The organism is Citrobacter sp. RHBSTW-00599, assembly GCF_013784065.1.
GTDB lineage: Bacteria > Pseudomonadota > Gammaproteobacteria > Enterobacterales > Enterobacteriaceae > Citrobacter > Citrobacter braakii.
Genome location: NZ_CP056717.1, coordinates 1035135 through 1150477, shown reverse-complemented (window position 1 = coordinate 1150477; position 115343 = coordinate 1035135). Strand labels below are relative to the sequence as shown.

The following is a 115343-nucleotide window of genomic DNA, read 5'->3' as shown; positions in this document are numbered from 1 at the left end:
ATGTGGACCGCGATGACGCGGGCAACGGCACGTTAGCGCGTAAACGCAAAAAATCGTTCTGGTGGTATAAGAAAGTGATTGCGAGCAACGGGACCGATCTGGAATAACAATGTTGCCGGATAACGGATGACGCCGCCATCCGGCAACACGTATTATTCAGAATATATATACCCGCTGTCTGTTATCATTTTTATTGTACAACTTTAGGATTTTGCAGCAGCGGCAAAGGCGCTTCGCCCAACGCGTGGACCTGACCAATAATTGTCGCGCTCCGGCCAATCTGTAATGACTCAACATTCGTACTATTATGGGAACCAAACTGGAACTGAATCACGTTGTTCGTTTTATTATTTTCGTCTTTCAGGCTGACAAGATAAGAATAAGCATTGGAAATACCATTAACCTTACGAATATCAATGACCACGCCCCGCAGCTTCACCCATTCACCAAGATAGTCCTTATTGGCTTTAACAGGATTTAAGGTATAGGGCGCGACAAAATCAGCGACGGACAAGGTTGGCATTGACGCAGTTGATGACTCCCCCGGTTGAAATAATCGGTCTCCCGCAGAGAAGAACGCGTCAGCCGCCGTCTCGCACCCGCTAAGAAGAGAGGAAATAATAATTAAATTTACCAAACGAATACCTGAACGCATAAATAACTCCTGTATATTAATTCCCCATATATTCAAATTCTAAATAATTCGAGTATATAAGCTCCCTGAACAACGCCGAAATATAATATAACTCCCGTATTAGTAAAAGAAGAGAATATTCCCCCCCAGCTATTATCAACTTCTCATCTTTTTCATTATTTGCATTCTATTTTCTGGATCTGCCTTCCAGTTTCGGGTTTGCCCTCCCGCCTTTTTACTGGCATTTTATTCAGTAGTTTTCCATCGCTTTATTTGTAACAAGGGAGTGTTTATGTCTGGTAAAAATGGTAATGCCGAAGCGGTTATCAACAAGCCATTACGTCATTTTAAAGTCAGCTATGTCAGAGTACGGCATGAAGATCGCAAGACCGGTTTTACACGACGTATAAGCCGTCATGCTTCACTTACGATGAACGGAGACTGGCTGGAACAGGCGGGGTTCCCAACGGGCACGTCAGTAAAAGTATCGGTTACGCAGGGGAAATTAATTATTGAACAAGCGGGTGAATAGTCTGTTTCGAGGGTCTCGACGTTATCCGGATGGTGGTAATGCGACACACCATCCGGTATTCAGTGCCCTCAGGCTCAGGCTTCCGGTGCCTCTAATTCAGCGAACCCACCGTGTCCTTCCCACCCGGCTAATCGCTGATAGACGGTATCTACCGCATCTTTGATCGGCTGTGTCATCGGGTAGTAAAAACCGACAATATCCGGCTGAATGCCAAGGAAAATCACCTCGCCAACGTCGTCTTTCAGCTGATCGACCAGGTAGTTCAGCGGCATGTTGTGGGTGGTCATCATGAACATCTCGGCAATATCATCAGGATCGATAATGCGGATTTCACCAGGATTTAGCCCCATATCGGTGGCATCCACAATCAACAGACGCTGCGGGCGCAACTCACGGATGGCGACGATGTCGTTTTCCGGCGCGCTTCCGCCGTCGATGACAACCCATTGACCTTGAGGATTTGCATCACACATTTCGGCCAACAGCGGCCCCGCGCCGTCATCGCCCATCATGCTGTTACCCACACATAATAAAACGTCAGTCACGATGTCTCCTCACCATCAGATAGATGGCGCTTTCCTGGTGGATATCGTGAAGCATGCTAAGCATCAGCTTGCTCCACTCCTGCTGCTGCGGGGTCTGCACGGCACGCGCATCATCGAACGCGCGCGCCAGCATCTGCACATGGTTGAAATCGATGATGATCTCGCCGTACTTCGGCACGCCTTCCATTTTCCGGCGTGCTTCACTGCCTTCGGCAAGCGTGGCAATCCACGCCAGATATTCATCCCACGGACAGGTTAACGCCGCTTCCAGGCAATCGATGATCCCAAGGTGGTGACCAATCGCCAGGCTGTAATAGACAACCTGCTGCGCCTCAGCGGGCGTTGCATCGTTCTCATCAATAAACTTACGGCTCAGTTGACTGAACACCACCGTTTCACTCATCGGATACGCGCCTCTTCGACAACATGATTAAGATGCGTGACGATCTCGGTCAGACGCGGATCGTTTTCCGCTTCCAGCCAGCGCGCCACCTGATGCTCGCCCTGCCCTAACTGTGTCATATAGTCATCAGCAATCTGGCGACCGTAGCGGTAGCCCGCCAGACGGCGTGCTTCACGATCCACCTTCACGCGCAGCGGCTGAACCATGTCCGGATGCAGAATTTCAGCCGGTTGTTCGTCCAGTTCACCTGGCGCACGCGCGTGAATTTTTTGTTCCAGCAGACCCAGCGCCATTGCAAAACCGTACAGCGTAGCCGCAGGCGTTGGCGGACAGCCAGGAATATACACATCCACCGGTACGATTTTATCCGTGCCGCCCCATACGCAGTATAAGTCGTGGAAGATACCGCCGCTGTTACCGCAGGCACCGTAAGAGATACAAATTTTCGGATCTGGCGCAGACTGCCAGGCGCGCAGCGCCGGAGAGCGCATGGCACGCGTTACCGCGCCGGTAAACAGCAGGATATCCGCATGGCGCGGTGATGGTACAACTTTGATACCAAAACGTTCGGCATCAAACAGCGGAGAAAGCGTAGCGAAGATTTCGATTTCACAGCCGTTGCAGCCGCCGCAGTCCACACGGTAAACGTACGCTGAACGCTTGATGCTTTTAAGCAGCGACGCTTTCATGCTGGCAATGGATTCATCCACCGTCATCGGTACCGGAATACCGTTGGCGTCACGTGGGCCTAATAAATTGCTCATCAGCTGGCCTCTTTCATATGGCGAGTCAGTTCAATACGGTCAGACGGCACCAGGCATTTCTGGCGCTTACAATCCGGGCAGGTCTCAAAGCTTTCACGGTGGTTTTCCGCACGGCTGTCACCGTTGTGCTTAAGCAGCGCAATGGCGTAATCAATCTCTTTTTGTACCGCAAACGGGCGGTTACATACGCGGCAATTACACAGCGCAAAGCGGGACTGCTGCAGGAAATCCTCTTTCTTCCACACCGCCAGTTCATACTCCTGCGACAGCTTGATTGCCGCCGTCGGGCAGACTTCTTCGCAGCGGGCGCAGAAGATGCAACGGCCGAGATTGAACTGCCACGCCAGCTCATGGGTGACCAGATCGGTTTCTACCGTCAGCGCGTTCGACGGGCACGCATTCACACAGGCCGCACAGCCAATGCACTGCTGCGGATTGTGTTCCGGTTTGCCACGGAAGTTTTTATCGACCGCAATCGGCTCCAGCGGATACGACGATGTCGGCGCCCCGGTTTTGATGACTTTTTTGATAAAGGTAAACATGGCGATTCCTTATTTCAGCGGCGAGTTTTTACGCTCGATGCTGTAGCGCTCAAGTTCTTTGTACGGCACGACTTTGCTCTTCTTCTTACGCACATCGACCACAGTCATACGGTCGGTACAGGAATAGCAAGGATCGAGGCTACCGATAATCAGCGGGGCATCGGAAACGGTGTTGCCACGCAGCATGTAGCGCAGCGTCGGCCAGTTGGCGTAAGTCGCCGCGCGACAGCGCCAGCGATACAGTTTCTGGTTGTCGCCAGTCATACTCCAGTGGATGTCATCCCCGCGCGGCGCTTCAGCAAAGCCCAGCGCAAAGCGGTGTGGAATGTAGGTAAAACCTTCCACAGCCAGCGGGCCGCCTGGCAGGTTGTCCAGACCAAAGTCGATCATATTCAGTGCGGTGTAGACTTCATTGATACGGACTTTCAGACGAGAAATAACGTCGCAACCCTGCTCACTGTGAACTTCCATCGGCAGCAGACCATAGCCCACAAACGGGTGATCGGCGCGGGTGTCACGCGCATGGCCGCTGGCGCGCACCATCGGGCCGACGTTACTGAAGTCACGGGCAATTTCCGGATCCAGACGACCAATACCTACGGTACGCTGTTCCATGTTCGGCGTGCTGAGCAGCATATCGACCAGTTCCTGCACGTCACGACGCATCTGCTGCGCCAGTTGACGGGTCTGGATCATATCCTCTTTCAGCAGATCACGACGAATACCGCCGATCAGGTTCAGACCGTAAGTTTTACGTGCCCCGGTGAGGATCTCCGCCATCTTCATGGAAGTTTCACGCACGCGGAAGAACTGCATAAAGCCGGAGTCAAAACCGGTAAAGTGACAGGCCAGGCCGAGGTTCAGCAGGTGCGAGTGCAGGCGTTCAACTTCCAGCAGAATGGCGCGGATCATCTGCGCACGTTCCGGCACGACGATGCCCATCGCGTTCTCGACGGAGGTGGTATAGGCGGTGCTGTGCGCAAAGCCGCAAATGCCGCACACGCGGTCGGACAAGAAGGTCACTTCGTTGTAACCCATGCGGGTTTCCGCCAGCTTCTCCATGCCGCGGTGGACATAGAACAGACGGTAGTCGGCGTCGATGATGTTCTCGCCGTCAACAAACAGACGGAAGTGACCGGGTTCATCAGAGGTGACGTGCAATGGGCCAATCGGCACTACATTATTTTTCTTGTCTCCCAGTTCGTTGATGAACTCGTAGGTTTCAGCATCGGTAGTCGGCGCGGGGCGCTGGCGATAATCCATGCTGTCTTTACGCAGCGGGTAGAGTTCGTCCGGCCAGTCATCCGGCAGTACCAGACGACGCTCATCGGGCAAACCAACCGGGATCAAACCGTACATATCGCGCACTTCGCGCTCGCCCCAGACCGCAGCAGGCACGCGCGGCGTGACGGACGGGAACTCCAGCTTATTGGCATCGACCTCAACGCGCACGGTAATCCAGCACTTGGTTCCCTGCTCCATCGACAGCACGTAGTAAACGGCATAATGACCGCACAGCTGACGTTCGTCGTTACCAAACAGCACGGACAACCAGCCGCCCTGTTTGTAGTACAGGAACTCCACCACTTCCGGCAGGTAGTTCACCTTGACAGTGATCGTCAGTTGATCTTTGGTCTGCCAGGCTTCATCCAGCACGACGCCCGGGAAGGCCTGGTGCAGCGCCGCGAGATATTGTTGACCTAATTTTTCTTCAGACATGCTCAAACTCTCTTAAATCACGCCACCAGCAAGGAGACGAACGCTAAAAACGCAAACCCAAAACCGGCCCAGGTCACGCGTGAAGTGGCGCAAAAACGCAGACGCGCCATGCTGTTTTCGAACAGGGCGATGACCAGCACGCCGAGAACCAGTTTGACGACGGCAATCACCAGCGCCAGCAGCAGCCCACCCGAGGTGAAGGTTTCCATCTGTCCCCACGGCAGGAACACGCCAACGAACATTTGCAGAACGACCAGTTGCTTAAGGCTAATGCCCCATTTCAGCACCGCAAAACCGCTGCCGCTGTATTCGGTCAATGGACCTTCCTGCAGCTCCTGCTCTGCCTCTGCCAGATCGAACGGCAGTTTGCCCATTTCGATAAAGGTGGCGAAAGCACAGGCGCACAGCGCCAGAATCAACGGAATGCTGCGTGCAGCTGGCCAGTGATAAATGGTATCGGCGATATTGCTGATATGCGTTGAGCCAGCAACCTGCGCCGCAACCCACAGACCCAACAGCAGGATAGGTTCAACCAGCACGCCGAGCATCGCTTCGCGGCTGGCGCCAATAGCGGTAAACGGGCTACCGGTATCCAGGCCCGCGATAGAGAAGAAGAAGCGGGCGATGGCGAACAGGTAAATTAAGGTGATCAGATCGCCCAGTTGCGGCAGTGGTGAGCCAACGGTCACTACCGGCAACGCGGTGGCGATAGTCAGCATCACACCCACCATCACAAACGGCGTCAGGCGGAAAACCCAACTGGAATCCGCAGGCGCAATGCTCTGACGGCCCAGCAGTTTGATGATGTCGCGGTATTCCTGCAAAACGCCCGGACCGCGGCGATTGTGCAAACGCGCACGTGCCACGCGGGTAAAACCGGACAGCAGCGGCGCAACGGCAAACAGCACCAGCGCCTGAATTAACGGATATAAAACACTCATTCTCAGGCTCCTCGTGAAACCACAATCACCACCAGTACCGCCAGCTCAATCATCGCCAGGCGACGGAACAGCACCGGTGCAGCCGCATTCTGCCAGCCCGGAACCAGTGATACCGGATTCAGCCATTTGCGCAGTTTGAGTACCGGCGCAAAGGCTTCTTTCACCGGCATGGCAAAACCGTGTGCGGTAATGACCATTGACTGCTCGTGATCGTAACCACACACCCATGCCGCACCGCGTGAACGCGATGGCAGACGGTTGCCTTTGAAAATCGCCATGATGATGAACGGCAGCAGCGGACATGCGATCAGCAGCAGCGTGATCATTGGCTGAGAAACGGTGGTTTTCGCGGTTTCCAGCGGCAGCGGAACGGCAGCGGAGATCATCGGCAGCAGCCACGGCGCAGCAACGCCCCCAATCACGCAGCAGATAGCCAACGCGACTACGCTAACACCCATCAGAATTGGCGCGCAGCAGGCATTTTCAGCTTCCTTCGTGCGCGGTGCGCCAAGGAACGTAACGCCATAGACTTTCGCCATACACATCACCGCCAGCGCGCCGGTAATCGCCAGTCCCACCGCCAGCAACGGTCCTAAAAGACGACCGACAAACGCGCCGCTGTTGCCAAGCTTAAAGAAGGACTGGTAGATAACCCACTCACCGGCAAAACCGTTCAGCGGCGGCAGTGCGGCCATCGCCATCAGGCCAACCAGCATCGCCAGAGAGATAACCGGCATACGTTTACCGATACCGCCCAGTTTTTCGATATCACGATGACCGGTACGGAACCAGATGCTGCCTGCGCCCAGGAACAGAACGCTTTTGAACAGGCTGTGGTTTACCAGGTGGTACAGACCGCCGGTCAAACCCAGGGCAATCAGCGCAGGTTGATTCAGGGAAATTCCGGTTACGCCAGCGCCCAGACCCAGCAGAATAATGCCGATGTTTTCCAGCGTGTGGTATGCCAGCAGACGCTGAATGTTGTGTTCCATCAGTGCATACAGACCGCCGACAAACGCGGTGATCATTCCCAGCACCAGCAGCGTAATGCCCCACCACAGCGGCGCGTTACCGCCCAGCAGCGACAGGGAGAGAATACCCAGCAGCCCCACCTTCATGACGACGGTAGAGAACAGAGCCGCAGCCGGTGCGCTGGCGTTGGCGTGTGCCTGTGGCACCCATCCGTGCAGCGGAATAATCCCGGCCAGCAGGCCAAAACCCGCCACGCCCAGCAGCCAGATATCAGAGCCGAGCGGCAGCTCCTGTGCGCGCAGGTCAAGCAGGCGCAGCTCCAGGGTGCCGTAGCGTTGCCACACCAGGTAGCAGGCAATAGCCAGCAGCAGTGTGCCGACGCGGCCCAGCGCAAACCACAGTTTGCCCTCTTTGCTGCAGCCGGTGAGGAACACGGCACACAGCGCCATGATTTCCGCCATCACCACCAGCGTTCCGAGGTTGCTGGCAACCACCGCACATACCGCCGCGGCCATCAGCAGATTCACCAGCAGCCCGTTGGCTTTTACCTGCGAATGACGATGCCAGTCAATGTTGTACAGGCTGACAAACAGGCCGCACAGGCCCAGCGTAATCAGCCAGATAGCGTTCAACGGGGTAATTTGCACACTGTGACCAATAAACGGCATCACACCGCTTAAAGCCAGCGCATTAGTCAGTACGGTGAAACCCGCAGCCGCCGTACACAGGCTGCCAACCGCACCGCCAACCCCGGCAATCCAGCCGCTCAGCGGTTTATGAAATGAAAACAGAAATGCCAGAACCGCAGCCGCCGTAAACCAGGCTACGCCGCTGTTAATCAGTGAAATTGCGCTCATTTTGCATCCCCACTCTGAGCCTGCTGAAACAAGGTGAGATCGCCGAAGTCGGTATTGAAAGTCAGCTCACGCTTACGTTTGCTGGCGCGGGCAATATCCACGTTACTCACCAGGTGCAGGGCTTTGGTCGGGCACATGCGTACGCAGGCCGGACCAAGCTCGTCAAAACTGCACAGATCGCATTTCACCGCGATGGCACGAATACCCGGAACCCAGTCCAGCAACGTGCTCACGCGGGCAGGCGCTGGCGGAGCCGGAGGCGCTTTTGGCGTATTGGCGTTTGCCGGGATATGCAGCGGACGGCTACCGGAAAACTCAATCGCGCCAAACGGACAGGCGATCCCGCACAGTTTGCAGCTTACACACAGGCTTTCATTCAGCTGCACGGCACCATCAACGCGATTAATCGCATTAACCGGACAAACGGTGGCGCAAGGCGCATCTTCGCAATGGTGGCAAAGCTGCGGGGCGGATTCTTTTTCATTTAACATCACTTTCAGGCGCGGCATTGACTGCAGGCCATGCTGGCGATGTGTCTCTGAGCAGGCGGCTTCACAGGTGTGGCAGCCGATGCAAAGAGTGGAGTCAGCAATTACAAAACGATTCACCAGGCATTCCTCAGGTGATAGTCATTTTTGACGAAAACATGTCTGGAAAATGTCATTTCGACATTTTTCGACATGCCCATTCCCTAAACGTCGTGACGCAGTATGAAAGTGCATCATGACAAAAGTGGGCACACCCAAGGCTTAAGCCGGGCTATGTCCCTCAATCAGCTGGCTTAAATTCACCGGCATATTGTTTTCAACCGCGGTATAGAGGCTGTCGTAGACGGTGGCGATTTTTTCGAGATAGTGCTCCAGCACCTGCTCGCGATCGCGGTTGCTGATACGCTCATCAACCTTACCGTCGATGGTCAACTCAGCCTGTGCAATCAGTTGCTTATCATCACCGTCTTTCGTTTCAACGTAGTACTCGATGGTGTGGCTGTTAAAGCCGTCCGCCAGCGTGACGTAGATAGTGAAGTGTTCAAAAAGGACGAAGCAGAGATCCTTGTCCGGTGCGCAGCTCATTGCATGATGCAAACGCGCTTTTGACAGGGTGATCCCCTGAACCAGCGAGTTGCAGTAAATACGCCACTGGTCCTGTAGGCGACGATGCCGTTCAGCGATGTAATCGGCTTTTTCGCTTATTTCCCAAATAGTCATGTCAGGTTACCCGTTTATCAGAGATGAACAGCTTTAAGCACATTTCATGCCAAAATTAAAAACCTTAATTTTCATATAGATAAAAAATCAAAGAGCGGTGACGACATGTCATTTCGTCATCGTCGTCATTGTCACGATAGAAAAAATTCAAGCTGGCATGTTTATTGCTTTTAATACGGCAACTTCATAGGAGGCGGTATGCACGAAATAACCCTCTGCCAACGGGCACTGGAATTGATTGAACAACAGGCCACGCAATACGGTGCACAGCGAGTAACTGGGGTCTGGCTCAAAATTGGCGCATTTTCTTGCGTAGAAACCAGCGCTCTCGCCTTTTGTTTTGATCTGGTATGCCGCGGGACCCTTGCAGAAGGTTGTAAACTCCACCTCGAAGAACAAGAAGCCGAATGTTGGTGCGAATCTTGTCAGCAATACGTCACCTTACTGACGCAACGCGTGCGCAGATGTCCGCAATGCAACAGCGATATGCTGAGAATTGTGGCCGATGACGGCTTACAGATTCGACGTATTGAAATAGATGAAACTCCAGCGCCGGATGCCGACGCCTAAGCGTCATCATCCGGCAACTGAAGTATCGCAAGTAATAAGATCAGGAGTGAGCGATGTGTACGACATGTGGTTGCGCTGAAGGCAACCTTTATATAGAGGGTGATGAGCATAATCCCCACTCGGCGTTTCGCAGCGCGCCATTTGCCCCGGCGGCTCGTCCGGCGCTGAATATTACCGGGGTGAAGACCTCCAGTTTCACACCGAGCCAGACCGAAGAAGGCGATTTGCATTACGGTCACGGTGAAGCAGGCACCCACGCGCCTGGCATGAGTCAGCGCCGGATGCTGGAAGTGGAAATTGACGTGCTGGATAAAAACAACCGTCTGGCCGAGCGCAACCGCGCACGCTTTGCTACCCGTCAACATCTGGTATTAAACCTTGTCTCAAGCCCAGGCTCCGGTAAAACCACGCTGCTGACCGAAACGCTGATGAAGCTCAAAGACAGCGTGCCTTGCGCCGTCATTGAAGGCGACCAGCAGACAGTTAACGATGCCGCCCGTATTCGCGCCACAGGTACGCCCGCCATCCAGGTCAACACCGGTAAAGGTTGCCACCTTGACGCACAAATGATTGCTGACGCCGCGCCACGTTTGCCGCTTGAAGACAACGGCATCCTGTTCATTGAAAACGTCGGGAACCTGGTTTGCCCGGCTAGCTTCGATCTCGGCGAACGCCATAAAGTGGCGGTGCTTTCCGTCACCGAAGGCGAAGACAAGCCGCTGAAATACCCGCATATGTTTGCCGCCGCGTCGCTGATGCTGCTCAACAAAGTAGACCTGTTGCCGTACCTCAATTTTGACGTAGAAAAGTGCATCGCCAGCGCCCGGGAAGTGAACCCGGAAATTGAGATTATCCTGATTTCCGCCACCAGTGGCGAAGGCATGGACCAATGGCTCTCCTGGCTGGAGACGCAGCGATGTGCATAGGTGTTCCGGGTCAAATCCGCACCATTGATGGCAACCAGGCCAAAGTCGACGTTTGCGGTATTCAGCGCGACGTCGACCTGACACTGGTCGGAAGCTGCGATGAACACGGTCAACCCCGTCTGGGCCAGTGGGTACTGGTCCACGTCGGCTTTGCCATGAGCATCATTAATGAAGCTGAAGCGCGCGACACGCTCGACGCGCTGCAAAACATGTTTGACGTTGAGCCGGATGTCGGCGCGTTGCTGTATGGCGAGGAAAAATAATGCGTTTTGTTGACGAATACCGCGCACCAGAACAGGTGATGCAGTTGATAGAGCACCTGTGTGAACGTGCCGCACACCTCCCCTACACTGCTGAACGTCCGCTGCGCATCATGGAAGTGTGTGGTGGTCATACCCACGCTATCTTCAAGTTCGGTCTCGACCAATTGTTGCCCGACAACGTCGAGTTTATACATGGCCCGGGCTGCCCGGTTTGCGTTCTGCCGATGGGCAGAATCGACAGCTGTGTGGAAATCGCCAGCCATCCGGAAGTGATTTTTTGCACCTTTGGCGATGCGATGCGCGTTCCGGGTAAACAAGGTTCTTTGCTACAAGCCAAAGCGCGCGGCGCGGATATCCGCATCGTCTATTCACCGATGGATGCGCTGAAGCTGGCGCAGGAAAACCCAACGCGTAAGGTTGTGTTCTTTGGCCTGGGTTTTGAAACCACAATGCCAACCACCGCCATCACCCTTCAGCAGGCAAAACAGCGTGACGTGCAGAACTTTTACTTTTTCTGCCAGCACATCACGCTTATCCCTACGCTGCGCAGCCTGCTGGAACAGCCGGACAACGGCATCGACGCCTTCTTAGCGCCGGGCCATGTCAGCATGGTGATTGGCACCGATGCCTATAATTTCATTGCTTCAGATTTCCATCGTCCGTTGGTGGTCGCCGGTTTCGAACCGCTCGATCTGTTGCAGGGCGTGGTGATGTTGATTGAACAGAAGATTGCCGCGCATAGCCAGGTTGAAAACCAGTATCGCCGCGTGGTGCCGGACGCCGGTAACCTGTTAGCGCAACAGGCCATCGCTGAAGTGTTCTGCGTCAATGGCGATAGCGAATGGCGAGGTCTGGGCGTCATTGAATCCTCTGGCGTTCACCTGACGCCAGACTATCAGCGCTTTGATGCCGAAGCGCATTTCCAGCCAACGCCGCAGCAGGTGTATGACGATCCGCGCGCGCGTTGCGGCGAGGTATTGACCGGCAGATGCAAACCGCATCAGTGCCCGCTATTTGGCAAAACCTGTAACCCGGAGACCGCGTTTGGCGCCCTGATGGTCTCCTCAGAAGGCGCATGTGCCGCCTGGTATCAGTATCGTCAGCAGGAGTGTGAAGCATGAACAGCGTACAACTCGCCCACGGTAGCGGCGGTCAGGCTATGCAGCAGTTGATCAACAGTCTGTTTATGGAGGCTTTTGCTAATCCGTGGCTGGCGGAACAAGAAGATCAGGCCCGTCTGGACCTGGCACAACTGGTTGCAGAAGGCGATCGTCTGGCGTTTTCAACCGACAGCTATGTTATCGATCCGTTGTTCTTCCCGGGTGGCAATATCGGCAAGCTGGCCATCTGCGGTACGGCTAACGACGTGGCGGTCAGCGGCGCGATCCCTCGCTACCTCTCCTGCGGTTTTATCCTCGAAGAGGGTTTGCCGATGGAGACGTTGAAAACCGTCGTCAACAGTATGGCGGCGACCGCGCGTGAAGCAGGCATCGCCATCGTGACCGGCGATACCAAAGTCGTGCAGCGCGGCGCTGCAGACAAGCTGTTCATCAACACGGCCGGAATGGGGGCGATCCCCGCCAACATTCACTGGGGCGCACAGACCCTCGGCCCAGGCGATGTGCTGCTGGTCAGCGGTACGCTTGGCGATCACGGCGCAACTATCCTTAACCTGCGCGAACAGCTGGGTCTTGATGGCGAACTGGTCAGCGACTGCGCGGTATTGACACCGCTTATCCAGACGCTGCGTGATATTCCCGGCGTGAAGGCGCTGCGTGACGCGACCCGTGGCGGCGTGAATGCGGTAACGCATGAGTTTGCCGCCTCATGCGGGTTTGGTATTGAGCTGTCTGAAGCGGCCCTGCCCGTGAAGCCCGCGGTGCGTGGCGTTTGCGAACTGCTGGGTCTGGATGCGCTTAACTTTGCTAACGAAGGCAAGCTGGTGATTGCCGTTGAGCGTCAGGCTGCTGAAACGGTGCTTGCCGCGCTGCGCGCACATCCGTTAGGACGCGATGCCGCAATGATTGGTGAAGTGGTAGAACGCAAAGGTGTGCGTCTTGCCGGACTCTACGGCGTGAAACGCACTCTCGATTTACCACACGCCGAACCATTACCTCGTATATGCTAACAGCCGGTTGGCAGCAAGCTGTAGGCCGGGTAAGACGCATTTGCGTCGACATCCGGCCTTAACGCTGCAATATCACCTGATGGCGTTTTGCCGATCGGGTCTACGGTTCGTGTAGCTGGACCAGTCCGGCAATAATTTACGACTTATACCTATAATTCATTTACCGTTTTCGCACCGTTCTGCGGTGCTTTTCCTGGAAAAGCAATATGTCGTATACACCGATGAGTGACCTCGGACAGCAAGGCCTGTTCGATATTACTCGTACATTATTACAGCAGCCCGACCTGCCGTCTCTCAGCGAGGCGCTTTCGCAACTGGTCAAGCGTTCAGCGCTGGCCGACTGCGCGGCTATTGTCTTATGGCAGGCACAAACGCAGCGTGCGCGTTATTTTGCGACGCGTGAAAATGGTAACCCCATCGATTATGAAGACGAAACGGTGCTGGCGCATGGCCCGGTACGCCGTATTTTGTCTCGCCCCGATGCGCTACACTGCAACTATCACGAGTTTAGCGAAACCTGGCCACAGTTGGCCTCTGGCGGGCTGTATTCTAAATTTGGTCACTACTGCCTGCTACCGCTGGCAGCAGATGGGCGAATCTTTGGCGGTTGCGAATTTATCCGTAACGAAGACCAACCGTGGAGTGAAAAAGAGTACAACCGGCTGCAGACCTTCACCCAAATAGTCGGCGTCGTTGCTGAACAAATTCAAAGCCGGGTCAGCAACAATGTCGATTACGATCTCCTGTGCCGTGAGCGTGATAACTTTCGCATCCTGGTCGCCATCACCAATGCTGTGCTCTCACGTCTGGATATTGATGAGCTGGTCAGCGAAGTCGCCAAAGAGATCCATCACTACTTCGACATTGATGCCATCAGCATCGTGTTACGCAGCGATCGCAAAAACAAGCTCAGCATTTATTCCACTCACTATCTGGATGAACATCATCCGGCACACGAACAAAGTGAAGTGGACGAAGCCGGCACGCTCTCTGAACGGGTCTTCAAAAGTAAAGAGATGCTGCTGATTAACCTGAGCGAACGCGATACCCTGGCCCCTTACGAAAGAATGTTGTTCGAAACCTGGGGCAACCAGCTACAGACTCTGTGCCTGCTGCCGCTGATGTCCGGCAATAATATGCTCGGCGTACTTAAGCTGGCGCAATGCGAAGAGAAAGTATTCACCACCGCCAATCTCAAACTGCTGCGCCAAATCGCAGAACGCGTGGCGATCGCCGTGGATAACGCCCTCGCCTACCAGGAGATCCACCGCCTGAAGGAGCGGCTGGTCGATGAAAACCTGGCGCTGACTGAACAACTCAACAACGTGGAGAGTGAGTTCGGAGAAATCATTGGCCGCAGCGAAGCGATGTACAGCGTACTCAAACAGGTCGAAATGGTGGCGCAAAGCGACAGCACTGTCCTGATTCTTGGTGAAACCGGGACGGGTAAGGAGCTGATTGCACGAGCAATTCACAACCTGAGCGGACGTAACGCCCGTCGGATGGTGAAAATGAACTGCGCGGCAATGCCTGCCGGATTGCTGGAAAGCGATCTGTTTGGCCATGAACGTGGCGCATTTACCGGGGCCAGCACGCAGCGGATTGGACGCTTTGAACTGGCGGACAAAAGTTCGTTATTTCTCGATGAAGTTGGCGACATGCCGCTGGAGCTTCAGCCCAAGCTGCTGCGCGTTCTGCAGGAGCAGGAGTTTGAACGTCTGGGCAGCAATAAACTGATCCAGACCGACGTTCGCTTGATCGCTGCCACTAACCGCGATCTGAAAAAGATGGTCGCCGATCGCGAGTTTCGTAACGATCTCTACTATCGACTGAACGTCTTCCCGATCCATCTGCCGCCGCTGCGCGAGCGCCCGGAAGATATTCCGCTGCTGGTGAAAGCCTTCACCTTCAAAATTGCCCGCCGGATGGGGCGCAATATCGACAGCATTCCCGCCGAAGCCCTGCGTACGCTGAGCAACATGGAATGGCCGGGTAACGTGCGCGAGCTGGAAAACGTCGTAGAACGCGCGGTTCTGCTCACCCGGGGCAACGTGCTGCAACTGTCCTTGCCGGATGTAATCGCTATGGCGCCGTCTACGCCGCCGGTGGCGACCGAAGTCGCGCAGGATGGCGAAGATGAATACCAGCTGATAATGCGCGTTCTGAAAGAAACCAATGGCGTTGTCGCCGGTCCTAAAGGCGCGGCACAAAGACTGGGGTTGAAACGCACAACGTTACTCTCGCGCATGAAGCGCCTGGGCATTGATAAGGACGCACTGGTTTAACGGATTATTGCCCGATAGCGCTACGCTTATCGGGCCTACGCCACTGGTGCGTTTGTCTTTGTCGGCCGGATAAGGCGCAGCCGCCATCCGGCATAGAATTGCTAAATCACTTCTTCCGCTGGTATTTCTCGGGTAACTCCGGCACCGGACGTTTGTCATCAATCAGATGACGCACGGTCAGGATCGGATGACGCCAGAGCATTCTGGGTCCAGCCCAACGCATAATTTGCTTCATCTCTTCGCGTTTAGCGGGCTGGTAACAGTGCACCGGACACTGTTTGCAGGCCGGTTTTTCCTCACCAAATACGCATTTATCCAGGCGCTTTTGCGCATAGGCAAACAACGCATCGTAATGCCCCGGTTCATCTGAAGCCTGCGGACACTGGCTCTCATACAGCGAGATCATTCTCTGGATCGTCATTTTCTCACGTGCAATACGTTTGCCGGACATGATGCCTCCATAATTAAGTTGCATAAATAATACACCTTAACTAAGCGCAGGACTATTACCTGGCGGTGATACATTCCTTAGCACCCTACGCAAATAAGAATTATTTTCATTTGTTTATGCCATGTGCTATATAACATAGCAAAGGCTATATTCGATGATAAATTAACCACTTTGTTGTGAGGGATACTATGCCGCATCTGCCCCATCTGAAGTCATTTCTCCTTGCCTGCGTGTTCACGGCGCTTACGCTGTCACCTGCCTGGGCGAAAGAAAAGTTCAAAGTGATAACCACCTTTACGGTGATTGCCGATATGGCAAGCAACGTGGCAGGTGACGCGGCGGACGTCAGTTCCATCACCAAACCCGGGGCAGAAATTCACGAATATCAACCCACACCGGGGGATATTAAACGGGCACAAGGCGCACAGCTTATTCTCTCCAACGGCCTTAACCTCGAACTATGGTTTGCCCGCTTCTATCAAAATTTGTCCGGCGTACCGGAGGTCATGGTCTCAAATGGCGTGCAGCCAATGGGTATCAGCGAAGGGCCATACAACGGCAAACCGAATCCGCATGCCTGGATGTCAGCGGAGAACGCGCTTATCTACGTGGATAACATTCGCGATGCGTTGATGAAATACGATCCCGACCATGCCGCAACCTACCAGAAAAATGCGGAGAATTATAAAGCGAAAATCCAGCAGACTCTGGCGCCACTGCATGCAGAACTGGCGAAGCTCCCTGCTGATAAACGCTGGCTGGTCACCAGCGAAGGCGCATTCTCTTACCTCGCGCGTGATAACGGCCTGAAAGAGCTGTATCTATGGCCGATCAATGCCGATCAGCAAGGCACGCCCAAGCAGGTACGCAAAGTGATCGATGCGATCAGAAAACATCAAATCCCTACCGTATTTAGCGAAAGCACCGTGTCCGACAAACCTGCGCGTCAGGTCGCCCGCGAGTCTGGCGCGTATTACGGCGGCGTGCTGTATGTCGATTCGCTCAGCGCTGCCGATGGTCCGGTACCGACCTATCTGGATTTACTGCGCGTGACGACAGAAACCATCGTCAGCGGCATCAACGACGGGTTAAGGAGCCAAAAATGAGTCAATCTGCGATTACCGTGAATCAGGTTACGGTGACGTATCGCAACGGCCACACCGCGCTGCGGGATGCCACTTTTCAGGTTCCGGGCGGCTCAATTGCCGCTCTGGTCGGCGTAAACGGTTCGGGAAAATCAACGCTTTTTAAAGCGCTGATGGGTTTTGTCCGGTTGGCGAAAGGGAAAATATCTATTCTGCAACAACCGGTTAATAAGGCGCTCAAACAGAATCTGATCGCCTATGTCCCCCAGTCAGAAGAGGTGGACTGGTCGTTTCCGGTACTGGTGGAAGATGTTGTGATGATGGGCCGCTTTGGCCATATGGGGTGGCTGCGTCGACCAAAACAGATCGACCACGACTGCGTGGATGCGGCGCTGGCGCGGGTAGATATGCTGGACTATCGCCATCGCCAGATAGGTGAACTGTCCGGCGGGCAGAAAAAACGCGTTTTTCTGGCAAGAGCCATCGCACAGGACGGGCAGGTTATTTTACTGGATGAACCCTTCACCGGCGTGGATGTGAAAACCGAGGCCCGGATCATCGATCTGCTGCGTGAACTGCGTGATGAAGGCCGGACTATGCTGGTCTCTACCCATAATCTGGGATCCGTCACCGAATTTTGCGATTACACGGTGATGATTAAGGGCACGGTGCTGGCAAGTGGGCCAACCGAAACCACCTTTACCCACGAGAATCTCGAGCTGGCATTCAGCGGCGTTCTGCGTCACGTCGCGCTGAGCGGCGGTGAACAACACGTGATTACCGATGATGAACGTCCGTTTATTTCGCGACGCGCGGCAAGCGAGGGGGAGTAATCATGAACTGGCTGACGGAGCCGTTTGGCTACCAGTACATGCTCAACGCCATGTGGGTTTCGGCGATGGTCGGCGGCCTGTGCGCATTTCTCTCCTGCTATCTGATGCTCAAAGGCTGGTCGCTGATTGGCGATGCGCTGTCGCACTCGATCGTTCCAGGCGTAGCCGGAGCCTATATGTTAGGGCTTCCCTTCGCGCTGGGCGCATTTCTTTCCGGTGGACTGGCGGCGGGCAGCATGCTGTTTCTCAATCAGCGTTCACGCCTGAAGGAAGATGCCATTATCGGGCTGATTTTTTCGTCCTTTTTCGGTATCGGGCTATTTATGGTGTCGCTTAATCCGATGTCGGTGAACATTCAGACCATTATTCTGGGTAACATCCTGGCGATTGCGCCGGAAGATATTCTGCAACTGGCGATCATCGGCGTGGTTTCGCTGACCATTTTGTTTTTGAAGTGGAAAGATCTGATGGTGGTCTTTTTTGATGAAAACCACGCGCGGTCTATCGGTCTGAATCCGGGTCGGCTGAGACTGTTGTTTTTTACGTTGCTCTCCGTTTCCACGATCGCCGCACTGCAAACCGTCGGCGCCTTTCTGGTGATTTGCCTGGTGGTTACGCCCGGTGCGACGGCCTGGCTGCTGACCGATCGTTTTCCTCGCCTGCTCACCATCGCCGTGGCGCTCGGCAGCCTGACCAGCTTTTTCGGCGCCTGGCTAAGCTACTGGCTGGACGGTGCAACCGGCGGAATTATCGTCGTTCTGCAAACGCTGCTGTTCCTGCTGGCATTTGTCTTCGCACCAAAACACGGTCTGCTGGCAAATCGCCGCCGCGCCCGTCTGGTGAACAAGGAGCAAGTATGATCTTAACAACGCTGCTGGAACCTTTTCAGTTTAGCTTTATGGTTAATGCGCTGGTCATCTCTACCATCGTCGCTGTGCCCTGCGCGCTGTTGTCGGTATTTTTAGTACTCAAAGGCTGGGCGTTGATGGGCGATGCCATGAGTCATGCGGTTTTCCCAGGGATTGTACTGGCGTGGATTGCGGGCATCCCGCTGGCAATTGGCGCGTTTATCGCCGGTCTGTTCTGCGCGGTGGCGACCGGATACCTCGACGACAACAGCCGCATCAAGCGCGACACCATCATGGGTATTGTTTTCTCCGGGATGTTTGGTGCGGGTCTGGTGCTGTACGTCTCTATCCAGTCAGAAGTCCATCTCGATCATATTCTGTTCGGCGACATGCTGGGCGTATCGTTAAGCGATATCATGCAAACCGCGGTTATTACTCTGGGGATCGCGCTTATCATCGGACTTAAATGGAAAGATTTGCTACTGCATGCGTTCGACCCACATCAGGCAAAGGCCAGTGGGCTTAACACCGCACTGCTACATTACGGCCTGTTGTGCATGATCGCCCTGACGATTGTCGCCACGCTAAAATCGGTAGGGATTATTTTGTCAATTTCATTACTGATTGCACCTGGCGCCATCGCGATTTTAATGACGCGGAAATTTTCCCACGCCTTATGGCTGGCGGTGGCGATGTCGGTCATTACCTCATTTATGGGCGTGTACCTGTCATTTTTCATCGACAGCGCACCGGCTCCCACCATAGTCGTACTATTTTCTCTGCTGTTTGTGATTACCTTTATTTATGCAACCCTGCGCGATCGGCGTTTAGAGAATCAGCTTCAGCTGCAGGATCCGTAAATTATTGGTCAGCTAATGTTCTTGATATTAATATAGCCTCCGCCAAGAGGTTATATTATCGGCAGATTAAAGCATCGTGATAATACGTTTAAATAAACGGATTATAGATTACTCTAACGTGAACAACGGTTGTGGCTTGCCAATGTGGTATCCCTGTAACCACCCGACATTCATGTGTTCCAGGTGCATCTGGATTTCGGCACTTTCAACAAACTCGGCGACAACCTGCATACCTTTCATTGCCGCAACCCGGCAGAAAGATTCGATGATATAGCGACTAACCTCACATTTTATAATCCCACGAACGAAAGACCCATCAATCTTCAAAATATCTGCTTCAATGTTCATCAGGCGTTCATAGCTTGCAAACCCGGCACCGAAGTCATCAATCGCGATCCGACATCCCAATTGACGTAGTAAGCGTAGTGTATCTGCCGTGTGTTCTTTATCTGACAGGGTATCAGCCTCGGTTATCTCAAAAATAATCCGTTGCGGTATCACCACATATTCCTGCAACAACGCAGTTATCTTTGCAACGATACCTGAACGACATAGCGTCACTGGCGCCAGGTTAATGGAAAAACAACTCAGCGGATGGTAGCGCATGTACTTCAGGGTGTTCTCAATAACCCAAAGATCGATATCGGGTGCTAACCCTGTGTCGCGTGCAACCGACAGAAAATTGTCAGGGGAAAGAAATTCCCCGTGCTCATTGAGCATGCGGATCAGTATCTCATGATAGGATTCATCACCACGAGTACTGACGATAGGCTGGGCCAGCAGGACAAAGGTATTGTGATCCAACGCGTTTTGCAGTGCAGCGCGAACATCCGTTGTATCGGTAGTAGGGTTGCCAAACAGTCGGCTATGCTGTGCCTCAAGGTTTTCCGGCCTGCCGTTGGTCATTGGCGATATGACTTTTGTTATTATTGGAGGGAACATCATATTCATATCAAATTAATAAATAAATACTAATTTATAGATAAAAATGGACATTCCGCGTAGCTGGCATCAGCGGTGAAGAAAAAGACAAAAACCAACATACTGATAATTAACAAAAATCACAAACCCAGTTTTTGCATTATCATTCCAGCTGAGTGCAAAAAACACGTCAGATGCTTTTAATGTTAACTTTAACATACAAAAAAAGAGAGTTTCCCTCGCTTCATAATTATTTTTCCGTCATTCACTAACTCCTGCAATACTTTGTGGATAGCACTGCGTGAGATATGATTTCGAGCGAGAATGAATGTATACACAGATGTGTTTTCACGCATCTCTGGCTCCATCGACCAAATATATTTCAGGTGTTCAATAATCAATTCACGGATAGTGCGATGCGATTGCAATTTTTCTCGTTGAAAATAGCGTTGCAGATGTAGCGTTAAAATATCAAATGCATGTTTCCAAAGATTCTTTGCAGTGAACAAAAGTTCGGCATTGGGTGCACTCATCGCCCACATTTCACAATCGGTATCACAACGTAAATAGTGTCCGGCAACTTCCGTACGCATTTGGGGCAAGCCGAGGATGGCCGGTGCAGATATACTTACCATCACTAAATCATTTTCCACACGATGAACAGAGACGGCCCCTTTCTCCAGAAACAAGATATTTCCATCACTCTTCAGATCTATACGCTGGCGTTTTTTGCGTAAGGACAGCCAGGCATTATCTGACTTTTTCATTTCATCACCAACAAGCACTACAGCATTTTCAATATCTTTCTGAAACATGGGACTCTCTACCGCAAATTATGGCTTTGTCAAAACGAGGGTGGAATTTTACTCAACACGAAAAATAAATGTCAGCTCACCAACAAGCTGACATTTATTCCCATCTACATCTACCACCGGCATTCCCTGGTGCCGTTGACGCGTTCAGACTCATGCTGTTTTCGCGTGGTGGCGCCAGGCAGTATATGACGCTGTCCATAAAGAATTAATGGCAATCATCTTTGTCGTTGTTATTTCATCTTTCTGTTCTTTGCAATGTAGCCAAAAAGATACAATACATTGATTTATATATAGTTTATTTTCATTAAAAAGTTATCATTGTTGTTATATTATGATACGAAATTGAAACACTTCGCGGTTCTCGCTGCAGGGTCGGGTCCATACTGGTGGTCTTTATGGACTAAGTGGTATCATGACTCGCCAACCGCCTGGCGCACCAGCAAGAGTAGAAACATCATGTCTGAGACTGGCAATGTCAGTTATCTGATTGAAAAAATAATAATATTTACGCCAGCTACACAATCTCTGGCGCGGATAGATCAACCCAATCAGCGGATAAAACTCAAACACTCGGCGTCATTATGTCTTTTATTACTTATTCAACATCGCGGGCAAGTGGTTTCCCAAAACGAACTACTGGAATTCGGCTGGGGTAAAAATCACCGCCAGGTGAGCTTCAACGCCTTTTATCAAAGCATTCTCTCTTTGCGCAAAAGTTTGCTGCAGCTGGAACTGGAGCAACCGCTTATCACCACGATCCCCCGCAAAGGGCTGATCATCCAGGAAGAATTCAATATTCAGGTGATTGAAACTCCGGAGGAGAGCGTATCTTTTACAGCAGAACCTTTAGTGCCGGATGTCGCCATAGAAGAACTGTCAGATGACACAGCGCGCCAACCTTTGATAACCACTGCTGAAATGGTCATACTTGCCATTACCCTGATAATTTGTGTGCTTATAATGTATCCGTGGCAAACCAGTGATAACTATTTCTCCGGCTATATCACCGCAGACAAAGCCCCCACTGACTGTCAGTATTATTTTAATAATGATGCCAGTAATTTCTCCCGACATACGGCATTTATCAACAAAAATCCTGGGCTGTGTCAGAGCCATAAATTTATCTATATCACCACCTACCCTGAATCCAAGAAATTATCCGTGCTTGTATGTCGCTCACCGATGAAAAACAGGCAGGAAAACGCCTGTCAGTCGGTTTATTACCCACGGTATGATAGCTAATGAATTTTTATTCCCGAACGCCCCGCATCCAGACAGGTATTATCCTGTTGCTTTGTTTTGCTGCGCTAATTGTTACCGCCGTCTACCGGTACAGTAAAAACAATGGTCAGTTACATAATCTGACCTGTCGGTCTGCCATCGAGATTGTACGCAATACAAGCTCATTCCGAGGGATCATTGATATCAAAACCGGCGGCAGCAAAGGTATTGTGAATATTGATGGCATTATCAAAGATGCCGAAAATAATGAGCAGACCGTGCAACGCATGGTACTTTTTACACAATCCAGCTACGGCTCAAGCCCGGTTTGGATTTCGCAGAAAATCCAAATCTCCAATCGCGAAACAGCACCCGCCAGTCTCATTCAGGAACTCCTCCCCGACTTCTTCCTGACCAACACCAGCGTATCCAACGTCGATTTTTTTGCGCTGAATAGAGAGACGTATTTGATTACCAAAGAGGGGATCCCCTATCTGTACTGCCAGAATTATGCGTTGCCGGAAAATGAATAATCAATAAGCGAAGATTAAATAAGAGCAAAAACGATTTGAAAGAGTCACTTGATACGGACTTCGCGAACCACACGCCAGTGATGCCTTGGTGTGTTAATGCTGATTAATAAAGATTATTTTCTCTCATAATATAAAAACCCTATTCTAACCTACACTACCATAACTCACTGATTATGCGAACATTGTTACCCTGCTCGTCCAGCGTTATAACTTTCTGGTTTTCCAATAATCCCTTCCCCTCATCAATGCAGGATGTCAGCGACGAAGGACGGGCTGACCTGTGAAAAAACGTATATGCTCGACACCTGTATCTGAGCGTTCATCCTGCACGGGCAGCTGTAATTCGTACTGAAGCGCCTGGAGCAGGCGGTGTTGGCCAGCGATCGGACGTGGTCTCGGCTATCAACTGGGCCGAACGACACGGCGATTGCCGGCATGCTATCGCCGCCGGCGTGTGCTGGTGACCATTAATGTGAGGGAGTTTGAGCGGGTGCCGGGGCTCACGCTGGAAGACTGGGCAAAATAAGCCGTAGTCTCCTGGAGTATCCTCTGAGCATACCCGGTATGGTTTTTGAGCATGTTGGGTATGCTGTCTTTATCGCTACCTGTCCTTATTCACGCAAAGCGCAAACGGCGACTGCAGATTTTCAATCAACCAGCCATTTAACAACGGATTGATCCTGATCTGACGGACTGTGCCTTCCGGAACATAAAAGAAGCTGTGTTTGAATATTTCATCACTGGCGGTGTCCTGTGATTTTTTGACATAGTGCATATTGCTCACTGAAATTTCGCCTGGCCTGTTCACCTCGTAACCGAAATGAATCGTCCTGGAAACCGTTTCATGGTCACCTTCAGAATTGATATATCCGGACAACACAACCTGACCAGAGAATTGTTTATCGAGACGAAAGATGAGGTTCAGTGTGGCAGTAAAATCAGGGTTAAGATGGTTATAACGAATGATCGTGCTGCAGTCGATGTCCATGCCATTCTGTCGCTTAAGCATATACATATAGAACCCGATGGACGATGCCATGACCAGTAGCAGACTGACAGCTGCACAGAGGCGACTTATCTTAATTGCTTTCATAGCCATTCCAGTAGTTATTAAGGCAGGATATATACTGCTTGTCTTTCGTTGTACATCTGCTGATAAATACCCGGCCTTTACTGCCATAAATATAAGCGTCTGACGCCTGATAAAGAAATACAGCCCCGTCCAGGCAGTCAATATTATTCTGCCGGGCCAGGGTGACAAATACGTCCTTCTTTTTTTCGAGGAATGAAGCGGAGTTTTTCTGAATGGTGTACACCTGGCAGTTCTGATAGTTAAACAGAAAATGGGTCTGTATATCTTTCAGGGTCGATGTGGTTGTTGTAGGGATCTGACTGCCCGCAATAAAAATGACGGCGCTGGCGACAAACAAAGCTAAAAGCAGAATATTAAAGGTAAGTCTGTGTTTTAACGAAAATGCAGAAAACCGCCGTTTTATTCCGGCTCCGGTACAGTCCGTCGTGGTAACCGACTCATGCACCGGGAATGTATCTGTCATCACCACGACCTCTATATCCTGATTAAACATAAAACCGATTCGTGGCACAGTGGTAATACATTCTGCCTGAATCCCTGTGCTGACAAAGTACTTCCTGATTTCGGAAATATATTTATTAAGGGTGTGGTTTGACGAACGCAGACCATGTAAATCCCAGACATTATCCAGCAGCTCATCCCGGTTAATCACCTGCCCCTGTCTTTCCAGCAGATAGGCTAAAAGTCTGTTCATGGTTGCTGTCAGAATAATGACAGAATCTTCATCCGAGACCGGCCAGATTGTGCCATCATCTGAACGATACCTGGCCAGAGAACTGATTAAATAATCCACATGAACACTCCAATATCCTGAACGTAAGGCGATAAAAAACGCCTGTTCCACCTCATTATCACTACGTCTGACTTTTGCAAAGCATACCATACGCAGCCAGGATATCTTAATTACCAGGTTAATTGATTGTAAATCACTTATATTTTAGCATTTTAATCCGCAAAATAACTTAACGACGATACATGTACTTATTTGCCACTCTTCTCAGTTAAGATTGTTCGCAGAATGAGCAGGTTCTTATCATCTAATAGTCATCAGCATTACTGCCATTCACCATCCGGGATATGAAGAGTTCCCAGGTTAACGGATCCACCATGGTTCAGGAGCAACTCCATGATAAGCACCAACATGCTCAGGAAGGCAGAACGTTTCTTCAGTAAGGCCGGAACACGGATAAGAGAGTCGATCCTGTCAGCAGAACTGGCTGGAGCTGAGTTTGTGCCTTATGTGCAACCGGTTTACAGGGCTTACAAGGTTGCAGGCGGAGAAGTGTTATTGAGGATCCGAAAAGATGGAGTCCTTCACTCTCCGGAGAAATACATCTCTGCAATGGAGTCATGCGAGGTGATTAATGATGTGACATGCTCTTTGCTGTCTGATGTTAAAACCTTTTTCAACGGCTATGAAGGAGCCCTTCCCGATGACTTCTATCTTTCCTTCAATATCTGTGCGAGACAACTGAATTCCCCGGACGTTATTGAAGCAGTGACCGATTTTAATAAAACATTTGAAGGACGCATTGCTGTATTACTTGAAATTGTCGAACGTGGCACGATGCATCTCGATGACTTTGCGCTTGACGCAATGCAACAACTTACCGATGCAGGTGTGCGATTTGCGATTGATGACTTCGGAAACGGAAGTTCGTGTCTTAAATATATTGAGCATTCGGGTTTTTCAACCATCAAGATTGATAAATGCCTTACAGTGGCCAGCAACGGTTCATTAATTTATTCCGCGGTAATTGATTCAATCGTAACCCTCTCTGAACGATTGCAAATCCAGCTTGTGGCAGAGGGAGTGGAAAATAAAGAACAATTATCTCTTTTGAAAGATAAAGGTGTGAATGTTTTTCAGGGTTATCTTTTTTCAAAACCCGTCAGCATGCACGAGTTCTGCAAACATATTTAACACCCTTACCCCTGTAAACAGACCGGACATGACTGACTGAGTGGAAAATAAAAATCACGCCCTCAGCTACAGGGTAATTTAAATACATTTACAGTCGCAAAACATTTAATCCGGAACTGCTTATGGGCCTGAGTTAAAAACGGCTCACAGCCCGTCACGGAAAATATTACAGATATAAACCAGTGCAATTGACTGACCCCTTATCGACTGCACATGAACACCAGGGATATATAAGATATGTCAGCTAACTTTGCAACACCTCCTGAATTTCCGACCTGTGCCGGACCGGAAGGTATTCTGTTTGACTTTAATTACGGCGCGCGTGTTTACCTTCCGGAAGGGAAATGGCATGTCATTTTAATGGATGATGATTCCGGCAATATCCTTTTCAGCTGTGATTCTGACGGCGGGTGGGTCGCCAGTACCAAAAAATATTACATCCGTTTCCGCATTCAGGTATTCCACCAGGGAGAAGCGCATCCGGTCCTGGATGAAACACTGGACATGAAGGATAAGCCGGTCGTCATCTTTTTCCCGACCGGAACACTGGGCGATATGCTTGGCTGGTTCCATTACGCCGAGCGATTTCGTCAGCTGCACAGGTGCCAGCTTGAATGCGTCATGGGGCAGGAAATCATTGACCTGCTCAGCGCACAATATCCGGAGATAACCTTCTCCACAAAAGAATCCCACCGGACAATCAATCCCTACGCGTCCTGGTACGTCGGTCTTTTCTTCAAGGCGGACACACTTCATCAGCCCGTTGATTTCAGGAAAGTCGGCTTTCACCGCAATGCCGGTTACATCCTCGGGGTTGACCCGCGGGAGTGCCCGCCTCGCCTGAAGCTTGATGCAGAGCGAAAAATTGCGGAGCCCTACGTCTGCATCGCCGCGCAGTCAACCAACCAGGCTAAATACTGGAACAACGGTCACGGCTGGGCAGAGGTGGTAGCCCACCTAAAATCACTGGGATACCGGGTGCTGTGCATTGACCGCCAGGCCCATCACGGTCAGGGCTTCGTCTGGAACCACATCCCCTATGGTGCCGAAGACTTCACGGGCGACATTCCGCTTCAGGAGCGGGTGGACCTGTTAAGGCATGCGAGTTTCTTTATCGGTCTGGCCAGCGGGCTGTCATGGCTTGCCTGGGCAACTGACATACCTGTGGTGTTGATCAGCGGATTCAGCCTTCCGAATAGCGAATTTTACACCCCCTGGCGGGTGTTCAGCAGTCATGGCTGTAACGGCTGCTGGGATGACACGTCGGTTGATTTTGACCACCAGGATTTTTTGTGGTGCCCGCATCACAGGGATACCCCAAGACAGTATGAGTGCACGCGGCTGATAACCGGACGACAGGTTACAGGGATGGTGGACCGTCTGCATGCAGGATTAGTTGATAATTAAGGAGCGTTACTATGAACAAGATATATACCACCGTCTGGTGCGAGTCGCGCCAGCAGTGGGTGGTCACATCTGAACTGGCATCCGGCTCTGGTCGCCCGAAACTGGCACCAAAGAAAAGCGGCCTGGCACTGCTGCTGGGGGCAATGCTGCTGCCCTCAGCGCCGGTCATGGCCGTGGATTATGTGGACGTGACGCTAACGGGTGAACAGACTATTTCTTCAGGAGATACGGCCACCTCTACTACTATCAACGGTGGCAGTCAGTACATCTACAATGGGGGCTCAGCCACTGAGACCGTCATCAACTATGGGGGCATGCAGGACGTCTACGTTGGGGGCTCGGCCACTGAGACCACCATCAACAACGGTGGCGACCAGTACATCTTAGGTGGCACAGCCACTGACACTTCCATCAACAATGGTGGCAAGCAGGAGATCGTTAGCGGCGGCACAGCCACTGACACCACTATTAGCGGTGGCAGTCAGAATGTCTACAATAGGGGCACAGCCACTGACACCACCATTAACGGTGGTAGTCAAAGCGTCTTCAGTGGCGGCTCTGTCACTGCCACCACCATTAACAGCGGTGGTTATCAGTATGTCAACAGTGGTGGCACAGCCATTGGGACCACCATCAACACAGATGGCGAGCAGCGAGTCTCCAGCGGTGGTGCTGCCACTGAGACCGTCATCAACTATGGGGGCATACAGGACGTCAATGGTGGCACAGCCACTGAGACCACCATTAACCATAATGGTCAGCAGTATGTCAACAGTGGTGGCACAGCCATTGATACCACCATTAACAGAGGTTTCCAATGGGTCTCCCATGACAGCACGGCCACTGGCACCACAATCAACGGTGGCTGGCAGGACGTCAGCAATAGGGGCACAGCCACTGACACCACCATCAACAGTGGAGAGCAGTACATCCACATTGGGGGCACAGCCAATGAGACTACCATTAACGGCAGTGGTGAACAGGCCATTTATGGTGGCACAGCCACTGACACCACCATCAATAGCGGTGGTGCCCAAGGCATTTTCAGTGGGGGCTCGGCCACAGACACCACCATTAACAGCGGGGGCGGACAGTACATATCCGTATCCGGTGGCGGGACAGCCACAAACACCACTATCAACGGTGGCGAACAGTACGTCTCCAGTGGCGGCACAGCCAATGAGACCGCTATCAACAGCGATGGCAGGCAGTACATCCGCGGCGGTGGCACTGCAACTGGCACCACTATCAACGGTGGTGGCCGACAGAACGTCTCCAGTGACGGTACGGCTACTGGCACTACCATTAATAGCGGGGGCATGCAGTTCGTCTACAGTGGCGGCACAGCCATTGACACCACTATCAATAGCGGTCAGTCGTGGCTGCAGACGGGGGCACTGGCTGACGGCGAAACCAAAGTGAACGCCGGTGGTGAACTGCTGATGGACGCTGGCTCTGTCGCAACGGACGTGCGCATCACGGGGGGCACCCTCTCTGTCGCCGACCTTACCAATACCACCGCCAGTTATACCCCGGCTCAGGTCGATAAGCTCACCATGAACGGCGGTAACGTCAACTTCCTGCGCAACAGCAAAGGTGAATTCGCGAAACTGACTATTACGGAACTGAACGGAACCGGAAACTTCCTTTTCAATACCTCGCTGGCCGACCGCAAAGCCAACTTTGTCACCATCGAGCAGGGTTCAGGCCAGTTTGGCATTGCCGTTAATGACTCCGGTAAAGAAATCTCAGACCACACCGACCTCACAGTGAACCTCATCCATGAGAAGGGTGGTGACATTGATTTTGAAATGGTCACGGCTAACGGGCGAAGCACCAGCATGGTTGACGGCGGGACCTACATGTACACCCTGTTCAGCGAGCAGAATAAAGACGGTCTCAACGGCGGTAACGTCTGGTACCTGGGCGCGATGACGGAAGAACCTGGCGGTGGTGAGAATCCGGGTGGCGGTGAAAACCCTGGCGGCGGCGAGAACCCTGGCGGTGGCGAAAACCCTGGCGGCGGCGAGAACCCTGGCGGCGGTGAAAACCCGGGCGGTGGTGAAAACCCGGGCGGTGGTGAAAACCCGGGCGGTGGTGAAAACCCGGGCGGTGGTGAAAACCCTGGCGGTGGTGAAAACCCTGGCGGCGGCGAGAATCCGGACGGCGGCGAGAATCCGGACGGCGGTGACAACGGCAATACCGGCGGTAGCGGAAGCGGCGACAAGAAGCCGATGACCACCCCGGCAACGGACGCCATCCTGGCCATGTCGAATGCCGGCCTGAATGTCATCCACTCCGAGCTGGAAGGCCTGCGCATGTACCGGACAAATCTGGATAAAACCGGACCGGAAAGTAACGTGTGGGGTCACTACCTTGGCAGCAAAAACCATACGGATACCAGCAACGGCGCGGCGTATCAGCTTAATCAGAACGGCATTGAAATCGGTGCCGACACGCGGACGGATTTTGCGCGCGGCAGCCTCGTCACGGGGGCATTCATGTCTTACAGCGACAACACTGTTAAGCATGCTCGCGGTGGAAAAAGCAAAATCGACAGCTACGGTATCGGCCTGTATGCAACATGGTTTGATGTCAGCGGCTTCTACGCTGACGGTGTGGTGAAAGGTAACCGCCTGAATAACAAACTGAGAGCCGTGATGACCAACGGCGGCAGAACCGGCGGTGACTGGACGCAGTATGGTCTCAGCACAGCCGTTGAAGGTGGCTATCAGTTTGATGTGAGGGACGACCTGAGCCTCACGCCTTATGCCCGCCTGGCGTTTGTTCAGATGAGCAGTGAGGACGTAAAGCTGAGCAACGGCATGAAGGGTAACACCGGCACGCCGCGCTCGGTAACGGGTGAGGCCGGCGCGAAGCTTACCGGCAAGTTCAGCCTCGGTGCGGCAGAATTTAAACCTTACCTGTCAGCGGCGATCGTGCAGGAGTATGCAGACTCAAATGAAGTCACCATCAATGCGCGCAACCGCTTTGACAACAACGTCAAAGGCACGTCAGGCAAGTACGGTCTGGGCGCATCGGTCAGTGTCGGCAAGGACGTAACGCTGTACAGCGAGGCTAATTATCGTCAGGGCAGCCATACGGAGACGCCGGTTCAGGGTGTGGCCGGTATCCGTATCGGATTCTGATGTTATCTCAGGGGCCTCAGGGCCCTTATTCATTGCGCTATGAAATATCCGGATATGTTTATGTCTCACATGATTTTGACAAAAGATGTTTATTTAAAGAAAGCGTTGTCTGTCATCCTTGAACAGGTGTCTCCCGCCAGGAAGCTCTGCATTGTTGATATTGAATCGTACAGAAGCCTGGGCGCGATTTTCAGACTGCTAAAAAGAAAGAAACTGACTGATAAGCACGGGTTAATCTTCATCGGTGGCAAAGATGTCAGTTCAAGGGTTCTTGAGCCGCTTGTGACGATATACAGAAAATCGTGCTTTATGGACTTTCGAAAACAACTCAATGACGGCAGGACGCATTCACCTCAATATGCGTTAAATCATATTGCATGCTGCAGGGATCTCAGCTTGCTTTCAGGCCAGGAAAAAAAGACACTTTTTGCCCTGCGTGATACTGACGACACCTTGGCGATTGCCAGGAACATTCATCTGTCGCCAAAAACTGTTTATACCTATACCAGCAAGATCAGGCAAAAGTTTAACCTCAGTTCGATACTGCAGGTCAGACAATTTATTTTCTCGGAGTTTGTCCTTGATGCTGAAACCGGAGAAGGGCTTTTCCCCTGAACCTCCGAGATTTTTAATATCAACAGACCATTAAAGACTGCAGGCAGAAAATGATGGTTTCAGGGGGTATTTGATAATGGACTGGATGAAATGACAACCACCAACTGGTCTTTTCGAACATTGTTACTTATAGCAGGGGGAAGCACAGGAACGGGTACATTTAACCGCATTGTTGATGCCACGATCAGTTGCCCGTGTTCAGTATTTGAGGGTGGGCTGTTTTAGCTGACATTAGCTAAAATCCCGACTGGAAAGACGAAGAGATAATAATCAACAGGAGTGTACAGGATAAACTGGCACGTTCTCTTGCCGCTGAAACAACTGATGCTATCCCATTTATTCCGTACATGCTGCAGGATCTCTGGGCACCTGGTATCAATCCTGAAATTGTCCTGGCACTACTTTAAAGGTATTGAACATGTTCATAACCCGATTGATTGCCCTGCCCGGGAGTCAACTTTAGCCCAGAACCGACACGGCAATTGTATCTAACACGTTTATTTTATTAAGTTTTTGATAACAATTAGTTAATTAATTTATTCATTCGCCTATTCCGCTGTTCTGCAAAAACGTCATTTGCAGCTTTTGTCCATCATCTAACCAGTAATTACTTTCTTAACGCTAGCCTCTTCATCCCCTCGCTCATGATATAAATTTATAAAAATCATTAAAAATAGCGTTTTAATCTTAAAAAAATAATTTAATCGATATTTACATTTACCAAATATGTAAACAATGGTCTTATATTCCAACCTTACAGCGTGACGCGAAATGTTGTTCTGCAACCGAATGCGCCACTCCAGAGAAGGTGAAATGAATCATCAACATCTGTTCAGATGCCAGGGATGATGTAGCGCGAACCAGGGAGCAGGGAAAAAGTTTCACGCTACTGACAAAAGTAAATTTGATTATGAAAATGGGATATACACAAATGTTTAACAAAACATTCATCGTAGCGGCATTGATGGTTTCCGGCTCTGCATTTGCAGCTGAATCAACCGGCGTAGCGGGTGGCACTATTACCTTTAACGGTTCAGTGTCCGATACCACCTGTAACGTGGTGACCAATAACGGTTCAGACTTCACGGTAAACCTTTCCCCTATTGCTGTGGGTGATATGGGCACCACCGCCGGTGTTGTTAAAACCAACGCCAAAGACTTCACCATGAATCTGAAAAACTGCTCTGCGGCATCGGACGAAGCTAAAACGCTTAAAATCACTTTCAGCAGCAGCAACCTGTCGGATGACGCTAAATACCTGAAAAACTACAGCGACAATGGTGCCGAGGGTGTGGGTATTGCGCTAACCAAAGACGGTAACACTGCCGTACCGTTTGATACCGCTTTCGATACTGGTCTGAGTTCCGCTGACGCTGCCACCGAAGATGGCGTCACACTGACCATGTATGCCAACTACTACAACTACGGTGGCGCGGCCGTAACAACCGGTAAAGTAGTTACTGACGCAACTTATTCCTTCAGCTACGACTAACTCATTCAGCCGGGGTCTCCCCGGCTCTCCTCTACGACATTATGAAAACTCTGATATTTTTTCTTGCGGCTACGTTCATTTCCATGAATGCCAGCGCAAGCGTTGTGATCAACGAAACGCGTGTTATTTATCCGGCCAGCGCCAAATTTGTGTCGGTGCAACTGGTAAACGACAGCGAACAAACCCATCTGGTGCAGTCCTGGATTGACGAGGGCGATGCTTCCGCCGCGCCGGAGAAAGTCAAAGTGCCGTTTTCTCTGCTGCCTCCGGTCGTAAAAATGAGCGGACACGCCGGACAGGCTCTGAAAATCTCGGCGATGAACACCCATTCGCTGCCAAAAGACCGCGAAAGTGTGTTCTGGCTTAACGTTCTGGATGTCCCTCCCGTCCCTGAAGGGAGTGGAGATAGCTACCTACAAGTGGCCATTCGCAATCGTATAAAACTGTTCTATCGTCCGGATGTACTGAGCGATCTCGACAGCAGCGTGGCGGAGAAAATTACCGTTTCAACTTCTGGCGGTCACACCTGCCTGAAGAATAATTCGCCATATTACATGACCATCCCTCAGGTCGTGACCTGGCAGGGTGGCGAGCTAAAGCAAAGCCGAAAAGATAATTTACTGGCTGAGACTGCGTTTATTCCGCCGTTTGGCTGCGCGCTGGTGTCCAGCAAAATTCAGTCCGGTGGGCAATATCGCCTTACCTGGCTTGATGATTATGGCGCAAAGAGATTCAGCACTATCCACTGATATCCCAGATAAATGACTCCAGGTTCAATTCTGATGAAAAACAGTTCTCTGTTTCGTATAAGTTTGCTAGTTCACTCTGTCAGCCTCGCGATATTTTCATACGGCGCGTTGGCAGAGGATTTTAATAGCAGCCTGCTGGTAGGTAATTCAGCAGATATGGACTGGAGTAATTCTCGGCTGGTTATGACGCCGGGGGCTTATGATTTGGATGTTTATGTGAATAACGTCTGGCGCGGGAAATTTAATATTTCCGTCGCTAATGACGATAAAGGTACTCTGCTTATTAATAAAGACGACGTATCTCTACTGGATATTCAGGGGCTGGATGACATTGTAAATAAAAGCACCGCTGAAAAGCTCGACGTTAATACCCTGCTACACGGAGGGAAAAGCGCCCTGATACCTGGCACACTGCGTCTGGATTTAGAAGTACCTCAGGCTTTCGTAAAAGAATATAGCCGTAACTGGGTGTCACCGCAAAAATGGGATCAGGGAATTAATGGCCTGTATACCAATTACAATTTCAACTATTACAATTTTCACGGCCTGCAGAATGGCTATAGTGACAGCGATAATCTGTATTTATCGCTGAACAGCGGACTAAACATGTATGGCTGGCATTTTCTCGATAGCTCATCGTGGATGCGCTACAGCGCAATGAACAAAGGTAGCTGGATAAATACCACGCGTTTTGTTGAAAAACCAATTGCGGCAATCGATTCGGTACTGCGCATTGGTCGAAGCTATACGACGTCTGATTATTTTGACACGGTCCGTTTTCGTGGGGTGACACTGAATAAAAGTCGTCAGATGTTACCGGACAGCGAAAACGTTTATATGCCGGTGATCGAAGGTGTTGCAACCAGTTCAGCGGTGGTCAGTATCTCCCAGGATGGTCATATCATCCACCAGATCAATGTCCCGCCAGGTCCCTTTGCCATCCGCGATCTGATGCCTACCGGCTCACGCAGCGATTTATCCGTCGAGGTAAAAAACACTGGCGGCAACATTGAGCACTTCATTGTGCCATTCTCCTCGATCCCGGATATGCAGCGCCCCGGCAGCAGCGACTATCAGATTAACGTCGGGGCGGTGGACATGCGCAACGTCGACGATAGCAGCCATTTTACCCAGGTGAGCTATTCACGTGGGGTGAATAACTACCTCACCGCGTCAGCGGGCGGGATCTGGAGCCAGAATTATCAATCTCTGCTTCTGGGAGGAGCGGTTTCCATCCCCTACGCTGGGTCACTCTCGGCTTCCGTGGAGGAGTCGCAGTATCGTCTGCCTGCCGATAGCCGTCGCCACGGAGAAAAATACGCGCTGTCCTGGAGTAAATACTTCCCGACCCGCACCAATATTTCGCTGGCTTCGTATTATTACCGTACTCAGGATTACGCTTCTTTTAGCGATTATATCCTGACCAAATCCAATATTAAGGATTATGGCGGAACGGGCACCTCAACGATCAACAGCAAACAAGCCTTTAGCGCCAATATTAATCAGCCGCTGGGGGAACAATTTGGAAGACTGTCGCTTTCAGCCTACTGGCGCGATTACTGGCGCGGTCAGAAAAGTAGCCGTCAGTACAACCTGACCTGGAGCAATGCCAGTCACGGCGTCAACTACTCGGTTTCGCTGCGCCGCTCGGAGGTTACGCAGTCCTATTACGACTATGAAACCAATTATGAAGGCGACCTGGTGAGCGCGTTGCGTTCACGCGGTAAGACGGAAAACAACCTCTATTTTTCTGTCACGATACCGATGTCGATATTCGGCAGCGGCGACAGCCTGTCTTCTCATGCCAGCGTGCAGAACGGCAAATATTCCTCTTCTGACGTCAGCATGAGCGGGAATATGCATGATGTTGACTACAGCCTGATGCTGAGCCACGACAGTGACAACGATTCGCGGGCAGCCGATCTCTACACCAGCTGGAAAAATGACTATACCAGCATGAACAGCGGCGCGACGCTGGCCCGTGAATATCGCCAGCTAAGCCTGGGTGCCAGCGGCAATCTGCTGGCATGGAAAGGTGGGCTGCTGGCGTCTCCTCATAACGGACGTAATTTTGTCATTATTGAAGCGCCAGGAGTGGTGAACGCGGTCGTTAACGGCGATACCTCCGCACACACCAACAGCAAAGGTATCGCCCTCATCACCAGCGCGACACCGTACCGACAGAATAATTTCCATCTGGAGCAGGATGGAACCCAAAAAAGCGACGTCGACCTTGAAGGTAATTTACTCAATGTGGCGCCGTACGAAGGCAGTATCAGCTGGCTGAAGTACAAAACTGACACGCGCAGACTCTTCACTTTTGATGTGCAAACCGCTGAAGGGGGTCAGTTGCCGTTTGGCGCAGTTGTCAGCGGTGCCGGGAATGAAGAGGTCGGCTATGTCGCACAGGGGAGTCAGATTTTTATTAAGTCAGAGACGCTTCCCGCCAGCCTGAAAGTGAATATCAGCAAAGGCAAGACTAAAAAATTCTGCACTATTTCCCAGCCTGCAGAGCATGCTGAAAATATTTGTCGCTAACTCAGTTTACTCAGCTAACAGAATCAATCATGAAAAAATTATTTTATCTTATGGTTACGGCCATAATACTGACCGCAATCCCAATATTATCTGCACAAGCACAGTCGCAGGCTCAGTCTCGCGGTGTAACAGGCGATACCTGCCGTAATTCCGGCATACTTTTTTCCAGCGTCGCAGAATCGGATAAGTCGCTAAATCTTTCATCGGCTTTCGTGAATTCAAACGTCGTTGAATATTCCTATACCACCAGTTGGTCGGGTAGTATGACCTGTACTTACGGAAATATCGGGATCGGTGGTCTGGCGCAAGACCACTTATATTATTTTACCGGTTTCAACGGTTCTCCTGTTTATTTGAATTTCAACAGTGCGGATGGTGAAAGTAGCTACTGGATAAAATTAACGGCCACCATTAGTGGCGATACTAAAGTGACTGTCAGCGGTATCGTGGGCATTCACTCTCTGTCATATCAGACACAATATACGCTGCGGGCGGAATTAATGTCGGCTCCACCTGTGGGAATGGAAAGCTATACCAAAACCACAACCAGCGGCGCACTGTCGGTCATCCCTGCGGTGATGAGCGGTACCGGAAGCGGCTCCAGCTCACCGTTCCTTTCCAGCAAAACATATGCTTATCGCGCCTGGTCAAATATGATGTCTGAAACCGCACGCAAAAGCTGGAATACCGATTATTTTATTGCTTATGAGAAGCTAACGATTCAGTTTGAGCCAAAAGAAACAACCTGCAATATGACGCGAGACATGAGCGTGAAATTACCCCCCGCTCCGTTTAGCGTCCTGAAAAAAAATGGAAAGGCAGATGGTGCCGATTTCACCATCCCGCTGAAATGCGGCAACCTGGCCGGAATTAAAACGTCTACCCGCAATGTTAAGGCCTGGTTATCCAGCAATGATTTAGTCAGTTCGGATACCAACTACCAGATAATGGTCAACGATGAAACCACAGCGGGAGGGGTAGGTATTGCCATTCGTAGCCGGATGTTTATGGGTGACTATGATGAGGTGCAAATATCCAGTAGCAATAATATGGAACATGCCTCGCAAATATTAGATATCGCTAAAGATGATGATATAAGCAATACGCAATACATTTATCTTCATGCTTATTACAAAGTTTATAACGCCTCAGCATTATCAACCGGTAGCGTGGTGGCAACTGCGCAGATAATGTTTGGCTACGATTAACCCACCTATTTTACTGTGGCCCAGACGGGCTACAGGAAGTTTTTAATTTAATTCTCATAAAGGATTTTATGAAAATATCTGTTCAAACCGTACTTGATCTTCTGCACAGCATTATGCACCCGCTTTCTCCTGAACTGGTGCATCATTTGCAACGCACGGGTCTCATTTGCTGGTATCTCGGAAATCGAGCCGGTTTTGACAGTGCAGCCATCAATAACGCCTGGCTTGCGGGTATGTTGCACAATATCGGGGCGCTGAGCAAAGTGTATCCCTTCAGTGGCCCCCATGGTAAAGCCTTTATTGAAGAGCATGGACAGCTTGGCGCCTCAATGATGTCCGGCGTACGTTTTTTACAGCCAGTGACCGCAATTCTTGAAACGCGCCACGCGGATGCCTTGGGTTACACGCAGAATACAATGCTGAATACCTGGCATCTGGTGCATCTTGCCGATGAGTTTGAGCTGTGGCTGCGCGGGATTGAAGGTGACTATGTGGCCCAACGGAATAATATTGTTTCCGGTTTTCTGGCCAGTAGCCCACTATGGCCATCGTGCCTGGTCGAGGCGCTACAGGATGCCAGCCATGAGGATGGTTTCTGGTTTCGCCTGAGTTCACCCTCATTACAACCCGTGCTGCGCGTTATCAGCCCGCTCAATGATGTGGTGCTGGATCACCATGATTTTCTGGAGGTCTGCCTGCTGATTTCGAATATCGTCGATAAATACAGCAGCTTTACGCAGACTCACAGTACCAGCGTGGCTCACGTGGCGGCGAAGCTTGCGGAGCTGTACGGCTGCGATCGCTACACCCAGGATAAAATCCGCATCGCGGGGTACCTGCACGATATTGGCAAGCTGGGTATTCCACTGGAAATCCTCGAGAAGCAGGGAAAGCTGGAGCCGGACGAGTATGCGCAAATGAAGCGCCACAGCTATAAGACGCTGGAGATGCTACATCCCATTGAAGAGCTGGGTGAAATCGTACACTGGGCGGCAAGACATCATGAACGCCTCGACGGCAGCGGCTACCCTTTTCGTCTGGGTGCGGCTGCGCTGGATATCCCTTCGCGTATTATTGCTGTGGCTGATGTTTTCACCGCGATGACCGAGAATCGCCCTTATCGTCAGGGGATGTCCAGCGAAAAAGCATTGATTATTCTGGAGGAAGAGGCGTCAAATTTTCGTCTGGATCGGGACATTGTCGATCTGCTAAGCCATAATATTGCAGTGCTCAGACCTTTGGTTACGATGTACTAAGCCAGGCATAACCTGAAATCGCAGCCGCGCAGAATGCATATTGTATAAATTTACCGAAAGAAAACGCGAATGAAATATTTGATAGCCAATAGAGTCATTTACGATAGCGAGAGCGGGGAACTTGTGGTCAAGGAACCCGGAAACGAGCAAAGTAAAAGGCTAACAAATACCGCTAACCGTATTCTTTCGTTACTGATTGCGTCGCCAGGCCGGGTACTTGAACGTGATTATCTTCTGGATAAAGTCTGGGAGGAAGCGGGCCATCCGGGTTCCAGTTCATCGCTGAGCCAGTACATTAGTATCCTCAGAAAAACATTAACGTCCTTAATATTCATTGAGGAAATTATTGTAGCCGTACCCAAGGTGGGCTTTTACTTCTCACCGGAAATCGCCGTCGAACTGCAGAATGATGAGGAAAGGGTGAGTACCACACCTCTTCCGGTATCCCTGCGTAAGGCGGCAACGAAGGATAAAAAAAATCTCTGGCTGATCGCGGCTATCGCGTTTTTGCTGCTGGCCAATCTGTGGATACTCAGCCAGAAACAGGAATCACCGCGTTTTGCAGCGGAATACAGCATTGGTGAAATCGGGAGCTGCAAATTTACTGCCTATGAAGATTTATCGGAGGAAGTTGACCCTCAGGTCATGAATATTATCCGTCAGCTACAGCCTGAACTTGAGCAAAAGTGTGCCCGGAAACCCGCGCAGATTATGGTGTATTTTCAACCCAGCGTTCTTTACGGTAGTCATGGTCGGTTTTTCTACTCTTATTGTCCAACAGATAAGGCAACAGCAAAAATTGTCTATTGTGAGAACCATTACGCTTTTAACTGGAAATTAAAATGAAGCTGATGACAACCTTAGTGCTGGCAGCGGTCGCGTTGATTTGTCTGTTAACATGGCAACTAAACCTGCGATCGGGTGTTTATTTTGACGAACGCTGCTTTGCTAATGCCACCTATGTTGACGCTTCGGATAACGCTCTCTTATTCAAAGGGAATATCACGTTTGAATTTAACAAGAACGAAACGGGCGTATTTAATCTTTCGGGCAATATTGACTATCAGGGGCGTCAATATCGATTGTCGCGTTATATAACATTTACCTATCATAACGTCAGCGGCAACCAGTATCGCATGAATACGACAACAAAAGATATCATGGCTCACGATAATGTGCCGGAAGACATTACCCTGCTGACAACAAAAATATTTGGGATGGAAGGGGAATACGTTATCTCCTTAGACAAAAAAGACAATAACTATATTACGATTGCAAATACCTTATCACCCTTAATGAACTGTGTGATTCAATAACAGGGATAGTGTTATACATTCACTATGAAAAGAAATAATTGTGTCAATTGTGAAGAGTGCGGTTTTGCAGAACTGTGCTCTGCCTATCTTTTCAGGCAGAAAGATCCATTGTTTATCCGCAATCTGGAGACAAAAAAGAAGATTGCCAGAGGTGAATATATTTATCGTCGGGGAGAGAAAATAGACGAGCTGTATGCCCTACGTAGCGGGGCCGCTAAGGTTTACGATGCGCGCGGGCAACTGATGGGGATCGTTTTGCCAGGACAGGTGATGGGCGTGGAGGAGCTGCACATCGGGTACAGTCAGCAGGATATTCAAGCCGCAACGGAAATAGAAGTTTGCGTACTGAGAAGCGATCATTTCTACGAAATGAGCCAGCTGATGCCAGGGTTTACAGATTTTATTGTCAGGATCCTGTCACGTTCGGCGCAGGAAAAACAGCAATTTATTTCAGTATTGACCAAAAGTGATACCTTGCAGAAGGTTCAATATTTCCTGCAACTGTTGTCTCGCACTTATAAAGAGTATGGCTTTGAGCATCTCAACCTTGAGTTACCGATCAGTAAGAAAGAACTGGCCCAGGTTCTGGGCATTTCGATATCCACCTTGTCGCGTGCCCTGGATAGCCTGAAGGATCAGGGAATTATTTCCGTGCTAAATAAAAAAGAGATAACGCTAATGATGTCAGACAAAAAATAGCGTCTGAATGAGGATGTTCTTGTCATTTCTTAGTTTCATCTCAAAAAAAACAGTAAATCATTTATTGTCCAGTGTATCCCTTTGAGGAAAGCACCGGACTCATTTTTCTTAAAAACAAAGAGTTAAGGTTTTTCCCAATGTCGTTTGTCGTATTCTCTGATGATATTTTTTTTACCCGGTCTGCGGGAGGGCTGATGCCAATAGATAGCCTGCGCGAAGAGAACTTATGTATTATTGATATTGAATCTTTCTTCAGCTTGCATGATATTAAACATCGTGTTTGCAATGAACTGACCGACGGCTATTCTATCATTTTTGTAAAAGGCCGGGGGATGTTATCAAAGGTGCTCTCATCACTGGAGGGTATCTCCAGAACCGCCTCTGTAACGGAGTTTATCCGGTATATTAATGAAGGCCGAAGATATACTTTCTATCATATACTCACCATACTTGATTCTTTGCGGGAGCTACGTAACCTTACCCATACCGAGATTTCCGTAGCCTGTGCGTTACGCCGACAAATAAATATTAATGCCACATCCCAACTTCTGCACTGCTCAACGAAAGCAGTGTATCAGCGGGTATCAGCCTTGGCTCAGAAAATGAACCTCAGATACGGTACCCAAATCCAGTATTTCTTGTACCGCGAATATACCATTGAGGAACTCCAGCAGATAGATTGCATGAAACATCGTCCTGATACCGGTTTATTCCAGAATAATGGACCGACCCCACATCTGTAAGCAGATTCGCTCCTCACGACGAGGCCTGTCTAATGGCCTCCTTACTGAGATATCGCCCCCGGTTGTCGTACAGGTTGAATCACCACGGATTTAACAGACACCTCAGAGTCATTTATGGACTTATCTTTGTCGCCAGGCTTCATCATTTCTACCGCTTTAAACGAAAGTAGCTTTCCCTCTTGTTTTCCTGCCATAAAGACTCCGTTATCATGCACCTTATGCAGTCATGAACATCAAGGTAGGTTACTCTGTATATGCCCATATTTTACCCAGGTATAGGTTGGCAAGGCACACTTTAACCCACCTTTAAATGTAGGATTTCATGATATTCGATGAGACAACGTGAAACTTAATGATAACCACAAAAATCACTAACTCATTAAAAATTAAGAAAATGGACATCATAAACCAATGAGTACAATAGAAAACTTAGACTCCCACACCCCCATGATGCAGCAGTATCTCAAGCTGAAGGCTCAGCACCCGGAAATACTGCTGTTTTACCGCATGGGCGACTTTTACGAACTGTTTTATGACGATGCGAAACGCGCGTCTCAACTGCTTGATATCTCCCTGACCAAACGCGGCGCATCTGCAGGCGAGCCAATCCCAATGGCAGGCATTCCTCATCATGCGGTAGAAAACTACCTCGCCAAGCTGGTCAATCAGGGTGAGTCCGTTGCTATTTGTGAACAGATTGGCGATCCGGCGACCAGCAAAGGCCCGGTTGAGCGCAAAGTGGTACGTATTGTCACACCAGGCACCATCAGTGATGAAGCGTTGTTGCAGGAACGCCAGGACAACCTGCTGGCCGCCATCTGGCAAGACAGTAAAGGGTACGGCTACGCTACGCTGGATATCAGCTCCGGGCGTTTTCGTGTCAGTGAACCCGCTGACCGCGAAACCATGGCCGCGGAATTGCAGCGCACCAACCCCGCTGAATTGCTGTATGCCGAGGATTTTGCCGAAACCTCACTGATAGAAGGACGTCGCGGCCTGCGCCGTCGTCCGCTGTGGGAATTTGAAATTGATACCGCCCGTCAGCAGTTAAATCTGCAGTTCGGCACGCGGGATCTGATTGGCTTTGGCGTGGAAAACGCCCCACGCGGATTATGCGCTGCCGGCTGTCTGCTGCAATACGTAAAAGATACCCAACGCACCTCGCTGCCGCATATTCGTTCCATCACCATGGAGCGTCAGCAGGACAGCATCATTATGGACGCCGCCACACGCCGCAATCTGGAAATCACCCAGAACCTGGCGGGCGGGGTGGAAAACACGCTGGCTTCAGTACTCGACTGCACCGTGACACCGATGGGTAGCCGTATGCTCAAGCGCTGGCTGCATATGCCGGTCCGCGACACCAAAATCCTCATCGAGCGCCAACAGACCATCGGCGCGCTGCAGGATACCACCAGCGAATTACAACCCGTGCTGCGTCAGGTAGGCGATCTGGAACGTATTCTGGCGCGTCTGGCCCTGCGTACTGCGCGCCCGCGCGATCTGGCCCGTATGCGTCATGCCTTCCAGCAATTACCCGAACTGCGCGCACAACTGGAAAACGTAGACAGTGCCCCCGTGCAGATGCTGCGCGAGAAAATGGGTGAGTTTACTGAGCTGCGTGAACTGTTGGAACGTGCCGTCGTGGAAGCTCCGCCGGTGCTCGTACGTGACGGCGGCGTCATTGCCCCAGGCTACAATGAAGAGCTTGATGAGTGGCGAGCGCTGGCTGATGGCGCCACGGACTACCTCGATAGACTGGAAATCCGCGAACGCGAACGCACCGGTCTGGACACGCTGAAAGTAGGATTTAACGCCGTGCACGGCTACTACATTCAGATCAGCCGTGGGCAAAGTCATCTGGCGCCAATTAACTACGTACGCCGCCAGACATTGAAAAACGCCGAACGCTACATTATTCCGGAACTGAAAGAGTACGAAGACAAAGTTCTGACCTCAAAAGGCAAAGCGCTGGCGCTGGAAAAACAGCTGTATGACGAACTGTTCGACATGCTGCTGCCACACCTGGCTGATTTGCAACAGAGCGCCAGCGCGCTGGCGGAGTTGGACGTGCTGGTCAACCTCGCGGAGCGTGCTTATACCCTGAATTACACCTGTCCGATCTTCACCGATAAACCCGGCATTCGTATTACCGAGGGACGTCATCCGGTGGTTGAACAGGTGCTGACCGAGCCGTTTATCGCCAACCCGCTTAACCTCTCGCCTCAGCGACGGATGCTGATCATCACCGGCCCAAACATGGGGGGTAAAAGTACCTATATGCGCCAGACTGCGTTGATTGCGCTACTGGCCTATATCGGCAGCTACGTTCCGGCACAGAAAGTCGAGATCGGGCCTATCGATCGTATCTTTACCCGCGTGGGCGCGGCGGATGATCTGGCATCGGGTCGTTCCACCTTCATGGTAGAAATGACCGAAACCGCCAACATTCTGCATAACGCCACCGAGAACAGTCTGGTGCTGATGGATGAGATTGGACGCGGCACCTCCACCTACGACGGCCTGTCGCTGGCATGGGCATGCGCAGAAAATCTGGCGAATAAAATCAAAGCATTAACTTTATTTGCGACCCACTACTTCGAACTGACGCAGTTACCGGAGAAGATGGAGGGCGTCGCTAATGTGCATCTGGATGCGTTAGAGCACGGCGATACCATCGCCTTCATGCACAGCGTGCAGGATGGCGCGGCGAGCAAGAGCTATGGTCTGGCAGTCGCTGCCCTGGCTGGCGTACCGAAAGAGGTGATCAAACGCGCGCGGCAAAAACTGCGCGAACTGGAAAGCATTGCGCCAAATGTTGCCGCAACCCAGGTCGACGGTACGCAGATGTCGCTGCTGTCAGTACCGGAAGAAACGTCACCCGCCGTTGATGCGCTGGAAAACCTCGACCCGGATTCGCTAACGCCTCGCCAGGCGCTGGAGTGGATCTACCGGTTGAAAAGTCTGGTATAGCAATAAGAGCCCGATAGCAGTAACCCTAAAGAAAAAGGCCAGTCTCAATGAGACGGGCCTTTCTTGATAGAACTTGTGCTTACTCGCGGAAAAGCGCTTCGATATTCAGTCCCTGAGTCTGCAGAATTTCACGCAGACGACGCAGACCTTCAACCTGAATCTGGCGAACACGTTCACGAGTGAGACCAATTTCACGGCCCACATCTTCCAGTGTCGCAGCTTCGTACCCCAGCAGACCAAAACGACGTGCCAGCACTTCACGCTGTTTGGCGTTCAGTTCGAACAGCCATTTGACGATGCTCTGTTTCATATCATCGTCTTGCGTGGTGTCTTCCGGACCGTTTTCCTTTTCATCGGCCAGAATATCCAGCAACGCTTTTTCGGAATCGCCACCCAGGGGGGTGTCTACCGAGGTAATACGCTCGTTGAGTCGGAGCATACGGCTGACGTCATCAACCGGTTTATCCAGTTGTTCAGCAATCTCTTCTGCACTCGGTTCGTGGTCCAGTTTATGCGACAACTCACGCGCGGTACGCAGATAGACGTTCAGCTCTTTTACAATGTGAATCGGCAGTCGGATCGTACGGGTTTGGTTCATAATCGCCCGTTCGATCGTCTGGCGGATCCACCAGGTTGCGTATGTTGAGAAGCGGAACCCACGTTCCGGGTCAAACTTCTCGACGGCACGGATAAGCCCTAAATTGCCCTCTTCAATCAGGTCCAGCAAAGCCAGACCACGATTGCCATAACGACGAGCAATTTTCACCACCAGACGCAGGTTACTTTCAATCATGCGACGGCGAGATGCGACATCTCCACGCAGTGCGCGACGCGCAAAATAAACTTCTTCTTCGGCTGTTAACAGTGGTGAATAACCAATCTCACCAAGGTAAAGCTGAGTCGCGTCCAACACACGCTGTGTGGCCCCCTGCGATAACAGCTCTTCTTCAGCCAGGTCGTTATCACTGGGTTCCTCTTCACTCAAGGCTTTTTCATCAAAAGCCTCTACTCCGTTCTCATCAAATTCCGCATCTTCATTTAAATCATGAACTTTCAGCGTATTCTGACTCATAAAGGTGGCTCCTACCCGTGATCCCTAACGGAACTAGCACGTGAAAGCCTGGTTCCGCCTAATTATCGCTGCGGTAAATAGCGCAGCGGGTTTACGGATTTCCCCTTGTAACGAATTTCAAAATGCAAGCGTGTTGAACTGGTTCCGGTGCTACCCATGGTAGCTATTTTCTGCCCCGCCTTGATTTCTTGTTGTTCCCGGACCAGCATTGTATCGTTATGGGCGTAGGCGCTCAGGTAATCATCGTTATGTTTGATGATAATAAGATTACCGTAACCACGCAGCGCATTACCGGCATAGACGACGCGTCCATCTGCGGTCGCGACAATAGCCTGTCCTTTGCTGCCTGCAATGTCGATCCCTTTATTGCCACCTTCGGTAGCTGCAAAGTTTTCGATCACTTTGCCGTCAGTCGGCCAGCGCCATGTAGAGATTGGCGAGCTAGTCGACGTTGAGCTTGCAGTTGATTCGGTTGTGCTAACTGCTGGAGCCGTTACAGGCGCTGTGACCACAGTCCCAGCAGGCTTGTTGTTCGGCAACATTTTGTTAGCACTTTGTTCACCTGAATCCTCAGAATACGTAATTGTTGGTTTCGAAGCAACAGCAACGGTGGAATTTTGTGCAGGGTTGGTCACAACTCCTTGCTGTGCTGCATCCGCCTGGGTGATGGCATTGCCACCGGTAATCGGTGCGCCAGACGCGTTGCCCACTTGCAGAGTTTGACCGACATTCAGGCCATACGGGGCCGGAACGTTATTGCGTTGTGCGAGGTCACGGAAATCGTTCCCGGTGATCCAGGCAATATAGAAAAGGGTATCGCCTTTCTTAACAGTATAGGTACTGCCGCCCGTGTAGCTACCTTTCGGAATATTCCCATACTTACGATTGTATACAATACGACCGTTTTCCATCTGCACAGGCTGTTGAGCAACAGGCTGGATTTGCGTTGGCTGTGTGGTTGGTTGCTGCACCGACTGGATCTGTGGCGTCTGCTGTACCGTCGACGTCGAGCCCATTTTGGGTGGAGGCGTAATCAGCATGCCAGAACTGGTGTTCGTTGATGCACTACCGTTAACCGAGCTGACCGGCGCTGGTGGATTCGAGGTGTTTGAACAACCTGCCAACCATAGTGAAACCAGTGACAATGCCGCAATGCGGCGAACGGTAAATTTGTGGCTTCCCGCGCTCATTTATCCCCCAGGAAAATTGGTTAAAACCAGTGACGTAATCACCGTGCAAGGCACCGTCACAATACGCTTACTCTTTCGAGAATAACCAGGAAAACTCCAGGTATTCAGCAGCGCTATCTACGCAAGCTCCCCTTTCACTAAGGGAACGAAACGTACGGCCTCCACGGTATCGATAATAAATTCGCCTCCCCGACGACGCACCCGCTTCAGAAACTGGTGCTCATCGCCCACGGGTAAGACGAGAATGCCGCCCTCATCCAGTTGCATCATCAATGCGGTCGGGATCTCGGGCGGCGCTGCCGTTACAATGATAGCGTCAAACGGAGCTCGTGCCTGCCAGCCTTGCCATCCATCACCATGACGGGTCGAAACATTATGTAAATCAAGCTGCTTCAGGCGGCGACGCGCCTGCCATTGCAAACCTTTAATGCGCTCAACGGAGCACACATGATGCACCAGGTGCGCCAGAATCGCCGTCTGGTAGCCAGAGCCAGTACCAATTTCCAGCACCCGAGACTGCGGCGTTAGCTCAAGCAGTTCGGTCATTCGCGCAACCATATAAGGCTGCGAAATCGTCTGCCCCTGACCAATCGGCAGGGCAATATTGTCCCAGGCCTTATGTTCAAACGCCTCATCAATGAATTTTTCACGCGGCACGGCGGCGAGCGCATCGAGGACAAGCTCATCTCTGATGCCTTGCGCACGTAATTGTTCAAGAAGAGTGTGTACGCGTCTGCTTACCATTGCGTGTCGACTCCCACGCTGTCTAACCAGTCAGAAACCACTTCATGCGCGCCGTATGCGGTTAAATCGACATGCAGCGGCGTGATGGAAACATAGCCTTCATCGACGGCGGCAAAATCCGTATCCGGCCCGGCGTCGCACTTTTCGCCCGGTGGCCCGATCCAGTACAGGGTATTACCGCGTGGGTCCTGCTGTGGAATAACCTGATCCGCCGGATGGCGACTGCCGCAGCGCGTGACGCGAATACCTTTAATCTGATCCAGCGGTAAATCCGGCACGTTGATATTCAAAATGCGACCGGTGCGCAGCGGTTCACGACTCAGCGCCCGTAAGATACGACAGGTTACTGCGGCAGCAGTATCGTAGTGTTTATGGCCATCAAGTGAGACAGCCAGCGCCGGGAATCCCAGATGACGGCCTTCCATTGCCGCCGCAACGGTACCGGAATAGATAACATCATCACCCAGATTAGGACCCGCATTAATACCAGAAACGACAATGTCCGGACGCGGACGCATTAATGCGTTCACGCCCAGATAAACGCAGTCGGTGGGCGTACCCATTTGTACGGCGATATCGCCGTTATCATAGGTAAAGGTGCGAAGTGAGGATTCCAGCGTCAGCGAGTTAGACGCGCCACTGCGGTTACGATCCGGGGCAACCACCTGTACGTCAGCAAACTCACGCAGCGCTTTCGCCAGCGTTTGTATACCGGGTGCGTGGACCCCATCATCGTTACTCAGCAATATACGCATAATCACCCATTGTGTTAATAAGTTCCCTTACAACACTGGTGGCGAAGCTACCTGCCGGTAGCCAGAAGCGTAACTCGACGGTTACGTCATCCCACCAGTTCCAGCTTAATTGTTGTGGATACAGCAACATAGCGCGACGCGACGCGTCGACTTTCTCGCGCAATAACAGAGACTGCAGCGCGGTTTCATCAGCAACAGCGGCTTTTTCAAACGCCAGTGCGTCGCGCTGAGTTCCCCACTCACCGCTGCCCGGTAATGCCGCTGTGATCATCAATTCTTTCTCATCGACGCGACGCTGTAATTCAGTGTGTTCTTCCTGTGTGGCGACAAACCAGCTTCCGCGTCCGGATAATTGTAGCGCATCGCCGTCAACAACTTGATTAAAGTCTGTTTTTTTCAAGCGTTCACTGACTATCTGATTAAACAACGCGCTACGGGCCGCCGACAACCAAAAACTGCGTTTATTGCGATCGCGCACCGGCGCATCGCTTTGTGCCCAGCGCAGCGCCCCTTGCAGGTTGCTACCGCCAATACCAAAACGCTGAGCGCCAAAATAGTTCGGTACGCCGCGTTCGCTAATCGCCTGCAAACGCGCTTCAACGTCATTTCGCTCGCTCACTTCACGCAACACCAGCGTAAATTCGTTGCCTTTCAGCGCCCCTAAACGCAGCTTACGCTTGTGGCGCGCGTACTCCAGAACTTTACAGCCTTCGAGCTCAAATTTGCTTAGATCAGGCATTGCATTGCCCGGTACACGCGCGCACAGCCACTGTTCCGTGACCGCATGCTTATCTTTCTGCCCAGCAAAGCTCACTTCACGGGCGTGAATTTTCAGGAATTTCGCCAGCGCGTCAGCCACAAAACGGGTGTTACAACCGTTTTTCAGGATGCGCACCAAAACATGCTCGCCTTCGCCATCCGGTTCGAAGCCTAAATCTTCGACGACAACAAAGTCTTCCGGATTCGCTTTCAGGACGCCATGGCCCAGTGGTTTGCCATGGAGATACGTCAGATCGTCAAACACAGTCATTTCGGTGCCTTAATGAGTAACGCCACTGCTTCACAGGCAATCCCTTCCCCACGCCCGGTAAAACCGAGTTTTTCCGTGGTGGTCGCTTTCACGTTAACATCATCCATATGGCAGCCGAGATCTTCGGCAATAAACACGCGCATTTGCGGAATGTGCGGCAGCATCTTCGGTGCCTGAGCAATAATTGTCACATCCACATTACCAAGCGTATAGCCTTTGGCCTGAATACGCCGCCAGGCTTCTCGCAATAATTCACGACTATCGGCACCTTTAAAGGTCGGGTCGGTGTCAGGGAAGAGTTTACCGATATCCCCCAGCGCAGCCGCGCCCAGCAGAGCATCGGTTAGCGCGTGTAACGCCACATCGCCATCAGAATGCGCCAGCAATCCTTTTTCATACGGGATGCGCACACCACCAATGATAATTGGGCCTTCTCCGCCAAAAGCGTGTACGTCGAAACCGTGTCCAATTCGCATTATGTCTTCTCCTGGTGGGTAGTCCGGGTCAGATAAAATTCGGCCAACGCCAAATCCTCTGGACGCGTTACTTTAATATTATCAGCCCGTCCTTCAACGAGCTGAGGATGTAAGCCGCAATATTCCAGCGCCGAGGCCTCATCCGTAATGGTTGCGCCTTCGAGGAGCGCACGGGTCAGGCAGTCGTGCAACAGCTCGCGAGGGAAAAACTGCGGCGTCAACGCGTGCCATAAATCGGTGCGATCGACCGTATGGGCAATGTCTGTTCGGCCCGGCTCCGCGCGCTTCATCGTGTCGCGTACTGGTGCCGCCAGGATCCCGCCGGTGCGGCTGGTCTCACTGATTGCCAGCAAACGGGCTAAATCATCCTGGTGCAGACACGGACGCGCGGCGTCATGCACCAGTACCCAACTGGCCTCACCTGCGGCTTGCAAACCGGCAAGGACAGAATCGGCACGCTCGTTGCCGCCATCCACTACGGTAATTTGCGGATGCGCGGCGAGTGGAAGTTGGGCAAAGCGGCTGTCGCCTGGGCTGATAGCGATAACGACTCGCGTCACCCGGGGATGAGCCAGCAGCGCATCAACCGAGTGTTCAAGAATGGTTTTATTGCCAATAGAGAGGTACTGCTTAGGACACTCTGTTTGCATTCGGCGGCCAAACCCGGCAGCCGGCACCACGGCGCAAACGTCCAATAAAGTGGCTGCCATGTTAAATCCCTGGACGGTTTATCGATTATTTTGCCCTGCAGTCTGAGCGCGTTTAGACGCGTCAGGCACCAGACGATAAAAGGTTTCGCCCGGCTTAGTCATGCTGAGTTCGTTGCGCGCGCGCTCCTCAATAGCCTCTTGTCCGCCATTGAGATCGTCAATTTCGGCAAAGAGCTGATCGTTACGTGCTTTTAGTTTCGCGTTCGTAGCTTGCTGCGCAGCAACATCATCGTTGACGCGACTATAGTCATGTATGCCGTTCTTACCGAACCACAGCGAATACTGCAGCCAGACCAATAAAGCCAGCAACAGCAGCGTTAGTTTACCCATCCTGCCCCCTGAAAAACGGCATTAACATCCCATAACTTCCGCAGACAACTTTACATCAACGGTCGGGAATGCCGCGACAACGCGGGCAAATGTACCACATTTGCCCGTTGTTACGTATACCCCGTGTAAGGAGAACATAATCTCATTGTTGGTTACGGTTTGAATTATGACCAGAGAGTGAGCAACATCAGCGATTGTTAAAAAAAGGCGTTTGCCTAACCCAACAACCACAGAAATAGCGCGCCAAACATCGCCCCAACCACCAGCAGGGTGCAGGTAATGCTCAACAGCAACAGCCCCTTCAATAGGGAGTGCAGCGCAATACCCGCGACAATCGCCACGGGCAGCAATGCGAGGAAAAAGGGCCAGGTATAAATGAAGAAAAAGAGTGTGTTAGGGCCATAAATCAGAAACGGAATCCCCAGCGCCAACAGCCACGCGATAAAACCGACCACGGCACCCGGTAGTGACCAGGTGGTTTCATCGTCGGCGGCGAAGGTATCTGACTCTGTAATAGTAATGTTATGGCTGTTACGCATATCTAATCCTGTGACCGTGACTGACCGGGCATACAAGCTCGGGTGTCTCAGGATCTGATAATATCTTCCTGCCTCAGCAGGTCTAATAATTGGGGTACCAAATTTGTTACCAATTGTTCACCATCAAGGTGAATCTCTGGCGATTCAGGCGCTTCGTATACCGAATCAATTCCGGTGAAATTACGCAACTCACCCGCCCGCGCTTTTTTATACAGCCCTTTTGGATCGCGTAATTCGCACGTTGCCAGCGGCGTATCGACAAAAACCTCAATAAAACGCCCTTCGCCAACGCGTTCACGGACCATTTTGCGTTCGGCGCGATGTGGAGAGATAAAGGCGGTCAACACCACAAGACCCGCATCCACCATCAGGTTAGCCACCTCGCCAACCCGACGAATATTCTCCTTACGATCGGCATCGCTAAACCCAAGATCGCTGCACAGGCCGTGGCGCACGTTATCGCCATCCAACAAATAGGTACTCACTCCCAGCTTGTGCAACGCCTCTTCCAGCGCCCCTGCTACCGTGGATTTACCGGAACCAGACAGCCCGGTAAACCACAGCACAACACCACGATGACCGTGGCGTTGTTCCCGCTGTTGCGGTGTAACAGGATGGGCATGCCAGACGACGTTTTCGTCATGCAGCGCCATTATTTTCCTCCCAGCAGATCGCGCGCGCCCCAGTGCGGGAAATGGCGACGCACTAACGCATTAAGCTCCAGCTCAAACGCGCTGAACTGAGAAGCCGCGGTGTGCTCCTGGACGATTGGCTCACGTACCAGCCCCGCGCCAACGGTAACGTTGGTCAGGCGGTCAATGATAATCAGCCCGCCCGTAACCGGGTTCTGCTGATAGGTATCCAGCACCAGCGGCTCATCAAAGGTCAGATTAACCAGACCGATGCCGTTTAGCGGCAACGCTTCAACATCACGTTGGGTCAGGTTATTAATATCAATCTGGTACTGCACGTTATCAACGCGTGCGCGGGTCTTCTTACCGGCGACTTTGATGTCGTAGCTCTGTCCAGGCGACAACGGTTGTTCCGCCATCCACACCACATCAACGGCAGCGCGTTGTACCGCAGGTAACGCTTCACCGGCATCAAGCAGCAGGTCGCCCCGGCTGATATCGATCTCATCTTTCAATACCAGGGTGATCGCTTCACCCGCATGTGCTTCCTGTAAATCACCATCAAAGGTTACGATCCGTGCCACGCTCGACTCAACGCCGGATGGCAGCACTTTGACGCGTTGCCCTACCTTCACACTACCGGAGGCCAGCGTCCCGGCATAACCACGAAAATCCAGATTCGGTCGGTTCACATACTGCACCGGGAAGCGCATCGGCTGAGTATCAACTATGCGTTGGATCTCAACGGTTTCCAGTACTTCCAGTAGCGTCGGACCGCTGTACCACGACATGCTGGCGCTTTGTGAAGCCACGTTGTCGCCTTCCAGCGCAGAGAGCGGCACAAACCGGATATCCAGGTTGCCCGGCAACTGTTCAGCAAAAGTAAGATAGTCTTCGCGAATGCGGTTAAATGTCTCTTCGCTAAAGTTCACCAGATCCATTTTGTTGATCGCCACCACCAGGTGTTTGATCCCAAGTAGCGTGGAGATAAAGCTGTGACGACGGGTCTGATCCAGCACGCCTTTACGCGCATCGATCAGCAGGATCGCCAGGTCGCAGGTCGACGCACCGGTCGCCATGTTGCGGGTGTATTGCTCATGACCGGGAGTATCCGCAATAATAAATTTACGCTTCTCGGTAGAGAAATAACGGTAAGCCACGTCGATGGTGATGCCCTGCTCGCGCTCGGCTTGCAAGCCGTCAACCAATAACGCCAGATCGAGCTTTTCGCCCTGAGTACCGTGACGTTTACTGTCGTTGTGCAGCGATGAAAGCTGGTCTTCATAAATCTGACGCGTGTCGTGCAGCAGGCGACCAATCAGGGTGCTTTTCCCGTCATCCACGCTACCGCAGGTTAAAAAACGCAGCAGGCTTTTGTGTTGCTGGGCGACCATCCAGGCTTCAACGCCGCCTTCATTAGCAATTTGTTGTGCAAGTGTCGTGTTCATGGCGGCTCCTTAGAAATACCCCTGACGTTTCTTCAGCTCCATGGAGCCCGCCTGGTCGCGGTCAATCACGCGGCCCTGACGTTCACTGGTGGTTGAGACCAGCATCTCTTCGATGATTTCAGGCAGCGTCTGCGCATTCGACTCCACCGCGCCTGTTAACGGCCAGCAGCCGAGCGTACGGAAACGCACCATGCGTTTTTTAATCACTTCGCCCGGTTGCAGATTGATTCTGTCGTCATCAATCATCATCAGCATGCCGTCGCGTTCCAGCACCGGACGCTCCGCCGCCAGGTACAGCGGCACGATGTCGATATTTTCCAGCCAGATGTACTGCCAGATATCCTGTTCAGTCCAGTTGGAGAGCGGGAATACGCGAATGCTTTCGCCTTTGTTAATCTGTCCGTTGTAGTTATGCCACAGTTCCGGACGCTGATTTTTAGGGTCCCAGCGATGAAAACGATCGCGGAAAGAATAAATGCGCTCCTTGGCACGGGATTTCTCTTCGTCACGACGAGCGCCACCGAACGCGGCGTCGAAACCGTATTTGTTCAACGCCTGCTTCAACCCTTCGGTTTTCATAATATCGGTATGCTTGGCGCTACCGTGAACAAACGGGTTGATGCCCATCGCCACCCCTTCCGGGTTTTTATGCACCAGCAGTTCACAACCGTAGGCTTTCGCCGTGCGGTCACGAAACTCGTACATCTCGCTGAATTTCCAGCCGGTATCAACGTGCAGCAGAGGGAACGGCAACGTGCCAGGATAAAATGCTTTACGCGCCAGATGCAGCATTACGCTGGAATCTTTGCCGATGGAATACATCATCACCGGATTCGAAAACTCGGCGGCCACCTCACGAATAATATGGATGCTTTCCGCTTCCAGTTGCCGCAGGTGGGTAAGTCGTTTTTGATCCATAACCGTTCCTATGTAATGCCGTTATTTTGCTAACGATGCTCAGATAACCTGACTATAGGGAGGGCAAGAGGGCGAATGAAATTACGAATTGGAATGAGTAGTTCCTCAAAGGAATAACGATCCGGAAAAGCAAATATCAAAAAGTGCTTAAGCTACCGAATTTAGGGCATTTAGGAGCAAATGAAATTGTTTTACCTCGATCACGGTTTCATACTAGCGGCTAAAAATTTCTGCTTGGTATTTAAGGACTCATTATGTTTTCCGCAACGCGCCCCCTTCTTGCAATCCTGGCGCTCGGCGCGTGCTTTATCCTTCCCGCACAGGCAACATCTTCCAAACCTGGAGATATCGCAAATACCCAGGCTCGATATATCGCAACGTTTTTCCCAGGCCGAGTAACGGGCTCTCCGGCAGAAATGTTGTCTGCTGATTATATTCGTCAGCAATTTCAGCAGATGGGCTACAGCAGTGATATTCGAACATTTAATAGCCGTTATGTTTATACCGCCAAAAATAACCGTAAAAACTGGCATAACGTCACGGGAAGTACCGTTATTGCCGCACATGAGGGTAAAGCGCCACAGCAGATTATTATCATGGCGCACCTCGACACCTACGCCGCGCAGAGCGACGCCGATTCCGATGCCAATCTGGGTGGATTGACCCTGCAAGGTATTGATGACAACGCCGCAGGACTTGGCGTGATGCTGGAACTGGCGGAAAAACTCAAAGACGTGCCGACGCAGTACGGCATTCGATTTATCGCCACCAGCGGCGAGGAAGAAGGCAAACTGGGCGCGGAGAACATCCTGAAACGAATGAGCGCCGCCGAGAAGAAAAATACGCTGCTGGTTATCAACCTCGATAACCTGATCGTCGGCGATAAGCTCTATTTCAATAGCGGTAAGAAAACCCCGGAAGCGGTGCGAAAATTGACGCGTGACCGGGCGCTGGCCATCGCGCACAGCCGCGGTATCGTAGCCAGCACCAATCCGGGACTGAACAAAAACTATCCGAAAGGTACTGGATGTTGTAACGATGCAGAGGTCTTTGACAACGCGGGCATTGCCGTGCTCTCCGTTGAAGCAACCAACTGGAGTCTGGGCAAGAAAGATGGCTATCAACAGCGCGCCAAAAGCGCCTCGTTCCCGGCAGGCAACAGCTGGCACGATGTGCGACTGGATAACCAGCAGCATATCGATAAAGCCTTACCGGGCAGGATAGAGCACCGTAGCCGCGACGTGGTACGCATTATGCTCCCGCTGGTGAAAGAACTGGCAAAGGCGGGTAAATCCTGACGAAGAAGCCCGGTAATATGTAATCATTACCGGGCTTTTATCTTTTACCCTTCGTGCAATCCGCACTCGCGCTTCAATCCGAAGAACCGCGTCTCTTCTTCCGCCATACCCGGCTCCCATTTGCGGGTGGTATGGGTATCACCAACTGACAGATAGCCCTGATCCCACAGTGGATGGTATTTCAGGCCGTGCTTTTGCAGGTACTGGTAAACGGTACGGTTGTCCCAGTCGATGATCGGCAGCACTTTAAACACGCCGCGCTGGATAGCCAACACCGGCAAATGCGCCCGGCTGCCCGACTGCTCGCGGCGCAGACCGGCAAACCAGGTTTGCGCATTGAGTTCTTTAAGCGCGCGGTTCATCGGCTCGACTTTGTTGATCTCATTGTATTTCTCAATGCCTTCAACGCCCTGCTCCCACAGTTTGCCGTAGCGCGCTTCCTGCCAGGCCGCGCTCTCCTTCGCCCGGTAGACTTGCAGATTAAGCTTGAGCTTGTCCGTTAACTCATCAATAAACTGGTAGGTTTCCGGGAACAAATAGCCGGTATCGGTGAGGATCACCGGGATATCCGGGTGAACCTGATTCACCAGGTGCAGGCTTACTGCCGCCTGGATACCAAAGCTTGATGACAGTACATATTCACCAGGCAGGTTTTCCAGCGCCCACGCCACGCGATCCTCTGCGCTCAATTTTTCCAGTTGGTCGTTGGTTTGTGCCAACGCCATAACGCGTTCAACTTTCGGCAGCGCGTTCAACGCGTTGAGATCGAGTTTGGACATAAATTCCTCGCTGTTTACCTTGCCTGATGGCGCTGCGCTTATCAGGCCTACAGATTCAGCAGACCCGATAAGTCAATTTCACTTTATTCCCAGAAATCCCGGGCGGGATCGAGCACCGGGCGAATGATGCCCGCACGCACCGTAAAATCACCGAAGCCTTCACCCGCTTCGCGCTCTTTCGCCCAGCGCCCAACCAGTTCGTCAACGGAGTCGAGAATTTCCGATTCCGTAATATTTTCGCGATACATACGCGGAATGCGCGTGCCCATGCGGTTACCGCCAAGGTGTACGTTGTAGCGCCCCGGGGCTTTACCCACCAGGCCCAGTTCCGCCAGCATCGCGCGGCCGCAGCCGTTCGGGCAGCCTGTAACGCGCATCACGATATGCTCGTCAGGAATGCCGTGTTTTTCGAGAATAGCTTCCACTTTATCAGTGAACGATGGCAGGAAACGTTCGGCCTCCGCCATCGCCAGCGGACAGGTCGGGAACGACACGCAGGCCATCGAGTTTTCACGCTGCGGCTTCACCGCATTCATCAATCCGTGATCGCGCGCCAGCTTCTCGATCTTCGCTTTTTGGCTTTCCGGCACACCAGCAATGATCAGGTTCTGGTTGGCGGTGATGCGGAAATCCCCTTTGTGGATCTTCGCGATCTCCAGCAGGCCGGTTTTCAGCGGACGGCCCGGATAATCCAGGATACGGCCGTTTTCAATAAACAGCGTCAGGTGCCAGTTATTGTCGATCCCTTTTACCCAACCAATACGATCGCCGCGACCGGTGAACTCGTACGGGCGGATCGGCTCAAATTTGATGCCCGCGCGACGCTCCACTTCCTCTTTGAACGTGTCGATACCAACGCGTTCAAGCGTGTATTTGGTTTTGGCGTTTTTACGATCGGTACGATTGCCCCAGTCGCGCTGCGTTGTCACCACAGCTTCTGCTACCGCCAGGGTGTGCTCCAGCGGCAGATAGCCGAACTCGCTCGCGGTGCGGGCGTAGGTTTTCTTATTGCCGTGCTCAATCGACAAACCACCGCCGACCAGCAGGTTAAAGCCCACCAGCTTGCCGTTTTCGGCAATCGCTACGAAGTTCATGTCGTTGGCGTGCAGATCGATGTCGTTCTGCGGCGGGATTACAACCGTGGTTTTAAACTTACGCGGCAGATAGGTTTGACCGAGGATCGGCTCTTCGTCGGTGGTCGCTACCTTCTCCTGATCCAGCCAAATTTCTGCATAGGCGCGAGTACGCGGCAGCAGATGTTCGGAGATCTTCTTCGCCCATTCATAGGCTTGGGCGTGCAGCTCGGACTCGTACGGGTTAGAGGTACACAGAACGTTACGGTTCATGTCGTTGGCGGTCGCCAGCGCGTCCAGCCCGACCGAATGCAGCATCTGGTGTACCGGCTTAACGTTCTTCTTCAGAATGCCGTGAAACTGGAAGGTCTGACGGTTGGTCAGACGAATGCTGCCGTAAATCGTGTTGTCATGGGCGAACGTGTCGATCGCCTGCCACTGTTTGGTGGTGATCACCCCACCCGGCAGACGGCAGCGCAGCAGCATCGCGTGACGCGGCTCCAGCTTTTGCTCAGCTCGTTCGGCGCGGATATCGCGGTCATCCTGCTGGTACATACCGTGAAAACGGATCAGCAGGAAGTTATCGCCTTTGAAGCCGCCGGTCAGGCCGTCGTTTAAATCTTCGGCAATCGTACCGCGCAGATAGTTGCTTTCCAGCTTCATACGCTCAGCGTCGGACAGCTTGCCTTCGACCACCAATGGTCCTGGGTATTTTTCGCTCATTAGTAGACATCTCGCTGATAACGGCGCTCAATGCGCAGCTCACTTAAAAATTCATCCGCCGCTTCGATATCCATAGAACCGAATTCGGCAATCACTTCCAACAAAGCCTGCTCAACGTCTTTCGCCATGCGATTGGCGTCGCCGCAGACATAAATGTGGGCACCGTCGTTTATCCAGCGCCACAGTTCCGCACCCTGTTGGCGCAGTTTGTCTTGTACGTATATTTTTTCTTTCTGGTCACGGGACCAGGCCAGATCGATACGGCTCAGCACGCCCTCTTTGACGTAACGCTGCCATTCCACCTGGTACAGGAAATCTTCGGTAAAGTGTGGGTTGCCAAAAAACAGCCAGTTTTTGCCTTCGGCTCCGTCAGCCGCACGCTGCTGCATGAATGCACGGAACGGCGCAATCCCCGTGCCTGGTCCAATCATAATCACCGGTGTCTGCGGGTTAGCCGGCAGGCGGAAGTTATCGTTGTGTTCGATGAACACGCGCACTTCACCCTCTTCTTCCACGCGATCGGCGAGGAAACTGGACGCACCGCCAGCACGGGCCCGACCTTCAATGTCATAACGCACCACGCCCACGGTGACGTGCACTTCGCTTTCCACTTCCGCCTGGGAAGAGGCAATAGAATACAAACGCGGCGTCAGCGGGCGCAGAAGTTCAACCAACGTTTGGGCGTCCAGTTGCGCTGGGGAGAAACGCACCATATCGACGATTGGCGTGGTTGCGGCGTAATGCTGCAATTGCGCTTTGTCGCCCACCAGCGGCAGCAGAGAGTCGCTACGGGTTAAAGTGGCATAGTTCTCGACGATATTGCCGGTGTTAACCGTCAGCTCGAAATGCCACTGCAGCGCTTCGGTGAGCGACAGGGTTTTGCCGTCAACCGTGACCGGCTCATCTCCTTTCAGCCACAGCAATTCAACCAGCTCTTTGACCAGCTCAGGATCGTTCTGATACCAGACTCCTAAGGCATCGCCCGGCTGGTAGCGCAGGCCGGAATCGCCGAGATCGATTTCGATATGGCGCACATCTTTTTCCGAGTCGCGACCGGTGATTTTCTGATTCACCGCAAGCGACGCCGTCAGCGGCGCTTCTTTGGTGTACGGGCTGGTGTGTACTTCGTTTACCGCACCGCTCGCAGCAATTTGCACAGACGATGCCGCAGGGGCACGCGCTTTCAGGACATCAACCAGACGGGCACGCCATTCGGCTGCCGCGCCCTGGTATTCGACGTCGGCATCCACGCGGTCAAGCAAGCGTTCACCGCCCAGCTCAGCCAGTTTTGCATCGAAGTCTTTTCCTGACTGACAGAAAAACTCGTAAGAAGTGTCACCAAGACCAAACACGGCAAAAGCGGTGTTATCGAGCTTCGGCGCTTTTTTCGAGAACAGGAATTTATGCAACGCTACGGCTTCTTCCGCCGGTTCACCTTCCCCTTGCGTCGACGCCACTACGATCAGCAATTTCTCATTGGCGATTTGTTTGAATTTATAGTCGCCAGCATTGGTGAGAGTGACGTTGAGCTTTGCAGCGATCAGATCATCGCGCAGGGCTTCCGCCACACGACGCGCATTACCGGTTTGCGAGGCGGAGATAAGCGTAATGCCAGGCATTTCAGCAGCAGGCGCAGGAGTCGCCGCATTGCTGCCTGGCTGCTGATTCAGCACGCCCCAAAAATAGCCAGAAACCCACGCAAGCTGTGCGGGAGTGAAATCGGTCGTGGCCGCCTGAAGGCGTGCCAGTTGCTCCGGGTTTAGCGGTAGCAGAGCGGAAGGTGGGGCCTGTGTCGTCATGCGTTGTCATGTTCCAGTAAGCAAAGCGGATTTCAGCAATAAAACCCAAACTGAAGATAAGGTTAACGGCGGGGATAGTAACAATTAAAGAAGGGATAGAAATAACAAATAACCAAATGAACTAACCTGTTTTAGTTATAGTTATTAACAGCAAAACAGATTGGATAACTATATGATATATCAATAATTATTAAATATTACCATCATGAATCGGTCGTTCTGATACTCAGCGCCCTTTTAACTAATGATAAAATTCGCTCTTTACGGTACCCTACGGCGGTTTTTCGCATTCTTGAGAGTAAAAAATGTCCACCACCTTGTTTAAAGATTTCACCTTCGAAGCCGCTCACCGCCTGCCGCATGTACCGGAAGGGCATAAGTGTGGCCGCCTGCATGGTCACTCATTTATGGTGCGTCTTGAAATTACCGGTGAAGTCGATCCGCATACCGGTTGGATCATGGATTTTTCTGAGTTAAAAGCCGCGTTTAAGCCAACTTACAACAGACTCGATCACTACTATCTGAACGATATTCCCGGCTTAGAAAACCCAACCAGTGAAGTTCTGGCCAAATGGATTTGGGATCAGGTTAAACCGGTTGTCCCTCTGCTGAGTGCCGTAATGGTGAAAGAGACCTGCACAGCAGGCTGCGTGTATCGCGGGGAATGATTGTATCGTCTGTGGCGACGGTCAATTTTCCTTAACTAACACTCTGTTAGGGTTATGTGCTCTGGATATCTGGAGCACAACATGTCTGACGATTTCGATATTATTATTATCGGTGCAGGGATAGCGGGCACCGCTTGTGCTTTACGCTGCGTGCGAGCAGGACTGTCAGTTTTGCTTATTGAACGCGGCGAGCTTCCCGGCAGTAAAAACCTTTCCGGCGGGCGTCTGTATACTCACGCGCTCGGTGAACTTCTTCCCCACTTCCAACATTCAGCCCCACTTGAACGCCGAATTACCCAGGAAAATCTCTCGCTGTTAACTCGCGATGGCGCAACAACGTACTCCAGCCTGCAACCGGAGGGAAACTCATGGAGCCTGCTGCGCGCCCGCTTCGACCCGTGGTTTGTCGCCCAGGCCGAGGACGAAGGCGTACAGTTTATCAGCGGTGTGACGGTCGAGGCGCTCCATATCGAAGAGGGCAGAGTCTGCGGCGTTATTGCCGATAACGAGACGCTGCGCGCCCGTTATGTGGTACTGGCGGAAGGGGCAAACAGCGTACTGGCCGAGCGCTACGGATTCCTGCCGCGTCCCTCGACAACCGCAATGGCATTAGGCATTAAAGAGACTTTGGCGCTGGATAAATCGTTACTTGAGGAACGTTTCCGCTTATCCAATGACGAAGGCGCGGCAATGCTGTTCAGTGGCAATATTTGTGGCGAACTTCCCGGCGGCGCGTTTCTCTATACCAATCAGGAGACGCTCTCTCTGGGCGTGGTTTGTCCGCTCTCCTCTTTGGCACAAAGCGATGTCCCGGCGGCTGAACTGCTGGAGCGGCTCAAGACGCATCCGGCGTTACATCCGCTGCTCAGAGGCAGCGAAACGCTGGAATATGGTGCGCATCTGGTTCCAGAAGGCGGGTTGCACAGCCTGCCCGTACAATATGCAGGAGAAGGCTGGCTGCTGGTGGGCGATGCGCTGCGCAGCTGTGTGAATACCGGTTTGTCCGTTCGCGGCATGGATATGGCGCTCATTGGTGCTCAGGCTGCGGCGCAAACATTGATTAACGCCTGCCGGAAACGCGAGCCGCAAAATCTGTTTCCGGCTTATCACCACGACATCCAGCACAGCCTGCTGTGGGACGTTCTGCAACGTTACCGGGATGTTCCGGCGTTGCTCCAGCGCCCCGGATGGTATCGCCAATGGCCCATGCTGATGGAGGCTATTTCCCGTGAAATCTGGCATCAGGGCGACCGCCCGGTAGCCCCGCTGCGCCAGATTGTCTGGCGTCAGTTTCGTCGTCACGGCCTGCGTCATCTGGCAGGCGATATCATCAGGAGCTTACGATGTCTGTAGCCCGTAACGTCTGGCGTCCCGCCGACATTTCACATATTGTTCCTGCGACCGTTATTGACAGCAAAACGGCAGAACGGTTGATTACGTCCTGCCCCGCCGGACTGTTTTCTCTTACGGCGGAAGGTGAGCTACGGGTCAACTTTCGCGGCTGCCTGGAGTGCGGCACCTGTCGACTGCTGTGTGATGAAAAAACGCTGCAACAGTGGCGCTACCCCGCGTCCGGCTTTGGCATCACTTACCGATTTGGATAATTTAATAGGATAATTTATGCCCCTGTTACACCTGCTTCGCCAGAATCCGGTTATTGCCGCGGTGAAAGACAACGCCAGCCTACAATTAGCCATCGATTCCGAATGCCAGTTCATCTCTGTTTTGTACGGCAATATCTGCACCATCAGCCATATCGTGAAGAAGATTAAAACTGCCGGTAAATACGCATTTATCCACGTTGATCTGCTGGAGGGCGCGTCTAATAAAGAGGTGGTGATCCAGTTTCTGAAGTTGGTCACCGAGGCCGACGGCATCATCAGTACCAAAGCGTCGATGCTGAAAGCGGCGCGGGCAGAGGGCTTTTTCTGTATTCATCGCCTGTTTATCGTCGACTCCATCTCCTTTCACAACATTGATAAGCAGGTCGCACAGTCAAACCCGGACTGTATTGAGATACTACCGGGATGCATGCCGAAAGTGCTGGGATGGGTGACGGAAAAAATACGCCAGCCGTTGATTGCCGGTGGTCTGGTTTGCGATGAAGAGGACGCCCGCAATGCGATGAAAGCCGGTGTGGCGGCGCTTTCAACTACCAACACCGACGTCTGGACGTTAGCGAAAAAGCTGCATTAACCCGAGCCGCCGGATAGCGGTGTAAACACCTGATCCGGCCTCCCCCTGGATTAATTTTCTGCGATGGCTGCCAACGCCTCCAGCACCGGCAGCCAGTCATCCACAATGCCGACATCCGCCTGTGAGAAGACCGGCGCTCTGGCGTCACTGTTTATCGCCACGACGAACCGGCTCTGACGAACCCCGGCCATTAGCGCCGCCGCGCCGGATGCCCCCGCGACAATGCAGACATCCGGCGCAAGCAGATGACCTGAGATGCCAATCACGCGCTCAGCGTCAAAGCCGCCATTCATCACCCGTGCACGGCTGTATCCCACTTCGGCACCAAACTCCTTACCAAGAGCGGTAATTTTTTCGGCATCGGCGTCACTTCTTCCCTGCCCGACCACCAGCACACGCCGGGCCTGCAACAAAGGATGAGCTGTAACACGGTCGATGCTTTCTACGCTATCCAGCCAGCCCGGAGGTGTCGTGGGGGCAATTCGGCGTTCAACCATCACGGGAAGAACGTTGCCCGACGCGCTCGTTTCCGGTTGTCGTGCCAGTGACAGGCACCAGGGGCGCGCGGTGATTTGTAGCCTGGCCGTCAGCGCATTCCCCCAGTGGAATTTCGTCACCAGCCCCTGTTGCGCATCCAGCGTCTGCACCTGGCAAACGCTGCCGCCATGCAGACGCCAGGCCAGCCGCGTCGCAAGCTCATCCCCCAGCGCACCCGCCGGGAAAATCAGGATGTCGGCTGGCGTCAGCAACCACTGCGCCGCCAGCGCGTCCAGCACCTGCTCCGCCACGTCCGGCATCGGGTCGAGAGTCCAGCGTTCCAGTTCTGCTGCATTAAACGCGTTTTCTGCAATCCAGCCTGCCAGTGCAGCGCATTCACCCGATTCCGTAATCACAACGATCTTCATGGCTGCATCCTCTGGCGCAAATAATCATTCCACAATATCCGCGCTTTTTCCTGCGCCGTCGCGCCGTCGATAATCGTGGCGCTGCGCCGCTGCGCCGGTCGCACCAGCTTCTGACATTGCACGTTCGGGGGTTCATCACTGGACGCTGGCTGACGTAAAATCTCCGCTTTTGCCGCCGCCAGACGCTGACGCATTCCGGGGACGGGAAGCGCCACTTCACCACACTGCCTGACGGCAATCACTGCCGGAAGCCGCACCCGGCAGCGGCGTAACCCGGTTGTCGTTCGCTGTTCGACAACAATAAAAGGCGGCGTCAGCGTAAAACGCTCCACCTGGGTAAAGCAGGGCCAGGCCAGCATTTCAGCCATCAGAAATGGCGTTTGCCCGTTCTGCCCTTCGCTACTCTGACAGCCAGTGATAATCAAATCCGCGCCGTGATGACGCTGCCAGTCAGTTATTTGCCGGGCAATGAATTCCGGCGCAAAGCGCAGATCCGCCGTCGTTTCCAGCAACACCGGCTTATCAAAACCCAGCGCAGCAAAATAGCGCAACCAATGAATCGCACGCTCATCGCTAATGCTTAGCGCGGTTAACGTCATATCACAACCTTCACGACGTTGCGCCAGCAGTAATGCTGCAGCCGCCTGCTCATCGGCACCAGGAGAACAGCGCAGCAGCGCGGTGTCCGGGCCACGGTTATCTTCCGTCGCCGCCAGCCAGTCTTTTTCCGCCAACATGCCGGAGTCTGGTTCGGCCTTAAACGCGAACAGAATGTTCATTTGCTCCTCCCTGTATTTTCTCCACGCTTCCGGCCGCCACCAGCGGCAATGCCTTCGTTTCCGGTGCCCATAGCCAGGTCACCACAAATCCAATGAGGAGCACGCCAGCCAGCAGCAGCAGCGTGACCTGCATCCCCCATTGCGCCAGCGTCCAGGGCAGCAGGCCGGTGCTGATTGCTGCGCCCAATCTGCTCATCGACGTCGCAAAACCCACGCCCAGCGAACGGATATCCGTCGGGAAGCTTTCAGCAGGCAGGATCCCTACCAGATTACTGACCGCAGAAATTGTGGTGCTGAACAGGACAAAAAGCAGCAGCGTCAACGAGCTACCAGATGGCAGAAAAGCCATCACCACCAGCGTGGCAGCCAACAGAAAAAAACTCCCAAGCAGAAACCGTCGGTGCGCCAGCAGATGTGTTAATACCAGCCCCAGCAGTGCGCCAACGATTAACAACGCATTCAGCAGCAGGCTGGCGGTGAGCGCATCCTCCAGGCCGAGGGTCCCGGCAATGGTAGGCAGCCAGGTGTAGATAACAAACCAGGGGATCACCAGACAAACAAAAAACACGCTGTTAAACGCGGTTCGCCGCCAGTAGAGAGGGGAAAAGAGCGTTTTGATGTGTTTCCCGGACGCCGCAGAAACCTCGTCGCCGAGCAATACGTGCGGCCCAAGATAGCGGTGAACAATAGCGTGGGCTTCCGCGAAACGCCCCTGGCGCAGCAGCCAGCGAGGCGATTCCGGCGTCCCCCAGCGAAGCAGGGTAATCAATAGTGCGGGCAGCGCCGCCGACGCCAGCAGCCAGCGCCAGGCATCCGGGCTTTCGGTAATAAAGTGGTGTCCCGCCAGGCTTGCCAGCACATAGCCGATGGTCCATACCACGCTAAAAGCCCCCAGTAACACTCCCCGATGTCGTCGTGGTGAAAATTCGGCCAGCAGGGTGTGTCCCACGGAATAATCGCCTCCCAGCCCAATCCCAATCAGGATGCGTAAACCAATAAGCTGTTCCGGCGAGGTGGCGAAAAGCTGTAAAAAAGAGGCGATAGTGATCAGCACAAAGCTGAAAGTGAAGATCTTCTGTCGACCAATGTGGTCTGAAATCCAGCCCAACACCAGACTACCGAGAAACAACCCGAGCAGCGCCGAGCCGCCAATCATCCCGGCCATAAACGGCGTGAGCTGCATGGCAGGTGTTAACTGAATAATGGCATAGCCGACAACGCCAAGAACATAGCCGTCGGTAAGGTGAGCACCAAAGGTCAAGGCGGCAATACGACAGTGAAAACCGTTAAGCGGTAAATCGTCCATTCGCACCGGTGAAGTGTTCATTTCTACCCCTGTCCGGTAAAATTGTGGCTTCCCGATCAGGAAGCCAGCTGATGTTTATTTCTCAATCGGGTAGATCGTTCCCGTGTTCATAATGCCGTTTGGATCAAACTGACGTTTCAGACCTTCCAGCAGCGGCCACGCGCTGCCATGTTCCAGCTTGCTCCAGTGAACACGATGCTTGCCGATGCCGTGGTGATGCACCATTGAGCCGCCAAGACGGATCGTCTCTTCGCAAATAATCTTGTTAAGCGGGTTGTGGTACTTATCAATCTCCTCTTCCGGCTTGCAGTCCACTACGTTGTAGTCATACACAAAGTACATGTTGGTACCGTTGATATAACTATGGGAAGAGTGACCGCCCAGCATGGTGATGTCATCCGCGTGCGGGAATTCAGTACGAATACGATGGATCACGTTTTCGTAAATTTGATGGATGCAGCTCCAGCTGCCGGAAACTTCCGTCGTAAAGCCCATATTGCCGGTTTTCAGGATCTGTACGCGTTCGGCAGCCACTTTTTCCGGGCCCCAGTTCAGATGGTTAAACCAGTTCTCAATTAGCTTGCTGTCCACACGCTTACACTGTGGATAACGCGCGACGATCTCCGCAATGCCCTCGCCAGTGGCTTGCGCCATTCGCGGATTGCCCTCAGCCATGAAGATCAACACGCATTTCCCGTCAGCGAAGTGCGTGAAATGCTGGGTACCATCCTCGGCGTCATACAGGCGTGCAATCGAAGGACGGTAGCCTTCCACCATCACCTCACGCAGGATGTCGAAACCGATTTTCATGTCGTCCAGAATGTAGCCGTAAAACAGGTTATTTTCCGGCGTGAACTTGAATATTTTCACTGTTACTTCAGTGATATAGCACAGCGCGCCTTCGTTCCCAATGATGATGTGGCGAATGTCCGGCCCGGCAGCCCGGCGTGGCACGTTCTTGATGCGGGTTACCGTGCCGTCCGGCAGCACCGCCTCCAGCCCCACGACCATATCTTCAATGGCACCGTAAAGAGTGGAGAACTGCCCGATGCTGCGGGTTGCAACCAGGCCGCCCATCTGCGCCAGCGGCTTAGACTGCGGCGAATGCCCGGTGGTATATCCTTTTTCGCGCAATGCATTTTCCAGAATCTCAAGCGGCACGCCGCATTGAGCGGTCGCCTGCATATTTTCGATATCCATGCTCAGGATCTGGTTCATCCCTGCCCCGTCCAGCACCACGGAGTCTTTAACCACCGTTTCCAGCCCCCCTTCCGTCGCGGATGCGCCGGTACGCGGAACTCCATTGATTTTATGCTGATTCATAAACGCCAGAACGCGGGAAACCTGCTCTGTCGAACCGAGTTTTACCACTGCCGCCGGAATGGGTAGTGTATAAATACCGTGAATGTCGGCATATTTACGAAAGCGGTCAATACTGTTTTTCTTTAATACCGTTTCATCGGTAATTACGCGTTCGGACCCAACAATTTCTTTTAACTGGTCAACAATCGCTTCGCGAGATAAAGGCATAGCTATTCCTTCCTGATAATTAGCAGAACAATTAATAATACAGAAACTATAGGTAGATATTAGCGAACTAAATAACCGCCATCGACGACCAGTAAATGACCGTTAACATAATTAGAAGCCTGACTGGCAAGGAATATCGCAGCCCCCATTAAATCCTGGGTATCGCCCCAACGATTAGCTGGGATATGATCCAATACGCGCTGATTCGTTTCCGGATTGCTGCGCGTAGCCAGCGTAATATCCGTTGCATAATATCCCGGTGCGATACCGTTAACCTGAATATTATATTGCCCCAATTCATCGCAATACGCCTTGGTAAAACCGGCAAGCGCATGTTTTGTCGCTGAATAAGCCGGAGACCACTGTCCGCCAAGATAAGAGAACAAAGAACAGATATTTATAATTTTACCGCTGTTTTGCGGAATCATAATTTTTGCCGCTTCGTAGCTCAGTTCAAACGCCGCCGTCAGGTTGACGTCAATCATCGGATCCCAGTCCGCACGACCAAAGTCCAGTACCTTATTCAGCTTACAAATTCCGGCGTTGTTCACCAGAATATCAACGGTGCCAAAACGCTCGCAGCAGGCGGCGATAATCTTCTGCGGTGCCCCTTTTTCGGTGATATCCACCTGTATAAACTCGACTTCAACACCCTGTTTTTCAATAATTTCCTTCGTTTCGCCGTTATCTTTTACAAAACTTGGGATAAACAGATTCGCCCCGGCTTTCGCCAGCGCCATCGCAAAAGCCTGACCCAGACCGCTGTTGCCGCCCGTTACGATCGCCGTTTTCCCTTTCAGGGAGAAAAAATTCATTGAGAATGCATTGAGAGATTCGATTGACATAGCTGGCTCCAAATTCCTTTAGGCAAAAAAAAAGAAAGGCAACTTCCCCCGCTAGAGGGAAGTCACCTTTCTCATTATCTCTGGTAACTGGAATGAATTTTTAGCATAACGAGAAAATATCTAACGTGATCAAAATCACAGATGCTTTGTTCATTCTGTATTGATGACTAAAAACAAGAAGCGTGATTATTCTCACACTATAACCCACACTTCCATGTTATTTCTAAGCGCAATTACTAGAGACCTGAGAAAAGTAATCCACCTGAAAGGGCGGTTTACTTTTCTCTTTTTTTTGTCTGCATAAAATGAGAGCCCGATATGCAACAATCCTCATATCGCCGTTGGATAACACTCGCCATTATTAGTTTCAGTGGTGGCGTTAGTTTTGATTTAGCCTATTTACGTTATATCTATCAAATTCCCATGGCAAAATTCATGGGATTTAGCAATACCGAAATTGGATTAATAATGAGTACCTTTGGCGTTGCCGCTATTATTCTGTATGCACCCAGCGGGGTTATTGCCGATAAATTCTCCCATCGAAAAATGATTACCTCAGCCATGATAATTACCGGCTTGCTCGGTCTGCTGATGATGACCTATCCACCGTTGTGGGTCATGCTCTGTATTCAGGTCGCCTTTGCCATCACGACAATCCTGATGCTGTGGTCGGTATCAATTAAAGCCGCCTCGCTGCTGGGGGATCACAGTGAACAAGGGAAAATCATGGGCTGGATGGAAGGCCTGCGCGGCGTCGGCGTCATGTCGCTGGCGGTATTTACCATGTGGGTCTTTTCTCGCTTCGCACCGGACGACAGCAACAGCCTGAAGGCCGTGATCCTGATTTATAGCGTGGTTTACATCCTGTTGGGAATTTTGTGCTGGTTCTTCGTGAACGATGGCAACAGCCGCAGCCACGGTGCGAAAGAGGATAAGCAGGCGTTTCAGCTCAAAGATATCATCGCCGTGCTGCGTATCAGCACCACCTGGTATTGCAGCATGGTTATTTTTGGCGTCTTTACGATCTACGCCATTCTCAGCTACTCCACCAACTATCTGACTGAAATGTACGGCATGTCGCTGGTCGCGGCGAGCTACATGGGGATCGTCATCAACAAGATCTTCCGGGCTATCTGTGGGCCGTTGGGCGGCATCATCACCACCTACAGCAAAATTAAGTCGCCAACGCGCGTGGTGCAACTGCTTTCAATTGTCGGTGCCGCTGCGCTGATTGCCCTGCTGGTGACGAACTCAAATCCGCAGTCCGTGGTTATGGGGATCGGCCTGATTCTGCTGCTGGGCTTCACCTGCTACGCCTCGCGCGGGCTTTACTGGGCCTGTCCCGGCGAGGCCAGAACACCTTCTTACATCATGGGAACCACCGTAGGGATCTGCTCGGTGATCGGTTTTCTGCCCGACGTGTTCGTCTATCCGATTGTCGGCCACTGGCAGGATACGCTCCCGGCGGCACAAGCCTATCGCAATATGTGGCTGATGGGACTGGCGGCGCTGTGCATGGTCATCCTCTTCACGTTCTTATTGTTTCGCAAAATTCGCACCAACAACGCCGCACCGGAAAAGATAACCTCACTGGCCGCAGAAACCTCCGACGAGTGAAGATGGAAAATTAAAGGAGAATGACAATGTCAAAGAAATACATCATTGGAATTGATGGTGGAAGTCAGAGTACCAAGGTTGTGATGTACGATCTGGAAGGGAACGTGGTGTGTGAAGGAAAAGGGCTCCTGCAACCCATGTTTACCCCTGACGCCGATACGGCGGAACATCCCGATGACGATTTATGGACGTCGTTGTGTTTTGCCGCCAGGGATTTAATGAGCCAGTTCGCAGGAGACAAAAAAGACATTGTCGGGATTGGTCTGGGCTCCATTCGCTGCTGTCGCGCATTGCTCAAAGCAGACGGCACGCCCGCTGCGCCATTGATAAGCTGGCAGGACGCGCGCGTCACCCGCCCCTATGAGCACGCCAATCCTGATGTGGCTTACGTCACCTCATTTTCAGGTTATTTGTCACATCGCTTAACCGGTGAATTTAAAGACAATATCGCCAACTACTTTGGTCAGTGGCCGGTGGATTACAAAACCTGGACATGGAGCGACGACCCGGAGGTGGTGAAGAAATTCAATATCCCGCGCAGGATGCTGTTCGAGGTGCAGATGCCGGGAACCGTGCTCGGGCATCTGACGGATGCAGCGGCGAAAGCGACCAGCTTCCCGGCAGGATTACCGGTGGTTTGCACCACCAGCGACAAACCGGTAGAGGCCCTGGGCGCAGGATTGCTGGACGACGAAACCGCGGTTATCTCATTAGGCACCTATATCGCCCTGATGATGAACGGCAAAGCGCTGCCCAAAGATCCCGTCGCTTATTGGCCAATTATGTCTTCGATTCCGCAAACGCTACTCTACGAAGGCTATGGCATTCGCAAAGGAATGTGGACGGTCAGTTGGCTGCGGGATATGTTGGGGGAATCACTAATCCAGGATGCGAAAGCGCAGGATCTGTCGCCGGAAGATTTGCTGAACAAGAAAGCGGCCAGCGTACCACCCGGTTGTAATGGCCTGATGACCGTCCTGGACTGGCTGACCAACCCGTGGGAACCGTTCAAACGTGGGATCATGATTGGCTTTGACTCCAGCATGGACTACGCCTGGATTTACCGCTCTATTCTGGAGAGCGTTGCGCTGACGCTGAAAAACAATTACGACAATATGTGTAACGAAATGAACCACTTTGCTAAACAGGTGATCATCACTGGCGGCGGTTCAAACAGCGATCTATTCATGCAAATCTTTGCCGACGTGTTCAATCTTCCCGCAAGACGGAATGCCATTAACGGTTGCGCCAGCCTGGGCGCGGCAATTAACACGGCGGTAGGGCTTGGTCTCTATCCGAACTATGAGACCGCGATAGAAAAAATGGTTCGGGTGAAAGATGTATTCACACCAATAGAAAGCAATGCCAGACGCTATGACGCGCTGAACAAAGGGATTTTCCGCGATTTAACCCAGCACACCGATGTGATCCTGAAAAAGTCGTATGAAGTGTTGCATGGCGGCCTGGATAACGTTAATTCGATTCAGAGCTGGTCTAACGCATAAGGTTGTCCGGCCTGCATGTAGCACTCAATGCAGGCCGATAAACCCATTATCATCAGGCAATATTCAGATATTTATGGGTCTGCATCGACAGACGCCAGTTCCGCGCGATACAGGTATCAATACACAAACGCGTGGCATCTTCTTTCTGGCTGATTGGCTGTAAGGCGATGATACGCGGTTTGTCGTCGCTCAACGTAGCCAGCAGTTCATCCAGCGCTTCAATATCGCGAACGCGACCAACCGGATGTTTGATTTCATTCGCACGCTCCAGCGCCTGCGACAGCACATCATAACCGCCGCGCATATTCACCTTCGGCGATACGGTCACCCAGGTATTCGGCGTACAGCGCACTTCGTGGGTACCGCTAGTTTCAATCTGGCAGCTAAAGCCGTTCTTTTCCAGCAGGTCTGTCAGCGGCATCAGGTCATGAATGCAGGGCTCGCCACCGGTTATCACCACGTGACGGGCGGTATAGCCCTGACGCACAATGACCGCCAGCAGATCCTCGCTGCTCGCCGCGCCCCATTTATCGCTCTCTTTGGTCTTAGCCAGGATGCTGTACAGGGAAACTTCCCGATCCTCAAGCTTATCCCAGGTGTGTTTGGTATCGCACCAGGCACAGCCAACCGGGCATCCCTGTAAACGAATAAAAATGGCGGGGACGCCGGTAAAGTAACCCTCACCTTGCAGGGTCTGGAACATCTCGTTAATCGGGTACTGCATAGTCATCTCTGTGAGGGGGATAAAGCATAAGTATCGCAGATTTCGGTCATCAGGTCATGTACGGGAGCCGCCGCGCCTCTGTGGCTTCAGGTGCTGTCGCCAGCGGTGATGATTTAATATTTTGAAGGTATGTTATTTATCGCTCTGAGCAGGCCTTTTTCAGTCTCGATATAATTTCCGGTCTTCAGCTGAGCCAGTATCTTCATGATGCTGCTGCGTGACAGAAAGGTACGGCTTAAAATATAAGAAACAATGCTGACATTATTTCTCACCTCTTCTGTTTCATCCATCAGTTCATAGAGCTGATAGCATATAATCTCATAAGAAGATAATGCCGAGATCTTCGTGCAGTGATCGAACATTCTTGTCGCACTATAAATTAATAGCGCGGCTACGCCTTTCCACAGGTTACTCCTGTCGATAATCCGGTTAGCATCGGCAATAGAAAGAACGCTAATATCAGAAGTCTCATTCGTTCTGATATAGAAATAATCATGCTCCAGCAACTGCGTACTTAAGCCAAATATGTAGGGAGCTGATTCTGAATTTAAGGCAATACCGTCGGCATGGCGATAAAGCGTAATGTTACCGTGATGAAGTAAAAAACATTTATGTTCCCCTTCCACTCTAAAGTTAAGTGACTGCTTATTGGCGAGCGTCAACTTATTGGCTGAAGGTGTAAGGATACTTATCAGTTGATTGATATCAGCCAGAGGCTTTTTGTGTCTGATGCTGTAACTTATTGAGGTAGCTCTTTTTTTATTATTCACAAATAAATCCCTCCATAGGCTTATGAACATCCCCCTAACGCACTCCCCTCACATAAACGATAATTATGATAATTGTTTTAGATTTTTAAAAGTTGTTTATGGGTGTAAAATTACACCCATAAACAACTTGCATAAATATCCATAATACTATTATGGGTACTGAATTCATTCTTCTTAAAAATCATCCAGTTTGATATTACAGCCATTTTAGTAAAAGGAAATAAGTAATAAAACCATAAATTACTTATCAGAATTATTTTGTTATATAAACAAGATTAAATATTACTTTGAAGATATTGATTTAAAAAGAAATAAGATTAAGATCTATCGGATAATTCTGAGTCCAATTTTAAGTGAGCGTCAATCAACATGAGGAGTATGTTATGGATACCGAACATCCGGATCGCAGTCTGAACCTCTCCGCTACCGCCGAACTGCTGGAAAGCCTGGCTCCTCTGGCGACTTTTGCTATGTATCCTCCCAACACCCGGTTATATCTTTATAATAATGGCGTTGCGTACTGCTATCTGGTACGAAGCGGCGTGTGCAACGTCTATCATCAGACGAGTGAAATTCTGCTGGGCACGCTGTATGTGCCAGGGATCATGGGTCTCAGTGGAACACTTTACGCCGAGGCGGGGATGTTTATTCAGACCCACAGTACCTCTGAGATCGCCGTTACCCGTACCGATAAGGTCAACCAGTTCGTCACCGAACACAATCTCTGGAGGCTGCTGGCCTGCCATAGCCTCAGAGTCACCTCACGACTTTATACGATAAATACCAGGCTCATGGCCACCTGTGCCTATGAAATTGTCCGCGTTCAGTTACAGGAGTTAATGAGTGAACCAGCGGAATACAGACATGATGTTTCTGCCGCGCAGTATATCCAGCAGAAAACCAGCCTTTCACGTAGCAGCATTATGAAAATCCTCGCCCAGCTTAAAAAGGGGGGCTATATCAGCATTGAAAACGGCATCCTTTTGACAATCGAGCATCTTCCGTTAAAGTACTAACCTATTGTATCAACGAAGAAAAATAACGTACTCTCTTCGATGAAATGTTTTCCCTTATAATATATTCTGGTTTTGTTAACTTGCAGTCGCTATTTTCCCAAGACTTACCGTCCCCTCTGGCATAACCCTTTTATCGCGGAAAACACACAGGGTGTAAAATTACACCCAAAAAAGTGTTGCCGGATATTTTGAAATGTACAAGAATAATCTCATACAAATTATAACGTTTGACAAACCCGTTTTAAATATAAAAGCAGGGAACTGTCATTCTTATTAATATTATCATTAGAGATCTGTGAGCCTGGAAACGGGACGATATTCTATTGATAAATTTCAAAAAGCTGCCGTTTGCCTGGCAATACATTAATACTAATAAATTGAATATACTCAAGGAATAGATCATGAAAAGCAAATTACTGCCACTGGGAGTGCTGATTTCGTCTCTGGCTGGAGTTTCAGCGATGGCAGCTGACGGAGAGGTGAATTTTAACGGCGAGATTATTGATGCTGCCTGTAAAGTCACCAATAGTCCGGCCAGTCCGCTGACGGTGACATTAGGTCAGGTCAGTAAGAGCGCCTTTACCAACGCAGGCTCTACTGCTGCACCGACCAAATTCACGTTGCAGCTCACGGATTGCCCGGTAAGCGCAACCAAGGCGGCCGTGAAGTTTGACGGCTCCCCGGTAGCAGGGAGTCCTGGGGTGCTGGCCCTGACCGCAGAAACTGGCGTGGCAGGCGGCGTGGGGATTCAATTATACGACGATGCCAATACCGCGATTCCGCTGTATAACGCATCCAAACAATACCCTCTGACGTCAGGTACCGGCGTGGTGAATAATCTGGATTTTATTGCGCGCTATATCGCCACATCGACAACAGTTACCGCAGGCAAGGCTAATTCAATGGCAAGTTTCACCATTGTTTATAATTAATAGCCCGTCATTCCTGCATAGCGAAATTGTTATTCGGGCCGATGGATTATTGTCGGTCCGTCCTTACTCTTTTAATTAATGATTAATGATGAAACTTATTCCTCTCACCTTGCTGACTGCAATAATAATAACCTCAGGTTTAGCCCAGGCTGGCCTGATTGTGGGTGGCACCCGCTTAATTTACGATGGGAGTAAGAAAGAGTCTTCAATTAATGTAAGCAACCCGGACCAGGCACCTTATCTGGTGCAAAGCTGGGTCGAGCCCGAAATTAATCGCGCAGAGAAAACGCCGTTTGTGATCACCCCGCCGTTATTTCGTCTGGACGGCGGGCAGGAAAATGTCTTGCGCGTCGTGCGGGCGGGTGGGAATCTACCGCAGGATAGGGAATCGCTGTACTGGCTGAATATTAAGAGTATCCCCTCGATAGAAAAAGATCAGGGCAAAAACCTGCTGCAGATCGCGGTCAAGATGCGCATCAAACTGATCTATCGCCCTGAAGGTTTAACAGGCTCCGCGGAAGTGTTAACCCATAAACTTTCCTGGCAGCGCCGCGGCAACCGGCTGGAGGTGAGTAACCCGACCTCATTTTATATGAATTTCCAGAGCGTTACCGTTGCAGGTAAAGAGCTGGAAGATGCCCGGTATATTGCGCCGCAGAGTAGCGCCATTTTTGAATTACCCAGCGGTGCGGGTAATAGCGTAAGCTGGAAAATAATTAATGATTACGGCGGAATCGGCGAGCTTCATCGTGCTTCATACTGATAAATAACAGCACAGGAATCCGGCGTTAATTATTTACCCTTCAGGGAAGGACTACACAGATGGGGAGCCCAAAATACCTGCGCAAATATCCACAAACCAATAATATCCGCAGGCTGATTTATCTTTTTTCGACACCCTTTTTACTATTAAATTTAACGACTTTTGCCTCACACGCCAGGGAATATTTTAATCCGCTGATGCTGGAAATTGACAACCCGCATCAGGAAAAGACCGATCTTAGCGTATTTGAAGAGGAAAACGGCCAGGCGCCGGGCGTTTACCGGGTCGATATCTCTGTCAACAACCAGTTTCAGGAAACCCGGGAAGTGGAATTCAGCATGCAGCCCGGCCCGGACGGGAAAGCGCTTCTGTCGCCATGCCTGAGCGTGAGCCAGCTTAACGCGATGGGAGTCAAAACCGACCTGTTCCCGGATCTGGGCGATGCCGCCGCGCCGTGTGCCAGGCTGGACGCGATCCCCCAGGCTCGCGCAGAGTTTCGCTTTAGCGCGCAGCAACTGCTGTTGAGCATTCCGCAGGCCGCCATTGTGATGAATCCACGCGATTACGTTCCTGAAACGCAGTGGGATGATGGGATCACCGCCCTGCTGCTTAATTACAGCGTGAACGGTGCCAGTACCCGGGCGCGGGATCGTAGCGGCACGGACAGTACGACCCAGTACGCCAACCTGCGTCCCGGCATGAATATCGGTCCCTGGCGGCTGCGTAATTACACGACTTTTCAGCGGGATAATAACGGTCGCGACAGCTGGGACACCGTCTATACCTATTTGTCCCGTGATATTCGTGTCCTGAAGAGCCAGCTGGTGCTGGGAGACAGCGCCTCCCCGTCCGATATTTTTGACAGCGTTCCTTTTCGCGGCGCGCAGTTGGCGTCCGACGAGGAGATGATCCCCGACAGCATGAAGGGCTATGCGCCGGCGATCAAAGGCATCGCGCGAACCAATGCGCAGGTGATTATCCGGCAGAACGGGTATGTTATTTATCAGAGCTATGTGGCGCCGGGCGCATTTGAAATCAACGACATGTACGCCACCGGTGGCAGCGGGGATCTCTATGTGACGATTAAAGAAGATAACGGCAGCGAGCAGAATCTCGTCGTACCGTTTGCCTCACTGCCGGTGCTCCAGCGTGAACAGCGGCTGAAATATTCATTGACCAGCGGCCAGTATCGTTCGTATGACCGCAGCGTGGAAAAGACGCCGTTTAGCCAGGCGACGCTGATCTACGGCCTGCCCCGGGGTTTTACCCTCTATGGCGGCGGCCAGTTCTCGGATCACTATCAGTCGCTGGCGCTGGGCGTCGGTAAAAATCTGGGGGAAATTGGCGCGCTTTCGCTGGATGTCACCCAGGGCTGGTCGAAGATACAGAACCAGCCGAAGGAGAAAGGCCAGTCATGGCGGATCCGCTACAGCAAAAATATTGTCGAAACCGGGACTAACTTCGCCATTGCCGGTTATCGCTACTCGACCGATGGCTATTACACGCTGGCAGAAGTCATGGATACCTGGCGAGGCGGGAACACCCCGACGTTTTTCGAGCGCAGGCGTAACCGTACTGAACTGTCGCTGAGCCAGAATTTGTGGGAAAGAGCGGGATCGCTGTCGCTGAGCCTGATAAACGAAGACTACTGGAACAGCGGCCGGACCCTGCGGTCGATTGGTGCCGGTTACAACAATAGCTGGAACGGCATCAGTTACGGGTTTAATTACAGCTATAACATTAACTCGACGTCGCGCAGCGGGGGCTCCGGCAAAGAAAAGGTCTATGAGCGCGACCAGGTGTTCTCACTGAATATCAGCATTCCACTGAATCGCTGGTTGAGTAATACCCACGCGTCGTGGAACGTCAGTAGCAGCCAGAAAGGGAGCACCAATCACACCGTGGGTCTCAATGGTACGACGCTTGAGGGCAATAACCTGAGCTGGAGCATCCAGCAGAGTTACGGCAGCCAGGGAACGGGCAGCGGCGGCAATCTGAACGCCGACTATCGCGGAACTTATGCTGAAGTCACTGCGGGATATGCTTACGACAAAAACAGCCAACGGCTGAACTACGGGCTACAGGGCGGGATAGTCGCGCACGCCAGCGGCGTCACCTTCGGCCAACCGCTGGGTGAAACCATGGCGCTGGTTCAGGCACCGGGAGCCTCCGGGGTTGGCGTGAGCAATCAGAGCGGGGTGAAAACCGACTGGCGCGGCTATGCCATCGTGCCTTATACCTCGCCCTACCGTAAAAACCAGGTGCAGCTGAATACGCTGACGCTGCCCGATAACGTAGAGCTGATGCAGACCACCCGCAACGTGGTGCCGACGCGGGGAGCCGTGGTGCAGGCCAGCTTTAACGCCAGCGTGGGCCAGCGCGTGATGATGACGCTATTGCTGCAAGGTGGAATGCCAGTGCCATTTGGCGCGACGGTCAGCGATACCGCGCAGAAAAGCGCCCAGGCGTTTATCGTTGGCGATGGCGGACAGGTGTATCTGACCGGTCTGGCCGACAGCGGTGAACTAAGAGTGAAATGGGGGAACGGCGCAGAGCAGCAGTGTCAGGTGAATTATTCCCTGGCTAAAGCGCCGCCGGAAAATAGCGGCATTCAGATCATTAGCGAGCGGTGTCATTAAGTAAATAACTTAGCCGTTCAAAAAAATAATTTTTTATCTGATACCTGTTGCGTATTGAGGTATACCAATGAACAAAATGAAATTTCAGAAAATTATCTGGAGCGCTGCTTTTCTAATATGCAGCTCATTTTCTGCGCTTGCCGCCTGCAATATCGAACAACAAAAGGGGGGTATGGCATGGGATAATTTTCAGACGAAAGACAACGTGACCGCGGGCAGCGCTAACACCACCGCGACGCTCAATATTACTTATCAGTAGACGGCTCCGCCATCTGAGTTATAAAAAGGAGGGGACTAAATGAATATTCATAAAAGATTCATTCATCTGGCGCTGGCGGGGCTATATCTGGGAGCGGCAGTAAATATTGCCGAAGCAGAACCGGTCAATATTAATATTACCGGCAAAGTCGTCGCCTCACCTTGTACTGTTGACACCACCCAATCACAGCTCAATGTTAATTTGGGTGATAATATTCAGGCCACCGCCCTGGCACAGCCTGGTAACGTCACAACATTCAAAATCTTTTATTTAATCTTAAAAGATTGTCCTTTTGGCACAACATCGGTAACGGCTGCCTTTTCCGGAACGCCAGCAGCAAACAGCCCCGGGGATTATGCCAATACCGGGACGGCAACCAATGTTAACGTACAGCTTAAAGAGAGTCTGGGTTCCGGTAACGGTAAGTTTTTAGGTCCGGGAACCACATTAAAGCGTAATGTTGCAACCGACCGCACTGTCTCCTTCCCGATAGGCGCACGCGCCATTGCTGCAGCGGCAGACGTCATGCCCGGCACGATAGTGAGCGTTTCACAAGTCACCTTCACCTATCAGTAAACCTGACTTCTCTGCTTAACGGGTGTTTATCATGCAGCAACAAATGAAATATGTTCTCCCGGCGCTTTGTCTGGCGTGCCCTGCATATGCTGCGGAGATCAATATCGGTGGTCATGTTGTGGCTTCTCCCTGCGTGGTCGATATCGCCTCGCAAAACCAGAGCGTTAATTTCGGCCAACTCCGCTTAAATGAAATGCGCGCCGACGGAAATGCGTCCGCGTGGAAATCCTTCGAGGTGAGGCTTTTCAAATGCCCGGCAGGAACGACATCGGTGGACGTGACGTTCAACGGACAGCCGGCCGTAGAAGATCCCACGCTGTATGCCAGTACGGGGACCGCCGCCAACGCCGCCGTGCAAATGGCCCAGGACACAAACAAGGCGCAGGTGCAGGGAAACGGCAGCAGCATGAACGTCCTGGTTGACGCTCAGCGCAAGGCGACCTTTTTACTGGCTGGTCGGGTGATTGTCTCTGACACTACCCTCCCCGGTACGTTTAATTCCCTGGTACAAATGAATTTTACTTACCGATAAACAAAACCACCCTGCTTAGAGCCAGGCTCTGAATGGGTTGCTGAGAATAGTCACCTGAAATAGCGGCGAGGGTATGCGTTATGTTACAGAAAAAGAAAAATTATATATTCCCCCTGGTACTTGGGTTAACCGGTGCGTTTACAGCCTCTGTTGAAGCGGCCAGCTGTGTAAATTCCGGCGGGTATTATACGTTCTCAGGAGCGTTAAATTATCAACGTGACGACGCCACCATGAATGTTTTCAGTAATAAATTTGGATCTATTGGCAGCGAAGTATGGGGGCTGGGTTGCTTCGGGGATCCTGACGCCGACAGAGATGTGTACTTGCGTTTACATGTTAATTCAGCCCCCGTTGCAGGTTATACCGATGTCTATCCCACGAATGTTGACGGAATTGGCGTTCGTTATAATTTTGCCCTGAATACAGGCTCATTGTCTTTTTGCCCGGTGCAGTTTGACGATCATATTTCAAACTCAACCCGGACTTATACCTGCCATATACTTAAAAAGGACACGCAGGGTTTATCCATGGGTGCATCATTGCAATTTGTGAAAACCAGGCCCAATGTCTCCTCAGGAGCAATAACGACAATACCGTCTGTAACCTCAAGCTATTCGTTAAATAATCAAAGCGGACAGTGGGATTTAAATCCCATCTGGTCAGGTGCGGGGTCAGTGGTGGTGACGGTCCAGGCATGCGCAATAAATAACGCGAGTATCGCTGTCCCCCTGGATCCGGTATTAGCGGATAGTTTTAGCGGTGCAGGATCCACCAAAGGCGATCGGACTTTCACAATAGACCTTAACTGTGATGCGGGCACCCGGATTAACGCATCGTTAAGCGGGACGCAAAGTACTGAAACCGCCAATGACAGTATCCTGGCATTATCAGGAGCTGGGATGTCAGGGGTTGCGAGCGGAATCGGGATCCAGCTGCTTTATGGGGGCGCGCCCCTGAAGCTGAATAACAACATCGTGCTGAAAACCTCAGCAGGCGGGCAGGAATTCCCTCCGGGAGCCTTCACCGCACGCTATTTTCAGACGAAAGACAACGTGACCGCAGGCAGCGCTAACGCCACTGCGACGCTCAATATTACTTATCAGTAGGCGACTCGGCCATCAGAATTATACAAGGAGAGGCATAAAATGAATATTCAAAAAAGATTCATTCATCTGGCGCTGGCGGGGCTGTATCTGGGAGCGACAATCCATATTGCCGGGGCCGAACCGGTCAATATTAATATTACCGGGAAAGTTATTGCGTCCCCGTGTGTCGTAGCCAGTGGCAGCAATATCAATGTTAATTTGGGAGACATCCCGGCTGCAGATATTGCAGCGGCAGGTACAACCTCTACCCCGGTAAATTTTACCATTAACCTTGCCAGTTGCCCGGTGGGAACCACCAGCGTGGTCGTGACATTTACCGGAACGGAAGATCCCGACTTTCCGGTACGCTATAAAAATACCGGAACGGCGAACGTTGCGATAGAACTGATCCAGGTCAGCACCGGTTACCTGAAAGGAAATAATACGAATATTACTCAATCAGTCCTGGCCGATCGTACCGTTACATACAATTTACGTGCCCGGGCCTATTCCAAAGGCAATGTGATGCCGGGGACGATCGCTGGTATCGTTCAGGCCAACTTTACTTACAATTAAGTTACTATTTTGCAATTCACAATGACTTATCAGTAAACCGAACTATTTCTGTGTAAAGGATATTTATCATGGTGCAACAAATGAATTATTCTATCCTGGCGCTTTGTCCCCTGTATCCAGCGATCTTTTTACTGACTGGTATCTGCCCCCTTCCCAATACGTTTAATTCTTTGGTGCAAATGAATTTGAATTACTAAAAAAACCACCCTAATTATTATTAATAAATGCCTCTACTGGCTCTGGTATATTTAATATGAAAATACTCATACAGGACCCTTACGAATTTTATCGCGAAGGATTGAAACATTTTTTTATAGAGATATTCCTTGGAAGAACCGCCAATAAAATTGGCTTTTTAACATCCTACTCCCAACAAAACTTTGATAAGGCAGATATCGTCGTTATTTCTCTGGCTCCGGGAGAGCATCTCATGTGTTTTCCTGAACTACAGAACAGGACAACAGGCATTATTATTGGCTTAACTGATGAGGTGATTGACTCCCCTTCCGATCTGCCCTTTTGCATTGCCCGGATCATTTTTATTCACCGACAGGACTCACTGTCGACAGTCAAAAAGAAAGTATTAACTGCCTGGCGGGAATCAAGAAAAAAGCAAATACAGCCAGGGAAAACATTATGTTTTCATTGTCCACATAAAGTCCTGACCAGACAGCAAAGGCGCATTATGTCCTTTATCTGTCAGGGGATAACGACATCTGAGATTGCCAGCAACATGTCAATCTCAGAGAAAACGCTCTATGTGCATAAATACATCATCCGCAAAAAGTTTAATCTGCGAACGAATCATGCGCTATTTTGCTTCCTTCAGAAACTTGCCGGTAAAAACAGCCAGCAGATTTATCTGCGTCAAATTCCGCTGAACGCATAAAAAAACCCGCCGCAGCGGGTTTTTACGTTAAGAGTTAAAGAACAGGATTACGCCTGACCTTTGATCTCTTTGCGACCGTTATACGGCGCTTGTTCACCCAGAGCTTCTTCGATACGAATCAGCTGGTTGTACTTAGCAACGCGGTCAGAACGGCTCATAGAACCGGTTTTGATCTGGCCTGCAGCGGTACCAACAGCCAGGTCAGCGATGGTAGCGTCTTCAGTTTCGCCAGAACGGTGAGAGATGACAGCGGTGTAGCCAGCGTCTTTCGCCATTTTGATCGCAGCCAGAGTTTCGGTCAGAGAACCGATCTGGTTGAATTTGATCAGGATGGAGTTAACGATGCCTTTTTCGATACCTTCTTTCAGGATCTTGGTGTTGGTTACGAACAGATCGTCACCAACCAGCTGGATTTTGTCGCCCAGAACTTTAGTCTGGTATGCGAAACCGTCCCAGTCAGACTCGTCCAGACCATCTTCGATGGACACGATCGGGTACTGTTTGGTCAGTTCTTCCAGGAAGTGAGTGAATTCTTCGGAGGTGAATGCTTTGTTGCCTTCGCCAGCCAGAACGTATTTACCGTCTTTGTAGAATTCAGAAGCTGCACAGTCCATCGCCAGGGTGATGTCTTTGCCCAGCTCGTAGCCAGCTGCTTTAACCGCTTCAGCGATTACAGCCAGAGCTTCAGCGTTGGAACCCAGGTTCGGCGCGTAGCCGCCTTCGTCACCCACTGCAGTGTTCATACCTTTAGCTTTCAGAACTTTAGCCAGGTTATGGAACACTTCAGAACCCATCCGTACGGCTTCTTTCAGGGTTTTAGCGCCAACCGGCTGAATCATGAACTCCTGGATGTCAACGTTGTTGTCAGCGTGCTCACCACCGTTGATGATGTTCATCATCGGAACCGGCATGGAGTATTTGCCCGGAGTACCGTTCAGTTCAGCGATGTGTGCATACAGCGGCAGGCCTTTAGCAGCAGCTGCTGCTTTGGCGTTCGCCAGGGACACAGCCAGGATGGCGTTTGCACCGAAGTTGGATTTGTTTTCAGTACCGTCCAGATCGATCATGATCTTGTCGATGCCAGCCTGATCTTTAGCATCTTTACCCAGCAGAGCCTGAGCAATTGGGCCGTTAACAGCTGCAACAGCTTTCAGTACGCCTTTACCCATGAAACGGGATTTGTCGCCGTCGCGCAGTTCCAGTGCTTCGCGGGAACCAGTAGAAGCACCTGACGGAGCTGCTGCCATACCAACGAAACCACCTTCCAGGTGTACTTCGGCTTCAACAGTCGGGTTACCACGGGAGTCGATGATTTCACGACCGATGATTTTAACGATTTTGGACATTAGATTTTCCTCAGTACAAGTTAAACTAAAACTCCAGACAAACAATGCACCCGGATGGGTGCATTGCCGTTCTAACTTTTTTACTTCTTACTTCGCCTGACGCTTCTGATGTTCACTGGCGGCTTTCACAAAGCCGGCAAACAGCGGGTGCCCATCACGTGGCGTGGAAGTAAATTCCGGGTGGAACTGACAGGCCACGAACCACGGATGATTCGGTACCTCAATGATCTCGACCAACTGATCATCACCGGAACGGCCTGCAATACGCAGACCCGCAGCTTCAATCTGTTTCAACAGCATATTGTTGACTTCGTAACGGTGGCGATGGCGTTCAACAATTGTCGGCGCGCCGTACAGCTGACGAACCAGGCTATCGTCGCTCAACTGACACTGCTGGGCGCCAAGGCGCATTGTGCCGCCCAGATCGCTCTTCTCGGTACGGACTTCAACGTTGCCGTCTTCATCGCGCCATTCGGTAATCAGGGCCACCACCGGGTACTTACAGTCTGGCACAAATTCCGTGGAGTTGGCGTTATCCATACCCACTACGTTACGTGCAAACTCAATCAACGCAACCTGCATACCCAGGCAAATACCCAGATAAGGAACATTGTTTTCACGCGCAAAGCGCGCTGTCGCGATCTTACCTTCAACACCACGGTAGCCGAAGCCGCCAGGGATCAGGATTGCATCAAGACCTTTCAGGATCTCAACGCCGCGCGTTTCGACATCTTGCGAATCGATCAGCTTAATGTTGACGGTGACACGATTCTTCAGACCACCGTGCTTCAATGCTTCGATAACTGACTTATAGGCATCCGGCAGTTCAATATACTTGCCGACCATACCGATAGTCACTTCGCCTGCCGGATTCGCTTCTTCGTAGATAACCTGTTCCCATTCTGACAGATTAGCTTCCGGACAGTTCAAGCTGAATCGTTTACAAATATAATCGTCAAGGCCCTGGGATTTCAACAGGCCTGGAATTTTATAGATGGAATCGACATCTTTCATTGAAATAACGGCTTTTTCTGGCACGTTACAGAACAATGCAATTTTTGCACGTTCGTTGGCCGGAACCGCGCGATCGGAACGACAGATCAGAATGTCAGGCTGAATACCGATAGACAGCAACTCTTTTACCGAGTGCTGAGTCGGTTTAGTTTTGACTTCACCGGCAGCGGCCAGGTAAGGAACCAGAGTCAGGTGCATGAACAGCGCGTGTTCACGACCGATATCCACCGCTAATTGGCGAATCGCTTCCAGGAATGGCAGGGATTCGATATCACCGACCGTACCGCCGATTTCAACCAGAACGACATCATGACCTTCGCCACCGGCAAGGACACGCTCTTTAATCGCGTTGGTGATGTGCGGGATAACCTGTACGGTTGCACCCAGATAGTCGCCACGGCGCTCTTTGCGCAGGACATCGGAGTAAATTCGACCGGTAGTGAAGTTATTGCGGCGAGTCATTTTGGTACGAATGAAACGCTCATAGTGACCCAGGTCCAGGTCGGTTTCAGCGCCGTCTTCAGTAACGAACACTTCCCCGTGTTGGATTGGACTCATAGTACCTGGATCGACGTTGATATACGGATCCAGTTTCATCATGGTCACGTTGAGGCCACGAGCCTCAAGAATGGCTGCCAGGGAGGCTGCGGCAATGCCTTTACCCAGAGAGGATACGACCCCGCCGGTCACAAAAATATAGTTCGTTGTCATGCTGGACCTGAGAAGTTAGGGTGAAACGATGGAATTACCAAGACGGGAAAGTAGTATACCCGAACATGACGAGCGCCACAAACTTTCATTATTCCTCCTCTTCACCAGGCTCACATAAACATCGGGAGTGAGAAAATAGCCCCTTTGGGGTAAATGTTTTTGACGTAAATCAAGCGCTTGTTATTTAAAAAATCACACAAATCGCCCTTGACCGACGAAATCCCTTAGAGATCAATTTCCTGCCGTTTTACCTGTTGCCAGACTTCTTCCATAGTTTCCAGATCAACACCTGTCATTTCCAGACCCCGGGCCGCTACAATTCGCTCAACCTCACGAAAACGGCGCTCAAATTTCTCGTTCGCTTTTTGCAATGCGGTCTCTGCTTTAGTGCCTAAATGCCGAGCCATATTGACCGTAGCAAACAGCAGGTCGCCCATTTCCTCCTCCAGTTTAGCCTGGTCGACAACAGCCTGCTTCGCCTCAAACATGACTTCATCGATCTCTTCGTAAACCTTGTCGACAACCGGTCCTAATGTTTTCCAGTCGAAGCCAACATTAGAGCAGCGTTTCTGGATTTTTTGGGCGCGCATTAACGCCGGTAAACTACGGGGAATATCGTCGAGTGCGGAATGCTGCGCCTTCTGGGCGCGTTCTTCGCTTTTGATTTGCTCCCAGCGGGTCAACACCTCAGTGCTGTTACTGGCAGAAACATCAGCAAAAACATGTGGGTGGCGACGCTCAAGCTTATCGCTGATGGCGGCGCAAATATCATTGAAATCGAAACGTCCTTCTTCCTGCGCCATCTGGGCATAAAACACCACCTGGAACAGCAAGTCACCCAGCTCTCCACGCAGGTCATCGAAGTCTTCCCGCGCAATTGCGTCCAGCACTTCATAGGTTTCTTCGAGGGTGTAAGGGGCAATAGTGGCGAATGTCTGCTCTTTGTCCCAGGGACAACCGTTTTCCGGGTCGCGCAGGCGCTGCATAATACCGAGCAGTCGGTCGATTTGATTCATTGGAATATCCTGAAATTTCAATACGCGAGGCCAGATAAGACGACAGCCGATATCCGGCAACATGGCAATGCCTGATGGCAACGCTAACGCGCCTCACCAGGCATGCAAACTTATCTGGCCTAATAAATAATTAATTACCGTGCAGACGACGTGCGTCGATCACATCCGGCACCTGGTTCAGCTTGCCAAGCACGCGCCCGAGCACCTGCAGGTTATAGATTTCGATGGTCATATCGATGGTAGCCAGCTGCTGTTTGGTATCACTCCGGCTGGCAACCCCCAGCACGTTCACCTTTTCGTTGGCAAGAATCGTGGTGATATCACGTAATAAGCCGCTGCGATCGTTAGCCTGGACGCGAACCACCAGCGAATATCCTGCCGAGTAGCTTTCGCCCCAAACCGCATCAACAATACGTTCCGGCGCATGGGAGCGCAGCTCGGTCAACTGTTCGCAATCCGCCCGGTGCACGGAAATACCGCGGCCCTGAGTGATAAACCCGACAATTTCATCGCCTGGAATCGGCTGGCAGCAGCGCGCGATGTGGTGCATCAGGTTACCCACCCCTTCCACCACCACGCGACCGTCGTCTTTACGGCGACTCTGCGGCGCCTGCGTTTTCTGCTGAAGCTGTTTCAGCGCGGCGGCATCCTGTTCGGCTGCGCTTGGCTTATTAAACTGCGCCTGCAGGAAGTTCACCATCTGGTTGAGGCGAATGTCCCCCCCACCAATCGCCGCCAGCAGCTCATCCAGCTCATTGAAGCTGTAGCGCGGCAGCAGGTGCTTTTCCGCTTCTTTCAGGCTAATGCCTAAATGCGCCAGCTCATCGTCGAGGATCTGGCGGCCAGCAAGGATGTTTTTGTCGCGGTCCTGTTTACGGAACCAGGCGTGGATCTTCGAACGCCCTCGACTGGTGGTGACATAGCCGAGGTTAGGGTTCAGCCAGTCGCGGCTTGGGTTAGGCTGTTTCTGGGTAATAATTTCAATTTGATCGCCCATTTGCAGCTGGTAGGTAAACGGTACGATGCGCCCGCCAATTTTCGCGCCAATGCAACGATGCCCCACATCACTGTGAATATGATAAGCAAAATCGAGCGGTGTGGAGCCCGCAGGTAAGTCCACAACGTCGCCTTTTGGCGTAAAGACGTACACTCGGTCATCAAAGACCTGGCTACGGACTTCATCCAGCATTTCGCCAGAGTCCGCCATCTCTTCCTGCCAGGCGATCAGCTTACGCAGCCATGCAATACGATCTTCATGACCAGAACGCGCCACGCCGGAAGCAGTGCCCTCTTTGTACTTCCAGTGTGCCGCAACGCCCAGTTCGGCATCTTCGTGCATCTGTTTCGTACGGATCTGAATTTCAATGGTTTTCCCGCCCGGTCCCAGCACAACCGTATGAATTGACTGATAGCCGTTGGGTTTCGGGTTAGCGACATAGTCATCGAACTCATCCGGCAGATGGCGATAGTGAGTATGCACTATCCCGAGCGCGGCATAGCAGTCCTGTAAACGCTCCGCCACGATACGCACCGCGCGCACGTCGAAAAGTTCATCGAAGGCCAGCTGCTTTTTCTGCATTTTGCGCCAGATGCTGTAGATGTGTTTCGGACGTCCGTACACTTCGGCTTTGACGCCTTCCGTTTTCATCTCTGAGCGCAAATGACCGACGAACTCATCAATGTAATGCTCGCGATCGATGCGACGTTCGTGCAGCAGCTTGGCAATACGTTTGTATTCAGCCGGGTGCAGGTAACGGAAGCAGTAATCTTCCAGTTCCCATTTTAATTGCCCGATACCCAAACGGTTGGCCAGCGGCGCATAGATATTGGTGCACTCTTTTGCCGCCAGAACGCGTTCATCTTCTGGAGCGTCCTTCACTTCACGCAGATGTGCAATCCGCTCTGCCAGCTTGATGACCACACAGCGGAAATCATCCACCATAGCCAGCAGCATGCGGCGAACGTTATCGACCTGTTCGGAAGAGACTGAATCGGTATGAGTGGCCTTAAGCTGGCGTATTGCCGCCATATCCCGCACGCCGTGGATAAGATGAACAATGGATTTGCCCACGCTCTCGCGCAGGATGTCTTCACTGACCACGTTGGCATCTGCCAGAGGGAACAGCATTGCTGCGCGCAGCGTGTCGATATCCATGCTCAACATGGAGAGTATTTCAACCATCTCCACGCCACGCCATAACAGCAGATCCGCATCCGGATGCCCCTGTGTCTGCTGCTGGCAGTACGCCCAGGTTTCGGCTAAGCGTTCACACGACTGCTGGCTGGAGATCCCCAGACTCGCGATCCATTTCTTTGGATCAAACTCACCAGCTTTATTTATATGTGCACTTCTTACCGCAACCATTGTCCTCTCCTTAAGGGGCCTGGCCTGTCGAAGTCGACAAGCCATACCCATTGTCTTTCACGCTGCATTACCACCCGAAATCCAATGGGTACAAAATTTATTACATACGCTCAAACAGGACCATTGATTCCAGGTGTCCAGTGTGCGGGAACATATCAAGCATCGCCAGTCGCCGTATGGCATATCCCGCGTTGAGCAAAGCGTCGCTGTCACGAGCCAGCGTTGCCGGGTTACAGGATACATAAACAACGCGTATAGGTTCTAATTTTATAATATGTTGCATCACACCTGCAGCCCCCGCACGCGCAGGATCGAGCAATACTTTGTCGAATCCGTTTTTCGCCCACGGCTGCCGGGTAACATCTTCCTCAAGGTTTTCATGAAAGAATGTCACATTGTGTAATCCGTTATTCAGCGCGTTTTCCCGGCCTTTTTCCACCAGCGCCGGTACCCCTTCCACCCCCACCACGTTTGCAGCCCGGGTTGCCAACGGCAGGGTAAAATTACCCATTCCACAGAACAGATCGAGAACGCGATCTTCAGGTTGCACATCCAGCCATTCGAGCGCACGGGCCACCATTTGTTGGTTTACCCCTTCATTGACCTGAATAAAATCACGCGGGCTGAAGGTTAACCGTAGTCCATTTGAGTCATACCAGGGCGACTCTTCTGATATTGATTCCAGTATCTCGCTTTGCGGGGCCAGAAACAAAGACAGCCCCTGAGAATGCGAAAAGCATTCCAGTTTTTCTTTATCCTGAACACTTAATGGCGCCGTGTGGCGCAAAATCATCAGGGTTCCGCTCCCCGCCTGCACCAGCTCGACATGACCAAGATGGCGTAACCCTTGCAGACTTTCCAGACACGCCCGGATGTGGGGCAAGAGCGCTTCAAGCTGGGGCACCAAAATAGGGCATTGTTTGACATCGATAATGTCGCTGGATGCGGATTTGCGAAACCCCATCTGCAATTTTTGTTCTTTTGGCCGATAGTTCAGGCTCAACCTGGCGCGACGACGATAGCCCCACGGGGTATCAGCTATAACATCCGACACTTCACATTTCATTAAACGCGACAACGCCGCGCTTTTGCTACGCTGCTGCAACGAGATGCTGGCATGCTGCTGCTGGCAGCCGCCGCACACGCCAAAATGCGGGCAACGTGGCACTTCACGCTGCGGACTGTCGTTTAAACGTCGTTTTACTTGCGCGCGGGCGAACTGTTTTTTATCTTCGGTAATCACCACCTCGGCGCTTTCCTGAGGTAGCAATTCCGGTATAAACAACGCCTTTCCGTTATGGCGAGCAACGCCCTGGCCGAAAGGATCAAGGTCATTGACGGTAACGGTTATGATCTGACGCGTCGTCACGCGTCGTTTTGCAGAGTAGAATTGCGCCATCGACGAGATATATCTCTATTTAACAGTGTGACCCTAATTGTCCCATAACGGAACTCCATGACCAACTACAGCCTGCGCGCACGCATGATGATTCTGATCCTGGCCCCGACCGTCCTGATTGGTTTGCTGCTCAGTATCTTTTTTGTTGTGCATCGCTATAACGACTTGCAGCGTCAACTGGAAGATGCTGGCGCCAGCATCATTGAGCCACTCGCGGTCTCCAGCGAATATGGCATGAATCTGCAAAACAGAGAATCCATCGGCCAACTTATCAGCGTGCTGCATCGTCGCCATTCCGATATCGTGCGGGCAATTTCTGTCTATGACGAGAATAACCGGCTGTTTGTCACATCCAATTTTCATCTCGATCCGTCTGAAATGCAGCTGGCAACCGGTTCACCATTTCCCCGTAAGCTGAGCGTCACCCGGCTCGGGGATATCATGATCCTACGAACGCCAATTATATCGGAAAGCTATTCGCCGGATGAATCTGCCGTCAGCGACGCCAAAAATACGGAAAATATGCTGGGGTATGTGGCGCTTGAGCTGGACCTCAAGTCAGTACGATTGCAGCAGTATAAAGAGATCTTTATCTCCAGCGTAATGATGCTGTTTTGTATCGGTATTGCGTTAATTTTTGGCTGGCGTCTGATGCGCGACGTGACTGGCCCGATTCGCAATATGGTAAATACCGTTGACCGAATACGTAGAGGACAGCTCGACAGCCGCGTCGAAGGTTTCATGTTGGGCGAGCTGGATATGCTCAAAAATGGCATCAACTCGATGGCGATGTCACTTGCGGCCTACCATGAAGAGATGCAGCACAACATCGACCAGGCCACCTCTGACCTGCGCGAAACGTTGGAGCAGATGGAAATCCAGAACGTCGAACTGGATCTGGCGAAGAAACGCGCCCAGGAAGCGGCGCGTATTAAGTCTGAGTTTCTGGCTAACATGTCGCATGAGCTGCGTACGCCGCTGAATGGCGTGATTGGCTTCACCCGCCTGACGCTTAAAACCGAGCTCAACACGACGCAGCGCGATCACCTGAATACGATTGAACGCTCGGCCAACAATCTGTTGGCCATCATCAATGATGTGCTCGACTTCTCCAAACTTGAGGCGGGCAAACTGATTCTGGAAAGCATCCCATTCCCGCTGCGTAGCACGCTGGATGACGTCGTCACGCTGTTAGCGCACTCATCCCATGATAAAGGGCTTGAGCTGACGCTAAATATTAAGAATGACGTGCCGGACAACGTCATCGGGGACCCGCTGCGCTTACAGCAGGTAATCACTAATCTGGTTGGCAATGCCATCAAATTTACCGAAGGCGGTAATATCGACATTCTGGTCGAGAAACGCGCCCTCAGTAACACGAAAGTGCAAATTGAAGTGCAAATCCGCGATACCGGAATTGGCATCCCTGAGCGCGATCAGTCACGCCTGTTCCAGGCCTTCCGCCAGGCCGATGCCAGTATTTCCCGCCGCCACGGCGGGACAGGACTGGGCCTGGTCATTACGCAAAAGCTGGTCAATGAAATGGGCGGGGATATCTCCTTCCACAGCCAGCCGAACCGGGGCTCCACGTTCTGGTTCCATATCAGCCTCGATCTCAACCCTAACGTTCTCGTGGATCGCTCAACCACGCACTGTCTGACCGGAAAGCGGCTGGCCTACGTTGAACCTAACGCCACAGCCGCGCAATGCACGTTAGATATCTTGAGTGAAACGCCGCTAGAGGTGATTTACAGCCCTTCATTCTCCGGGCTGCCGAAGGATCATTACGATATTCTGCTGCTTGGCATACCGGTCACTTTACGCGAACCGCTCACTATGCAGCATGAGCGGCTGGCAAGCGCAGCGGCGATGACCGACTTTTTGTTACTGGCTCTGCCTTGCCATGCGCAGATCAACGCTGAGAAATTAAAGCAGGGCGGCGCGGCGGCGTGCCTGTTGAAACCTCTTACCTCAACCCGCTTACTGCCAGCGTTGACAGAGTATTGTCAACTGAACCACAGCGCGGCTCCGCTGCTGTTAGACGAGAGCAAAATTGCGATGACCGTCATGGCGGTGGACGACAACCCGGCGAACCTCAAGCTGATTGGCGCACTGCTGGAAGATAAAGTGCAGCACGTCGTGCTCTGCGACAGCGGACATCAGGCAGTGGATCGCGCCAAACAGATGCAGTTTGATCTCATCCTGATGGATATTCAGATGCCAGACATGGACGGTATTCGCGCCTGCGAACTGATCCACCAGCTTCCTCATCAACAACAGACGCCGGTCATTGCGGTCACCGCGCATGCCATGGCCGGGCAAAAAGAGAAGCTGCTCAGCGCCGGGATGAACGATTACCTGGCGAAGCCTATCGAAGAAGATAAGCTGCATAATCTGCTGTTACGCTACAAACCCGGCGCGAGCTCATCGCTGAGGGCGCTCGCTGTTGAACCGGTCGTCAATCCGAATACCACACTCGACTGGCAACTGGCGTTAAGGCAAGCCGCCGGTAAAAACGATCTGGCGCGGGATATGCTGCAAATGCTGCTCGATTTTCTGCCCGAAGTGCGTAACAAAATTGAAGAACAGCTGGTCGGTGAAAACCCTGAAGGACTGGTGGATATGATCCATAAACTGCATGGCAGTTGCGGTTATAGCGGCGTTCCCCGCATGAAAAACCTGTGTCAGCTGATTGAGCAGCAATTACGTAGCGGGAGCAAAGAAGAAGAGCTGGAGCCTGAGTTTTTAGAGCTTCTGGATGAAATGGATAACGTTGCGCGCGAAGCGAAGAAGTTGTTAGGGTAAAGATCTGATTGCCGGATGACGACGCTCACGCGTCTTATCCGGCTTTCATGCCACATCATTCAACGTAATTGCTGACCCGCTTTCAGGGTCGCGGCCACGTTTCGCGCCGTCATTCGCACGTTCTCACTCGCGTTCTTCAGCGCCTCATCCAGTGTGCAAACGGTATAGATAACGCTAAAAACCGCATCCAGCCCATGCTCATGTACAACACCGACATCAGCCGTCAGGCTCCCGGCAATGCCGATAACCGGTTTGTTGTAACGCTTTGCCACCTTCGCCACGCCAACCGGAACCTTACCGTGAATGGTCTGGCTGTCGATACGTCCTTCACCCGTGACCACTAAATCCGCATCCGCAACGCAGTCGTCGAGGTGTAACGCATCCGTCACAACCTCAATACCGCAGCGTAACTGTGCGCCGCAAAACGCATACAGTGCCGCCCCCATACCACCAGCCGCGCCACCACCCGCCAGTTCCAGCACGTTGACGTCCAGATCGCGGGCAATGAGTTGCGCATAATGCGTGAGCGCCCGATCAAGACGAAGAATCATCTCCGGCGTCGCCCCCTTTTGCGGACCGAAGACCGCAGAGGCCCCCTCTTCACCGGTCAACGGATTAGTCACATCGCAGGCCACTTCAATACGGCACGCGGCAAGACGCGGGTCTAGCTGAGAAATATCAATCCGGGCGAGTGATTCAAGGCCAGTCCCGCCATGAGCAATATCGTTATTTTGCGCATCCAGTAATTTTGCTCCCAGCGCTTGCACCATCCCGGCACCGCCATCATTGGTGGCGCTGCCGCCAATGCCGATAATGATATGTTCAACGCCCGCGTCCAGCGCATGACGGATTAGCTCCCCGGTGCCCCAGGAGGTCGTTTTCAGCGGATCGCGTAAACCTGCGGGAACCTGCTCCAGTCCGCTGGCGGCCGCCATTTCGATAAACGCCGAACGCTCATCCCCGGATAAACCATAAAATGCCTGAATCGTTTTACCCAGAGGGCCGGTAACATCAACATGCACAAGGTGGCCTTGCGTTGCGGCAACCATCGCTTCGACCGTTCCCTCACCGCCATCCGCGACCGGGATCTTCACGTAATTCGCCTCAGGCCAGATCTCACGAAATCCCAGCTCAATAGCCGTTGCCACTTCAAGCGCACTCAAACTTTCCTTATAGGAATCCGGTGCGATTACTATTTTCATAAAGCATCCTTACGCATGTTGACTGTGTTAAGCATACACCAGGAGAAAAACCGCCCCTTTATGGGAGCGGTCCCAGTTCGCTTAGCGTACCATGCACGGACGCTTATTATCAAACGTCCAGTTCGGGATCAGAAACTGCATTCCCATGGCATCATCGCGCGCTCCCAGTCCATGTTGCTGATACAGCTCATGAGCTTTCATAACCTGATCCATATCCAGCTCCACGCCCAGACCCGGCTTCACCGGTACCTGCACCATGCCGCCTTTGATTTCAAACGGCTCTTTGGTCAGGCGTTGATTGCCTTCCTGCCAGATCCAGTGGGTATCGATAGCGGTAATTTTGCCGGGCGCCGCCGCCGCAACATGAGTAAACATCGCCAGCGAAATATCAAAGTGGTTGTTAGAGTGCGAGCCCCAGGTCAGCCCAAACTCATGACACATCTGCGCAACGCGGACAGAACCCTGCATAGTCCAGAAGTGCGGATCCGCCAGCGGGATATCCACGGACTGCAACGACAGCGTATGTCCCATCTGACGCCAGTCGGTGGCGATCATGTTGGTGGCGGTCGGCAGACCGGTAGCACGACGGAATTCCGCCATGACTTCACGGCCTGAGAACCCCTGCTCGGCACCGCACGGATCTTCCGCATAAGCCAGCGATCCTTTCAGGTATTTACCAATTTTAATCGCTTCATTCAGCGACCACGCGCCATTGGGATCGAGCGTGACACGTGCCTGTGGAAAGCGTTTCGCCAGCGCCACAATAGATTCCGCTTCTTCTTCCCCGGCCAACACCCCGCCTTTCAGTTTGAAATCGTTAAAACCATATTTCTCATATGCGGCTTCCGCCAGGCGCACCACTGCATCCGGGGTCATCGCCTCTTCATGACGCAGGCGATACCAGTCGCATTTCTCATCCGGCTGGCTCTGATACGGCAGCGGCGTCGCGTTACGGTTACCGACGAAGAACAGATAACCCAGCATTTCAACTTCGCTACGCTGCTGACCGTCGCCCAGCAGAGATGCGACGTTAACGCCCAGATGCTGACCCAGCAGATCCAACATGGCCGCTTCGATCCCGGTAACCACATGAATAGTGGTACGTAAATCGAAGGTCTGCAAACCGCGTCCACCGGCATCACGATCGGCAAAGGTATTGCGGACCGCATTCAGTACGTTTTTGTATTCACCTAACGTTTTGCCCACCACCAGCGGAATGGCATCTTCCAGGGTCTGACGAATTTTTTCGCCGCCGGGAATCTCACCCACGCCAGTATGACCGGAGTTATCTTTGATAATCACAATATTACGCGTGAAGAACGGGGCATGTGCGCCGCTCAGATTCATCAGCATGCTGTCATGGCCCGCAACCGGGATCACCTGCATCGCGGTTACGACTGGGGTAGTAAATTGTGCGCTCATAATTAAGTCCTTATTCAAAATTAGTGGCGGCCGAAAACGGGACGTTTACGGTCATAAGTCCATCCAGGGATCAGATACTGCATCGGGCCTGCGTCATTACGCGCGCCGCCGGGCAGCGCTTTATAGGCTTCATGCGCTTTCTGTACCTGATCCCAGTCCAGTTCCACGCCCAGGCCGGGCGCGTCGGGTACCGCAATTTTTCCGTGTTTAATCTCCAGCGGATTTTTGGTCAGGCGGCAATCGCCCTCCTGCCAGATCCAGTGGGTGTCGATCGCCGTTGGGTTGCCCGGCGCAGCGGCACCGACGTGGGTGAACATCGCCAGGGAAATATCAAAATGATTGTTAGAGTGGCAGCCCCAGGTCAGTCCCCAGTCATCGCATAGCTGTGCCACGCGTACCGCGCCGGAAAGGGTCCAGAAGTGCGGATCGGCCAGTGGAATATCTACCGAGTAGAGCATCACCGCATGGCCCATCTCACGCCAGTTGGTGGCTATCATATTCGTTGCTACCGGCAGACCGGTTGCACGGCGGAACTCGGCCATCACTTCGCGGCCAGAAAAGCCCTGTTCTGCGCCGCACGGATCTTCGGCGTAAGTCAGAACATCGTTCAGCCCTTTACACAAGGAGATAGCTTCATCCAGTAGCCAGGCACCGTTAGGGTCGACCGTAATACGCGCATCCGGGAAACATTGTTTCAACGCGCGAACGGTGTCGATTTCCTGCTCGCCAGGCAGCACACCGCCTTTGAGTTTGAAATCTTTAAAGCCGTAGCGATCCTGCGAAGCCTGAGCCAGACGTACCACCGCCTCACTGTTCATCGCCTGCTGGTGACGCAGGTGATACCACTCATGGTTGCCCGGCGTGCTATCGAGATACGGCAGATCGGTTTTGCTACGATCTCCCACGTAGAACAGATAGCCGAGCACGGTGACCGCATCGCGCTGCTTGCCAGGCCCTAACAGTTCGCAGACCGGCACGTTCAGCGCCTTGCCCAGCAGGTCGAGCAGTGCGGCTTCCAGCGCGGCCACCGCATTAACCCGCAGTTCAAAGGTCCAGGCACCTTTGCCAAAGGTGTCAAAATCAGCGGCCTGGTTGCCTTTATGCACCTGCTGAACCACTTTATTCAGGCGCGCGACTTCCTGACCCAACACTTGTGGAATCGCGTCCACCAGCGTCTGATAAATCACTTCACCGCCCGGCGCTTCACCGACGCCGGTATTTCCGGCGTTATCGGTGAGCACGACGATATTGCGGGTAAAGTATGCGTTATGCGCCCCGCCAATATTGAGCAGCATGCTGTCATGACCGGCCACCGGGATGACCTTCATATCGGTAATAATGGGACTCGATTGTGTTGTCATCATCATTGCCCTGCGACAGGTTTCAGTTCGATACGTTTAATATCACCCACCAGCACCAGATAGCTCACTACAGCAATCAGCGCATGCACCCCGACGTAAATCAACGCACCGTTAAACGAGCCAGTGGTACCTACGATGTAGCCGATAGCAATTGGCGTGACGATACCGGAGATGTTGCCAAACATATTGAACAGACCGCCGCTCAAACCGCTGATCTCTTTTGGCGCAGTATCGGCCATCACCGCCCATCCCAACGCACCGATACCTTTGCCGAAGAAGGCCAGCGCCATAAAGCCGATGATCATCCACTCCATGTTGACGTAGTTACAGAACACCATCACCATCGACAACAGCATACCCAGTACGATTGGCGTTTTACGGGCGATATTCAGCGAACCGGTACGGCGCATCAACCAGTCGGAAATAATGCCGCCGAGTACGCCGCCTGCGAATCCGCAAATGGCCGGAACCGAGGCAACAAAACCGGCTTTCAAAATCGACATACCGCGTGCCTGTACCAGATAAACCGGGAACCAGGTGATAAAGAAGTAGGTCAGCGCGTTTATGCAGTATTGGCCGATATAAATACCGATCATCATTCGTGAGCCCAGCAGTTGCTTGATCTGCCCCCACTTCACGCTGAACGGCACTTTGGCTTTGGCTGCCGCCAGATCCATATTGATCAGCGCTCCGCCTTCGGCAATGTAGTCCAGCTCTTTTTGGTTTACGCCCGGATGCTGGTTCGGTTCATGAATCACCTTCAGCCAGATAAAACTGATAACAATCCCGAGACCGCCCATAAAGAAGAACACATGCGACCAGCCCACTTCGTGGGTCAACCAGCCCATGATTGGCGCGAAGATCACGGTGGCAAAGTACTGCGCCGAGTTAAAAATAGCGACCGCCGTGCCCCTTTCCTGCGCCGGGAACCACGCCGCCACAATACGACTGTTGCCGGGGAAGGATGGCGCTTCGGCTAACCCCACGAGGAAGCGCAGGGTAAACAGCGCAACGATAATGCCGAAGCCGCTGAAGATATCGACGAAGCCCTGCAGCAGGGTAAACATCGACCAGATAAAAATGGACCAGAAGTAAACACGTTTTGAACCGAAGCGGTCGAGCAGCCAGCCGCCGGGGATCTGACCGATAACATAGGCCCATGAAAAAGCGGAGAATACATACCCCATCCCTACCGCATCCAGACCAATATCTTTGGCCATCTCCGAGCCGGCAATGGATAAGGTGGCGCGATCGCCGTAGTTGAAGGATGTGACGATAAACAGCATCACCACTATCCAGTAGCGAGCGTTAGTGCGTTTTTCCGCGCTGCTCGCCGCCTGACTTAATGAACTCATTGTTGCACTCCTGAATCTTGGCTTTCGCCAGTTCATTCTGTACAGCACCTGTAGGGTGATCAGAATGAGAGGTTAGTGTGTGGCAGTTTTGGTACAGCTCAGGGCCGTTTTATTCTGACTCGCTGCCTTTTCGGGAACTGACGGGAAAAGTATATGAAGGAGTGCCTCTTACCCTCACCGTGCAAAAACACAACATTGCGGGAGGTGAATGAGGTTGTTTATGGCATAAGCCTAAGGGAATGGAAGATGCTTCACGAAATTGGCGTTTGGTGGGAGTTTTGTTGCCGGGTAGCAACGCCTTACCCGGCCTACGATCCAAAAGAGAGTAACAGGCCCGTGCAAGCAAAGCGCTGCCGGGCGAAAGGTTATTTAAGCAAGGTTCCCCAGTTTTCTACCCAGGGATTGGATTCGCTTTCCGGTTCAGGATGCTCGCTGGCGTCAATCAGCAGCATTTCCCCAACACGGTGGGCGCTTTGTTCCTGCAACAGTGCATCGAACTGCTTGCCGCCATTGCAGAAATTAACATAGCTACTGTCACCCAGCGCAATTACCCCGTAATGCAGATTTGGCTGGAAACCGAGATTATCTTTGATCCCCTGAAACAGCGGCACGATGCTATCCGGCAGATCGCCCTGCCCGGTCGTTGAGGTCACCACCAGCACATATTTTTCCTGATATTCCTGCCAGTCGCTGAGCTCGGGATCTTCGAACACCGTGGCTTTATGGCCCTGCGCCGTCAAAATAGCTTCGGCCTCTTCGGCAACCAGCAACGCGTTTCCGTACATCGTGCCGACAAAAATTCCAATTTCCGCCATAACCGTAATCTCCTGGGACTTAAGAATCTATCTGCTCATCCTGACCTGACAGCCCGCTGAACTCAACCCTTTCATTCTCAGGGAGAAGTCCACGCCAGCCAAACTGTGATAGCGCCTGCATCCAGACATCATCCAGCCCGGCGCGAATAACCAGCGGTTCGCCGGTAAAAGGATGAGTCAGCGCAAGCTGGCTGGCATGAAGCATCAAACGCTGACAGCCAAAGTGCTCAGCGGCGCTGCGGTTTTGCCGCAAATCACCGTGCTTACTGTCACCGATAATCGGATGGCGTAAGTGCGCCAGATGGCGTCTGAGCTGGTGTTTTCGACCGGTTTTAGGATCCAGTTCCACCAATCCGTAACGGGTCGTCGGATAACGTCCGGTCGCTACCGGCATCTCAACCGTCGCCAAACCGCGATAATGGGTGACGGCAGGCTGCGGGCCTTTATCATCACGGGCAAATTTATCGGCGATCTTATCCAGTTCTTCGACCAGCGGGTAATCCAGCACGGCATCATCCATCAGCCAGCCACGCACAATCGCATGATAGCGTTTCTGAATTTGATGATGTTCAAATTGCTGTGACAGCAGCCGCCCGGCTTCGCTGGACAGCCCCATCAGCAGTACCCCGGAAGTCGGTCTGTCGAGTCGGTGGGCGGTAAAAACGTGCTGACCAATCTGGTCGCGTACCGTTTGCATCACCACCACTTTCTCATCCCGGTCGAGCCAACTGCGGTGAACCAACCAGCCCGAAGGTTTGTTAACTGCGACCAGCCATTCGTCCTGATACAGAATCTCCAGCATCAGGCGTTATCACTTGTAAACAGTGCATCCAACTCCTGCAATGCCGTCAGGAGAATTTCGCGTTGCGGGTGATCGGCTGCCAACGCCATTTCGTAATACGGTGCGACGGCAAAAGCCTGCGGAAGCGGCTGAGCGTTATCAATCAGCGTATGCATGCGGGGAATCAATACCCATTGCAGCCACTCAACCGGCTCCATGGTATCCATACAAAAAGGCTGCGTGCTGGTAAACAGATGCTCTGCAGGCTCATCCAACCGCCAGTGATTATGTTCACGCAGTAGCGCTTCAAGCGCGTGTAACTGCTGGCGCACACGGTCATGAGTCGTCATGAAATTAACCTCAATGATGAAAAATCTGGCGCGAAGAATAGCACTAGTGAAGGGAAATAAAAAAAGGGAGCACTGTAAAAACAGTGCTCCCGGTTCGTTTCGCAGCGTTCCAGCTACTTTTAGTGCTCCCTGCTCATCCGTGACAACTTTTCCTGTGGTCTTGCGACCTTGTCCATCCTGAACTTGTGCATCCTGCTCACATCACCCCGATGTGAAAACTTCATCCTGAAGTGTCCTGGCCATCCTGACCCGCCGAACATCCTGACCGGCTCTCATTCTCCATCCTGGAGGTGTCCCTTAACGCATCCAGCGCTTTCCGCTTTGCTTCATCCTGAAGCCTGTCCTTGTTGCACCGTCCTGGTGTGTCCTGCCGAAGAGCCATCATCCTGATGTTCTCTTCGTTGTGCGACTCCTTGTCGACAGATATAGAATCGCCTGTTTCGCCTTGTCTTACAAGATGCTTACAGACACTCCCTTAAGATTATTTTCGTATGAAAGTTGACAATAAAACATTAACTTTATGAATAATAAGGAATAATTATTTTATCCGTTCATTAAGTCTTTACTTATTACCTGGCAATGTCCTACAGGGTTTGTAAGAGATCTCTCACAAGGTTCAGGGCAATCTGGATTACAGAACTGGCTTAAGCTGAGTGAGAAATTCCGCAAGTGAGTCTGCCAGCACCGTTCGTTTACGGGTTCCCAGCGTTTCTTTGCACACTTCACCGGAGAGATTGCACACCGAAATGACGTCAAGCTCATTGTCCTGGGTGGCAATAAAAAGCGTAGGCGACAGCTTGAGGCGCTTTTGCGTAACCAGGTGACCAATCAGGTTTTCCTGAACGCGCCTGAAGTCGTCTTCGCTCCAGGTTTGCAGCAGCGTTAGCTTTTCATCCGCAAACTGCGCGTGCATGTCCCCGGCAAACTGGGTGGTGTAAAAAGCGTGAACGGCTGGTTGTATCACGATATCAAAGGCGCGTTCAACCGCATTGAGGTTTTTTTCGCCGACAAAAGGCTGAGGTTGCCAGAATACCGCATCGTCTGTGGAAGAAATGATGCACGGAGAAGGTACGCCATACAGCTCTTCGCTGAGGGGCCAGCTGTTGTTTTTTTCATGCCATGCGTCGCAATAACGTGTCGTAAAGGCTGTCAACGCCTGCGCTGTCAATTCGTCCACTGATTTCTCTCTTCACAAAAGCCAGGATACACTTGTCGCATAGTGTATCTGGTTTATGACGGTGAAACATGTCCTCTTATGAAAATCATCAGGCGCTTGACGACCTGACTCTCGGTAAATCAACAGATTACCGTGACAATTACGATGCCAGCCTGCTGCAGGGCGTTCCACGCAGCCTGAACCGCGACCCGCTGGATTTACAGGCCGATAATCTGCCTTTTCACGGTGCCGATATCTGGACGCTATATGAACTGTCTTGGCTGAATGCCAACGGTTTACCGCAGGTAGCGGTCGGTCATGTAGAACTGGATTACACCAGCGTAAATCTGATCGAATCGAAAAGCTTTAAGCTTTACCTGAACAGTTTTAACCAGACGCGTTTTGATTCCTGGGATGCGGTACGCCAGACGCTGGAAAACGATCTGCGCGCTTGTGCTCAGGGTGATGTCAGCGTAGCGCTGTACCGTCTTGACGAACTGGAAGGACAACCGATAGCCCACTTTAACGGCACCTGTATCGACAATCAGGATATCGTCATCAATAACTACCAGTTCAGCACAGAGTATCTGGAAAATGCCGTTGGCGGTGAAAAAGCGGTGGAAGAGACGCTGGTCAGCCATCTGCTGAAGTCTAACTGCTTGATCACCCACCAGCCGGACTGGGGCTCCATACAGATTCAGTATCGCGGACGAAAAATCGATCGCGAGAAGCTGCTGCGTTATCTGGTCTCCTTCCGTCACCATAATGAGTTTCACGAGCAGTGCGTGGAACGCATTTTCAATGACATTCTGCGCTTCTGCCAACCGGAGAAACTGAGCGTTTACGCGCGCTACACGCGACGTGGCGGCCTGGACATTAACCCATGGCGCACCAACACAGATTTCACCCCAGCAACGGGGCGTCTGGTACGTCAGTAATCTTTTTTCTCAATTTTGCGTGCCGGATTCCGCGCGCAAGGTTGTGAAAGGTCATAAGCCAGGGCTATTGTAATCAACAGGGAATGACGTGTTGCGTCCCATAAGGAGTTTACTTGATTACACATATTAGCCCGCTTGGCTCAATGGACATGTTGTCGCAGCTGGAAGTCGATATGCTTAAACGCACGGCCAGCAGCGACCTGTATCAACTGTTTCGTAACTGTTCGCTTGCCGTTCTGAACTCCGGCAGTTTGACCGACAACAGCAAAGAGCTGCTGTCACGCTTTGAAAGTTTCGACATTAACGTGCTGCGCCGCGAACGGGGCGTAAAGCTGGAACTGATCAACCCGCCTGAAGATGCGTTTGTTGATGGACGCATTATTCGCGCACTGCAGGCCAACCTGTTTGCTGTGCTGCGCGACATTCTGTTCGTCAATGGCCAGATCCATAACGCCGGTCGCTTTCAGCATCTGGATCTCGAAAGCTCGGTGCATATTACCAACCTGGTATTCTCGATCCTGCGCAATGCCCGGGCGCTACACGTGGGTGAAGCGCCGAACATGGTCGTCTGCTGGGGGGGTCACTCAATCAACGAAAATGAGTACCTGTACGCCCGTCGCGTTGGTACCCAATTGGGCCTGCGCGAACTGAACATCTGTACCGGCTGTGGTCCGGGGGCGATGGAAGCGCCAATGAAAGGCGCTGCGGTCGGTCACGCCCAGCAACGATACAAAGACAGCCGCTTTATCGGTATGACCGAACCGTCAATCATTGCCGCTGAGCCGCCTAACCCGCTGGTTAACGAACTGATAATCATGCCGGACATTGAAAAACGTCTGGAAGCGTTCGTGCGTATCGCCCACGGTATAATCATCTTCCCTGGCGGCGTAGGGACAGCAGAAGAGCTGCTGTATCTGCTGGGGATCCTGATGAACCCGGCCAACAAAGATCAGGTTTTACCGCTGATCCTGACTGGACCAAAAGAGAGCGCCGATTACTTCCGCGTGCTGGACGAATTTATCGTGCACACGCTGGGGGAAGATGCGCGTCGCCACTATCGCATTATCATAGACGATGCAGCAGAAGTGGCTCGTCTGATGAAAAAAGCGATGCCGCTGGTGAAAGAGAACCGCCGTGACACCGGTGATGCCTACAGCTTTAACTGGTCGATTCGTATCGCGCCTGATTTGCAGATGCCGTTCGAGCCGTCCCATGAAAACATGGCTAACCTGAAGCTGTACCCGGATCAACCCGTGGAAGTACTGGCGGCAGACCTGCGCCGTGCGTTCTCGGGGATTGTAGCCGGTAACGTGAAGGAAGTCGGGATCCGCGCCATCGAAGAGTTTGGCCCGTACAAAATCCACGGTGACCGCGAAATGATGCGCCGCATGGACGATCTCCTGCAGGGCTTTGTTGCACAGCATCGTATGAAGTTACCTGGCTCCGCGTATATCCCTTGCTACGAGATTTGCGCCTAACCTCCAACAGCCGCCAGCAGACGCTATCGCGGTGACAGTTTTGTCCATATCAAAGCCGGGTTTGGCGCATCAGCCTCCCGGCTTTTTTTAGTGATACCAGTCACATAGCTCAGACGATCATATAAATACTGATGATGTTTCATTAAAAATAACGCGCTGCGCAAACGATTACCTTTAAAACCCAACCGTGATTTATCTTAGGAAATTATTATTAGTCGCCAAAATCCTCTAAAAACAACAGTTTTTACAGCGTAACGCTCGTATCTTCGCGCCTTCGCTTTCATGATATATGTCGTTAATGTTAGCCTTCGCGCCCGTAAATTCGCTTTGACTATTTTTTAACAGATTAATGGTCCAAATTTATCCACATAAAAGGTGGATTATTGCATTTGGGATCGCGATCACTGATACATTCATTACTAAAATGTATCTTTCCGCCCGCAAATTATTACGGCGAAAAATTATATAAAAAATCGCTCAACGAATTTCGATTTACAGTCGGGTATTTTCTCATTGGATTGACCCCAAACCCGACTTTTTAAGCTTCCTCCAGGAGAAATAGATGGAAAACACTCAAACCAGCACTATCGTTACGGGCCAGACCCGCAGCGCATGGCGCAAGACAGATACCATGTGGATGCTGGGCCTTTACGGCACGGCGATTGGCGCGGGTGTATTGTTCCTGCCGATTAACGCAGGCGTAGGCGGTATGATTCCGCTGATCATCATGGCGATCCTCGCTTTCCCAATGACCTTCTTTGCACACCGCGGCCTGACTCGCTTCGTGCTGTCCGGTAAAAATCCGGGTGAAGACATTACTGAAGTTGTAGAAGAGCACTTTGGTGTAGGCGCAGGTAAACTGATTACCCTGCTCTACTTCTTCGCTATCTACCCAATTCTGTTGGTCTACAGCGTAGCAATCACCAACACCGTCGAAAGCTTCCTGACCCACCAGCTGGCAATTACGCCGCCGCCGCGCGCAATCCTGTCTCTGATCCTGATTGTCGGCATGATGACCATCGTGCGTTTCGGTGAGCAGATGATCGTGAAGGCGATGAGCATCCTGGTATTCCCGTTTGTTGCCGCCCTGATGCTGCTGGCGCTGTACCTGATCCCTCAGTGGAGCGGTGCCGTTCTGGAAACCCTGTCCTTTGACTCTGCAGCAACCACCGGCAACGGACTGCTGTTGACCCTGTGGCTGGCAATTCCGGTAATGGTGTTCTCCTTCAACCACTCACCAATCATCTCCTCCTTCGCCGTGGCGAAGCGTGAAGAATACGGTGATGAAGCTGAGAAGAAATGCTCTAAGATTCTGGCATTCGCTCACATCATGATGGTGCTGACCGTTATGTTCTTCGTCTTCAGCTGCGTATTTAGCCTGACCCCAGCGGATCTGGCCGCAGCGAAAGAGCAGAACATCTCTATCCTGTCTTACCTGGCAAACCACTTTAACGCGCCGATCATTGCCTGGATGGCACCGATTATCGCGATTATCGCTATCACCAAATCCTTCCTTGGCCACTACCTGGGCGCACGTGAAGGTTTCAACGGTATGGTGATTAAGTCTCTGCGCGGCAAAGGCAAAACCATCGAAATCAACAAACTGAACAAAATCACTGCGCTGTTCATGCTGGTAACCACCTGGATTGTGGCGACGCTGAACCCAAGTATCCTCGGTATGATTGAAACCCTGGGTGGCCCAATCATCGCGATGATTCTGTTCCTGATGCCGATGTATGCAATTCAGAAAGTACCGGCAATGCGTAAATACAGCGGCCATATCAGCAACGTCTTCGTTGTGATTATGGGCCTGATCGCTATCTCCGCTATTTTCTACTCTCTGTTCAGTTAATTCCCCTGCGCCGCTCCTCGGGGCGGCGCACCTCGATACACAATGGACGCCTCATGATTAGCGTATTCGATATTTTCAAAATCGGCATTGGCCCTTCCAGCTCCCACACTGTTGGCCCGATGAAAGCAGGCAAACAATTCACGGATGACCTGATTGCACGCGGAATTCTCACTGACGTAACCCGCGTAGTGGTTGATGTCTATGGCTCCTTGTCTCTGACGGGGAAAGGTCACCATACCGACATCGCGATTATTATGGGCCTGGCGGGTAATCTGCCGGATACCGTAGACATTGATGCCATCCCGGCCTTTATCCAGGATGTGAATACTCATGGACGTTTGCTGCTGGCGGACGGTCAACATGAGGTCGAGTTCCCGGTCGACAAGTGCATGAATTTCCATGCGGACAATCTGTCCCTGCACGAAAACGGGATGCGTATTACCGCACTGGCGGGCGAAAAAGCCATTTACAGCCAGACTTACTATTCCATTGGCGGTGGGTTCATCGTTGATGAAGAACATTTTGGTTTACCGAACAACTCGCCGGTAAACGTGCCGTATCCGTATAAATCTGCGGCTGATTTGCAACGTCATTGCCAGGAAACCGGCCTGTCACTTTCCGGTCTGATGATGCAAAACGAACTGGCGCTGCACAGCAAAGAAGAGCTGGAACAACACTTCGCCAACGTCTGGGACGTCATGCGCAGCGGGATTGAGCGCGGCATCACCACCGAAGGTGTATTGCCGGGCAAACTGCGCGTTCCACGTCGCGCGGCGGCGCTGCGTCGTATGCTGGTCAGCAGCGACAAAACCACCACTGATCCGATGGCGGTTGTTGACTGGATCAACATGTTCGCGCTGGCCGTGAACGAAGAAAACGCTGCCGGTGGACGCGTGGTTACGGCGCCAACTAATGGCGCATGCGGGATTGTTCCTGCCGTGCTGGCGTACTACGACAAGTTTATCCGCGAAGTGAACGCTAACTCGCTGGCACGCTACATGCTGGTCGCGAGCGCCATTGGTTCACTGTACAAGATGAACGCCTCAATCTCTGGCGCCGAAGTGGGCTGTCAGGGTGAAGTCGGCGTTGCCTGCTCCATGGCTGCGGCCGGTCTGGCTGAACTGCTGGGCGGTAGCCCAATGCAGGTGTGCATCGCGGCGGAAATCGGTATGGAACATAACCTGGGTCTGACCTGCGATCCGGTTGCCGGCCAGGTGCAGGTACCGTGCATTGAGCGTAACGCCATTGCTTCGGTTAAAGCAGTGAACGCCGCACGTATGGCGCTGCGCCGTACCAGCGAACCGCGCGTGTGCCTTGATAAAGTCATCGAGACCATGTACGAAACCGGTAAAGACATGAACGCCAAATACCGTGAAACATCTCGCGGCGGTCTGGCGATGAAGATTGTCACCTGCGATTAAGTCCCACCACGTTTCAGGATCTGTAGGCCGGATGAGGCGCTCGCCGCCATCCGGTCTACGGATAACGCTATTTCGCAACACTCGCCTCCCCTCGCCGTGAATGTTACCCTACAAACTTATTTGTTAGGGAGAACACCGTGGCCGTCCACCTGCTCATTGTCGATGCACTGAATCTTATCCGCCGCATTCACGCCGTACAGGGCTCACCCTGCGTAGAGACGTGCCAGCACGCGCTCGATCAGCTGATTGTGCACAGTCAGCCTACGCACGCCGTGGCGGTATTCGATGATGAAGCGCGCAACAGCGGCTGGCGTCACCAACGGTTGCCTGACTACAAAGCCGGTCGCCCCCCGATGCCTGATGAATTGCACCAGGAAATGCCCGCCTTACGCGCCGCTTTTAAACAGCGCGGTGTCTGCTGTTGGGTCTCCAGCGGGAATGAAGCCGATGATTTAGCCGCAACCCTGGCGGTTAAAGTGAGCCAGGCGGGACATCAGGCTACCATCGTCTCAACCGATAAAGGCTATTGTCAGTTGCTCTCCCCGACGCTACGTATTCGTGACTACTTCCAGAAGCGCTGGCTGGATGCACCGTTTATTGAGAAAGAGTTTGGCGTGCTGCCGCAGCAGTTGCCTGATTACTGGGGACTGGCCGGGATCAGCAGTTCGAAAGTACCGGGGGTTGCAGGTATTGGTCCCAAAAGCGCCACGCAGCTGCTCGTACAGTTTCAACATCTGGAAGGCATTTACGCGCATCTTGATGAAGTACCGGACAAGTGGCGCAAGAAACTAGAGATGCACCAGGAGATGGCGTTTCTGTGTCGCGATATCGCACGGCTGCAAACGGACTTACATATCGACGGAAACCTGCAGCAATTACGGTTGGTGCGATAGGTCTGTTGCCGAATGGCGCTGTGCTTATCTGGCCTACACGTCGAACACCCCGGTAGGCCGGATAAGGCTTTCACGCCGTCACGCTGAAAAATTACCAGGCGGTGTGGTACAGCTCAACGATATCCCCAAGATTCGCTTCACGGGGATTTCCCCCGGTACAAACATCGTCCAATGCCGCCTGCGCCAGCGCAGGAATATCCTCTTTACGTACGCCAACATCGCGTAAATGCGGTGGGATCCCTACATCGCGGTTAAGGGCGAAGACGGCATCCACTGCCGCTTTACGTGCCTCTGCCAGCGTCAGCCCTTCAACCTTAACCCCCATCACCCGGGCGATATCGCGAAATTTTTCCCCGGTGAATTCGGCGTTATAGCGCATCACGTGCGGCAGCAAAATGGCATTTGCTACGCCGTGTGGCGTGTTATAAAACGCGCCTAACGGGTGTGCCATTCCATGCACTAATCCCAGACCAACGTTGGAAAAGCCCATCCCGGCCACGTACTGGCCCAGCGCCATCGCTTCCCCGGCCTGGGTATCGCCCGCAACGGAACCACGTAATGCCCCGGCTATCATTTCAATAGCTTTAATGTGCAGCGCATCGGTAAGCGCCCACGCCGCCCGCGTGATGTACCCCTCAATAGCATGGGTCAGGGCATCCACTCCGGTGGCGGCTTTTAGCGCCGCTGGCATGCCGTCCATCATGTCAGCATCGATGAACGCTACCTGTGGGATGTCATGAGGGTCGACACAAACAAACTTACGCCGATTTTCTTCGTCAGTGATCACGTAGTTAATGGTCACTTCCGCTGCCGTTCCCGCGGTGGTTGGGATAGCCATAACCGGCACGCTCGGGCTGTGCGTTGGCGATAACCCTTCAAGGCTGCGTACATCCGCAAACTCAGGGTTATTATTGATAATGCCAATCGCTTTACAGGTATCCTGAGGGGAGCCTCCGCCGATGGCGATCAGATAGTCTGCGCCGCTTTGCTGAAAGACACCCAACCCTTCCTGCACTACCGCAATGGTTGGGTTAGGAATAACGCCTGAATAGATTTCCCATGCCAGACCAGCAGCATCCATTCGGGAAGTCACCTTATCGACAACGCCGCACTGCACCAGATTTTTATCAGTCACAATCAACGCTTTGCGATAACCACGACGGATGACTTCATCGGTTAATGCACCAACAGCTCCCCGGCCAAACCATGCCGTTTCGTTCAGAATCATTCTGTTCGCCATCGTATTTCTCCTTTTCGCTATGCGAAATTACTCTTCAATGCGTAATCCGTAAGATTTGAATTTCTCCAGCACAATGGCGATCTCCTCGTCATCCAGCACCGGCACCGGGTCGACAATCGCCAGCGTGCTCAGATAAAGGCGGGCCAGAACTTCCACTTCATGCGCCAACCACAGTGCTTTTTCCAAATTCGCTTCACAAGCAATCAACCCATGGTGCTGTAAAAGCGTTGCCTTACGGTTTTTCAGGGCGACGCTCACATGCTCTGACAGCTCTCGTGTACCAAACGTCGCATAAGGCGCACACGGAATAGAGTTCCCCCCAGCCGCCGCAATCATGTAGTGAATTGCCGGGATAGGGCGATTAAGAATAGAAACGGCCGTGCAATGTACGGCATGGTTATGGACAACCGCATTGGCATCCGGACGCGTCTGGTATGCCGCCAGGTGAAAACGCCATTCACTGGAGGGTAATTGTCCTTTATCATATTTCCCGTCGTTATCTACATACACGATCATATTTTCAGTAAGTCTTTCGTAAGGAATACCGCTGGGCGTGATCAGCATCCCATTTTCATAACGCGCACTCACATTTCCCGCCGTCCCCTGATTCAATCCAAGGCTGGTCATTTCAAGGCAGGTTTCAATGATTTCTCGCGACAAACGCATTCTTTCCATAATGATTCTCCGGGTACAGTTTCCCCTCGTCTTTATTGCGAAAAATGCAGCCGCAGAGTAAGACGGGTCAGGTTTCAGATACAGGCAGCCACTGAACGTATATATTCAGGTTCAGTAGGCCGATTTATTTATAGCGGCGTATTAAGGTTGTCTTACGCGCTTAATAAGTTTCATCTCAACTTTTACAGTTTCTTTAATTGGCTGGTCATCAATAGCACTCATCATCATATCGAACGCTTTTTCCGCCCAAACATTTTCATCCTGCTGCATTGACCAGACATTATTGGCGAGGAATCCCAGCATTGGGTGTTCATCGAATGTCCCAATATTAATTTCAGGTGGAATTGTGCCAAAACGATTACGAATAGCGTTAATGGCCCCCTCCAGTACGGGTAATGATGAGGCGATAAATGCCTGTGGGCAGCCCTGTTCGCCGATCAACTCATCCATCAGTCGATAACCCCCCTCGGGCGTGTTGTCCGGACCTTCGCGCACCCAATCGCTATGAAAAATACCATTATTGTTCAATGCATTAAGATAACCTTGTAAACGGTCGCCGATGCTGGGTAATCCGGTATCTCCCACCAAAAACCAGATCGGCGACTTTCCAGCGTCAAACAAACTTTGCGTCAATTTTTCGCCGCCCAAAATGTTATGGCTTTCTACCAGAGCGTTATCGGTATACTTAAAATCACGGTCAAGTAACACCATCGGTTTTCTAACCTGACGTAAATGGTGCTGCTGATTCTCTAATGTTGAGGGAACAATAAAAAGGCCATCGACATTGCGAGCTATTAACGCTTTGGTCAGTTTATTTTCGTAATCAACATCGTCATAGGTACAGCTAATCGTTAGCTGATAACCGGAACGACGACAGCGTTGCTCAAGTTTTTCTGCTAGTGTGGCAAAAAACACGTTGGAAATATTGGGCACAATCAATCCCAACGTATCCGTTTTATTCAATTTCAGGCTGCGTGCTGAATGGTTAATGACGTAACCATAGCGCTCGACATATTCATTAATACGCGTTTGGGTTTTGACACTGATTCGATATTGCTCTGCTTTCCCGTTCAGCACCAGTCGTACGGTCGTAACCGATAAATTCAGATCGCTGGCTATCTGTTCTACTGTTTTAGCCATTTATATGCCCCAGTTCACATCCAAAAACGTCAATCTACAATCATAAAAGTATTTTAAACTTTTGTCTTACTGCATAAGTTGGTTAATCGCCTGCTGCTGATCCCACATCATCAGATAAGCCTGATATTTGCGGTCATAGAAGTTCCGCCGTGCCGGGTTAGCCTTAATCACCTCGCCTGATCGAACCATCGCCTGGCATGCAGATGGAATATTTTCCCACGCGCCGCAGGCAACCGCGCCAGTGATGGCCGCACCTAACGTCACTGCATCCTCTTCCTGCATCAGATGAATATCGCATCCGGTGGCATCGGCATATTCTCGCAACCACAGTGGGTTATGCGTTGCGCCGCCGCACAGCGTCAGTCGGGAAATGGTGTGACCGTTTTCGCGCATCACTTCCATAATATGCCGCGTACCGCAGGCGATCGCCTGTAATGTCGCCAGGTACAGACGAGCAACCTGCATCTCGCCTCGCTCAAGAGTCAAACCGCAAACACTCCCCCGGGCATCGGGTCGCGCGCGCGGTGAACGATTACCGTGATGATCGGCCAGCACATGCAAATAACGACCAGGCTCTGGCTCCAGCGCCTCAAGTGCGGCAACCCATTCATTAACTAAAACGATGGGATGGCAACCCCGCGCCTCAGCCTTGTGAAATAGCGCCGCGCTGGCTCCTGACTCCTGAAGCGTCCAGTCGACTAACGCCCCAGCGGCACTTTGCCCCCCTTCTGTCAGCCAGTAGCCTGGCAGCATGGCTGACCAGTACGGCCCCCATACACCAGGTGTATGAATTTCCTGCTCGCTGCACAGCATATGGCAATTTGACGTTCCGCTGATCAACGCCAACGTCCCCTCAGGCTCAACACCGGCAAGCGCTACTCCGCCCGCATGGGCATCAATCATTCCGCTGGCGACGACCACTGCAGTCGTCAGCCCCAGCGCCTGGGCCGCATCGGCGCTAAGCGTTCCAACGGCAGCGCCTGGCGGCAGGATCCGCGACGGGATTTTTCCCAACAAATCCGTTAGCTCAACAGCGTCAAGCAGGGAGTGGCTAAAGCGTTGTTCATGTGCCAGATAGTTCCATTTACACGTCAGCGTACACAGACCAGCAACATCACAGGCGGTAGCTTTAGAGACCAGAAAGTCCGCCAGATCGTAGAAGCGATACGCACTCTGCCAGGTGGCTGGAAAATGGTTTTTCAACCACAGTACTTTAGGAAGCTCCATTTCGACGCTGACTTCACCGCCAACATAGCGCAGAGCCGGATCCTGCGTGGCGTTTATACGTTGCGTCTCCTGCGCCGCACGATGATCCATCCACATGATGATGTTATGGTCTGATGGTTCGCCTGGTGAAACTGCCAGACCCCGCCCCTGTTCATCCAGTGCCACCAATGAACAGGTGGCATCAAATCCCAATGCGCGAATCTCCTCAATGCGAACCCCGGATGACGACACCGCCTCCTTCACTGCATGGCAAACCTGCTGCCAGATTTCTGCAGATGACTGCTCAACCCGCTCAGGACCGGGTCGAAACTGCGAGATGGCGTGTGTCGCAAAAGCCAGCCGTTTGCCACTGGCATCAAAGACACCAGCCCTGACGCTGGCGGAACCGACATCCACACCGAGGAAATATCCACTGCCCATAGTAACTCCCTGACGCTGGCGAATGATGGGGCGAGCACTTCGCCCCAACGGTGTTATTTTTTACCGAATGGGTGTAACAGCTTGTCAATTTCCGGGGTGTCAATGTTCTTCGCATTAACGAATTTAACCGGAATATCAATTTCTTTCGGTACAGACTGACCCGATACCGCTGCATTTAGTGTCTTGATACCCTGGTAGCCAATCTGATAAGCGTCCTGCACGACAAAGCCCTGAATGACCCCAGACTTCAGGAAAGCAATGATTGCCTCGGTGCTATCAAAACCAATCACTTTCACTTTGCCTTTCAGGTTTTGACTATCAATGGCGTTTGCTACGCCCAGCGTTGAGCCTTCATTGGTGCCATAAATCCCTGCAATATCAGGGTTGGCCTGGATCATATCGATGGTTTTATCCATCGCTTTTTGCGGATCGCCATCGCTGTACTGGACCGGTAGCACCTGGATTTCCGGGTATTTCTCCTTCATGCGGGCAATAAACCCTTCCGAACGCTCAATCGCTGAGGAGGTCCCCGCTACGTGCGCAATAATGCCCACTTTACCTTTGCTGCCCACTTCCGCTGCCAGTGCATCCGCCGCTTCAGCACCGGCTTTACGGTTATTCGTGGCGACAAAGCTCACTGGAATATCGGAATTCACGCCGGAGTCAAACGTCACAACTTTAATGCCGCGTGAATTTGCGGTCTCAACTAATGGCGCCAGCGCATTTGCATCTAACGCTGCCAGCAATAGCCCATTGGGTTTTTGCGCCATCGCGTTTTCAACTAGCTGAATCTGCTCGGCAATCTGAGTTTCATCCGCCGGGCCAACATAGCTGGTTTTATCACCCGACTCTTTTGCTGCTGCTTCCGTCCCCATTTTTACGGTTTGCCAGAATTCATGCTGGAAACCTTTACTGACCACCGGAAGGTTCATATCTTTAGCCAATACGCTGGATGTCATACAGGCCAGCAGGGATAACGCATAGACAAAATTCCTGGTTCTCATTGTTTTACTCCGTTCTGAGTGAGTCACCCTAAACGTCAGGGTTATGATGCCCCGTGACTTCCGGGAGCGTAAATCAACGAATTTTTTTGCGTAATGTATCGAGATAAACCGCAGCAATGACCACCACGCCCATGGCCACCATTTGCCAGAACTGGGAAACCCCCATCAGGTTCAGACCGTTTTTCAACACGCTCATAATGAATGCGCCGATGATAGTCCCGCCGATGGTGCCAATTCCTCCCATCAGGCTCGTACCGCCAATAACAACCGCCGCGATGGCTTCCAGTTCATAACCCACACCAACCGTTGGCTGACCAGAGTTCAGACGTGAGGCCAGAATAACACCGGCGATCCCGGTCAGCAGACCACAAAAGGCGTAGACGAAAATTTTGACGCGTTGAACTTTAATACCGGAAAGATGTGCGGCCACCTCATTGCTACCCACAGCGTAAACATAGCGACCAATCACCGTTTTCTTCAGGATGTAGGCGGCGATTAGCGCCACCACCACCAGGTAAAAAACGGGATAAGGCAACACATCGAACAAACGTCCCTGGGCCAGCATTTTGAAGGTGGGGTAATCAGCGAAATAAATCGCACGACCATCTGTCATCACCATATTGATGCCTCTGACGGACATCATCAGGCCCAGCGTGGCGATAAAAGGCGGGATAGTCATTTTGGTGACCAGCAGACCATTGATATAGCCGCATAATCCACCGGCCAGCACCCCGGCCAGAATACATACGGGCAGAGGCAATCCCAGCGTGGCGCTGATGCCTACCGCAACACCCGAAAAGGCCACCACCGAGCCAAGAGAAAGGTCGATTCCTGACGTGATAATGACGAAGGTAACGCCAATCGCCATAATGCCAATCACTGAAGTTTGCAGAGCGATTGTCATGATGTTTTCAGTGTTAAAGAAAAATGGCGAACCAAAGCTAAAAAATATTACTAAAATAATCAGACTCAAAAGCGGCGCAAGGCGCATTAAAAGTTCTTTGTTAATTTTTATTTTCTTATTATTGCTGTCTGAAGAGGTTACAGAGATAGTCATAAATTAGTCCTCTAACGTCGCATATTGCATGATTTTTTCTTGTGTGGCGTCATCAGAAGCTAACTCCCCGGTAATACGTCCATTACGCATCACTAAAATGCGATCGCACATACCCAGCACTTCCGGTAATTCAGAGGAGATCATGATAATAGACTTCCCTTTTGCCACCAGTCGATTCATTAATTCATAAATCTCAAGTTTGGCACCCACATCAATACCGCGAGTGGGTTCATCAAAGATGAGAATATCGGTGTCTTTACACACCCATCTGGCAATAATAATTTTCTGCTGATTACCACCACTTAAATTCAGAGCAGCCTGTTCTAAATGTGGTGTTTTAATACGTAGGGCTTTCACCTGTTCTTCGCTGGTTTTCTGACAACGTTTGCTGTCCACGTTGCCATAACGATCGGAATACTCAGGATAATTGCCCAACATAATATTGCGCTCAACGGACAGTCCTAATGCCAGCCCCTCTTTTTTCCTGTCCTCGGTTAAATAGCTGATACCCTGTTTGATAGCATCAGGAATATCTTTAATTACCGTCACGCTACCATTCAGCTTGAGGGTTCCGCCATCAATGGGATCCGCACCAAAAATTGCCCGCGCCAGCTCAGTACGTCCTGCCCCCATCAGACCGGCGAAGCCCAAAATTTCGCCCTGATACAGAGTGAAATCAATATTGTTCAATACGCCATTGCGCGTCAGACCGCTTACTTCCAACACCGGTTTGCGTTGAGCCAAAGGTTCGCGGCGAGGATAGATATTGCCAAGATCGCGCCCAACCATCATGGCAATCAGATCGCTAATTTTAACCGCATCATAATCCACAGTGGCAATAAACTGACCATCCCGCATCACCGTCGCGCGATCGGCGATCAGCGCCAGTTCCTCTAATCTGTGCGAGATATAAACAATGCCCGTTCCCTGTTCTTTCAGCAAACGAGTTACCTGAAATAAGCTGTCAATTTCCGTTTCAGTCAGCGCTGCCGTCGGTTCATCCATAATAAGAATCTTGGCATTTACCGATATCGCTTTAGCAATCTCAACCATTTGTTGTTGCGCGACGGTCAGATCGGCCACCAGCGTTTCTGGAGAGATATTCAGGTTTAATTTTTGCAAAATATCGATAGCTGCCTGTCGCTGTTGTTTTTCATCCAGACGCCAGCGATTATTTTTGCAAAACTCCCTGCCAATAAATATATTTTCTTCCACCGTGAGTTCAGGGAAAAGGTTAAACTCCTGGTGAATGAT

109 protein-coding genes and 2 pseudogenes (2 of these 111 cut by a window edge) are annotated in these 115343 nt (G+C 51.8%); 53 read left to right on the top strand and 58 right to left on the bottom strand.

Features of this window, described 5'->3' with window-relative positions:
* Positions 1–107 carry the 3' portion of a 6-phospho-beta-glucosidase gene (locus HV243_RS05485; protein ID WP_053389526.1) on the top strand. 1318 nt of this gene lie to the left of the window's left edge, so only the last 107 of its 1425 coding nucleotides appear in the window; its start codon lies off the left edge, out of view; it ends in the stop codon at positions 105–107.
* Between the two features lie 83 nt (positions 108–190).
* Here the strand turns inward: HV243_RS05485 and HV243_RS05480 are convergent, their stop codons facing one another.
* Complete coding sequence (locus HV243_RS05480; RefSeq protein WP_053389525.1) at positions 191–655, bottom strand: OB-fold putative lipoprotein; 465 nt, start codon at positions 653–655, stop codon at positions 191–193.
* Between the two features lie 271 nt (positions 656–926).
* Between HV243_RS05480 and HV243_RS05475 the strand changes: the two genes are divergently transcribed.
* The gene (locus tag HV243_RS05475; protein WP_016154182.1) at positions 927–1166 is read left to right on the top strand and encodes a SymE family type I addiction module toxin; all 240 of its coding nucleotides are present in this window, start codon (positions 927–929) and stop codon (positions 1164–1166) included.
* Between the two features lie 74 nt (positions 1167–1240).
* Here the strand turns inward: HV243_RS05475 and hycI are convergent, their stop codons facing one another.
* From hycI to hycA, 9 genes are all read right to left on the bottom strand, one after another.
* Complete coding sequence (hycI, locus tag HV243_RS05470) at positions 1241–1711, bottom strand: hydrogenase maturation peptidase HycI (RefSeq protein ID WP_053389524.1); 471 nt, start codon at positions 1709–1711, stop codon at positions 1241–1243.
* Positions 1704–2114, bottom strand: coding sequence for a formate hydrogenlyase maturation HycH family protein (locus HV243_RS05465; protein WP_053389523.1), 411 nt, complete (start codon positions 2112–2114; stop codon positions 1704–1706). Before HV243_RS05465 ends, hycI begins: the two co-directional genes overlap by 8 nt.
* Positions 2111–2878, bottom strand: coding sequence for a formate hydrogenlyase subunit HycG (gene hycG, locus HV243_RS05460; protein ID WP_003037388.1), 768 nt, complete (start codon positions 2876–2878; stop codon positions 2111–2113). Before hycG ends, HV243_RS05465 begins: the two co-directional genes overlap by 4 nt.
* The gene (gene hycF / locus HV243_RS05455) at positions 2878–3420 is read right to left on the bottom strand and encodes a formate hydrogenlyase subunit HycF (RefSeq protein WP_016154185.1); all 543 of its coding nucleotides are present in this window, start codon (positions 3418–3420) and stop codon (positions 2878–2880) included. Before hycF ends, hycG begins: the two co-directional genes overlap by 1 nt.
* A gap of 9 nt (positions 3421–3429) precedes the next feature.
* Positions 3430–5139: a formate hydrogenlyase subunit HycE gene (gene hycE / locus HV243_RS05450; protein WP_016154186.1), complete on the bottom strand. Its 1710-nt coding sequence runs from the start codon at positions 5137–5139 to the stop codon at positions 3430–3432.
* Between the two features lie 17 nt (positions 5140–5156).
* Positions 5157–6080: a respiratory chain complex I subunit 1 family protein gene (locus HV243_RS05445; protein ID WP_053389522.1), complete on the bottom strand. Its 924-nt coding sequence runs from the start codon at positions 6078–6080 to the stop codon at positions 5157–5159.
* A gap of 2 nt (positions 6081–6082) precedes the next feature.
* Positions 6083–7909: a formate hydrogenlyase subunit 3 gene (gene hycC, locus HV243_RS05440; protein WP_149330802.1), complete on the bottom strand. Its 1827-nt coding sequence runs from the start codon at positions 7907–7909 to the stop codon at positions 6083–6085.
* On the bottom strand, positions 7906–8517 hold the full coding sequence (gene hycB / locus HV243_RS05435) for a formate hydrogenlyase subunit HycB (protein WP_016154189.1): 612 nt from the start codon (positions 8515–8517) through the stop codon (positions 7906–7908). The genes hycC and hycB overlap by 4 nt, the downstream gene beginning before the upstream one ends.
* A 141-nt stretch (positions 8518–8658) precedes the next feature.
* A complete protein-coding gene (gene hycA, locus HV243_RS05430; protein ID WP_016154190.1) occupies positions 8659–9117 on the bottom strand; it encodes a formate hydrogenlyase regulator HycA in 459 nt (152 codons plus the stop codon).
* A gap of 198 nt (positions 9118–9315) precedes the next feature.
* Here hycA and hypA point away from each other — a divergent pair, with 198 nt between their 5' ends.
* The 6 genes from hypA to flhA all read left to right on the top strand — a co-directional run bounded on the left by hypA (position 9316) and on the right by flhA (position 15289).
* Positions 9316–9687 (top strand): hydrogenase maturation nickel metallochaperone HypA, encoded by a 372-nt coding sequence (gene hypA, locus HV243_RS05425; RefSeq protein ID WP_016154191.1) that lies wholly within the window; start codon positions 9316–9318, stop codon positions 9685–9687.
* Positions 9688–9740: 53 nt separating this feature from the next.
* Positions 9741–10613 (top strand): hydrogenase nickel incorporation protein HypB, encoded by an 873-nt coding sequence (gene hypB / locus HV243_RS05420; RefSeq protein WP_053389520.1) that lies wholly within the window; start codon positions 9741–9743, stop codon positions 10611–10613.
* A complete protein-coding gene (gene hypC / locus HV243_RS05415; RefSeq protein ID WP_003037411.1) occupies positions 10604–10876 on the top strand; it encodes a hydrogenase 3 maturation protein HypC in 273 nt (90 codons plus the stop codon). The genes hypB and hypC overlap by 10 nt, the downstream gene beginning before the upstream one ends.
* Positions 10876–11997 carry a hydrogenase formation protein HypD gene (gene hypD / locus HV243_RS05410; protein ID WP_053389519.1) on the top strand — a complete coding sequence of 374 codons (1122 nt, stop codon included), beginning with the start codon at positions 10876–10878 and terminating at the stop codon, positions 11995–11997. Before hypC ends, hypD begins: the two co-directional genes overlap by 1 nt.
* The gene (gene hypE / locus HV243_RS05405) at positions 11994–13004 is read left to right on the top strand and encodes a hydrogenase maturation carbamoyl dehydratase HypE (protein WP_016157324.1); all 1011 of its coding nucleotides are present in this window, start codon (positions 11994–11996) and stop codon (positions 13002–13004) included. Before hypD ends, hypE begins: the two co-directional genes overlap by 4 nt.
* 206 nt (positions 13005–13210) lie before the next feature.
* Entirely contained in the window at positions 13211–15289 is a 2079-nt protein-coding gene (flhA, locus tag HV243_RS05400) for a formate hydrogenlyase transcriptional activator FlhA (RefSeq protein ID WP_047357866.1), read from the top strand.
* A 106-nt stretch (positions 15290–15395) separates the two neighbouring features.
* Here the strand turns inward: flhA and HV243_RS05395 are convergent, their stop codons facing one another.
* Positions 15396–15740 carry a nitrous oxide-stimulated promoter family protein gene (locus tag HV243_RS05395; protein ID WP_003825888.1) on the bottom strand — a complete coding sequence of 115 codons (345 nt, stop codon included), beginning with the start codon at positions 15738–15740 and terminating at the stop codon, positions 15396–15398.
* Positions 15741–15928: 188 nt separating this feature from the next.
* On the opposite strand from HV243_RS05395, the gene HV243_RS05390 reads away from it, so the two are divergent.
* Genes HV243_RS05390 through sitD form a run of 4 tightly spaced genes read left to right on the top strand, consistent with a single transcriptional unit; the run spans position 15929 to position 19366 of the window.
* The gene (locus HV243_RS05390) at positions 15929–16846 is read left to right on the top strand and encodes a metal ABC transporter substrate-binding protein (protein WP_016157326.1); all 918 of its coding nucleotides are present in this window, start codon (positions 15929–15931) and stop codon (positions 16844–16846) included.
* On the top strand, positions 16843–17658 hold the full coding sequence (gene sitB / locus HV243_RS05385) for an iron/manganese ABC transporter ATP-binding protein SitB (protein ID WP_049268533.1): 816 nt from the start codon (positions 16843–16845) through the stop codon (positions 17656–17658). Before HV243_RS05390 ends, sitB begins: the two co-directional genes overlap by 4 nt.
* Positions 17659–17660: 2 nt before the next feature.
* Entirely contained in the window at positions 17661–18518 is an 858-nt protein-coding gene (gene sitC / locus HV243_RS05380) for an iron/manganese ABC transporter permease subunit SitC (RefSeq protein ID WP_053389517.1), read from the top strand.
* Positions 18515–19366 (top strand): iron/manganese ABC transporter permease subunit SitD, encoded by an 852-nt coding sequence (gene sitD / locus HV243_RS05375; RefSeq protein ID WP_016154200.1) that lies wholly within the window; start codon positions 18515–18517, stop codon positions 19364–19366. The genes sitC and sitD overlap by 4 nt, the downstream gene beginning before the upstream one ends.
* 108 nt (positions 19367–19474) lie before the next feature.
* Here sitD and HV243_RS05370 read toward each other — a convergent pair whose 3' ends face one another.
* Entirely contained in the window at positions 19475–20317 is an 843-nt protein-coding gene (locus HV243_RS05370) for an EAL domain-containing protein (protein WP_227021722.1), read from the bottom strand.
* A 182-nt stretch (positions 20318–20499) separates the two neighbouring features.
* Entirely contained in the window at positions 20500–21102 is a 603-nt protein-coding gene (locus HV243_RS05365) for a helix-turn-helix domain-containing protein (RefSeq protein WP_053389516.1), read from the bottom strand.
* A 456-nt stretch (positions 21103–21558) separates the two neighbouring features.
* On the opposite strand from HV243_RS05365, the gene HV243_RS05360 reads away from it, so the two are divergent.
* From HV243_RS05360 to HV243_RS25695, 3 genes and pseudogenes are all read left to right on the top strand, one after another.
* The gene (locus HV243_RS05360) at positions 21559–22344 is read left to right on the top strand and encodes a winged helix-turn-helix domain-containing protein (protein WP_047357871.1); all 786 of its coding nucleotides are present in this window, start codon (positions 21559–21561) and stop codon (positions 22342–22344) included.
* Positions 22344–22856: a hypothetical protein gene (locus HV243_RS05355; protein ID WP_016154204.1), complete on the top strand. Its 513-nt coding sequence runs from the start codon at positions 22344–22346 to the stop codon at positions 22854–22856. Before HV243_RS05360 ends, HV243_RS05355 begins: the two co-directional genes overlap by 1 nt.
* A 408-nt stretch (positions 22857–23264) precedes the next feature.
* Positions 23265–23382: pseudogene (locus HV243_RS25695) on the top strand (VapC toxin family PIN domain ribonuclease); the annotation flags it as partial.
* 75 nt (positions 23383–23457) lie between these two features.
* On the opposite strand, the gene HV243_RS05350 reads toward HV243_RS25695, so the two are convergent.
* Together HV243_RS05350 and HV243_RS05345 are read right to left on the bottom strand one after the other, a co-directional pair.
* Positions 23458–23949 carry a hypothetical protein gene (locus tag HV243_RS05350; protein WP_047357872.1) on the bottom strand — a complete coding sequence of 164 codons (492 nt, stop codon included), beginning with the start codon at positions 23947–23949 and terminating at the stop codon, positions 23458–23460.
* On the bottom strand, positions 23936–24793 hold the full coding sequence (locus tag HV243_RS05345) for a winged helix-turn-helix domain-containing protein (RefSeq protein ID WP_242672048.1): 858 nt from the start codon (positions 24791–24793) through the stop codon (positions 23936–23938). The genes HV243_RS05350 and HV243_RS05345 overlap by 14 nt, the downstream gene beginning before the upstream one ends.
* Positions 24794–25075: 282 nt before the next feature.
* Between HV243_RS05345 and HV243_RS05340 the strand changes: the two genes are divergently transcribed.
* The 13 genes from HV243_RS05340 (at position 25076) to HV243_RS05280 (ending at position 41045) form a co-directional block, all read left to right on the top strand.
* Positions 25076–25873 carry an EAL domain-containing protein gene (locus HV243_RS05340; protein WP_131351317.1) on the top strand — a complete coding sequence of 266 codons (798 nt, stop codon included), beginning with the start codon at positions 25076–25078 and terminating at the stop codon, positions 25871–25873.
* Positions 25874–26110: 237 nt separating this feature from the next.
* Positions 26111–27280: an autotransporter strand-loop-strand O-heptosyltransferase gene (locus HV243_RS05335; protein WP_131351320.1), complete on the top strand. Its 1170-nt coding sequence runs from the start codon at positions 26111–26113 to the stop codon at positions 27278–27280.
* An 11-nt stretch (positions 27281–27291) separates the two neighbouring features.
* On the top strand, positions 27292–30429 hold the full coding sequence (locus HV243_RS05330) for an autotransporter outer membrane beta-barrel domain-containing protein (protein WP_131351323.1): 3138 nt from the start codon (positions 27292–27294) through the stop codon (positions 30427–30429).
* Positions 30430–30489: 60 nt separating this feature from the next.
* Positions 30490–31044, top strand: coding sequence for a LuxR C-terminal-related transcriptional regulator (locus HV243_RS05325; protein WP_165500013.1), 555 nt, complete (start codon positions 30490–30492; stop codon positions 31042–31044).
* 931 nt (positions 31045–31975) lie between these two features.
* The gene (locus HV243_RS05320; protein ID WP_047414269.1) at positions 31976–32536 is read left to right on the top strand and encodes a fimbrial protein; all 561 of its coding nucleotides are present in this window, start codon (positions 31976–31978) and stop codon (positions 32534–32536) included.
* Between the two features lie 83 nt (positions 32537–32619).
* Positions 32620–33285 carry a fimbria/pilus periplasmic chaperone gene (locus tag HV243_RS05315; protein ID WP_240489676.1) on the top strand — a complete coding sequence of 222 codons (666 nt, stop codon included), beginning with the start codon at positions 32620–32622 and terminating at the stop codon, positions 33283–33285.
* 33 nt (positions 33286–33318) lie between these two features.
* Positions 33319–35823, top strand: a complete 2505-nt coding sequence (locus tag HV243_RS05310; protein ID WP_131351332.1) for a fimbria/pilus outer membrane usher protein — start codon at positions 33319–33321, stop codon at positions 35821–35823.
* Positions 35824–35852: 29 nt separating this feature from the next.
* Positions 35853–37031: a fimbrial protein gene (locus tag HV243_RS05305; protein ID WP_115190302.1), complete on the top strand. Its 1179-nt coding sequence runs from the start codon at positions 35853–35855 to the stop codon at positions 37029–37031.
* A gap of 68 nt (positions 37032–37099) precedes the next feature.
* On the top strand, positions 37100–38287 hold the full coding sequence (locus HV243_RS05300; RefSeq protein ID WP_131351335.1) for an HD domain-containing phosphohydrolase: 1188 nt from the start codon (positions 37100–37102) through the stop codon (positions 38285–38287).
* A 69-nt stretch (positions 38288–38356) separates the two neighbouring features.
* Positions 38357–39133 (top strand): winged helix-turn-helix domain-containing protein, encoded by a 777-nt coding sequence (locus HV243_RS05295; RefSeq protein ID WP_046274815.1) that lies wholly within the window; start codon positions 38357–38359, stop codon positions 39131–39133.
* Positions 39130–39603 carry a hypothetical protein gene (locus HV243_RS05290; protein WP_080859140.1) on the top strand — a complete coding sequence of 158 codons (474 nt, stop codon included), beginning with the start codon at positions 39130–39132 and terminating at the stop codon, positions 39601–39603. The genes HV243_RS05295 and HV243_RS05290 overlap by 4 nt, the downstream gene beginning before the upstream one ends.
* Before the next feature lie 108 nt (positions 39604–39711).
* Complete coding sequence (locus HV243_RS05285) at positions 39712–40302, top strand: Crp/Fnr family transcriptional regulator (protein ID WP_242672050.1); 591 nt, start codon at positions 39712–39714, stop codon at positions 40300–40302.
* A 137-nt stretch (positions 40303–40439) separates the two neighbouring features.
* Positions 40440–41045 (top strand): hypothetical protein, encoded by a 606-nt coding sequence (locus HV243_RS05280; RefSeq protein WP_131351338.1) that lies wholly within the window; start codon positions 40440–40442, stop codon positions 41043–41045.
* Between the two features lie 41 nt (positions 41046–41086).
* Here HV243_RS05280 and HV243_RS25490 read toward each other — a convergent pair whose 3' ends face one another.
* On the bottom strand, positions 41087–41239 hold the full coding sequence (locus HV243_RS25490) for a hypothetical protein (protein ID WP_242672051.1): 153 nt from the start codon (positions 41237–41239) through the stop codon (positions 41087–41089).
* A gap of 217 nt (positions 41240–41456) precedes the next feature.
* Here HV243_RS25490 and mutS point away from each other — a divergent pair, with 217 nt between their 5' ends.
* Positions 41457–44018, top strand: a complete 2562-nt coding sequence (gene mutS / locus HV243_RS05270) for a DNA mismatch repair protein MutS (protein WP_047414286.1) — start codon at positions 41457–41459, stop codon at positions 44016–44018.
* A 79-nt stretch (positions 44019–44097) separates the two neighbouring features.
* On the opposite strand, the gene rpoS is transcribed toward mutS, so the two are convergent.
* Both rpoS and nlpD read right to left on the bottom strand, forming a co-directional pair.
* The gene (gene rpoS / locus HV243_RS05265) at positions 44098–45090 is read right to left on the bottom strand and encodes an RNA polymerase sigma factor RpoS (RefSeq protein ID WP_000081498.1); all 993 of its coding nucleotides are present in this window, start codon (positions 45088–45090) and stop codon (positions 44098–44100) included.
* A 62-nt stretch (positions 45091–45152) separates the two neighbouring features.
* Positions 45153–46235 carry a murein hydrolase activator NlpD gene (gene nlpD, locus HV243_RS05260; RefSeq protein WP_230330220.1) on the bottom strand — a complete coding sequence of 361 codons (1083 nt, stop codon included), beginning with the start codon at positions 46233–46235 and terminating at the stop codon, positions 45153–45155.
* Here nlpD and HV243_RS25485 point away from each other — a divergent pair.
* Positions 46138–46365: a hypothetical protein gene (locus HV243_RS25485; RefSeq protein WP_225622947.1), complete on the top strand. Its 228-nt coding sequence runs from the start codon at positions 46138–46140 to the stop codon at positions 46363–46365. The two genes, nlpD and HV243_RS25485, sit on opposite strands and share 98 nt — an antisense overlap.
* 32 nt (positions 46366–46397) lie before the next feature.
* Here the strand turns inward: HV243_RS25485 and HV243_RS05255 are convergent, their stop codons facing one another.
* From HV243_RS05255 to cysD, 10 genes are all read right to left on the bottom strand, one after another.
* Positions 46398–47024, bottom strand: a complete 627-nt coding sequence (locus HV243_RS05255) for a protein-L-isoaspartate(D-aspartate) O-methyltransferase (RefSeq protein WP_003034172.1) — start codon at positions 47022–47024, stop codon at positions 46398–46400.
* Positions 47018–47779: a 5'/3'-nucleotidase SurE gene (surE, locus tag HV243_RS05250; protein ID WP_016154207.1), complete on the bottom strand. Its 762-nt coding sequence runs from the start codon at positions 47777–47779 to the stop codon at positions 47018–47020. The genes HV243_RS05255 and surE overlap by 7 nt, the downstream gene beginning before the upstream one ends.
* Entirely contained in the window at positions 47760–48809 is a 1050-nt protein-coding gene (truD, locus tag HV243_RS05245; protein WP_016154208.1) for a tRNA pseudouridine(13) synthase TruD, read from the bottom strand. Before truD ends, surE begins: the two co-directional genes overlap by 20 nt.
* Entirely contained in the window at positions 48806–49285 is a 480-nt protein-coding gene (gene ispF, locus HV243_RS05240; RefSeq protein WP_016154209.1) for a 2-C-methyl-D-erythritol 2,4-cyclodiphosphate synthase, read from the bottom strand. The genes truD and ispF overlap by 4 nt, the downstream gene beginning before the upstream one ends.
* Positions 49285–49995, bottom strand: a complete 711-nt coding sequence (ispD, locus tag HV243_RS05235) for a 2-C-methyl-D-erythritol 4-phosphate cytidylyltransferase (protein WP_046274807.1) — start codon at positions 49993–49995, stop codon at positions 49285–49287. Before ispD ends, ispF begins: the two co-directional genes overlap by 1 nt.
* An 18-nt stretch (positions 49996–50013) precedes the next feature.
* The gene (gene ftsB / locus HV243_RS05230) at positions 50014–50325 is read right to left on the bottom strand and encodes a cell division protein FtsB (protein WP_003034163.1); all 312 of its coding nucleotides are present in this window, start codon (positions 50323–50325) and stop codon (positions 50014–50016) included.
* Positions 50326–50540: 215 nt separating this feature from the next.
* Positions 50541–50864, bottom strand: coding sequence for a DUF3561 family protein (locus HV243_RS05225; RefSeq protein ID WP_016154211.1), 324 nt, complete (start codon positions 50862–50864; stop codon positions 50541–50543).
* 47 nt (positions 50865–50911) lie between these two features.
* The gene (gene cysC / locus HV243_RS05220; RefSeq protein WP_019077557.1) at positions 50912–51517 is read right to left on the bottom strand and encodes an adenylyl-sulfate kinase; all 606 of its coding nucleotides are present in this window, start codon (positions 51515–51517) and stop codon (positions 50912–50914) included.
* Positions 51517–52944 carry a sulfate adenylyltransferase subunit CysN gene (cysN, locus tag HV243_RS05215; protein ID WP_053389704.1) on the bottom strand — a complete coding sequence of 476 codons (1428 nt, stop codon included), beginning with the start codon at positions 52942–52944 and terminating at the stop codon, positions 51517–51519. The genes cysC and cysN overlap by 1 nt, the downstream gene beginning before the upstream one ends.
* Positions 52945–52953: 9 nt before the next feature.
* Positions 52954–53862, bottom strand: a complete 909-nt coding sequence (gene cysD / locus HV243_RS05210; RefSeq protein WP_053389703.1) for a sulfate adenylyltransferase subunit CysD — start codon at positions 53860–53862, stop codon at positions 52954–52956.
* Between the two features lie 254 nt (positions 53863–54116).
* Between cysD and HV243_RS05205 the strand changes: the two genes are divergently transcribed.
* Complete coding sequence (locus HV243_RS05205; RefSeq protein WP_016157334.1) at positions 54117–55160, top strand: aminopeptidase; 1044 nt, start codon at positions 54117–54119, stop codon at positions 55158–55160.
* Between the two features lie 44 nt (positions 55161–55204).
* On the opposite strand, the gene cysH is transcribed toward HV243_RS05205, so the two are convergent.
* From cysH to cysJ, 3 genes are all read right to left on the bottom strand, one after another.
* On the bottom strand, positions 55205–55939 hold the full coding sequence (cysH, locus tag HV243_RS05200) for a phosphoadenosine phosphosulfate reductase (RefSeq protein ID WP_053389702.1): 735 nt from the start codon (positions 55937–55939) through the stop codon (positions 55205–55207).
* 83 nt (positions 55940–56022) lie between these two features.
* A complete protein-coding gene (gene cysI / locus HV243_RS05195; RefSeq protein ID WP_016154216.1) occupies positions 56023–57735 on the bottom strand; it encodes an assimilatory sulfite reductase (NADPH) hemoprotein subunit in 1713 nt (570 codons plus the stop codon).
* A complete protein-coding gene (gene cysJ / locus HV243_RS05190) occupies positions 57735–59534 on the bottom strand; it encodes an NADPH-dependent assimilatory sulfite reductase flavoprotein subunit (protein WP_053389701.1) in 1800 nt (599 codons plus the stop codon). The genes cysI and cysJ overlap by 1 nt, the downstream gene beginning before the upstream one ends.
* A 305-nt stretch (positions 59535–59839) precedes the next feature.
* Between cysJ and queD the strand changes: the two genes are divergently transcribed.
* From queD to HV243_RS05170, 4 genes are all read left to right on the top strand, one after another.
* Complete coding sequence (queD, locus tag HV243_RS05185; protein WP_016154218.1) at positions 59840–60202, top strand: 6-carboxytetrahydropterin synthase QueD; 363 nt, start codon at positions 59840–59842, stop codon at positions 60200–60202.
* Between the two features lie 81 nt (positions 60203–60283).
* Positions 60284–61555, top strand: a complete 1272-nt coding sequence (locus HV243_RS05180; protein WP_053389700.1) for an FAD-dependent oxidoreductase — start codon at positions 60284–60286, stop codon at positions 61553–61555.
* A complete protein-coding gene (locus HV243_RS05175) occupies positions 61546–61806 on the top strand; it encodes a ferredoxin (protein ID WP_046276160.1) in 261 nt (86 codons plus the stop codon). The genes HV243_RS05180 and HV243_RS05175 overlap by 10 nt, the downstream gene beginning before the upstream one ends.
* Before the next feature lie 16 nt (positions 61807–61822).
* Entirely contained in the window at positions 61823–62398 is a 576-nt protein-coding gene (locus HV243_RS05170) for a glycerol-3-phosphate responsive antiterminator (protein ID WP_016154221.1), read from the top strand.
* Positions 62399–62448: 50 nt separating this feature from the next.
* Here the strand turns inward: HV243_RS05170 and HV243_RS05165 are convergent, their stop codons facing one another.
* From HV243_RS05165 to HV243_RS05145, 5 genes and pseudogenes are all read right to left on the bottom strand, one after another.
* Complete coding sequence (locus HV243_RS05165) at positions 62449–63303, bottom strand: electron transfer flavoprotein subunit alpha/FixB family protein (protein ID WP_053389699.1); 855 nt, start codon at positions 63301–63303, stop codon at positions 62449–62451.
* Positions 63300–64082 carry an electron transfer flavoprotein subunit beta/FixA family protein gene (locus tag HV243_RS05160; protein WP_053389698.1) on the bottom strand — a complete coding sequence of 261 codons (783 nt, stop codon included), beginning with the start codon at positions 64080–64082 and terminating at the stop codon, positions 63300–63302. The genes HV243_RS05165 and HV243_RS05160 overlap by 4 nt, the downstream gene beginning before the upstream one ends.
* Positions 64060–65418 (bottom strand): annotated as a pseudogene (locus HV243_RS05155) (MFS transporter); the annotation flags it as partial. The gene HV243_RS05160 and the pseudogene HV243_RS05155, both read right to left, overlap by 23 nt.
* A 45-nt stretch (positions 65419–65463) precedes the next feature.
* Entirely contained in the window at positions 65464–66918 is a 1455-nt protein-coding gene (locus tag HV243_RS05150; protein WP_053389696.1) for an FAD-binding oxidoreductase, read from the bottom strand.
* Positions 66919–66977: 59 nt separating this feature from the next.
* Positions 66978–67763 (bottom strand): SDR family oxidoreductase, encoded by a 786-nt coding sequence (locus HV243_RS05145; RefSeq protein ID WP_016157343.1) that lies wholly within the window; start codon positions 67761–67763, stop codon positions 66978–66980.
* Positions 67764–68081: 318 nt separating this feature from the next.
* Between HV243_RS05145 and HV243_RS05140 the strand changes: the two genes are divergently transcribed.
* Both HV243_RS05140 and HV243_RS05135 read left to right on the top strand, forming a co-directional pair.
* Positions 68082–69380: an MFS transporter gene (locus tag HV243_RS05140; RefSeq protein WP_053389695.1), complete on the top strand. Its 1299-nt coding sequence runs from the start codon at positions 68082–68084 to the stop codon at positions 69378–69380.
* 26 nt (positions 69381–69406) lie between these two features.
* The gene (locus HV243_RS05135) at positions 69407–70885 is read left to right on the top strand and encodes an FGGY-family carbohydrate kinase (RefSeq protein ID WP_053389694.1); all 1479 of its coding nucleotides are present in this window, start codon (positions 69407–69409) and stop codon (positions 70883–70885) included.
* Between the two features lie 52 nt (positions 70886–70937).
* Here the strand turns inward: HV243_RS05135 and queE are convergent, their stop codons facing one another.
* Together queE and HV243_RS05125 are read right to left on the bottom strand one after the other, a co-directional pair.
* Positions 70938–71609 (bottom strand): 7-carboxy-7-deazaguanine synthase QueE, encoded by a 672-nt coding sequence (gene queE, locus HV243_RS05130; protein ID WP_016154229.1) that lies wholly within the window; start codon positions 71607–71609, stop codon positions 70938–70940.
* Between the two features lie 113 nt (positions 71610–71722).
* Entirely contained in the window at positions 71723–72379 is a 657-nt protein-coding gene (locus HV243_RS05125) for a winged helix-turn-helix transcriptional regulator (protein ID WP_046276166.1), read from the bottom strand.
* 383 nt (positions 72380–72762) lie between these two features.
* On the opposite strand from HV243_RS05125, the gene HV243_RS05120 reads away from it, so the two are divergent.
* The 10 genes from HV243_RS05120 to HV243_RS05075 all read left to right on the top strand — a co-directional run bounded on the left by HV243_RS05120 (position 72763) and on the right by HV243_RS05075 (position 81646).
* On the top strand, positions 72763–73395 hold the full coding sequence (locus HV243_RS05120; RefSeq protein WP_047414339.1) for a winged helix-turn-helix transcriptional regulator: 633 nt from the start codon (positions 72763–72765) through the stop codon (positions 73393–73395).
* A gap of 401 nt (positions 73396–73796) precedes the next feature.
* Positions 73797–74327, top strand: coding sequence for a fimbrial protein (locus HV243_RS05115; protein ID WP_046276152.1), 531 nt, complete (start codon positions 73797–73799; stop codon positions 74325–74327).
* A gap of 85 nt (positions 74328–74412) precedes the next feature.
* On the top strand, positions 74413–75090 hold the full coding sequence (locus tag HV243_RS05110) for a fimbria/pilus periplasmic chaperone (RefSeq protein WP_181603936.1): 678 nt from the start codon (positions 74413–74415) through the stop codon (positions 75088–75090).
* 59 nt (positions 75091–75149) lie between these two features.
* Positions 75150–77729 (top strand): fimbria/pilus outer membrane usher protein, encoded by a 2580-nt coding sequence (locus HV243_RS05105; RefSeq protein WP_081000488.1) that lies wholly within the window; start codon positions 75150–75152, stop codon positions 77727–77729.
* A gap of 67 nt (positions 77730–77796) precedes the next feature.
* Positions 77797–77988, top strand: coding sequence for a hypothetical protein (locus HV243_RS05100; RefSeq protein ID WP_053389434.1), 192 nt, complete (start codon positions 77797–77799; stop codon positions 77986–77988).
* 39 nt (positions 77989–78027) lie between these two features.
* Complete coding sequence (locus tag HV243_RS05095) at positions 78028–78564, top strand: fimbrial protein (RefSeq protein ID WP_053389433.1); 537 nt, start codon at positions 78028–78030, stop codon at positions 78562–78564.
* 31 nt (positions 78565–78595) lie between these two features.
* Positions 78596–79096 carry a fimbrial protein gene (locus tag HV243_RS05090; protein WP_053389432.1) on the top strand — a complete coding sequence of 167 codons (501 nt, stop codon included), beginning with the start codon at positions 78596–78598 and terminating at the stop codon, positions 79094–79096.
* Positions 79097–79176: 80 nt separating this feature from the next.
* The gene (locus HV243_RS05085; protein WP_053389431.1) at positions 79177–80202 is read left to right on the top strand and encodes a fimbrial protein; all 1026 of its coding nucleotides are present in this window, start codon (positions 79177–79179) and stop codon (positions 80200–80202) included.
* A 39-nt stretch (positions 80203–80241) separates the two neighbouring features.
* Positions 80242–80757, top strand: coding sequence for a fimbrial protein (locus HV243_RS05080; RefSeq protein ID WP_052951268.1), 516 nt, complete (start codon positions 80242–80244; stop codon positions 80755–80757).
* 253 nt (positions 80758–81010) lie between these two features.
* Positions 81011–81646 (top strand): LuxR family transcriptional regulator, encoded by a 636-nt coding sequence (locus HV243_RS05075; protein ID WP_047357897.1) that lies wholly within the window; start codon positions 81011–81013, stop codon positions 81644–81646.
* Between the two features lie 47 nt (positions 81647–81693).
* Here HV243_RS05075 and eno read toward each other — a convergent pair whose 3' ends face one another.
* From eno to rlmD, 5 genes are all read right to left on the bottom strand, one after another.
* On the bottom strand, positions 81694–82992 hold the full coding sequence (gene eno, locus HV243_RS05070; protein WP_003034129.1) for a phosphopyruvate hydratase: 1299 nt from the start codon (positions 82990–82992) through the stop codon (positions 81694–81696).
* Between the two features lie 87 nt (positions 82993–83079).
* On the bottom strand, positions 83080–84717 hold the full coding sequence (gene pyrG / locus HV243_RS05065) for a CTP synthase (glutamine hydrolyzing) (protein WP_016154233.1): 1638 nt from the start codon (positions 84715–84717) through the stop codon (positions 83080–83082).
* A gap of 224 nt (positions 84718–84941) precedes the next feature.
* Entirely contained in the window at positions 84942–85733 is a 792-nt protein-coding gene (mazG, locus tag HV243_RS05060) for a nucleoside triphosphate pyrophosphohydrolase (RefSeq protein ID WP_016154234.1), read from the bottom strand.
* A gap of 130 nt (positions 85734–85863) precedes the next feature.
* Positions 85864–88098, bottom strand: coding sequence for a GTP diphosphokinase (gene relA / locus HV243_RS05055; RefSeq protein WP_016154235.1), 2235 nt, complete (start codon positions 88096–88098; stop codon positions 85864–85866).
* Positions 88099–88198: 100 nt separating this feature from the next.
* On the bottom strand, positions 88199–89497 hold the full coding sequence (gene rlmD / locus HV243_RS05050) for a 23S rRNA (uracil(1939)-C(5))-methyltransferase RlmD (protein ID WP_016157350.1): 1299 nt from the start codon (positions 89495–89497) through the stop codon (positions 88199–88201).
* Positions 89498–89554: 57 nt separating this feature from the next.
* Here rlmD and barA point away from each other — a divergent pair, with 57 nt between their 5' ends.
* The gene (gene barA, locus HV243_RS05045) at positions 89555–92302 is read left to right on the top strand and encodes a two-component sensor histidine kinase BarA (protein WP_053389430.1); all 2748 of its coding nucleotides are present in this window, start codon (positions 89555–89557) and stop codon (positions 92300–92302) included.
* A 59-nt stretch (positions 92303–92361) separates the two neighbouring features.
* Here barA and HV243_RS05040 read toward each other — a convergent pair whose 3' ends face one another.
* From HV243_RS05040 to syd, 8 genes are all read right to left on the bottom strand, one after another.
* A complete protein-coding gene (locus tag HV243_RS05040) occupies positions 92362–93504 on the bottom strand; it encodes a glycerate kinase (protein ID WP_016154238.1) in 1143 nt (380 codons plus the stop codon).
* A gap of 81 nt (positions 93505–93585) precedes the next feature.
* The gene (gudD, locus tag HV243_RS05035) at positions 93586–94926 is read right to left on the bottom strand and encodes a glucarate dehydratase (RefSeq protein ID WP_053389429.1); all 1341 of its coding nucleotides are present in this window, start codon (positions 94924–94926) and stop codon (positions 93586–93588) included.
* A 20-nt stretch (positions 94927–94946) separates the two neighbouring features.
* Positions 94947–96287: an enolase C-terminal domain-like protein gene (locus HV243_RS05030; RefSeq protein WP_053389428.1), complete on the bottom strand. Its 1341-nt coding sequence runs from the start codon at positions 96285–96287 to the stop codon at positions 94947–94949.
* 2 nt (positions 96288–96289) lie between these two features.
* Positions 96290–97642, bottom strand: a complete 1353-nt coding sequence (gene gudP, locus HV243_RS05025; RefSeq protein ID WP_181603935.1) for a galactarate/glucarate/glycerate transporter GudP — start codon at positions 97640–97642, stop codon at positions 96290–96292.
* A 365-nt stretch (positions 97643–98007) separates the two neighbouring features.
* Entirely contained in the window at positions 98008–98457 is a 450-nt protein-coding gene (locus tag HV243_RS05020) for a flavodoxin (protein WP_047357903.1), read from the bottom strand.
* A 19-nt stretch (positions 98458–98476) separates the two neighbouring features.
* The gene (gene truC / locus HV243_RS05015; RefSeq protein ID WP_003825671.1) at positions 98477–99259 is read right to left on the bottom strand and encodes a tRNA pseudouridine(65) synthase TruC; all 783 of its coding nucleotides are present in this window, start codon (positions 99257–99259) and stop codon (positions 98477–98479) included.
* Positions 99259–99588 (bottom strand): YqcC family protein, encoded by a 330-nt coding sequence (locus HV243_RS05010; protein ID WP_016154244.1) that lies wholly within the window; start codon positions 99586–99588, stop codon positions 99259–99261. Before HV243_RS05010 ends, truC begins: the two co-directional genes overlap by 1 nt.
* Before the next feature lie 631 nt (positions 99589–100219).
* Complete coding sequence (gene syd, locus HV243_RS05005; RefSeq protein ID WP_019077584.1) at positions 100220–100765, bottom strand: SecY-interacting protein; 546 nt, start codon at positions 100763–100765, stop codon at positions 100220–100222.
* A gap of 68 nt (positions 100766–100833) precedes the next feature.
* Between syd and queF the strand changes: the two genes are divergently transcribed.
* The 5 genes from queF (at position 100834) to xni (ending at position 107326) form a co-directional block, all read left to right on the top strand.
* Positions 100834–101682 carry an NADPH-dependent 7-cyano-7-deazaguanine reductase QueF gene (gene queF / locus HV243_RS05000; RefSeq protein ID WP_053389427.1) on the top strand — a complete coding sequence of 283 codons (849 nt, stop codon included), beginning with the start codon at positions 100834–100836 and terminating at the stop codon, positions 101680–101682.
* A 113-nt stretch (positions 101683–101795) separates the two neighbouring features.
* Positions 101796–103160, top strand: coding sequence for a nucleotide 5'-monophosphate nucleosidase PpnN (ppnN, locus tag HV243_RS04995; protein ID WP_003840366.1), 1365 nt, complete (start codon positions 101796–101798; stop codon positions 103158–103160).
* A gap of 562 nt (positions 103161–103722) precedes the next feature.
* Complete coding sequence (locus HV243_RS04990) at positions 103723–105012, top strand: HAAAP family serine/threonine permease (protein ID WP_016154247.1); 1290 nt, start codon at positions 103723–103725, stop codon at positions 105010–105012.
* A 53-nt stretch (positions 105013–105065) separates the two neighbouring features.
* Positions 105066–106433 carry an L-serine ammonia-lyase gene (locus tag HV243_RS04985; protein WP_016154248.1) on the top strand — a complete coding sequence of 456 codons (1368 nt, stop codon included), beginning with the start codon at positions 105066–105068 and terminating at the stop codon, positions 106431–106433.
* A 137-nt stretch (positions 106434–106570) separates the two neighbouring features.
* Positions 106571–107326: a flap endonuclease Xni gene (xni, locus tag HV243_RS04980; RefSeq protein WP_053389426.1), complete on the top strand. Its 756-nt coding sequence runs from the start codon at positions 106571–106573 to the stop codon at positions 107324–107326.
* A 91-nt stretch (positions 107327–107417) separates the two neighbouring features.
* Here the strand turns inward: xni and fucO are convergent, their stop codons facing one another.
* The 7 genes from fucO to HV243_RS04945 form a co-directional block, all read right to left on the bottom strand.
* Positions 107418–108566 (bottom strand): lactaldehyde reductase, encoded by a 1149-nt coding sequence (fucO, locus tag HV243_RS04975; protein WP_053389425.1) that lies wholly within the window; start codon positions 108564–108566, stop codon positions 107418–107420.
* Positions 108567–108593: 27 nt separating this feature from the next.
* The gene (gene fucA, locus HV243_RS04970) at positions 108594–109241 is read right to left on the bottom strand and encodes an L-fuculose-phosphate aldolase (RefSeq protein WP_003034062.1); all 648 of its coding nucleotides are present in this window, start codon (positions 109239–109241) and stop codon (positions 108594–108596) included.
* A 141-nt stretch (positions 109242–109382) separates the two neighbouring features.
* Positions 109383–110381 (bottom strand): LacI family DNA-binding transcriptional regulator, encoded by a 999-nt coding sequence (locus HV243_RS04965; RefSeq protein ID WP_053389424.1) that lies wholly within the window; start codon positions 110379–110381, stop codon positions 109383–109385.
* A gap of 66 nt (positions 110382–110447) precedes the next feature.
* On the bottom strand, positions 110448–112028 hold the full coding sequence (locus HV243_RS04960) for an FGGY-family carbohydrate kinase (protein WP_053389423.1): 1581 nt from the start codon (positions 112026–112028) through the stop codon (positions 110448–110450).
* Between the two features lie 53 nt (positions 112029–112081).
* Positions 112082–113032, bottom strand: coding sequence for an ABC transporter substrate-binding protein (locus HV243_RS04955; RefSeq protein WP_016157361.1), 951 nt, complete (start codon positions 113030–113032; stop codon positions 112082–112084).
* A 73-nt stretch (positions 113033–113105) separates the two neighbouring features.
* Positions 113106–114089 (bottom strand): ABC transporter permease, encoded by a 984-nt coding sequence (locus HV243_RS04950; RefSeq protein WP_003034055.1) that lies wholly within the window; start codon positions 114087–114089, stop codon positions 113106–113108.
* A 3-nt stretch (positions 114090–114092) separates the two neighbouring features.
* Positions 114093–115343, bottom strand: the 3' portion of a protein-coding gene (locus HV243_RS04945) for a sugar ABC transporter ATP-binding protein (RefSeq protein ID WP_047499376.1). It continues 249 nt past the right edge of the window; 1251 of the gene's 1500 nt are visible here — the last part of the coding sequence; its start codon lies off the right edge, out of view — the gene reads right to left on this strand; it ends in the stop codon at positions 114093–114095.

Coding starts and splice junctions, on each gene's coding strand:
- HV243_RS05145 (WP_016157343.1), bottom strand. CDS start 67,763: ATGTCAATCGAATCTCTCAATGCATTCTCAATGAATTTTTTCTCCCTG.
- cysC (WP_019077557.1), bottom strand. CDS start 51,517: ATGGCGCTGCATGACGAAAACGTCGTCTGGCATGCCCATCCTGTTACA.
- truC (WP_003825671.1), bottom strand. CDS start 99,259: ATGCTGGAGATTCTGTATCAGGACGAATGGCTGGTCGCAGTTAACAAA.
- HV243_RS05085 (WP_053389431.1), top strand. CDS start 79,177: ATGTTACAGAAAAAGAAAAATTATATATTCCCCCTGGTACTTGGGTTA.
- HV243_RS04990 (WP_016154247.1), top strand. CDS start 103,723: ATGGAAAACACTCAAACCAGCACTATCGTTACGGGCCAGACCCGCAGC.
- mutS (WP_047414286.1), top strand. CDS start 41,457: ATGAGTACAATAGAAAACTTAGACTCCCACACCCCCATGATGCAGCAG.
- HV243_RS05305 (WP_115190302.1), top strand. CDS start 35,853: ATGAAAAAATTATTTTATCTTATGGTTACGGCCATAATACTGACCGCA.
- queF (WP_053389427.1), top strand. CDS start 100,834: ATGTCCTCTTATGAAAATCATCAGGCGCTTGACGACCTGACTCTCGGT.
- HV243_RS05465 (WP_053389523.1), bottom strand. CDS start 2,114: ATGAGTGAAACGGTGGTGTTCAGTCAACTGAGCCGTAAGTTTATTGAT.
- HV243_RS05365 (WP_053389516.1), bottom strand. CDS start 21,102: ATGTTTCAGAAAGATATTGAAAATGCTGTAGTGCTTGTTGGTGATGAA.
- hycF (WP_016154185.1), bottom strand. CDS start 3,420: ATGTTTACCTTTATCAAAAAAGTCATCAAAACCGGGGCGCCGACATCG.
- HV243_RS05075 (WP_047357897.1), top strand. CDS start 81,011: ATGAAAATACTCATACAGGACCCTTACGAATTTTATCGCGAAGGATTG.
- HV243_RS05175 (WP_046276160.1), top strand. CDS start 61,546: ATGTCTGTAGCCCGTAACGTCTGGCGTCCCGCCGACATTTCACATATT.
- sitC (WP_053389517.1), top strand. CDS start 17,661: ATGAACTGGCTGACGGAGCCGTTTGGCTACCAGTACATGCTCAACGCC.
- hycE (WP_016154186.1), bottom strand. CDS start 5,139: ATGTCTGAAGAAAAATTAGGTCAACAATATCTCGCGGCGCTGCACCAG.
- flhA (WP_047357866.1), top strand. CDS start 13,211: ATGTCGTATACACCGATGAGTGACCTCGGACAGCAAGGCCTGTTCGAT.
- HV243_RS05205 (WP_016157334.1), top strand. CDS start 54,117: ATGTTTTCCGCAACGCGCCCCCTTCTTGCAATCCTGGCGCTCGGCGCG.
- eno (WP_003034129.1), bottom strand. CDS start 82,992: ATGTCCAAAATCGTTAAAATCATCGGTCGTGAAATCATCGACTCCCGT.
- ispD (WP_046274807.1), bottom strand. CDS start 49,995: ATGGCAGCCACTTTATTGGACGTTTGCGCCGTGGTGCCGGCTGCCGGG.
- HV243_RS05110 (WP_181603936.1), top strand. CDS start 74,413: ATGATGAAACTTATTCCTCTCACCTTGCTGACTGCAATAATAATAACC.
- sitB (WP_049268533.1), top strand. CDS start 16,843: ATGAGTCAATCTGCGATTACCGTGAATCAGGTTACGGTGACGTATCGC.
- HV243_RS05280 (WP_131351338.1), top strand. CDS start 40,440: ATGTCGTTTGTCGTATTCTCTGATGATATTTTTTTTACCCGGTCTGCG.
- HV243_RS05255 (WP_003034172.1), bottom strand. CDS start 47,024: ATGGTAAGCAGACGCGTACACACTCTTCTTGAACAATTACGTGCGCAA.
- HV243_RS05320 (WP_047414269.1), top strand. CDS start 31,976: ATGTTTAACAAAACATTCATCGTAGCGGCATTGATGGTTTCCGGCTCT.
- HV243_RS05300 (WP_131351335.1), top strand. CDS start 37,100: ATGAAAATATCTGTTCAAACCGTACTTGATCTTCTGCACAGCATTATG.
- HV243_RS05395 (WP_003825888.1), bottom strand. CDS start 15,740: ATGTCCGGCAAACGTATTGCACGTGAGAAAATGACGATCCAGAGAATG.
- rpoS (WP_000081498.1), bottom strand. CDS start 45,090: ATGAGTCAGAATACGCTGAAAGTTCATGATTTAAATGAAGATGCGGAA.
- HV243_RS05480 (WP_053389525.1), bottom strand. CDS start 655: ATGCGTTCAGGTATTCGTTTGGTAAATTTAATTATTATTTCCTCTCTT.
- HV243_RS05100 (WP_053389434.1), top strand. CDS start 77,797: ATGAACAAAATGAAATTTCAGAAAATTATCTGGAGCGCTGCTTTTCTA.
- HV243_RS04950 (WP_003034055.1), bottom strand. CDS start 114,089: ATGACTATCTCTGTAACCTCTTCAGACAGCAATAATAAGAAAATAAAA.
- cysI (WP_016154216.1), bottom strand. CDS start 57,735: ATGAGCGAAAAATACCCAGGACCATTGGTGGTCGAAGGCAAGCTGTCC.
- hypB (WP_053389520.1), top strand. CDS start 9,741: ATGTGTACGACATGTGGTTGCGCTGAAGGCAACCTTTATATAGAGGGT.
- HV243_RS05080 (WP_052951268.1), top strand. CDS start 80,242: ATGAATATTCAAAAAAGATTCATTCATCTGGCGCTGGCGGGGCTGTAT.
- HV243_RS05370 (WP_227021722.1), bottom strand. CDS start 20,317: ATGAATATGATGTTCCCTCCAATAATAACAAAAGTCATATCGCCAATG.
- hycG (WP_003037388.1), bottom strand. CDS start 2,878: ATGAGCAATTTATTAGGCCCACGTGACGCCAACGGTATTCCGGTACCG.
- HV243_RS05140 (WP_053389695.1), top strand. CDS start 68,082: ATGCAACAATCCTCATATCGCCGTTGGATAACACTCGCCATTATTAGT.
- hypD (WP_053389519.1), top strand. CDS start 10,876: ATGCGTTTTGTTGACGAATACCGCGCACCAGAACAGGTGATGCAGTTG.
- HV243_RS05020 (WP_047357903.1), bottom strand. CDS start 98,457: ATGGCGGAAATTGGAATTTTTGTCGGCACGATGTACGGAAACGCGTTG.
- HV243_RS05010 (WP_016154244.1), bottom strand. CDS start 99,588: ATGACGACTCATGACCGTGTGCGCCAGCAGTTACACGCGCTTGAAGCG.
- relA (WP_016154235.1), bottom strand. CDS start 88,098: ATGGTTGCGGTAAGAAGTGCACATATAAATAAAGCTGGTGAGTTTGAT.
- hycA (WP_016154190.1), bottom strand. CDS start 9,117: ATGACTATTTGGGAAATAAGCGAAAAAGCCGATTACATCGCTGAACGG.
- HV243_RS05115 (WP_046276152.1), top strand. CDS start 73,797: ATGAAAAGCAAATTACTGCCACTGGGAGTGCTGATTTCGTCTCTGGCT.
- cysD (WP_053389703.1), bottom strand. CDS start 53,862: ATGGATCAAAAACGACTTACCCACCTGCGGCAACTGGAAGCGGAAAGC.
- HV243_RS04955 (WP_016157361.1), bottom strand. CDS start 113,032: ATGAGAACCAGGAATTTTGTCTATGCGTTATCCCTGCTGGCCTGTATG.
- HV243_RS05355 (WP_016154204.1), top strand. CDS start 22,344: ATGAATTTTTATTCCCGAACGCCCCGCATCCAGACAGGTATTATCCTG.
- HV243_RS05095 (WP_053389433.1), top strand. CDS start 78,028: ATGAATATTCATAAAAGATTCATTCATCTGGCGCTGGCGGGGCTATAT.
- HV243_RS25490 (WP_242672051.1), bottom strand. CDS start 41,239: ATGGCAGGAAAACAAGAGGGAAAGCTACTTTCGTTTAAAGCGGTAGAA.
- barA (WP_053389430.1), top strand. CDS start 89,555: ATGACCAACTACAGCCTGCGCGCACGCATGATGATTCTGATCCTGGCC.
- HV243_RS05105 (WP_081000488.1), top strand. CDS start 75,150: ATGGGGAGCCCAAAATACCTGCGCAAATATCCACAAACCAATAATATC.
- mazG (WP_016154234.1), bottom strand. CDS start 85,733: ATGAATCAAATCGACCGACTGCTCGGTATTATGCAGCGCCTGCGCGAC.
- HV243_RS05360 (WP_047357871.1), top strand. CDS start 21,559: ATGTCTGAGACTGGCAATGTCAGTTATCTGATTGAAAAAATAATAATA.
- cysN (WP_053389704.1), bottom strand. CDS start 52,944: ATGAACACGACACTTGCACAACAAATTGCTAATGAAGGCGGCGTTGAA.
- hypC (WP_003037411.1), top strand. CDS start 10,604: ATGTGCATAGGTGTTCCGGGTCAAATCCGCACCATTGATGGCAACCAG.
- HV243_RS05170 (WP_016154221.1), top strand. CDS start 61,823: ATGCCCCTGTTACACCTGCTTCGCCAGAATCCGGTTATTGCCGCGGTG.
- HV243_RS05350 (WP_047357872.1), bottom strand. CDS start 23,949: ATGAAAGCAATTAAGATAAGTCGCCTCTGTGCAGCTGTCAGTCTGCTA.
- HV243_RS04985 (WP_016154248.1), top strand. CDS start 105,066: ATGATTAGCGTATTCGATATTTTCAAAATCGGCATTGGCCCTTCCAGC.
- HV243_RS05340 (WP_131351317.1), top strand. CDS start 25,076: ATGATAAGCACCAACATGCTCAGGAAGGCAGAACGTTTCTTCAGTAAG.
- gudD (WP_053389429.1), bottom strand. CDS start 94,926: ATGAGCGCACAATTTACTACCCCAGTCGTAACCGCGATGCAGGTGATC.
- HV243_RS05120 (WP_047414339.1), top strand. CDS start 72,763: ATGGATACCGAACATCCGGATCGCAGTCTGAACCTCTCCGCTACCGCC.
- HV243_RS05030 (WP_053389428.1), bottom strand. CDS start 96,287: ATGACAACACAATCGAGTCCCATTATTACCGATATGAAGGTCATCCCG.
- ftsB (WP_003034163.1), bottom strand. CDS start 50,325: ATGGGTAAACTAACGCTGCTGTTGCTGGCTTTATTGGTCTGGCTGCAG.
- HV243_RS05135 (WP_053389694.1), top strand. CDS start 69,407: ATGTCAAAGAAATACATCATTGGAATTGATGGTGGAAGTCAGAGTACC.
- HV243_RS05295 (WP_046274815.1), top strand. CDS start 38,357: ATGAAATATTTGATAGCCAATAGAGTCATTTACGATAGCGAGAGCGGG.
- rlmD (WP_016157350.1), bottom strand. CDS start 89,497: ATGGCGCAATTCTACTCTGCAAAACGACGCGTGACGACGCGTCAGATC.
- HV243_RS05150 (WP_053389696.1), bottom strand. CDS start 66,918: ATGCCTTTATCTCGCGAAGCGATTGTTGACCAGTTAAAAGAAATTGTT.
- HV243_RS04960 (WP_053389423.1), bottom strand. CDS start 112,028: ATGGGCAGTGGATATTTCCTCGGTGTGGATGTCGGTTCCGCCAGCGTC.
- truD (WP_016154208.1), bottom strand. CDS start 48,809: ATGACTGTGTTTGACGATCTGACGTATCTCCATGGCAAACCACTGGGC.
- HV243_RS05165 (WP_053389699.1), bottom strand. CDS start 63,303: ATGAAGATCGTTGTGATTACGGAATCGGGTGAATGCGCTGCACTGGCA.
- queE (WP_016154229.1), bottom strand. CDS start 71,609: ATGCAGTACCCGATTAACGAGATGTTCCAGACCCTGCAAGGTGAGGGT.
- HV243_RS05330 (WP_131351323.1), top strand. CDS start 27,292: ATGAACAAGATATATACCACCGTCTGGTGCGAGTCGCGCCAGCAGTGG.
- hypA (WP_016154191.1), top strand. CDS start 9,316: ATGCACGAAATAACCCTCTGCCAACGGGCACTGGAATTGATTGAACAA.
- HV243_RS05325 (WP_165500013.1), top strand. CDS start 30,490: ATGTCTCACATGATTTTGACAAAAGATGTTTATTTAAAGAAAGCGTTG.
- HV243_RS05180 (WP_053389700.1), top strand. CDS start 60,284: ATGTCTGACGATTTCGATATTATTATTATCGGTGCAGGGATAGCGGGC.
- HV243_RS05475 (WP_016154182.1), top strand. CDS start 927: ATGTCTGGTAAAAATGGTAATGCCGAAGCGGTTATCAACAAGCCATTA.
- hypE (WP_016157324.1), top strand. CDS start 11,994: ATGAACAGCGTACAACTCGCCCACGGTAGCGGCGGTCAGGCTATGCAG.
- HV243_RS05315 (WP_240489676.1), top strand. CDS start 32,620: ATGAATGCCAGCGCAAGCGTTGTGATCAACGAAACGCGTGTTATTTAT.
- HV243_RS05445 (WP_053389522.1), bottom strand. CDS start 6,080: ATGAGTGTTTTATATCCGTTAATTCAGGCGCTGGTGCTGTTTGCCGTT.
- cysH (WP_053389702.1), bottom strand. CDS start 55,939: ATGTCCAAACTCGATCTCAACGCGTTGAACGCGCTGCCGAAAGTTGAA.
- HV243_RS05160 (WP_053389698.1), bottom strand. CDS start 64,082: ATGAACATTCTGTTCGCGTTTAAGGCCGAACCAGACTCCGGCATGTTG.
- HV243_RS04965 (WP_053389424.1), bottom strand. CDS start 110,381: ATGGCTAAAACAGTAGAACAGATAGCCAGCGATCTGAATTTATCGGTT.
- HV243_RS05090 (WP_053389432.1), top strand. CDS start 78,596: ATGCAGCAACAAATGAAATATGTTCTCCCGGCGCTTTGTCTGGCGTGC.
- ispF (WP_016154209.1), bottom strand. CDS start 49,285: ATGCGAATTGGACACGGTTTCGACGTACACGCTTTTGGCGGAGAAGGC.
- HV243_RS05040 (WP_016154238.1), bottom strand. CDS start 93,504: ATGAAAATAGTAATCGCACCGGATTCCTATAAGGAAAGTTTGAGTGCG.
- HV243_RS05335 (WP_131351320.1), top strand. CDS start 26,111: ATGTCAGCTAACTTTGCAACACCTCCTGAATTTCCGACCTGTGCCGGA.
- fucA (WP_003034062.1), bottom strand. CDS start 109,241: ATGGAAAGAATGCGTTTGTCGCGAGAAATCATTGAAACCTGCCTTGAA.
- HV243_RS05310 (WP_131351332.1), top strand. CDS start 33,319: ATGAAAAACAGTTCTCTGTTTCGTATAAGTTTGCTAGTTCACTCTGTC.
- cysJ (WP_053389701.1), bottom strand. CDS start 59,534: ATGACGACACAGGCCCCACCTTCCGCTCTGCTACCGCTAAACCCGGAG.
- sitD (WP_016154200.1), top strand. CDS start 18,515: ATGATCTTAACAACGCTGCTGGAACCTTTTCAGTTTAGCTTTATGGTT.
- hycC (WP_149330802.1), bottom strand. CDS start 7,909: ATGAGCGCAATTTCACTGATTAACAGCGGCGTAGCCTGGTTTACGGCG.
- HV243_RS05390 (WP_016157326.1), top strand. CDS start 15,929: ATGCCGCATCTGCCCCATCTGAAGTCATTTCTCCTTGCCTGCGTGTTC.
- queD (WP_016154218.1), top strand. CDS start 59,840: ATGTCCACCACCTTGTTTAAAGATTTCACCTTCGAAGCCGCTCACCGC.
- HV243_RS05290 (WP_080859140.1), top strand. CDS start 39,130: ATGAAGCTGATGACAACCTTAGTGCTGGCAGCGGTCGCGTTGATTTGT.
- HV243_RS05225 (WP_016154211.1), bottom strand. CDS start 50,864: ATGCGTAACAGCCATAACATTACTATTACAGAGTCAGATACCTTCGCC.
- surE (WP_016154207.1), bottom strand. CDS start 47,779: ATGCGTATATTGCTGAGTAACGATGATGGGGTCCACGCACCCGGTATA.
- gudP (WP_181603935.1), bottom strand. CDS start 97,642: ATGAGTTCATTAAGTCAGGCGGCGAGCAGCGCGGAAAAACGCACTAAC.
- fucO (WP_053389425.1), bottom strand. CDS start 108,566: ATGGCGAACAGAATGATTCTGAACGAAACGGCATGGTTTGGCCGGGGA.
- pyrG (WP_016154233.1), bottom strand. CDS start 84,717: ATGACAACGAACTATATTTTTGTGACCGGCGGGGTCGTATCCTCTCTG.